Here is a 114,044-nt window from a genome sequence, read left to right as displayed (position 1 = left end):
GACCTCGTGCTGGTGGTCCAGTCGCTGATCGTCCTCTTCCTCGCCGCCCCGCCCCTGGTGCGCGCGATCTTCCGGCTCCCCGCCCAGGAGGCCAAGTGAGCACCACGACGGACCACCCGACCCCCGACACCGGAGGGCTCGCGCCCGATCCGGCCGTCGCCCCGACCAGGAAGGCCGGCACGCGCAAGGTGCCGACCATCCTCGCGGTGGTCACGCTCCTCCTCGGCCTGCGTCTCCTCACGACGTCGCGCTCCGGTGACACCACGTTCCGCCTGGCCGTCGACAGCGACTTCGCCAAGCTGCCCGACGCCGTCCTGCCCTCCTCGGCCACGGCGTGGATCATGCTGGTGGTGTGCCTCGCCCTGACCGCCGAGGCCGTACGCCGCATGCTGGCCCGCTCCCACCAGCCGCTCTGGCTGCCGATCGTCTTCGCGCTCGCGTGGATGCTCGGCTTCCTCAGCTGGGAGGCGGCCGGCAGCCGGATCTCCATCGTCAGCCTGCTCGCCGGCGCGATCGCGCTGGCCATCCCGCTGGTCTTCGGCGCGCTGGGCGGCGTGCTCGGCGAGCGTGCGGGCGTGGTCAACATCGCCATCGACGGGCAGCTGCTCTTCGGGGCCTTCGCCGCGTCGATCACGGCCTCGCTGACCGGTTCGCCGTGGGCCGGCCTGGTGGCCGCCACCGTCGCCGGTGCCCTCATCGCCCTGGTCCTGGGCCTGTTCGCGATCACCTACTTCGTCGACCAGGTCATCGTCGGCGTCGTGCTCAACGTGCTGGTGGTGGGCCTGACCAACTTCCTGTTCCGCCAGGTGCTCACGCCCAACGCCGAGTCGCTGAACTCCCCCGAGCGGATGCGCGCACTGCCGATCCCGCTCCTGGGCGACATCCCGCTGATCGGTCCGATCTTCTTCCGTCAGCCGGCACTGGTCTACGTGCTCTACGTGATCGTCGCCCTGGTGGCGTGGTCGCTCTACCGCACCCGCTGGGGCCTGCGGGTCCGCGCGGTCGGTGAGCACCCCAAGGCCGCCGACACCGTGGGCATCAAGGTCAACCGCACCCGCTACCGCACGATCCTGCTCGCGGGCGCGATCGCCGGTCTCGGTGGCGCCTACTACAGCCTCGTCTCGGTGTCGGGCTTCAACCGCGAGATGACCGGCGGCGCCGGCTACATCGCGCTGGCGGCCGTGATCTTCGGCAAGTGGGACCCGATCCGCGCCACCCTGGCAGCGCTGCTCTTCGGGTTCGCCCAGAACCTCGCAGGTGTGCTGTCGTCCATCGGCGCGCAGATCCCACCGCAGCTCCTGCTGAGCCTGCCCTACGTCATCACGATCTTCGCGGTGGCGGGCCTCGTCGGCCGCTCGCGGCCCCCCGCGGCCGACGGCGTCCCCTACCGACAACAGTGACGACCCCGTCCTGACGACGGACCCGCAGAGGGGCTCGGTGCGTCTGCACCGGGCCCCTCTGCCGCATGGTCTACTGGACCGCGCCCGGGGCGACCGGGGCCGCACCGCGCACGAGGGGGAGGTCCGATGGACGACACGGGCACGAGGGTGGACACGAGCGAGCGCTACGCGTCGTTCTTCACCCACCACCCCCACGCGACCTACTCGGTGGACGCCCAGGGCTACTACACCGACGCCAACCCCCTGGCGCTCGAGATGACCGGGCTCACCCTCGAGGAGATGCGGCAGGTGCACTTCGCCGCGGTCATCCACCCCGACGACCTGCACGTCATCCAGGGCGCCTTCGACGACGCCATGGCCGGCGACCCGCGGGTGGTCGAGGCTCGGGTGGTGCGGGTCGACGGGGAGGTCCTCCACATCCGGTGCACCGCCATCCCCCTGATCGTGGGCGGCGAGATCATCGGCGTGCACGGGGTCACCGAGGACATCACCGAGGCGAAGCGGCTCGTGCGCGAGCTCGAGGAGGCCAACCTCGCCAAGACCCTCTTCCTGGCCACGGTCAGCCACGAGGTGCGCACCCCGCTCGCCGCCCTCATCGGCGCCACCGACCTGCTCATGGCCTCCGACCTCGAGGCGGAGCCGGCCCACTTCGTCGACATGGTCCACCGCTCCAGCCAGCGCCTGGTCCACTTGGTCGACGACCTGCTCGAGTTCTCCGGCCTCGAGGCGCACCAGACGGTGCTGCACCCCACGCCGTTCGTCGTGCGCGAGCTCGTCGACGACGTGGCGCAGTGGGCCGGGCCGATGGCCCACGCGCGTGGCCTGACGATGACGGTCTCCGTCGACGACTCGGTGCCCGCCACGGCGGTCGCGGACCCCCGCCGGATCGCCCAGGTCGTCAGCCACCTGGTGCAGAACGCCATCACCTTCACCGAGCACGGCGGGGTGGAGCTGCGGGTCCGCGCGCGGCCCCCGGCCCCCGACCCCGGCGACGCCCACGCCACGGAGGCGTGGGTGGAGTTCATCGTCACCGACACCGGCGCCGGCATCTCGGCGGCGCACGTCGACGAGCTCTTCGAGCCCTTCATGCAGGCCGACCGCTACACCGTCAGCTCGCGGCGCGGCATCGGTCTCGGCCTGGCCATCTGCCGCGCGCTCGTCCAGCTGATGGACGGCCGCATGCAGGTCTCGTCGGCGCTCGGCGAGGGCAGCACGTTCACCTTCGGGCTGCCCCTCGGGGGCTGCTCAGAGCGCTGAGAGGGCGGTGACGGCCACCTCGGCCAGCACGCGCGCGGCGATGCCGGTCGCCGCCTCGTCGATGCGCAGGTTGCCCTGGTGCAGGTCGTACGTCGCTCCGCCGGGCGTGCGCGTGCCCAGCCGTGCCATCGCGCCGGGCACCGAGTCGAGGAACCACCCGAAGTCCTCGCCGCCCAGGCTCTGCGTGGTCGAGACGTGTCCCTGCGGGCCCAGGACGCGGTCGAGCGCGGTGCCGAGCAGACCGGTCGACACCTCGTGGTTGACCACCGGCGGGACGCCGCGCTGGTAGGTGACCTCGGCGGTCACGCTGTAGGGCGCGACGATCGCGGTGATCAGCTGGCGGATGAGGTGCTCGGCGTCGGCCCAGGCGACGGCGTCGAGCATCCGGACCGTGCCGGCCACGACACCGGTGTGCGGGATGACGTTGTGGGCAGAGCCCGCGCGCACCATGCCCCACACCACGCTGACCCCGGCGCGGGGGTCGAGGCGGCGGCTGAGGATGGCGGGGAGCTCGGTGATGACCTTGCCGAGGGCGAAGGTGAGGTCCTCGGTGAGGTGGGGCCGCGAGGTGTGGCCGCCCTTGCCGATCAGGCGCACGGTGAGCGCGTCGGCGGCGCCGGTCAGCGGGCCCTCGCGCAGGCCGATCCGCCCGACGTCGAGACTCGGGTCGCAGTGCAGGCCGAAGACGTGCGAGACCCCCTCGAGCGCGCCGCTGGAGATCAGGTGCAGCGCGCCTCCGGGCATGACCTCCTCGGCCGGCTGGAAGAGCAGCCGGACCCGGCCGGGCAGCATGCCCCGGGTGGCCACCTCGGCGAGCGCGAGGCCTGCCCCGACGAGGCCTGCGGTGTGGACGTCGTGGCCGCAGGCGTGCGCGACGCCCGGGTTGGTGCTCCTCCACGGGTCGGAGATCAGGTCGTCGACCGGCAGTGCGTCGAGGTCGGCACGGAGCGCCACCAGCGCGCCGCCGTGCCCGATCTCGGCCAGGACTCCCCCGCCCTCGGGCCGGGTGATGTCCCAGCCGGCGTCCTCGAGGGCGGACACGACCTTGTCGGAGGTGCGGTGCTCGGCCCAGCTCAGCTCGGGGTGGGCGTGCAGGTCGCGGCGCAGGCCGACGAGCTCGTCGGCGTACTTGTCGACGGTCTCGGCGATGACAGAGGTGGCAGACGAGGCGGGGAGGGATTCAGGCATAACCCTCCCAGTCTAGGTCGCGTCGGCGTCGTAGGCCGCGAGCAGCCGGTCCGCGGCCAGCGGGGCAGGCAGCTCGCCGGACAGCACCGCCCGTCGTACGTCGTCGCGCACCGCCGCCACGCCCGGCGAGGTGCGCAGCCGCTGGGCGAGCTCGTCGCGCACCAGCGCCCAGGTGAACTCCAGCTGCTGCTCGGCGCGCTTGCGCGCCAGCCCGTCGGTCCCGAGGTGCTCGCGGTGCTCCGCGACGCGCTGCCAGACGTCGTCGACGCCGGCGCCGGTCAGGGCCGAGCAGGTGACCACCGGCGGGGCCCACTCGGCGTGCCCGCGCACCAGGCGCAGGGCACCCGCGAGCTCGCGGGCCGCCACGCGGGCGTCGGCCTCGTGCTCGCCATCGGCCTTGTTGACCGCGACCACGTCGGCGATCTCGAGGATGCCCTTCTTGATGCCCTGGAGCTGGTCGCCGGTGCGCGCGATCGTGAGGAAGAGGAACGTGTCGACCATGCCCGCGACCGTCACCTCCGACTGGCCCACGCCGACGGTCTCGACGAGCACCACGTCGTGGCCGGCCGCCTCGAGCACGAGCATCGCCTGGGTCGTGGCGCGCGCGACGCCGCCGAGCGTGCCGGCGGTCGGCGAGGGCCGGATGAAGGCGCGCGGGTCGACCGCGAGCGTGGACATGCGGGTCTTGTCGCCCAGCACCGATCCCCCGGTGCGCACCGACGACGGGTCGACGGCGAGCACGCCGACGCGGTGCCCGGCGGCCGTGAGCCGGCCGCCGAGGCTCTCGATGAAGGTGGACTTGCCGACCCCGGGCACCCCGGAGATGCCGACGCGGGTGGCGAGCGGGAGGGCCTCCGCGGCGAGCTCCGTGAGCAGCTTGCGGGCGGCCACCCGGTGCTCGGGGCGCGACGACTCCACCAGCGTGATGGCGCGCGAGACCGCGGCACGCTGGCCCTCCCGCACGCCCGCGACGAGGGCGTCGACGTCGACCGGACGGGGCATCAGTCGCCCGACTGCTCCCGCAGCCTGGCCAGCAGGTCGAGCGCCGACTCGGCGATCACGGTGCCGGGCAGGAACACCGCGGCGGCGCCCATCTCCTTCAGCGTCTCCACGTCGTCGGGCGGGATCACGCCCCCGATGACGATCATGATGTCCGGGCGACCCTGGTCGGCCAGCGCCTGCTTGAGCGCGGGCAGGAGCGTGAGGTGGCCGGCGGCCAGCGACGAGACACCGACGATGTGCACGTCGGCGTCGACCGCCTGCTGCGCGACCTCCTCGGGCGTGGAGAACAGCGGGCCCACGTCGACGTCGAAGCCGAGGTCGGCGAAGGCGGTGACCACGACCTTCTGGCCGCGGTCGTGGCCGTCCTGGCCCATCTTGGCGACCAGGATGCGCGGGCGGCGGCCCTCCTCGGCCTCGAACTCCTCGGTGGCCTTCAGCACCGCGGCGACCTTGGTCCCCTCGGCGGTGCCTGCCTCGTCGCGGTACACGCCGCTGATCGTACGGATCACCGCCTGGTGGCGGCCGTAGACCTTCTCCAGCGCGTCCGAGATCTCGCCCACCGTCGCCTTGGCCCGGGCCGCGTCGACGGCCAGCGCGAGGAGGTTGCCGTCGAGGGAGCCTCCGCCGACCGGTCCGCGCTCGGCGGAGGCGGTCAGCGCCTCCAGCGTGCGGCGTACGTCGTCGTCGTCGCGCTCGGCGCGCAGCCGCTCGAGCTTGGCGACCTGCTGGCGGTAGACGTCGTCGTTGTCGACGCGCAGCACGTCGAGCTTGTCCTCCGCGGCGAGGCGGTAGGTGTTGACGCCGATGACCTTCTGGGTGCCTGCGTCGATGCGCGCCTGCGTGCGCGCGGCCGCCTCCTCGATGCGCATCTTCGGGATGCCCTGCTCGATCGCCGCCGCCATGCCGCCGGCCCGCTCGGCCTCCTGGATGTGGGCCCAGGCGCGCTCGGCGAGGTCGTGGGTGAGCTTCTCGACGTAGTAGGAGCCGGCCCACGGGTCGATCACCTGCGTGGTGCCGCTCTCCTGCTGCAGCAGCAGCTGGGTGTTGCGGGCGATGCGTGCGGAGAAGTCGGTGGGCAGCGCGATCGCCTCGTCGAGGGCGTTGGTGTGCAGCGACTGCGTGTGGCCCTGGGTGGCGGCCATCGCCTCGATGCAGGTGCGCCCGACGTTGTTGAAGACGTCCTGCGCGGTCAGCGACCAGCCCGAGGTCTGGCTGTGGGTGCGCAGCGAGCGCGACTTGGGGTTCTTCGGGTCGAAGTCGTCGACCAGGCGCGCCCAGAGCGCCCGGGCCGCGCGCATCTTGGCGACCTCCATGAAGAAGTTCATCCCGATGGCCCAGAAGAAGCTGAGCCGCGGCGCGAACTGGTCGATCGTCATGCCGGTGCCGAGGCCGGCGCGGATGTACTCCACGCCGTCGGCCAGCGTGTAGGCCAGCTCGAGGTCGGCCGTGGCCCCGGCCTCCTGGATGTGGTAGCCGGAGATCGAGATGGAGTTGAAGCGCGGCATCTTCTGCGAGGTGTAGGCGAAGATGTCGCTGATGATCCGCATGCTCGGCGCCGGCGGGTAGATGTAGGTGTTGCGGACCATGAACTCCTTGAGGATGTCGTTCTGGATGGTCCCCGCGAGCTGCTCCGGCTTCACCCCCTGCTCCTCGGCCGCCGCGATGTAGAGCGCGAGCACGGGCAGCACGGCGCCGTTCATGGTCATCGACACCGACATCTCGTCGAGCGGGATGCCGTCGAAGAGGGTGCGTGTGTCGTAGATCGAGTCGATCGCCACGCCCGCCATGCCGACGTCGCCGCGCACGCGCGGGTGGTCGGAGTCGTAGCCGCGGTGGGTGGCGAGGTCGAAGGCGACGCTCAGGCCCTTCTGCCCGGCCGCGAGGTTGCGGCGGTAGAAGGCGTTGGACTCCTCTGCGGTGGAGAATCCGGCGTACTGCCGGATCGTCCACGGCTGGGTGGTGTACATCGTCGGGTAGGGCCCGCGCAGGAACGGCGCGATGCCGGGCCACGTGTCGAGGCCGTCCAGGCCCTCGAGGTGCTCGGGGCCGTAGACCGGCAGGATGTCGATGCCCTCCGGGCTCGTCCACGGCTCAGCCGCGCCATCGCTGGTCGAGGAGGGACGGAGTCCCGTCACGAGACCCGCGCTGAGGTCCACGTCGGCGAAGTTCTTCGGGATGCTCACTTCGAGAGCTCCTCTCGGATCCGGGCGAGGAAGCCCAGGGCGTCCACCCCCATGGCACACGAGTCGTCGACGTCGGTGATCGTCCGCTCCCCCGGCTTGCCCGCCAGCACGACGTACGTCGCTCCTGCCGCCCGCAGCGCGGCGACGAGGTCGCCGCCCCACTCGGCGTACGCCGCGTCGGTGCCGGCCAGGCACACCACGGGCTGGCCGGCGTAGGCCGCCGTCACGGCCGCGACGCCGTCGGTGGCACCGGCCGCCTCGACGGCGACGCCGCCGGCGGCGAGCAGGTTGGTGGCGAAGGTGGCGCGCGCGGTGTGCGCGGCGATCGGGCCCATCGTGGCCAGGAAGACCGGGCGGGGCGCGGGCGCGGCCCGCATGTCCTCGTAGGCCCAGCCGTAGCGACGGACGTGGCGGTGCGACAGGTGCTCGCGCTCGGGCAGCGCCTCGGCGAGGTCGGGGAACTCCGAGACACCGGTCAGCGGGCGGGACCGGTCGGCGACCTGGGCGTCGCGCGCCGCGGCCACCTCCTTCACGCGCTCCTTCACCGCCGCGCGCGCCTCGTCGGTCAGCGCGCCCCCGGCGGACTCGGCGCGGCCGAGCTCGGCCCACCCGGCGGCGGCGAGGTCGTCGGTGAGCTTCTCGACGGCGTAGGAGCCGCCGGCCGGGTCGGCGACCGCGGCGACGTGCGACTCCTCGATGAGCAGCGACGAGGTGTTGCGCGCGACGCGGCGCCCGAGCGCGTCGGGCAGCCCGAGGGGCTCGTCGAAGGGCACGACCGTGACCGCGTCGGCTCCGCCGACACCGGCGGCGAACGCCGCGACGGTGCCGCGCAGCATGTTGACCCAGGGGTCGCGCGCACTGGTCATCGGACGGCTGGTGACCGCGTGGAGCACCATCGACGCGTCGCCCTCGACCCCGCTGGCCTCGAGGACCCGTGCCCAGAGCCGGCGAGCCGCGCGGAGCTTGGCGATCGTCGTGAGCTGCTCGTCGGTCGCGGCGAGGCGGAACTCCACCAGGCGGGCGGCGTGCTCGACGGAGAAGCCGGCGTCGGCCAGCAGCCGGAGGTAGGCGACGCCGGTGGCCACCGCCCAGCCCAGCTCCTGGGCGTCGCTGGCGCCCTCGTCGTGCAGGGCGGTGCCGTCCACGACGAGCGCCCGCACCCCGAGCTGGAAGGCCCGGCGGGCGAGGGGCGCGAGGAGGTCGCGTGCTGCGGCCGCATCGTCGCTCGCGCCTGCGGGGAGCATCTCGAGCGTCTGCAGGTCGAGGGAGAGGTTGGTCCCCGGGTGCAGGGCTCCGTCGACTCCTTCGAGGAAGGAGGCGAACGCCTCGACCTGCCCGGTCGAGGGGCGGTCGAGCACCACGGGCGCGAGGTCGAGCAGCACCCCGTGGAGCACGGTGGCCCAGTCGTGGGCGGACTCCCCGTCGAGGTGCAGCAGCACCGAGGTGGCGCCGTTCTCCAGGTCCTGCAGCACGGCCTCGTTGGCCGCCTTGTCGTCGATGACCTCCACCTGGGTGCGTACGTCCCAGGCGCCGGCGCGCTGCGGGCGCCCGGCTGTGGCGAGGCCGTCGAGGTCGGACTGCTGGCCGATCGGCGCGACGGCGATCCCGTCGAGGGTGGTGCGCGTCAGCGCGGACCACACGTCGGAGTCGGGGGCGTCCTCGGAGAGGCGGCGCGCCTTGCGCAGCACCGCCGCGGTCGCGGCCTCCCACGCTCCGGCGTCGTAGGTGTCGTGCTCGCCCACCAGGCGCAGCGTGCCCTCGGCCGGCTGCAGCTCCTCGGGCTCGTCGAGTCCACCCTCAAGGTCGGTCATGAGCGCAGGATATGGCGAGCGTCACCGCGCCGACACCGCCGCGACCTATGGGATAGGTCTCACGGCTCGGTGCGGCCCTCGTTGTCCTTGTTGCGCAGACCGATCTTGTCGCCCAGCCAGACGAGCGGGTCGAACTTCTTGTCCACGACGCGCTCCTTCATCGGGATGATCGCGTTGTCGGTGATCTTGATGCCCTCCGGGCAGACCTCGGTGCAGCACTTGGTGATGTTGCACATCCCGAGGCCGGCCGCGCCCTGGGCGAGCTCGCGCCGGTCGTGGGTGTCGAGCGGGTGCATGTCGAGCTCGGCGTAGCGCAGGAAGAAGCGCGGGCCCGCGAAGGACTCCTTGTTGTCCTCGTGGTCGCGCACGACGTGGCACACGTCCTGGCACAGGAAGCACTCGATGCACTTGCGGAACTCCTGGCCACGCTCGACGTCGACCTGCGCCATCCGTCGCTTGCCGTCGGGATCGCGCGGCCCCAGCTGTGCCGACGGCAGCTGCTTGGCCTTCTCGTAGTTGAACGACACGTCGGTCACCAGGTCGCGGATCACCGGGAAGGTGCGCATCGGCGTGACGGTGATCGTCTCGTCCTCCGCGAAGTCCGAGAGCCGGCACATGCACATCAGCCGCGGGCGTCCGTTGACCTCGGCGCTGCACGAGCCGCACTTGCCGGCCTTGCAGTTCCACCGCACGGCCAGGTCGCCGGCCTGGGTGCCCTGCACCCGGTGGATCGCGTCGAGCACCACCTCGCCCTCGGAGACCTCGACGGGGTAGTCCTTGACCTCGCCGCCGTCCTTGTCGCCGCGCCAGATCCGCAGCTTGAGCACATAACTCATGCGAAGTACCCCTTCAGCTCCTCGGGCATCTCGGGCAACGGCTTCTCGTGGAGGTCGACGCCCGTGCCCGCCTCGTTGAGGTTCACCACGAGGTTCTTGGTGCCCCACTCCGGGTCCGGCCCCGGGAAGTCGTCGCGGGTGTGCCCGCCGCGCGACTCCTCGCGGGCAAGCGCGGCCCTGGCGATGCACTCGCTGACGATGAGCATGTTGCGCAGGTCGAGCGCGAGGTGCCAGCCGGGGTTGTACTGCCGGTGGCCCTCCACGACCATCGTCGCCGCGCGCTGCTTGAAGACCTCGATCGCGTCCAGCGACTCCTCGAGCTCGGCGCGGGTGCGGATGATGCCGACCAGGTCGTTCATCGACTGCTGCAGGTCGGACTGGATCGTGTACGGGTTCTCGCCGCCCTCCACCTCGAAGGGAGCGAGCGCGCTGGCCTGCGCGGCCCTCACGTCGGCCTCGTCGACCCGCGGCCGCGCGCCGGCCAGCGAGGCGGCGTACGTCGAGGCGTGCTCCCCGGCGCGCTTGCCGAAGACCAGCAGGTCACCGAGGGAGTTGCCGCCCAGCCGGTTGGAGCCGTGCATGCCGCCCGAGCACTCCCCCACCGCGTAGAGCCCGGTGACCGCGCTCTCCTGGGTGTCGGCGTCGACCTCGACCCCGCCCATCACGTAGTGGCACGTCGGGCCGATCTCCATCGGCTCGGCGGTGATGTCGACGTCGGCGAGCTCCTTGAACTGGTGGTACATCGACGGCAACCGCTTGCGGATGAACTCGGGCGTACGCCGTGAGGCGATGTCGAGGTAGATCCCGCCGTGCGGCGTGCCGCGGCCGGCCTTGATCTCGGAGTTGATCGCGCGCGCCACCTCGTCGCGCGGCAGCAGCTCGGGCGGCCGCCGGTTGTTCTTCTTGTCGTCGTACCAGGCATCGGCCTCCTCGACCGTGTCGGCCGTCTCGGCCCTGAAGAACTCGGGGATGTAGTCGAACATGAAGCGCTTGCCCTCGGAGTTCTTCAGGATGCCGCCGTCGCCGCGCACCGACTCCGTGACGAGCAGCCCCTTCACCGACGGCGGCCAGACCATGCCGGTCGGGTGGAACTGCACGAACTCCATGTTGATGAGGCTCGCGCCCGCGCGCATGGCGAGCGCGTGGCCGTCGCCGGTGTACTCCCACGAGTTCGAGGTGACCTTGAAGGACTTGCCGATGCCGCCGGTCGCGAGGATCACGGACGGGGCGTCGAAGACGATGAAGCGGCCCGACTCGCGCCAGTAGGCGAAGGCTCCCGCGACCTTGTCGCCGTCCCTGAACACGTCGGTGACCGTGCACTCCATGAAGACGTCGATGCCGAGCGCCACCGCCCGCTGCTGCAGCGTGCGGATCATCTCGAGCCCAGTGCGGTCGCCGACGTGCGCGAGCCGGGCGTACTTGTGGCCGCCGAAGTCGCGCTGCGAGATCAGCCCGTCGTCGGTGCGGTCGAAGAGCGCGCCCCAGTCCTCGAGCTCCTGCACCCGCTCGGGCGCCTCCTGGGCGTGGAGCTGGGCCATGCGCCAGTTGTTGAGCATCTTCCCGCCGCGCATGGTGTCGCGGAAGTGGACCTCCCAGTTGTCCTCGGGCCAGCGGTTGCCCATCGCCGCGGCGATGCCGCCCTCGGCCATGACCGTGTGGGCCTTGCCGAGCAGCGACTTGCACACGATGGCCGTGCGCGCTCCCGCCTCGTGGGCCGCGATCGCGGCGCGCAGCCCCGCGCCACCCGCACCGACCACCACGACGTCGTAGTCGTGGCGCTCCATGCCGCCGGCCGCCTCGCCGGACAGCTCGTTGCCGGTCATCGGGTGCCGGCCGTTGGCGGCGCTCATGTCCGTCATCTAGAAGAACCTCAGATCCTGGATCGTGCCGGTGGCGAGCAGGAAGATGTAGAAGTCGACGACCGCGACGGAGAACAGCGAGTACCACGCCCACCGGCCGTGGCTGGTGTTGAGCCGCGAGACCCACGTCCAGAGCCGGTAGCGGACCGGGTGCTTGGAGAAGTGGCGCAGCCGGCCGCCCACGACGTGGCGGCACGAGTGGCACGAGAGCGTGTAGAGCCAGATGAGCACGACGTTGGCGAGCATCAGCAGCGTGCCGAGGCCCATGTGGACCCCGCTCGTCTCGCCGTCACCGACGGCGTACCGGCCCGGCATCGGGCGGAAGGCGAGCAGCACGTCGTAGGTGAGCACCAGCCCGACCAGCACCGCGGCGTACCAGAAGTAGCGGTGGGCGTTCTGCAGCAGGAGCGGCAGCCGGCTCTCGCCGGAGTAGGACCCGTGGGGCTCGGCGACGGCGCACGCGGGCGGGCTCAGCCAGAACGCGCGGTAGTAGGCCTTGCGGTAGTAGTAGCAGGTCATCCGGAAGCCCAGCGGGAAGACCAGGATGAGCAGCGCCGCCGACAGCGGCCACCAGCCGAAGGGCTGGCCGAAGTCGGAGGCCCCCTCGACGCAGTCGCCCAGGCACGGCGAGTAGAACGGCGAGAGGTAGGGCTCGGCGTAGTAGTCGCGGCCCATGAAGGCGCGGATGGTCGCGAACACGACGAAGCCCGAGAACACCACGAACGTCGCCAGCGGCTGCAGCCACCACCTGTCGCGGCGCAGCGTGCGCTCCTCGATGCGTGCACGGCCCGGGCTGGTCACTCCGCGGTCGGTCGTCGGCATACGTCCTCCAGAGGGTCCGGAACGGCGTCCGGGCGACACAGGCGACTATGGCGTGTGTCACAGTCCAGCGGAAGACAACGCGCCAAGGAAAACGTCACACGGCCTCGGCGCGTCGAGCGTGGGAGCCCCGCGCTACCGTGCTCTCGTGGCAACCCAACTCAAAGACTCTCGAGGGAACGCTCCGACCCTGGTGAAGGGCGCCCGGGCCTCCCGCACGACCATCGCGCTGAAGCTCGGCATGGCGATCAGCGGCATCATCTTCCTGGGCTTCGTGCTGGCGCACATGTACGGCAACCTCAAGGCGTTCGCCGGGCACAACGCGTTCAACGAGTACGCCGAGCACCTGCGTGAGATCGGCGAGCCGATGCTCCCGCACGAGGGCCTGCTGTGGATCCTGCGCGTCGGCCTCATCGCCGCTCTCGTGGTGCACGTCTACTGCGCCGTGGTGCTCTGGCGCCGCGCGGCGCGGGCCCGCACCACGAAGTACGTCGTGAAGAAGCAGACCGGAGCCACCCGCGCCAGCCTGCTCATGCGCTGGGGCGGCCTGACGATCTTCCTGTTCCTCGTCTGGCACCTGCTCAACTTCACCATCGGCAAGGTCAACGTGCAGGGCGGGGCGACCAACGACCCCTACAACCTGCTCGTCGACACCTTCGACGTGTGGTGGCTGACCCTCATCTACATCGCCGCCATGCTGGCGCTCGGCGCCCACCTGCACCACGGCGTCTGGAGCGCCGCCCAGACACTCGGCTGGACCGGCACCGCGGCCAAGCGCCAGCGGGCCAAGACGGTCGGCTTCGTCATCGCGCTGATCGTCACGGTCGGCTTCTCCCTCGTCCCGCTCGGTGTCCTCGCCGGCGTCATCACCAAGTAAGGGGTCTGCAGACTCGTGAGCCACGACATGGACATGCCCGACACCGTCACCTCGGCCGAGGCCTCGCCGTCGGGATTCCTCGACGGTGACTACGACGACGCCGTCGGCTACTACACGCCCGGCGACCCGGTCGTCGACACCAAGGCGCCCGACGGCCCGATCGCCGAGCGCTGGCAGAACCGCAAGTTCGAGGCGCGCCTGGTCAACCCGGCCAACCGCCGCAAGCTGTCGATCATCATCGTCGGCACCGGCCTGGCGGGCGCGTCGGCCGCGGCCACGCTCGGCGAGGCCGGCTACCGGGTGAAGTCCTTCTGCTACCAGGACTCCCCGCGCCGCGCCCACTCGATCGCGGCCCAGGGCGGCATCAACGCCGCGAAGAACTACAAGGAGGACGGCGACTCGGTCCACCGCCTCTTCTACGACACCGTGAAGGGCGGCGACTACCGCTCGCGCGAGTCCAACGTCTACCGCCTGGCCGAGGTCAGCACGAACATCATCGACCAGTGCGTCGCGCAGGGCGTCCCGTTCGCCCGCGAGTACGGCGGCCTGCTCGACAACCGCTCCTTCGGCGGCGTGCAGGTCTCGCGCACCTTCTACGCCCGCGGCCAGACCGGCCAGCAGCTGCTGATCGGTGCCTACCAGGCGCTCGAGCGCCAGGTCGCCGCCGGCACCGTGGAGACCTACACCCGCCACGAGATGCTCGAGCTCGTCACGGTCGACGGCAAGGCGCGCGGCATCATCGCCCGCGACATGGTCACCGGCGAGATCGAGACCCACATCGCCGACGTCGTCGTGCTCGCCTCGGGCGGCTACGGCAACGTCTTCTACCTCTCCACCAACGCGATGGGCTGCAACGTCACCGCCGCGTGGCGTGCGCACCGCAAGGGCGCCTACATGGCCAACCCGTGCTTCACGCAGATCCACCCCACCTGCATCCCGGTCTCCGGCTCGCACCAGTCCAAGCTGACGCTGATGTCGGAGTCGCTGCGCAACGACGGTCGCATCTGGGTGCCGAAGAACCAGGCCGACTGCGAGAAGGACCCGCGCGACATCCCCGAGGAGGACCGCGACTACTTCCTGGAGCGGATCTACCCCTCCTTCGGCAACCTGGTCCCGCGCGACATCGCCTCGCGCGCGGCCAAGAACATGTGCGACGAGGGTCGCGGCGTCGGCCCCGAGGTCGACGGCGTACGCCGTGGTGTCTACCTCGACTTCGCCGCCGCGATCGAGCGGCTCGGCCGTGCGGGCGTGGAGGAGAAGTACGACAACCTCCTCGACATGTACGAGCGGATCACGGGTGAGAACCCCTACGAGGTGCCGATGCGCATCTACCCCGCGGTGCACTACGTCATGGGCGGGCTGTGGGTCGACTACGACCTGCAGTCCACGATCCCCGGCCTGTTCGTGACCGGTGAGGCCAACTTCTCCGACCACGGCGCCAACCGCCTCGGCGCCTCGGCGCTGATGCAGGGCCTGGCCGACGGCTACTTCGTGCTCCCCCACACCATCCGCGACTACCTCGCCGACGGCCCGTTCGAGGAGATCTCCGAGGACCACCCGGCGGTCGTCGAGGCCCGTGAGTCGGTCAAGGGCCGCATCGACCACTTCCTGTCGGTCAACGGCACCCGCAGCGTCGACTCCTACCACCGCGAGCTCGGCAACATCATGTGGGAGTACTGCGGCATGGAGCGCAGCGAGGACGGGCTGAAGAAGGCCATCGACCTCATCCGCTCGCTCAAGGACGACTTCTACCGCAACGTGAAGGTCCTCGGCAGCGCCGAGACGCTCAACCAGTCGCTCGAGAAGGCCGGTCGTGTGGCCGACTTCTTCGAGCTCGGCGAGCTCATGTGCATCGACGCGCTCAACCGCCGCGAGTCCTGCGGCGGCCACTTCCGCGCCGAGTCGCAGACCGAGGACGGCGAGGCGCTGCGCCACGACGACGAGTACGCCTACGTCTCGGCATGGGAGTGGGCCGGCGACGACGCCGCGCCGGTGCTGCACAAGGAAGACCTCGTCTACACCGCCATCGAGATGAAGCAGCGGAGCTACAAGTGAACCTGACCCTGAAGATCTGGCGCCAGCCCGACGCGACGAGCGCGGGTGCCATGCACACCTACGAGCTCTCCGAGGTGTCCCCCGACATGTCGTTCCTCGAGATGCTCGACGTGCTCAACGAGCAGCTCAACGACAAGGGCGAGGAGCCGATCGCGTTCGACTCCGACTGCCGCGAGGGCATCTGCGGCACCTGCGGTCTGATGATCAACGGCGAGGCGCACGGCCCGGAGGTCACCACGACCTGCCAGCTGCACATGCGCTCGTTCTCCGACGGCGAGACGATCACCATCGAGCCGTGGCGCTCCGACGCGTTCCCGGTCGTCAAGGACCTGATCGTCGACCGCAGCGCGTTCGACCGCATCATCCAGCAGGGCGGCTACATCTCGGTCAACACCGGCTCGGCCCCCGAGGCCCACTCGGTGCCCGTGCCGCGCGACGACGCCATGCGCGCGTTCAACGTCGCCACCTGCATCGGCTGCGGCGCCTGCGTCGCGGCGTGCCCCAACGGCTCGGCCTCGCTGTTCATGGGTGCCAAGATCACCCACCTCGGCGAGCTCCCGCAGGGCCAGCCCGAGCGCGACAGCCGCGTGGTCAACATGGTCGCCCAGCACGACCACGAGGGCTTCGGCGGCTGCACCAACATCGGTGCCTGCACCGCTGCCTGCCCCAAGGAGATCCCGCTCGACGTGATCTCCCAGCTCAACAAGGACCTGCGCACCGCCATCAAGCACGGTCACTGAGCGGCGTACGACGAAGGGCCGGGGGGTCTCCCCCGGCCCTTCGTCGTCCCTGCTTCCTTGGAGCGGTGCGTGAGGAGGATTTCGAGACCGCCGAATCCGCCTCACGCACCGCCACCCCGGGTGTCTTCGTACGACGCGCCCGCGAGCGGTGCGTGAGGGGCAATTCGCGCCGGCAGATCCCCCTCACGCACCGCTCACGCGGCGCGCAGAAGGCGTACGACGTCGGCGACGCGTCGGAACAGGCTGTCCCACTGCTCCCCGAAGTCCGGCGGCGGACCGTCGTACCCACGGGCGACCAGGGCCTGGTGCACCAGCCGGACGGTGGCCTTCGGCGAGCGCATCCGCTCCTTGGTGATCAGCTCGTAGGGAACTGCGTGCCTGCGATAGAGCGCGTAGCGGTCGATGTCGGCAACGTACTGTGCGCGGTCGTCCTGGTGCTGACCGCCTTCGTACTCGACGACCTGTTCGTACTGGACGAACCGGAAGTCAGGCGTCAGCTCGACCCCGGGCGCCAGCTCGATCGTGACGTTGACGTCGGGGGCCGGCAAGCCGGCGAAGACGAAGAGCGTCAACAGCTCCGCCTCGGCCATCGATCTGCACCCACCGTCGAGGAAGGGCAGGACGTACGACGTCTCGACCACGCCGCGTCGCCACTGCTCCTCGGTCAGGATCTGGTCGAGGAGGTGCAGGTCGAGCGCCTCCTTGTTGAGCATCAAGCTGCCCACCTTGATGGCGTCCATCAGGCGCGATTCGGCACAGAACGCGACGAAGGCTGCTTCGGGGCTCACCCCCGCGTCGTCGCACGGAGGCATCTTGACGGTGCGGTGGAGGACCACGTCATGCAGCGCGAGGTGCAGGTCACCCTCCACCACGAAGTGCAACGGCCACCCGCTCCCCACCTCGAACCCGAGCTGGCGCAGCCGCGTCGTGCCGGTCGTCCGCGCGGTGTCCGGCAGCGCCAACAGTGCTGCCTCGACATGGTCCGCCCACGACATGTGGTGATCGCGATGGACGTACACGGCTTCGTGCAGTCGTCGGAACTGGACCCCCTCGAGGACATCACGAGTCACCCCGCCGGCCAGCGCAGCTCGACGGTGGATCGGGCCGTTGCGGAAGCGGTCAGGCACGGTCTTCATCTCGACATTGCGCCTCGCTGTTGCGCGTGCCGCGACCGCCGTACAGCAGTCCTGTGGAGAACGCCCCGTGGCAGGGAGGTGTGGGCGGTTAGTGGCACATGAGCTGCGCGCCTTCGAGCGGTGCGTGGCGGGGATTCCGTGCCGAACGAATGCCCCTCACTCACCGCCGACGGGCGTGTCCACGCAGACTCGCCGGACCATCGGTGGCTGAGGAGGGAAGCGGGACCTCCGAATGCTCCTCACGCACCGCTCGGGGCGGCGCGAGGAGGCGAGCGTCAGGAACGGCGGCGGCGTACGAGCGCGACCAGGCCGAGCATCGACGCGGCCCCCGCCGCGAAGGCTGCCTGCGGGGAGGCAGGCGACGAGGCGGGCGAGCCCGACGCGCGTACGCCGTCCGCTGCCGCCGCGAGGTCGATCCGCGGGCCCTCGGGCATGGCGTCGGTGGTCGCGGCCTCGGCGCGGGCGGCACGGGCGTCGGGAGAGGTCTGCGCCCAGGCCGCGGCGAGCACGACGACGCGGGAGAAGTAGTTGATCCAGACGACGAGGATGAGCGCGATGCCGAAGGCCTGGAAGGCGTCGGAGCTGGCGGTCGCCTTGAGGAGGTAGGTCGAGAGCTGCTTGAGGACCTCGAAGCCGATCGCCCCGAACACCGCGCCCGACCAGAGCGAGCGGCTGGGGGTGTTCGGCTGCGCGAGGAGGCGGAAGAAGGCGAAGAAGAGCAGGGCGTTGGCCGCCAGGCCGAGGACGAGCGCCAGGGCCCAGAACAGGACGCCCGCGACGACCCCGAGCTGGAGCGCGTCGAGGATCGGCCTCAGCAGCTTGGTGGCCACGCCCGACACGGCGACGCTGGTGACGAGGATGGCCCCGAGGGCGAGCAGCGCGAGCACGTCGCGCACCTTGCCGACGACGAAGTTCGGCTGCTCGCGCTCGGGCTCCTCGAAGACCGCGATCAGCGCGGAGCGCATGCCTGAGAGCCAGCCGAGTCCGGAGTAGAGGGTCAGCAGGATCCCGACGCTGAAGATGCCGGGTGCCGCCGACTGGAGCGTCTCCAGCGAGACCCCGCTGTCGCCGCCCACCAGACCGGGGAGCACCGAGTTGGCCGCGTCGACGAGCGTCGTCTCCGCCTTGGAGTAGACCTTCGCCACCTGGCCGAAGATGGCGAACGCCAGGGCCAGGATCGGGAAGAACGACAGGAACGCGAAGTAGGTGACGGCCGCGGCGAGCGCGCTGCCGTTGACGGCGCCGTAGTGCTCGATGGTGCGGACGACGTGGTCGACGAACGGCCGTCGCGCGCGCACGCGCTCGACGCGATCCTTGAGGCCCGAGACGAAGGACATGCTCAGCCCAGCCCGAAGTCGCGGGTGGGCTGCCAGCCCGCGGTCTCGTCGTGGACGTAGAGGCTGAACTCCTCGGCGGTGAACCGGCACTCGAAGCCGGCGAGCTCGGCGAAGGCACGGTCGAGAGCGGCGTCGTCGAGGTGGTGCGCGATGGTCACGTGCGGGTGGTAGGGGTAGTGCAGGTCGACCTCGAGCGGGCCTCGGCGTACGGCGCCAGCGAGCTGCTCGCACCCCGAGATGCCCTTCGCGACCGTCACGAACACCACCGGCGACACCGGACGGAACGTCCCGGTGCCGCGCATGTGGATGTCGAACGGCTGGATCGACCCCGCGACGGAGGACAGGTGGTCCTCCACCGCCTCGAGCGCGGACTCGTCGAGATCGGCGGGCGGGATCAGCGTGATGTGGGTCGGGATCCGCGCCGCGGTGGGGTCGCCGAGCGAGGCGCGATAGTCCTGCAGCTCGCTCGCCCAGGGCTCGGGGATCGCGATGGCTACTCCGATGGTGGGCACCTGACGACCCTAGCGTCCGGCCCGGGGCAGGAAGCCGACCTGCTCGTAGACGTCGCGCAGCGTCGCCTTCGCGACCTCCGTGGCGCGGTCGGCCCCCGCCTCCAGGATCGTCTCGAGCTCGGCCCGGTCCTCGAGCAGCTCGTGGACCCGGTCGCGGAACGGCGTCACGAAGTCGACCACGACCTGGGCCACGTCGGCCTTCAGGTCGCCGTAGCCGCGCCCGGCGTAGGAGGCGACGAGCTCGTCGATGCCGGCGCCGCTGAGGGCGGCGTGGATGTTGAGCAGGTTGGACACCCCCCGCTTGTTCTCCGGGTCGAAGCGCACCTCGGTCTCGGAGTCGGTGACGGCCGAGCGGATCTTCTTGGCCGAGACCTTCGGGTCGTCCAGCAGCCAGATGCACCCGTTGCCGCCGATGCTCTTCGACATCTGCTTCTCCACCAGCTGGAGGTCGTAGATCTTGGCGGTGCTCTCCATGATGTAGGGCTCGGGGAGGCGGAAGGTCTTCTTGAAGCGCTTGTTGAAGCGCCCCGCGAGGTCGCGCGTCAGCTCGAGGTGCTGGCGCTGGTCCTCGCCGACCGGGACGTACTGCGGGCGGTAGAGCAGGATGTCGGCGGCCTGGAGGATCGGGTAGGTGAAGAGCCCGACGCTGGCCGCGCCCTCGCCGCCCTTGGCCGACTTGTCCTTGAACTGCGTCATCCGGCGCGCCTCGCCGAAGCCGGTGAGGCACTCCAGCACCCACGAGGCCTGCGTGTGGGCGGGCACCTGGCTCTGCACGAAGATCGTCGCCCGCTCGGGGTCGACGCCGGCGGCGAGGAGCTGCGCGACGGACACGAGCGTGCGCTCGCGCAGCAGCTTCGGGTCGTGCGGCATCGTGATCGAGTGCAGGTCGGCGACGAAGAAGAAGGGGTCGAACTCGTCCTGCAACGTCACCCACTGCCGCAGCGCGCCCAGGAAGTTGCCGAGGTGGAACGAGTCGGCGGTGGGCTGGATGCCGGAGAGCACGCGGGGGCGCGCGGTCCGGTCGGCGGACGTGGAGGGGGCGGACATGCGCGTGATTGTGCCAAAGCGGACGGCGAGTCCCCGGCGTGGGTCCGGGACCCACCCCTGCGGGTGAAACGCAACGTGACGGACGTCACACAGCGCTGTGATGTGACTCACCAGTAGGTTTCGCGACGTGGCCGGGCGGTCCGGCCCGGGAGGGAACCCATCATGGGAGCACCAGCACGTCGTCGGACACTCGCTCGGGGAAGGTCGGTCGACACGGTCGCCAGCCCCCACAGCCGGCCCAGCCGGCTCCGCACCACGCTCACCACGCTGCTCGCCACCATCGCGGCCGCGGCGACGCTCACTGCAGCAGGTACGACGTCGGCGACCGCCGTCGTCCCCGAGCCGCCACGGCCGGCGTTCTACGAGACGCCCGCCACGCTGCCCACCGCCAACGGCTCGCTCATCCGCAGCGAGCACATGACGTTCCTGCTCGACCCGCTCGACGCCACCAGCCTGGTCCGCGACGCGAGCCGGATCCTCTACAAGACCACCAACCGCGCCGGGAGGGCCATCGCCGCCTCCGGGACGGTGCTGGTGCCCAACTCACCCTGGATCGGCGTGGGCTCGCGACCCGTCATCGGCTACGCGCCCGGCACCCAGGGCATGGCCGACCGCTGCGCCCCGTCGCGACTGTTCTCCGAGGGCATCGAGTACGAGGGCATCGGGATCGAGGGCCTGCTGCTGCGCGGCTACGCCGTCGCGATGCCCGACTACGAGGGCCTCGGCACCGTCGGGGTGCACACCTACATGGACCGGGTCTCGCAGGGCCGGGCCACGCTCGACGCCGTACGCGCCGCGCAGCGCCTGTCCGGCACCGGGCTCAGCTCCACCAGCCCGGTCGGGCTGATGGGCTACTCCCAGGGCGGCGGCGCGGCGGCGGCGGCGGTCGAGCTGGCAGCGACGTACGCCCCCGACCTACGCATCAAGGGGGCCGTCGTGGGTGCCGTGCCGGCGGACCTCGAGAAGGTCGCCACCAACCTCGACGGCGGGCTCTACTCCTCGTTCGCGTTCTTCGCCCTGCGTGGGCTCGCGGCGAGCTACAACAAGGACCTCACGCCCTACCTCAACGCGGCCGGTCGCGCGACGAGCGACAGCGTGGAGACCGAGTGCGTGTTCAACCTGCTCGACAACGCGTTCGTGAAGTCGTCGACGCTCAGCTACAACGGGCAGCCGATGTCGTCGCTGATGAGCGTGGAGCCGTGGAAGTCGATCGTCGCGGCCCAGCGGATCGGGACGATCAAGCCGACGTTCCCGGTGCTGGTCACCCACTCCCACCTCGACGACGTGATCCCGTTCGCCGTGGGCAAGACGATGGCGAGGTCGTGGTGCGACAAGGGCGCCAACGTCTACTTCTCCGCCAACATCGCACCGCTCCACGTCGGCGGCATCGTGCCGCAGACAGCCGAGGCGCTGCCGTTCTTCGAGGCCCGGTTCCTCGGCCTGCCGCAGCTCAGCAACTGCTGGCTGCTCTGAGCCCCTGACAGCCAGAGCCTCGACGAACGCAGCGAGCCCCGCCGGACCCACTCCGGCGGGGCTCGCTGTGCGTGCGGGTCGAGCTGCTCAGACGACCCAGCCCACGTTGTCGGCGACCAGGTCCGCAGCCGGGTAGATCCCGCGCAGCTCCTGGCGCCGCTGCAGCAGGCTGACCACGTCGCCCACGTTGCGGTCGGCGAGGTAGCGGCGGCGCTCCATCTCCGCCTCGATCTTCATCTCGTCCATGACTCCCCCTCAGGAAGATTTCGGGTGGCTCGATCCACCCTCATGGATTTGATCGTTACAAACCCGGGCTACGCAAGAGTTCCGTTCGTGTTAACTCCACGCAACATGAACGGGAAGAGCAGTCACCCCGGACGGGGTCAGGCGGGCTGCGCGTCGCGCTGGCGCACGTGCAGGCGTGCCGACACCAGCAGGATCGCCACACCGGCGAGCGACAGCACCAGGCCCACGAGGGCCGGGGCACGCAGCCCCCAGCCGGCGGCGATGACCACACCGCCGAGCCAGGCGCCGAGCGCGTTGGCAATGTTGAGCGAGGCGTGGTTCATCGCCGCGCCCAGGGTCTGCGCATCGCCCGCCACGTCCATCAGGCGCAGCTGCAGGTTCACGACCAGCACCGAGCCGAGCGTGGTGATGAGGAAGACGACCGGCAGCGCTGCCCAGCCGTGGGGCGCGGCGAGCCAGAAGGCGAGCATCGTGCCGGCCATGCCGACGCCGCCGATGATCAGCGACCGGAAGATCGACCAGTCCGCCATGACGCCGGCCAGCCAGGTCCCGGCCACCATGCCGAGGCCGAAGGAGAGCAGGAAGACCGCCACCGAGCGCTCCCCCAGCCCGCCCACGTCGGTGACGACGGGCGCGATGTAGGAGTAGACGGCGAACATGCCCCCGAAGCCGACCGCCCCGGCCAGCAGCGTCAGCCAGACCTGCGGCACCGTGAAGGCCGCCAGCTCACGGCGCCCGCTCGCCGCGGCGTCGCCCTGCACCGAGGGCACGAACCACACCACGAGGGCGAGCGTCACGACGGCCAGGCCGGCCGCGGACCAGAAGGCCGCACGCCACCCGAGCTCCTGACCCAGCAGCGTGGCTGCGGGTACGCCGAGGACGTTGGCGAACGACAGCCCGAGCATCACCTGCGACACCGCGCGCCCCTTGCGCGAGGGCCGCGCCATGCTGGCCGCGACGAGCGAGGCGACCCCGAAGTAGGCACCGTGCGGCAGCCCGGCGGCGAACCGGGCGAGCATCAGCTGCTCGTAGGAGCCGGCCAGCGCGCTCACGCCGTTGCCGACCGCGAACGCCGCCATCAGCGCGACGAGCAGCGCCCGGCGCGGCAGTCGAGCACCGAGGAAGGCCAGCACGGGGGCACCCACGACCACCCCGACGGCGTACGCCGAGATGACGTGGCCGCCGGTGGGGATGGAGACGTCCACCCCGGCGGAGATCTGCGGCAGCAGGCCCATCGTGACGAACTCCGTCGTGCCGATGGCGAAGCCGCCCATCGCCAGGGCGAGCACGGCGAGGCCGAAGTGGCGCGCCGTCACCGAGGCGGCGTCGGGGTCGCCCGCGGTCGGGTCGGCGGTCGGGTCGGTGGCGGGCGCAGTCGTGGTCATCACCTCCGACAAGGACGGGCCTGCGGGCATTGTTCCCCGCAGGCCCGTCCTGTGACGCGGGTCGCCCTCGTCAGAGCGCGGCGAGCGCGGCGTTGAAGGTGGCCGAGGGCCGCATCACCGCGGCGGCCTTCTCCGGGTCGGGGCGGAAGTAGCCACCGATGTCGGCAGGCTTGCCCTGCACCGCGAGCAGCTCCTCGACGATCGTCGACTCGCTCGCGCGCAGCGCGCCGGCCAGGTCGGCGAACGCGGCCGCCAGCTCGGCGTCCTCGGTCTGCCCGGCGAGCTCCTCGGCCCAGTAGAGCGCGAGGTAGAAGTGCGAGCCGCGGTTGTCGATCGTGCCGAGCTTGCGCCCGGGCGAGCGGTCCTCGTTGAGGAAGGTCTCGGTGGCGCGGTCGAGCGCGTCGCCGAGGAGCTTGGCGCGCGCGTTGTCGGCGTAGCCGGCGAGGTGCTCGAGCGAGGCCGCCAGGGCGAAGAACTCGCCGAGGCTGTCCCAGCGCAGGTAGTCCTCCTTGACCAGCTGCTGCACGTGCTTGGGCGCCGAGCCGCCGGCGCCGGTCTCGAAGAGGCCGCCGCCGTTCATCAGCGGGACGACGGAGAGCATCTTCGCGCTGGTGCCGAGCTCGAGGATCGGGAACAGGTCGGTGTTGTAGTCGCGCAGCACGTTGCCGGTGACCGAGATGGTGTCCTCGCCGCGGCGGATGCGCTCGAGGGAGTACGCCGTCGCCTCTGCCGGGGCCATGACCGAGATGTCGAGGCCCTCGGTGTCGTGCTCCTTCAGGTACTCGGTGACGAGCGCGATCAGGTTGGCGTCGTGCGCGCGGGTCTCATCGAGCCAGAACACCGCCGGGGTCTCGCTGGCGCGGGCACGGGTGACGGCGAGCTTGACCCAGTCACGGATCGGCTCGTCCTTGGTCTGGCAGGCGCGCCAGATGTCACCGGGCTCGACCGTGTGCGACATCAGCACGTCGCCGGCGGCGTTGCGCACCTCGACCGTGCCGGCCGCGGGGATCTCGAAGGTCTTGTCGTGCGAGCCGTACTCCTCGGCTGCCTTGGCCATCAGGCCGACGTTGGGCACCGAGCCCATCGTGGCGGGGTCGAGCGCGCCGTGGGTGCGGCAGTCGTCGATGGTGGCCTGGTAGATGCCGGCGTAGGACGAGTCCGGGATGACCGCGAGGGTGTCCTGCTGCTCGCCCGCGGCGTTCCACATCTGGCCCGAGGTGCGGATCATGGCCGGCATGGAGGCGTCGATGATGACGTCGGAGGGCACGTGCAGGTTGGTGATGCCCTTGTCGGAGTCGACCATCGCGAGCGAGGGGCCCTCGGCCAGGCCCTTCTCGAAGGCCGCCTTGATCTCCGCGCCGTTGTCGAGGGCGTCGAGGCCGCCGAGGATGCCGCCCAGCCCGTCGTTGGCCGACAGCCCCGCGGCGGCGAGGTCCTCGCCGTACTGCGCGAAGACGTCGGCGAAGTAGGCGCGCACGACGTGGCCGAAGATGATCGGGTCGGAGACCTTCATCATGGTCGCCTTGAGGTGGGCGGAGAAGAGGACGCCGTCGGCCTTGGCCTTGGCGACCTGCTCGGCGAGGAAGGCGTCGAGGGCCGAGGCGCTCATGAAGGTGGCGTCGACGACCTCGCCCGCGAGGACCTCGAGGCCCTCCTTGAGCACGGTCTTCTCGCCGCCCACGCCGACGTGGACGATGGAGAGGGTGTCGTCGCCGTCGAGGACGACCGACTTCTCGTTGCTGCGGAAGTCGTCGTGGCCCATGGTCGCCACCGAGGTCTTCGAGTCGCTGCTCCACGCGCCCATCGAGTGCGGGTGCGACTTCGCGTAGTTCTTCACCGACGCGGGCGCGCGGCGGTCGGAGTTGCCCTCGCGCAGCACCGGGTTGACCGCGGAGCCCTTGACCTTGTCGTAGCGGGCGCGGACCTCGCGCTCCTCGTCGGTCTGCGGGTTCTCCGGGTAGGCCGGGAGGTCGTAGCCCTGCGACTGCAGCTCGGCGATGGTCGCCTTGAGCTGCGGGATCGAGGCGGAGATGTTGGGGAGCTTGATGATGTTGGCCTCGGGCCTGGTGGCCAGCTCGCCGAGCTCGGCGAGGGCGTCGTCGAGGCGCTGCTCCTCGGTGAGCCGGTCGGGGAACTGCGCGATCACGCGGCCGGCCAGCGAGATGTCACGGGTCTCGACGTCCACACCCGCGGTCTTCGCGTAGGCGGCGATGATCGGCAGGAAGGAGTACGTCGCGAGCAGCGGCGCCTCGTCGGTGTGGGTGTAGATGATCTTGGCCATGGGACTCAACAGCTCCTGGTGATCGTTCTGGATGAGCGAACGGGCGGCATAACTCTTGACGTCAAGATACCTGACGGGGGGTCGCGCCGCGACTCGCCCACCCTCGCACCCGACCCACCGCGACGCTAGAGTCCTCACGACCGCCGCGGGGCGCGGTCACCAGAACTCTCGAGGGGGCTCGCCGTGAGCGACATCGTCCAGGACACTCCGACCACGGGGCAGAAGTTCACCGCAGAGGCGCTCGGCACCTTCGTGCTCGTCTTCTTCGGCTGTGGCGCCGCGATCATGAGTGGCGACTACGTCACGACGGGGCTGACGTTCGGGCTCACGGTGGTCGTGATGTCGTACGCCGTGGGTCGCATCTCCGGCGGGCACTTCAACCCGGCCGTCACCCTCGGCGCCGTGCTCGGTGGCCGGCTGCCGTGGAACCAGGTCGGCATCTACATGGCCGCGCAGCTGCTCGGCGGCCTCCTCGCCGGCGCTGCGCTCTTCGGGCTCAACCAGGGCTTCGACGGCTTCAGCGCCGAGGGCAACATGGCGCAGAACTTCTACGGCGACCAGAGCCCCGGCGTGCCCTTCGCGCTCTGGGCGGCCCTGCTGCTCGAGATGCTGCTGACGGCGGTCTTCCTGTGGGTGATCCTCGCGGTCACCGACGAGCGCAACGAGGTCAACGTGGCCATGGGCCCGCTCGCGATCGGCCTGTCGCTGGCGATGATCCACTTCGCCTCGATGAGCGCCACCGGCACCTCGGTCAACCCCGCGCGTTCCATCGGCGTCGGCGTCTTCGCCGGCACCGACGCGATCGTCCAGCTCTGGGTCTTCGTGGTGGCCCCGCTCGTCGGCGCTGCCGTCGCCGGCCTGACCTACCCGCTGCTCTTCGGCCAGGGCGCCACGCCCGTCGCCGGCTCCGGCCTCAACTTCGGCGGCGGTCGCCGCGGCCAGTTCGTCCCGGCCGGCTACGAGGCACAGTGGAACCAGGGCCAGCAGGGCGGCTGGGGCCAGCCCGGGGCCGCGTGGGGTGCTCCCCCGCAGCAGCAGTGGGGCCAGCCCGAGCCCTACCAGCAGCCGCAGCAGCCGCAGCCCGACCCCTACGCCGTCCCCCACGGCGCACAGCCGGCACCCGGCCAGTGGGGCCAGCCCGAGCCCTACCAGCCCCCGCAGGAGCAGCCGCCGGCCCAGCCGGGGCAGTGGGGCGCGCCGCAGCAGCCGCAGCCCGGGGCCCCCGGCCACTGGGGCAACCCCGACGGTGACGACGACGGCCGCACGCAGGTGCGCCGCCCCGACTGACCTACCGGTCCAGCACCGCCGTCCAGCCTGCGTCGAGGTCCTCGACGCTGACGAGGCCGACACCCTTCTCGTACACGCGGCGAGTGGTGGTGCCGGCCTCGTCCTCGTCCTGGGTGCGTGTCTGCACCATCGCGCGCGACTGGTCCTCCACCCGCGTGCTCTCCTCGGGCAGTCCCGGCACCAACCGCGTCAGCCAGCCGTCACCGAGCCGCGGGTGGGCCGGGACGGCGAGGCCCGCCTGCGCGCCGCCCTCGCCGGCGCGCCAGGAGCCCTGGCCGCGCGCACCCTCGTCGGCGCCGACGACCCACACGTTGCCGGCCGCGTCCTGCGCGTAGTAGCGGGTCGTGATGTCCTTCGCGCCGTCGATGTCGCTGGCCGTGGTGACGCCGGTCGCGGCCAGCCCCGCGATGTCCGTCGGGCGGTCGATCACCGCCATCTCGATCCACCCCAGGTCGGCGCCGTCGTCCTCGGTGACGTCGAAGCGCGCCGCGCTCCCGGGCTCGAGGGGGAACCACGGGTTGTCGACGCCGGCGACGAAGTCGGACGGGGCGGGGCTGGGGGTCGGGATGACGAGGCCGTTGATCCCCGGGGAGTCGTAGGGAGCCGGCTGGCCGATCCCGGCACAGCCCGACAGCGCACCCGTCGCGGCCAGGGCCAGGCCGAGCGCCGCCACGACCGCACGCGGACGTCGTACGACTCGGGGCATGGGCGCCAGCATGCCAGCCGCAGACCAGCGGACGGCGCCCGATCCGGCGCTGCTAGCGTCAGCGGGACAACCGAGACCATCACCACGAGGAGTACGACCGTGACCTCCGAACCTCTCAAGGTGGCCGTGACCGGCGCCGCCGGCCAGATCGGCTACAGCCTGCTCTTCCGCCTCGCCAGCGGCGCGCTCGCCGCGGACCGCCCGATCGAGCTGCGGCTGCTCGAGATCGAGCCCGCCCTCAAGGCGCTCGAGGGCGTCGTGATGGAGCTCGACGACTGCGCCTTCCCGCAGCTCGCCGGCGTCGAGATCGGCTCGGACGCCGAGAAGATCTTCGACGGCGTCAACCTCGCCCTCCTCGTCGGCGCGCGCCCGCGCGGCCCGGGCATGGAGCGCGGCGACCTCCTGTCGGCCAACGGCGCGATCTTCACCGCCCAGGGCAAGGCCCTCAACGCGGTCGCGGCCGACGACGTGCGCATCGGTGTCACCGGCAACCCGGCCAACACCAACGCCCTCATCGCGATGAGCAACGCCCCCGACATCCCGCGCGAGCGCTTCTCCGCGCTGACCCGCCTCGACCACAACCGCGCGATCTCGCAGCTCGCGGCGAAGACGGGCGCCTCGGTCACCGACATCAAGAAGATGACGATCTGGGGCAACCACTCGGCGACCCAGTACCCCGACCTCTTCCACGCCGAGGTCGGCGGCCGCAACGCCGCCGAGCTCGTCGGCGACCAGGCCTGGCTGGAGAACGACTTCATCCCGACCGTCGCCAAGCGCGGCGCCGCGATCATCGACGCCCGTGGCTCGTCGTCGGCGGCCTCCGCCGCGTCGGCCACGATCGACGCCGCGCGCGACTGGCTGTTCGGCTCGGCTGAGGGTGACTGGGTCTCGATGGCTGTCGCGTCGCAGGGCGAGTACGGAGTGCCGGAGGGGCTCATCTCCTCCTTCCCCGTCACCACCTCGGGCGGCGACTGGTCGATCGTCGAGGGCCTCGAGATCGACGACTTCTCGCGCGCGCGGATCGACGCCTCCACCGCCGAGCTGGCCGACGAGCGCCAGGCCGTCACCGAGCTCGGCCTCATCTGACCTGAGCGAGCACGACGGCCGGGACCCCGAGCGGGGGCCCGGCCGTCGTCGTCTCAGAAGCCGGGCTGGTCGGGGATCGAGCCCGCGAGGAAGATCAGCGCGCCGCCGAGCGCGACGAGGATGAGGGCGTCGAGCACCTTGTGGCGTACGGCGAGCATGCCGGCGTCGCGGGCCCGCAGCGCCAGCCGCACCAGGGCGGCGAAGACCAGCGCCCCACCCATCAGCCGGATGCCGGTGCGCCACTCGTCGAGGGCCACCAGCACCATCGCGGCGCCGACGGTCGCCAGGACCAGCAGGTAGAAGGCTCCCCCGATCGTGGAGGGGTAGCGGCGGGCGTCGTCGGGGCCGACCGGCTCGGCCGAGACGGGCTCGACCGACTCGGGCGGCTCGATGCGGTCGGAGTCGCCCACCTCAGCGACCGGCTGTCTTCTCGGCGATCTCGACAATGTTGCTCAGCAGCATCGCCCGGGTCATCGGACCCACGCCCTTGGGGTTGGGCGAGACCCAGCCGGCCACGTCCCACACGCCCGGGTCGACGTCGCCGGTGACCAAGCCGCCGACACGCGAGACGCCGACGTCGAGGACAGCGGCGCCCGGCTTGACCATGTCGGCGGTGATGATGCCGGGCACGCCGGCGGCGGCGACGACGATGTCGGCGCGACGCACGTGCGACGCGAGGTCGACGGTGCCGGTGTGGCACAGGGTGACGGTGGCGTTCTCCGAGCGACGGGTCAGCAGGAGCCCCAGCGGTCGACCCACCGTGATGCCGCGGCCCACGACGACCACCTCGGCGCCGGCGATCTGCACGCCGTGGCGGCGCAGCAGCTCGATGGAGCCGACCGGCGTGCACGGCAGGGGCCCGGCCTCGCCGAGCACGAGCTTGCCGAGGTTGACCGGGTGCAGGCCGTCGACGTCCTTGTCGGGGTCGACGCGCGAGAGCAGGGCGAACTCGTCGAGCCCGGTGGGCTGCTGGACGATGAAGCCCGTGCAGGCCGGGTCGGCGTTGAGCTCGTCGATGACCGCCTCCACCTCGGCCTGCGAGGCGGTGGCGGGCAGGTCGCGGCGGATCGAGGTGATGCCGATCTCCGCGCAGTCCTTGTGCTTCGCGCCGACGTACCAGTGCGAGCCGGGGTCGTCGCCCACCAGCACCGTGCCCAGGCCCGGCGTGATGCCGCGCTCGGCCAGCGCGGCGACACGCTGCGCGAGCTCTGCCTTGATGGTCCGCAGCGTGGCTGCGCCGTCCAGGGTCTGTGCCGTCACGCGGAGCAGTCTAGGGCCGCCGCCGGGGCGTTCAGACGCCGACGGGGGCGCCGATCCTGACCAGGTGCCGCTCGGCGGCCCGGGCCGCGGGGTGGGCGAGCGCCGCTGCCGCGACACCGATGAGGGCGATGACGATCCAGCCGGGCGTGCCGACCTGCAGGGCGAGGTAGGTGTAGAGCGCGGGGAAGATGATCGGCTCGATCTGGTAGCCCAGGCCCCACACGCCCTGGTAGTCGCCGAGGCGGCGGTGGTCGGAGAGCTCGCTGGTGAAGGACCAGTCGGCCGCCGACTGCCACAGCTCGGCGCCGGTGATGGTCACGTGGCCGATCCAGATCAGCACGATCGAGATCCAGCCGACCGTCTCGTGGGTCCAGGCGATCAGCCCGCACGAGACGATGAAGGCCCAGCCCGACCAGCGTACGGCGCGCAGCGACCCGTCGACCGAGTCCGCGACCCGGCTGGCGCGCACCTGCAGCAGCACCGCGAGCACCGTGTTGGTGCCGAACAGCCACGCGAGCAGGGCCTGCGGAGCGTCGGTGCGCTCGACCAGCCAGAGCGGCACCACGACGTTGAGCAGCACCTGGTTGGACGACAGCACGCCGTTGCAGATGCCCAGCACCACGAAGCCCGGGTTGCGCCACGCCGGCGGCGCGACCGTGGCCGGGTCGTCGCTCGCGGCGACCGGCGCCTGGCGCGCGATGACCGGCAGCACGGCCGCGATGAGGACGGCGTTGAGCACGAGCAGCCCGCCGGTGACCAGCGGGATGAGGCGTACGGCGCCGAGGCCCACGCCCAGCGCCACGCCGCTCGCGCCGGCGCCGAGCGTGTAGCCGACGTTGCGGGCGGCGCGCATGTAGGCCAGTGCGCGGACGCGTACGTCACGCGGGAAGACCGCGATCCGGTAGACGTTGCGCGCGTTGCGCCCGGCGGTCTCGACCACCGCCAGCACCGTCAGCATCGCCACGAACGACGCCATGCCGCCGATCAGCGGCCAGGCGAAGTAGAGAGCCGCCTCGACCGCGCTCGCCAGCGCCCACAGCGGCTTGGCCCCCACGCGGTCCGACAGCCGCCCCATCGGCAGCTGCAGCAGCAGCGTGACGCCGGCCGCGATCGACATGCCGAGGCCCACCTGGGCACCGGTCAACCCGACGACCTGGGTGAAGTAGACGGCCGTCCCGGTGAGGAACGTGCCGGTCGCGAAGGCCGACAGCACGCACTGCCAGACCAGGTCGCGTTCGAGCTTGGTCGGCGGCAGGATCCGGCTCCACCAGCGCACGTCGTACCCCCTCCGAGATGTCTCGACGTCAAGATATCACCGGCTGGGCGGTGGTCCACCCACATTTTCCGCCGGCCCCGAATGTGGCTGGGCCACCGCCCCAGGAGATCAGTGGAAGAAGTGGCGCGTCCCGGTGAGGTACATCGTCACGCCGGCCGCCTCGCAGGCGGCGACCACCTCGGCGTCGCGGACCGAGCCTCCGGGCTGCACGATGACCCGCACGCCGGCGTCGATGAGGATCTGCGGGCCGTCGGCGAAGGGGAAGAAGGCGTCGGAGGCCGCGACCGCGGAGGCGGCCCGCTCCCCCGCCCGCTCGACGGCGAGGCGGCAGGAGTCGACCCGGTTGACCTGGCCCATCCCGACGCCGACCGAGGCGCCGTCGGCGGCGAGCAGGATCGCGTTGGACTTCACCGCGCGGCAGGCGCGCCACGCGAAGGCGAGGTCGGCGAGGACCTCCGGCGACGCGGCCTCGCCCGTGGCGAGGGTCCAGGTCGACGGGTCGTCGCCACCCTGCTCCGACCTGGCGGAGATCACGTCGCGCTCCTGGAGCAGCAGGCCGCCGGAGATCGAGCGCACCTCGCTGCCACCGCGGGCGAGCGGGCCGCACTCGAGCACGCGGATGTTCTTCTTCGCCCGGAGGGCCTCGATCGCGCCGTCCTCGTAGCCCGGCGCCACGATGACCTCGGTGAAGATCTCCGCGACCTGGCGCGCCATCTCCACCGAGACCGGCACGTTGGTCGCGATCACCCCGCCGAACGCGCTGACCGGGTCGCACTCGTGCGCCTTGCGGTGCGCGTCGGCCACGTCGGAGGCGACCGCGATGCCGCACGGGTTGGCGTGCTTGATGATCGCGACGGCCGGCTCGTCGAAGTCGTACGCCGCCCGGCGGGCCGCGTCGGCGTCGACGTAGTTGTTGTAGGACATCTCCTTGCCGTGGTGTTGCGTGGCCTGGGCGAGCCCGGGGCCCTCGGGCAGGAAGCCGTTGGTGTAGAGCGCGGCGCCCTGGTGGGGGTTCTCGCCGTAGCGCAGCACCGTCTCCTTGTCCCACGTCGCGCCCATCCACGCGGGGAAGCCCGAGCCCTCGCTGGTGTCGGTGAGCACGTTGCCCATCCACGAGGCCACGTGGACGTCGTAGGTCGCGGTGTGCACGAACGCCTCGGCGGCGAGGCGCTGGCGCTCGGCCAGCGTGAAGCCGCCGGCGGCCACGGCGGCCAGCACGTCGTCGTACGCCGCGGGCGAGGTGACGATCGCGACGCTGGGGTGGTTCTTGGCAGCGGCGCGCACCATCGAGGGTCCGCCGATGTCGATCTGCTCGACGCACTCGTCCGGCGACGCGCCCGAGGCGACGGTCTGGGTGAAGGGGTAGAGGTTGCTGACGACGAGGTCGAAGGGCTCGACACCGAGCTCGGCGAGCTGCTCCACGTGGGAGTCGAGCCGGCGGTCGGCGAGGATCCCCGCGTGCACGCGGGGGTGGAGCGTCTTGACGCGTCCGTCGAGGCACTCCGGGAAGCCGGTCAGCTCCTCGACCCGGGTGACCGGGAGCCCGAGGGACTCGATGCGGGCGGCCGAGCCGCCGGTGGAGACGAGCTCGACGCCGGCGGCGTGCAGGCCGCCGACCAGGTCGTCGAGGCCGGTCTTGTCGTAGACGGAGACGAGCGCTCGGCGGATCGCGATGCGCATCGGGTCGGGCTGGACGGACTCAGAAGACACGGGACTCCTCGGTTGATCTCGAGTCGAGGGCACCCAGGCGTTCGATCCCCTCGCGCGTCACTCCCTGGTGGTGGCCCACCTGCGCCAGTCGTGTGGCAGCACACTACCGAGACGCGGGCCCGATGCGAACCCGGCGACCCTCCACCGTGATGCCGTCGCGGGCGATGCGCCCGACCTGCTCGACGAGCATGGCGCGCTCGGCGATCTTGATCCGCTCGTGGAGGGAGTCGACGTCGTCGTCCTCCTCGACCGGCACCGGCACCTGCGCGACGATCGGGCCGGTGTCGACCCCGGCGTCGACGACGAAGAGGGTCGCGCCGGTGACCTTGACCCCGTGCTCGAGGGCGTCGCGCGGCCCGTGCATGCCGGGGAAGGCCGGGCACAGCGCCGGGTGGGTGTTGAGGGTGAGGAAGCGCTCGAGGAAGTCGCCCGACAGCAGCTTCATGAAGCCCGCCGACACGACGAGGTCCGGCTCGAAGCGCTCCACCACCGTCGTGATCGCGGCGTCCCAGCCCTCGCGGGTCTCGAAGTCCGACACCTGCCGCACGAAGGTCGGGATCCCCGCCCGCTCGGCACGCGCGAGCCCCTCGATGCCGTCGCGGTCGGCGCCCACGGCCACGATGCGGGCGCCGTACGCCGGGTCGGCGCAGGCGTCGACGAGGGCCTGGAGGTTGGTGCCGGCTCCCGAGACGAGGACGACGAGGCGGGCGGGCTGGTTCACGACACGTGAGTCTAGTGAGTCCGGGCCCGGTGCGACGGCCCGGCAGCATCCGGCGGCTCACGCACCAGCCGGGCCGCGACCAGCGCCGCGATCGCCGTCGTCACCGGCACCGCGGCGAGGATGCCGAGGCCGCCCACGAGGCCGCGCACGACCTCCTGGGCGACCACCTCCTGGCTGACCGCGATGCCGAACGGCAGCGACAGCGCCGAGAACACCAGCATCAGCGGCAGCGTGGCCCCGACGTAGGCCAGCACGAGGGTGTTGACGGTCGAGGCGGCGTGCGAGCGACCGATGCGCATCGCCCGCGTGAAGAGCGACCGGGCACTGGCGTCGGGATCGACGTCGGCCAGCTCCCACACCGCCCACGTCTGCGTGACGGTGACGTCGTCCAGGACGCCGAGGGCGCCGATGACCAGGCCGGCGAGCAGCAGGCCGCTGAGGTCGACCTGGGCGGCGACCCCGGAGATGTACTGGCTGCCCTCGTCGACCACCCCGGTGAAGTGCCCGACGCGGGTGAACACCCAGCCGAGCACCCCGATCACGAGCAGCGACAGCAGCGTGCCGAGCATCGCGACCGTCGAGCGCACGTCGAAGCCGTGGGAGAGGTAGAGCGAGACCAGCATGATCGCCGCGGCGGTCACGACCGCGACGGCCAGCGGCGAGGAGCCCTCCATGATCGCGGGCAACGTGAAGACCGCGATCAGCACGAGCGAGTACGCCAGGCTGGCGAGCGCGCCGATGCCACGCCAGCGCGACAGCGCCAGCACGCCGACGGCGAAGAGGATCGCCAGCACCAGCAGGGGCGGGCCGCGGTCGAAGTCCTGGAAGGCGTACTGCTGGCCCGGCGGCGCCTGCTCGGCGTGGGACACGATGATCCGGTCGCCGACCACCACCTCCGGCGCCATCTCGCCGTAGGGCAGCAGCGCCCTGGCCTCCCCCGGCGCGCCCGGGCCGCTGAGCAGCTCGATGACGGCCGCGCGGCACCCCTCGACCTGCACCTCCTGCGGGCACGGCGCGAGCGCGGTGACCTCCGCGGTCCCGCGCTGCACGTCGGTGCCCGGCCCGCTGACCTCGAGCTCACCGTCGGGCCAGAGCACCGCGACCCCGATGACGGTGGCGAGGGCCAGGGGCCCGACGAGGAGAGCCATCAGCACCTTCAGCTGCCGTGGCACCGGTCCCAGCCCGGGACGGTCACCGTGGCTGTGACCAGCCCCCACGCGTCAGTCCTCGTCGACCACGAGGCGCGAGGAGCGCCAGAGCTGCAGCGCGACGAGCGAGGCGCCGAGCAGCGCACCGACCCCGCACGCGGGCACGGCGTGCACGAGCACGTCGGGCACGAACGGGCCGACGAAGCGCATCCGGCCCGGGCCCGCTGCACCGCCGGACAGCGACGCCAGCACCGCGAACGCCACCCCGGCCACCAGGCCACCGCCGCACCCGGCCAGCGCGACACGGTCCCAGGTCAGCGGGCGCGCGCGCAGGGAGCGATGGGCGGCGACGGCCGCGACCACCGACGGCAGGACCACGAGCGAGCCGACCCAGCCCGGCGGCGTACCGACCGCGGGGAGCGCCGCGAGCAGCGGCACGACGGGCAGCGGCCCGAGCACCACCACGCTCGGCGACACGACCGTGGCGCCCCCGACGGCGAAGCCGGGGCCGAGCAGCCACGAGCCGCCGAAGAGCACGGCGTTGGGCGCGAAGGCGGCGTTGACGAGGGCGTAGAGGCCGGCCTCGGACGGGCTCGGGTGCAGCCGGGCGGTCATCGTGGCCGCGTCGCCGAAGGAGAGCGCGAAGGCGACCACGAACAGGACGGCGGACACCGCCAGGAGGGCGACGAGGACGGCTCGCGCCACGGCGGCGCCCGCGCGCACGCTCGCCGGGGCGAACGCCGCCCAGATGGCGGCGCGGCCCGAGCCGACGGCGATCGCGGGGGCGGCCACCAGCGCCGTCATGGCCAGGGTCCAGGCCAGCACCCGCGGCACGGACGGGTCGGCGCCGCCGCCGGCGCCGGCGGCGAGCGTGGCCACCACGACCGCGACCACGGCGTAGCCGGCGAAGAAGGTGGCGACGGCGGTCGGCACCGTGAGGTCACGCTCGCCGTCGGAGATGCGGTCGGCGTCGGGGCCGTGGCCGGAGACCGCGTCGCCGACCCGGTGGCCCAGGCGCCACATCGACCAGGCCGAGACCGCGGTGAGGCCCAGCGGCACGAGGGTGACCCGCGCGCCCATGACGGTGAAGCCCGAGCCGTGCCCGGCGAGCCAGGCCAGGGCGCCCATCCGCATCCCGTCGCGCGGGGCGCCGTGGACGCCTGCGTCGGTGACGAACCAGCCGATCACGCCCACCGCCAGCAGCACCACGAGCGGGCCCAGCGCCGCCAGCACGCCCCCGAGGGTGGCGATCAGGACCAGGGGGCGCGGTCGGGCCGCGTCGACGCGGGCGCTGTCGGGGCGGGTGAGGAGCGAGGTCATGACCGGCCCATCATCACCCGCACGCAAGCACGGATCGTGCTCCCACGCCGCCCTGCGGAGCCGGGCGAGGGATGTGCGTCACGCCTGCCACTCCCGTACCGTGGAGCGGTCATGAGGAGCCCCGAGACCTTCGACGCCTACTACGTCGAGACACGCACCCGACTCCTGCACGAGGCCTATGCCCTCACCGGCGACGCGCCCGCGGCCCGTGCGGCCGTCCGCGACGCGTTCGTCGTCGCCTGGCACCACTGGCGCAAGGTCGCGCTCCTCGACGACCGCGACGCCTATGTCCGGCCGGTCGCCCTCGGCCGCGCCCGCCGCCGCCACACCGCGCGCATCTGGCACCGCGACAAGGCGCTCGACCCCGAGGCCCGCAGCACGCTCGACGCGCTGTCACGGCTGACCGCGCGCCAGCGCCAGCTGCTCGTGCTCAACGGGCTCTCCGCCCTGTCGCTGTCCGACATCGCCCGCGAGGTCGGGCTGCCGCGCGGCGACGCCGAGCGCGAGCTGCAGACCGCCACCTCCCAGTTCGCGCTGCACCGCGACGTGCCCACCACCGAGGTCCGCCGGCTCCTCCACGACCTCGCCGCACCGCTGGAGGACGTCCGCTGGCCCCGCGCGACCGTCATCCGTCGCGCGGGCGCAGCGCGACGGCGTACGCACACGGTGATCGGTGCCGGCCTCGCCACTGCGGCCCTCGTCGTCTCCGGCTCGCTGGTCGCGACCGGCTCCGGCGCCGAGCCCACCAGCCTGAGCGAGGAGAAGGCCACGGCCGGGGTCACCGTGCACGCCCCCGTCGACGACTCCGCCGGCCGCGAGATCATCGGCGAGGGCGCCCTGCTCTCCTCCACCCAGATGGCGCGCTTCGGCGCCGGGCTGGACTGGGAGGAGACCGCCACCACCGACAACCTGTCCGGCGACGGCCTGCTCGCCCCCTGCCAGCGCGAGCGCTTCGCCATCCCCGACGCCGACCGCGTCACCGCGCTGGCGCGGACGTGGGACGGCTCCGCGACGGTGAAGAACAAGAGTGCGCCGCGCGTCGAGTCGACCGCGGTGCAGCTCGTCGAGATGTCGCGCGGGCCGCGGCAGGCCACTCGTGCCTTCGACACCGCGTCGACGTGGTTCGCCGGGTGCTCCGACCCGCGCACCCAGCTGATGGCCACCCGCACCGTCGCGCGCGTCGGCGACGAGGCGCGGGCCTTCCGGCTCCGCTCGTGGGGCAAGCAGCCGGCGACCCTCACCGTCGGCGTGGCCCGCACCGGCAGCCTCGTGGTCACCCACGTCGTGCGCAGCCAGGGCCGCGCGGTCAGCGACAAGGCCGCCCTCACCGGCTTGGCCGCCGCGGTCAACGCGCTCTGCGGGTCAGAGGGCGCGGGCGCCTGCGCCGGACGCGCCCGGGCCCGCTCCACCGCGCCCCTCGACATCGGCACGCCCCCCGGGCTGCTGTCGGTGGTCGACCTGCCGCCGGTCGCTGCCGTGCGCGGTCCGTGGGTCGGCATCGACCCCGAGAAGGCGCGCACCAACTACGCCGCCACGCGGTGCGACCGCACGACGTTCACCGGCAAGGGGATCTCGCGGGCGCTGACGCGCACCTTCCTCTTCCCCGAGACGCCCAACGCCTCGCAGCTCGGGCTGACGCAGACGGTGGGCTCGATGGAGCAGTCCAGCGCGCGCACCTTCGTCGAGCAGGTCCGCGACCGCATCGCCAAGTGCGGACGCGAGAACCTCGGCACCACGGTGACCCCGCTCGTCTCGTCGTCGTCGAAGGCCACCGACCTGAGCGTGTGGTCGCTGACCATCGAGCTCAACGACCGGCAGTCCTTCCCGTTCCTGATGGCGATCGTGCGCGACGGCACCGCGGTGTCGCAGCTCGGCTTCGCCCCCGACCGCAACATGACGATGTCGCGCACCGACTTCGTCGCCCTGTCCCGCCGGGTCCTGGAGCGGCTCGAGGCACTCGACTCGCGCGGCTGACTCCTCCTCGGCGTGCCGAGGCAACCTTTTCGGCCTCCACGGTGTCTCAGGAGTCATGAGGCTCCGTCCCGCCCTGGCGTACGCCGCCCTGGCCTGCGCGCTCGCGCTCGCCGGGTGCGGCGACCGGGTGCTCGACGAGGCGTCGACGGTCGGCGCCGACGCCAGTGCCGCCGAGACGGGCCGCAGCACCGCGATCCCCGACGACTTCCCGCTCTCGGCCGGGATGGGTGGCCCGCAGGACACCATCGCCACCTCGCGCACCGGCACCGGCCTGCGCGACCTCGCGCTCTGCGGCACCTCGCCGCTGCGCGGCCTCGGCCTGCGCGACCGGATGGTCGCCGACAACAGCGGCGGCGAGTCGGCCAACACGCGCGAGCTCGTGCTGCTCGGCGACGCCGAGTCGGCCAGGCTCGTGGCACGGGCCTTCGCCGACCTCCCGTCGGCCTGTGACAACCCCGCCGTCAGCGGCGGCACCGCCACGCTGACCGAGGTGCGGGAGTCGCCCTTCGCGCCGTCGCCCGCGACGACGCTGCTGCAGACCTACACCCTCGACGGCCGTCCCGGCGACGGCGCGACGGTCATCCACGTCGTGCCGGTCGGGGCGGCGGTGCTGGTGACCTCGACCTACGGCCAGTGGGCACGCGACGACCTCGCCGACGCGGTCGCCTCGACCGTCGAGCCGCTCCGCGCGACCGTCGCCGCGATGGATGCCTTCGCGGTGGACGACGCGGCCTCCTCCGACCCGTCTTCCACCACTCCCACGTCGACCGCCCCGGAGCCCACCGGGTCTCCGGCCGCGGTCACCGCCGTCCCCGACGGCTTCCCCCTGGCGGTCGGGCTCGCCGACGACGACAGCGACACGACGCTGTCAGCCCCGTCGGAGGACGCCGAGGGGATGGGCGAGGTCGAGATGTGCGGGCAGGTGGTCTGGCCGGTCGACGGCACCGCGGGCGGCACCCGCAGGCTGGTCACCTCGGCCACCGGACCGGAGTACTTCGACGGGCGCGAGCTCGTCGTGCACGCAGACGAGGAGGTCGCCGCCAACGCGATGGCGGCCCTCCGGCAGGCTGCGCAGGACTGTCGTACGTCCGGCAACCAGGTGTGGACGGTGCTCGACGACGACACCGACCGCGACACCGTCACGGTGGGCCTCACCTACGCCGACGGCCTCGGGAGCTCAATCTTCCAGGTCACGCGGGTCGGCTCGGCACGCCTGATGGTCAGCACGTACGGTGAGGGCTCGCTCGCATGGCTGGACGAGCAGGCCGCCGGGGTCACCGCGACCACGGAGAAGATCGTTCCGGCGATGTGTGTGTTCACGAAAACGGGGTGTCAATAAGCATGTCCATTCCATCGACGCTGGCCAGCGCGGCCTGCCCGACCCTTCCCTCCCCCCGCCGCATCTCGGCGGCGGCGCCGGTGCGCCTGCTCGGCGCCCACGTGGTGTGGCGCGTGCTGTGGGAGGCACGACGGCCGGTGCGGCACGAGTCGCACCCGAAATCCAGGACGGCCCCGCAGGAAGACCTGCGGAGCCGTCTGGAGCTGAGCTAGTCGCCCAGAGGTTCGATCAGAGGTTCTTCAGGACCTCGCGCATGAGCTCGGCGGTCTCCGACGGCGTCTTGCCGACCTTGACCCCGGCGGCCTCGAGTGCCTCCTTCTTCGCCTGCGCGGTGCCCGAGGAGCCGGAGACGATGGCGCCCGCGTGGCCCATGGTCTTGCCCTCGGGCGCGGTGAAGCCGGCGACGTAGCCGACGACCGGCTTGGTCACGTGCTCCTTGATGTAGGCCGCGGCCCGCTCCTCGGCGTCGCCGCCGATCTCGCCGATCATCACGATCGCCTTGGTCTCCGGGTCGTTCTCGAAGGCCTCGAGGGCGTCGATGTGCGTCGTCCCGATGATCGGGTCGCCGCCGATGCCGATGGCGGTGGTGAAGCCGTAGTCCTTCAGCTCGTACATCATCTGGTAGGTCAGCGTGCCCGACTTCGACACCAGGCCGACCGGGCCCTTGCCCGCGATGGTGTGCGGGGTGATGCCGGCCAGCGACTCCTCCGGCGTGATGATGCCGGGGCAGTTGGGGCCGATCATGCGGGTGGACTTGCCCTCGAGGTAGGCCACGACCTCGGCGGTGTCGAGCACCGGCACGCCCTCGGTGATGACGACCAGGAGCGGGATCTCGGCGTCGATGGCCTCGATGCAGGCGTCCTTGGTGAAGGCCGGGGGCACGAAGGCGACCGAGACGTCGGCGCCGGTCTCCTTCATGGCCTCCTCGACGGTGCCGAAGACGGGGAGCTCCTTGCCGCCGAGCTCGACGGTCGTGCCGGCCTTGCGGGCGTTGACGCCACCGACGATGTTGGCGCCCGACTCGACCATGAGGGTGGTGTGCTTGGCACCCATCCCGCCGGTCATGCCCTGGACGATGATCTTGCTGTCCTTGTTGAGGTAGATGCTCATCTGTTCAGTTCTCTCTCTCAGGCCTGGTGGGCGAGCTCGGCGGCCTTGTCGGCCGCGCCGTCCATCGTGTCGACCTGGGTGACCAGCGGGTGGTTGAGCTCGTCGAGGATGCGACGACCCTCCTCGACGTTGTTGCCGTCGAGGCGTACGACGAGGGGCTTGCTCTCCTTGTCGCCGAGGATCTCGAGCGCGCCCTTGATGCCGTTGGCGACCTCGTCGCACGCGGTGATGCCACCGAAGACGTTGACGAAGACGCTCTTGACCTGCGGGTCGTTGAGGATCACGTCGAGGCCGTCGGCCATGACCTGGGCGTTGGCCCCGCCGCCGATGTCGAGGAAGTTGGCGGGCTTCACGCCGCCGTGCGCCTCACCGGCGTACGCGACGACGTCGAGGGTGCTCATCACGAGGCCCGCGCCGTTGCCGATGATGCCGACCTGGCCGTCGAGCTTGACGTAGTTGAGGCCCTTGTCCTTGGCCTTCGCCTCGAGCGGGTCGGCCTCCTCGCGGATCTCGAACTGCTCGTGGTCGGGGTGGCGGACCTCGGAGGCGTTGTCGTCGAGCGACACCTTGCCGTCGAGCGCCTCGAGCTTGTCGCCCTCGAGGCGGGCGAGCGGGTTGACCTCGACGAGGGTGGCGTCCTCCTCGACGTAGACCTTCCAGAGCGCCTGGACCATCTCGATGGCCTGGTCGCGCAGCTCGGCGGGGAACTTGGCCTCGTCGACGATCGCGGCGGCCTTCTCCGGCGTGACGCCCTCGAGGGCGTCGATGCGGATCTGCTTCACCGCGTCGGGGTTGGTCTTGGCGACCTCCTCGATCTCCACACCGCCCTCGACCGAGGCGATGCACAGGTGCGAGCGGTTGGAGCGGTCGAGCAGGAAGGAGAAGTAGTACTCCTCCACCGGCGGCGTCGCCGGCGTGACCAGGACGCGGTTGACCCGCAGGCCCTTGATCTCCATGCCGATGATGTCGCGCGCGTAGGACTCGGCCTCGTCAGCGGTCTTGGCGATCTTCACGCCGCCGGCCTTGCCGCGGCCTCCCGCCTTGACCTGGGCCTTGATGACGGTGACACCGCCCATCTCCTCGGCGGCGGCACGAGCGGCCTCCGGGGTCTCGGCGACCACGCCCAGCGTGGTTGCGACTCCGTGCTTGGCGAAGAGCTCCTTCGCCTGAAATTCCATCAGGTCCACGAGGTGACCAGTCCTTTTCGTTGCGAGCAGGGGTGGGATTACCTCTCGGCACCCTAGACCTCCGGAGCGGGGTGGCACGAGGTCGGGCGGGCGTGGTGGTGGTCACCCCGGGGCTACGTTGAGAGCCATGCCCTCCCCGACGTCTTCCTCGACCGGATCCGTCATGTGGTTCCGCCGCGACCTGCGGGTGCGCGACAACCCGGCGCTGCTCGCCGCGCTCGAGGAGGGACCGGCCACCGCGCTCTTCGTCCTCGACCCGGCGCTCTGGAAGGGCGCGGGGCCCGCCCGCCGCGCCTGGCTGGCGGCCAACGTGCTCGCCCTGGCCGACCGGATCCCGCTCACGATCCACCTCGGGGACCCGCGTGAGGTGGTGCCGCGGGTCGCGCACGGACGACGCGTGCACGTGTCGGCCGAGACCACGCCCTACGGCCGCCGCCGCGACGACGCGATCAGCGAGCAGGTGGAGCTGGTGCCCACCGGGTCGCCGTACGCCGTCGGGCCGGGGCTGGTGCTCAACGGCAGCGGCAAGCCCTACCAGGTGTTCAGCGCCTACGCCCGCGCCTGGCGCGAGCACGGGTGGGCGGAGCCGGCCACGACGCCCCGCTCCCCCGACCTCGCCCCCGCCGACTCGCACCAGAAGGCCCTCGACATGCTCGAGAAGGCCGTCGCCGACTGTCCGGTGGACCTGCCGGCCGCCGGCGAGGAGGGTGCGTGGCGGCGCTGGCGCGAGTTCCGCGACCACGGCCTGGCGGCGTACTCCTCCGAGCGCGACCGTCCCGACCACGACGGCACCTCGCGCCTCTCGCCCTACTTCCACCTCGGCGTGCTCCACCCGCGCTCGCTGCTCGCCGACCTCGACCCGGGCTCGACCTACGCCACGGAGCTCGCGTGGCGCGAGTTCTACGCCGACGTGCTCTGGCACGACCCGTCGTCGGCGTGGTCCGACCTCAAGCCGGCGCTGAAGGGCATGCGCTACGACGAGCCCGAGGACGCCATCGAGGCCTGGCGCACCGGCACGACCGGCTACCCCATCGTCGATGCGGGCATGCGGCAGCTGCTGCACTCCGGCTGGATGCACAACCGGGTCCGGATGATCACCGCCTCCTTCCTCACCAAGGACCTGCACGTGTGGTGGCCGGTGGGCGCCCGGCACTTCCTCGACCTGCTCATCGACGGCGACGTCGCCTCGAACAACCACGGCTGGCAGTGGGTGGCCGGCACCGGCACGGACGCCTCGCCCTACTTCCGGGTCTTCAACCCGGTGACCCAGGGCCTGAAGTTCGACCCGCAGGGCGACTACGTGCGCCGCTGGGTGCCGGAGCTGGCGCACCTGCCGGGCAAGGCGGCGCACGAGCCGTGGAAGTCCGACGTGGGCTACGAGCACGACTACCCCCGCCGCATCGTCGACCACGCCGAGGAGCGGACGGAGGCGCTCGAGCGTTACCAGGCAGTACGCGGATAGCGCCCGGCGGCCGCTCCACACGCGGGGTATGCGCGATTTCCCCAACTTTTTACCGAGCATTCCCCCAACCCGTGATCTATCCGTTACAGTCGTGCGCGGTCTTGCCGACCCGACCCCCCTGACCCGGCAGATTGGTAAATACCCCTATGGGCAACCACCGAGCGGAGCGCGCTCCCCAGCGACGCACCTCGGCAGCGGCAGTTCCCGTGCACGGCAAGCGCCGTGCCACGACGGCGCCGCGTCGCTCCCCGGTCCGACTGCCCTCCCTGCCCCTCGTGGCAGGAGTGGCGGTGCTCGCCATCTCCGGAGGCGCCGCCGTCTCGGCCACCGGCGCCGACACCTCCACCCTCGCCAGCTCCGGCACGTCGTCGCTCGACGCCACCGCTGCGATCGGCACGGCCGCCGGCCAGGCGCTCTCGCGTCGCGGCGCGGTCGTCAGCCGCGACTACACCCGCGGCTCCGACGTCGAGACGACCGATCCCGAGCTCGTCGCGCTCGCCGAGAAGCAGATGGCTGAGCGCGCTGCCAAGCTCGACGAGATGCGCAAGGAGGCGGAGAAGCAGGCGGCGAAGATCGAGGAGAACAAGTGGGTCCTCCCCCTCGCCAGCTATCAGATCACCGCGACCTTCGGCCAGGTCGGCCTCTGGGCCAGCTATCACACCGGCCTCGACTTCAACGGCAACACCGGTGACCCGATCATGGCGATCGCCAACGGCACCGTCACCTCGACCGGCTACGACGGCTCCTACGGCAACAAGACCGTCGTGACCCTCGACGACGGCACCGAGATCTGGTTCTGCCACCAGACCTCGATCTACGTCTCGGTGGGCGACCGGGTCAACGGCGGTGAGGTCATCGGCACCGTCGGCGCGACCGGTCACGTGACCGGGTCGCACCTCCACCTCGAGGTCCGCCCCGGCGGCGGTGGCCCGGTCGACCCGTTCCAGGCGTTCGTCGAGCACGGCATCGTTCCCTGATCGACTCGCGGAGCGAGTCGGCAGTCAGGGCACATCGAGCAAGCCCCGCGGCTGAGCAACGAAGTCGCGCAGAGTCTGGCGACCAAGGCGGGTCTCGACACGCCGAAGGAGAAGCTCTTCGGCGCTTCGCTTCTCAGAGCTTCTCCACCGGCGCGTAGCGCAGCAGCAGCCGCTTGACGCCGTCGGAGCCGAAGTCGATGGACGCCACCGACTTCTCCGCCACGCCGTCGACGGCGACGACGGTGCCCATGCCGAAGGAGTCGTGGAGCACCCGGTCACCGGGGGCCAGGCTGGGGATCTCCCGGGCAGGCTTGGCCTTGGCCGCGGCGTCCGCGCGCAACGCGGCCGAGGAGAAGTTGCGGCGACCGGCCTCGGTGGGCGCGCCGAGCCGAGCGGAGCCACCGGTGTGGTCGGGGCGACCCCAGCGGGTCTGCTCGGCGGCCGTACGCCGCCAGTCGACGAGGTCGACCGGGAGCTCGTCGAGGAAGCGGCTGGCCGGGTTGTGGCTGGGCGCACCCCAGGCCGAGCGGACCAGGGCCCGGGAGACGTAGAGGCGCTTCTGCGCACGGGTGAGGCCGACGTAGGCCAGACGGCGCTCCTCCTCCAGCTCGGGCTGGTCGCCCAGCGAGCGCTGGTGGGGGAAGACACCGTCCTCGAGCCCGGTGAGGAACACCACCGGGAACTCCAGGCCCTTGGCGGTGTGGAGCGTCATCAGGGTGACCACGCCGGAGTCGTCGCCGTCAGGGGCGTCGGGGATCTGGTCGGCGTCGGCGACGAGGGCCACGCGCTCGAGGAAGTCGCCGAGCCCGACCGCGACGGTCCCGGCCTCGACCTCGGCGGGGTCGGCGCTGGGGCCGGGCTGGGGGTCCTCCGCGAACTCGCGGGCCACGGCGACGAGCTCGGCGAGGTTCTCCACGCGGGTGCCGTCCTGCGGGTCGTCGCTCGCCTCGAGCTCGGTGAGGTAGCCCGAGCGCTCGAGGACCGACTCCAGGATCACGTCGGGCCGCTCACCGGCCTCGACCATCGACTGGAGCTCCTGGATCATCGCCACGAACGCCTCGATGTTGCGCAGGCTCCGGGTGGCCAGGCCCGGGGCGTCGGCCGCGCGGGTCAGTGCGTCCCAGAAGGTCGTGCGGTCGCGCTCGGCGAGGGCCGCGACGCAGGCCTCGGCCCGGTCGCCGATGCCGCGCTTGGGGGTGTTGAGCACCCGGCGCAGCGAGATCTCGTCGTCGGCGTTGACGAGCAGGCGCAGGTAGGCCAGCGCGTCGCGGACCTCCTTGCGCTCGTAGAAGCGGACTCCGCCCACCACCTTGTAGGGCTGGCCGGTGCGGATGAACACCTCCTCGAAGACCCGCGACTGGGCGTTGGTGCGGTAGAACACGGCCACGTCGGCGGGGCGTACGCCGGCGTCGTCGACGAGCGTGTCGATCTCCTGGCTGACGAAGCGGGCCTCGTCGTGCTCGTCGTCGGAGACGTAGCCGACGATGCGCGCGCCCTCCCCTGCGTCGGTCCAGAGCCGCTTGGGCTTGCGACCGCGGTTGTTGCCGATGACCGAGTTGGCCGCGGACAGGATCGTCTGCGTCGAGCGGTAGTTCTGCTCGAGCAGGATCGTCGTGGCGTCGGGGAAGTCCTGCTCGAAGTCGAGGATGTTGCGGATGTCGGCGCCGCGGAAGGCGTAGATCGACTGGTCGGCGTCACCGACCACCATCAGCTCGCTGGGCTCGACGCGCTCCCCCGCGACGTCGGCGTCGGCGCCGTCCTCGAAGGACTGTCCGCACAGCTGTTGGATCAGGCTGTACTGGGCGTGGTTGGTGTCCTGGTATTCATCGACCAGCACGTGGCGGAAGCGACGGCGGTAGTTCTCGCGCACGTCGGGGAACGCCTGGAGCAGGTGCACCGTGGTCATGATCAGGTCGTCGAAGTCGAGGGCGTTGGCCTCGCGCAGGCGGCGCTGGTAGTGCGTGTACGCCTTGGCGTAGGCCTCCTCGAAGCTGTTGCGGGCCTCCTTGGTGACGTCCTCGGGGTCGCGCAGCTCGTTCTTCTGGTCCGAGACCCAGTGCAGCACCGCGTTGGGCTGGTACTTCTTCGGGTCGAGCTCGAGGTCGCGCAGCACCAGGGTCATCAGCCGCTTGGAGTCGGCCGCGTCGTAGATCGAGAAGCTCGACTTGAAGCCCAGCCGGTCGATCTCCTTGCGCAGGATCCGCACGCAGGAGGAGTGGAACGTCGAGACCCACATGATGCGCGCCCGGTTGCCGACGAGCTCCTGCACGCGCTCCTTCATCTCGGCCGCGGCCTTGTTGGTGAAGGTGATCGCGAGGATCGAGCCGGGGTGGGCCTTGCGCTCGGTGATCAGCCAGGCGATGCGCCGCGTCAGCACCCGCGTCTTGCCCGAGCCCGCACCGGCCACGACCAGCAGCGGGGCCCCGGCGTGCATGACGGCGGCTCGCTGGGGGTCGTTGAGACCCTCGAGGAGGGGGTGGTCGGTGTGCTCGAAGAGGGCCTGGTCTGCGGGACTGTTCGAGGGGGTGTCAGTGCGGCTCATGTCCCACCCAGCCTATGCGCCGCGTCGGACAGCCGGACGTCCCCGTCCGGGGCTGTGGATCAGGCGTGCACGGGCGACCAGAACACCGCGACGGCGATGTTGACCAGCGTCAGCGCGAGCAGGCCGAGGTAGAGCCCCTTCGGGATGCTGGGCTTGCGCATGTTGGCCATCACCAGCACCAGGATCACCAGGCCGATGGCGAACTTCACGCCGATCTTCGCGTGGTCGGGCGAGCCGAGGCTCTCGAGCACGCCGACCAGCAGCAGCCCGGCCACGAAGGCCGTGCCGATGCCGTCGCGCATCAACGAGTTGACCACCTTCGGCTCCGTGCGCAGCTGCACGAGGAGCCCGCCGAGCAGGGCGGCGAAGCCGAGGATGTGGACGAAGAGCAGCACCAGCCGCAGGGTCTCCATGGCGGACACCCTAGCGAGGCGGTGCCCCGCGCTCAGACCCCCTCGAGGTCCGGCGTACGGTCCCCGGTCCCGCGGCTGCCGAAGAAGTGCTCGGCGAGGAAGAGCACCCCGCCGACGGCGAGCAGGCCCGCGCACCAGATCAGCGAGTGCGGGTCGTCGTAGACGGTGAACCCGAGGATCGCGAGGTTGCCCACGAGCCCGAGCAGCAGCAGCGGGGTGTTGGCCCGGAAGATGTCCTCGTGCTCGTCCTGGCCGCGCAGCCTGAGGCACGACACGATGACCAGCGCGTAGATGGCGAGCAGCAGCACGACGGTGACCGTCGCGAGGCGTCCGACCAGGTCGATGCCGCCACCGGAGGCGGTGACCGCGGTGCCGATCACGAGCAGCAGGCTCACCACCAGCCCGCTGAACAGCAGGCCCACCCACGGGCTGCGCCGCACCGGGTGGATCTTGGCGAAGATGCCGGGCACGACGTCCTCGCGGGCCATGCCGTAGAGGATGCGCGGCTGGGTGACGATGGTGACGAGCGTGGTGTTGGTGATCGCCACGAGGGCGATGATGGAGAACGCCTTGGCCATCAGGTCGGTGGAGAACGGCAGGATGCCTGCCTTGACCACCTCGAGGAGGGCCGCGTCGGAGCTGGCGAGCGTGTCGGTGGGCACGGTCAGCGCCGCGGCCATCGAGACCAGCACGTAGACCAGGCCGGCGACGAGCATGCCGCCGACGAGGGAGCGCGGGAAGGCCTTGTAGGGCTCGATGGTCTCCTCGGCGACGTTGACCGTGTTCTCGAAGCCGGTCATGGCGAAGAACGAGAACGAGATGCCGGCGAGCACCGCGAGCGCCGGGCTGCTGTAGTCCCCGCCGGTGTCGATCTGCGTCAGCACCCCGAAGTCGGCGTTGCCCTGCGCGATGTAGACGATGCCGATGATCATCACGATCACCAGGCCGGCCGCCTCGACGAAGGTCATCAGCATGTTGATGACCACCGACTCGGTGATGCCGATGTAGTTGACGACCACGAGCAGCGCCACGAACACCAGCGACACGAGCAGGGCGGGCGGGCCCGACCACAGCTCGGCGAAGTAGGAGGCGAAACCGGTGGCCAGCGACCCCGAGGCCGCCATGCTGGCGGCGAGGAACGAGACCGTGATGAGGAAGGTCAGCGGGCGGTTGCCGAAGGCCTTGTTGACGTAGAGCGAGGCACCGGCGGCCTGGGGGTACTTCGTCACCAGCTCGGCGTACGCCGCACCGGTGATGGCCGCGACCGTCACACCGAGGGCGAAGGCGATCCAGAACGCGCCGCCGACCGCTGCTGCGACGAGCCCGATGAGGACGTAGATGCCCGAGCCGAGCACGTCGCCCAGGGTGTAGAAGAACAGCAGGCGCCCGGTGATGGACCGCTTGAGCTCGCTGTCCTCCTGGTCCGGGCGGGAGATGGTGGCGGAGTCGGCCACGGTCGGCCTCGCTTCCCGAGAATGGGGGGTGTGGTCACCAGACCCCACCCCGTCAGGAAGGCATTGTCAAACGTCCACCACCCGTCCGGGGGCGGGCCGACATCCGGTCCGGGCCTAGAGCAACCGCCGGTCCGAGGCCCACCGGGTGAGCTCGTGGCGGCTCGAGAGCTGCAGCTTGCGCAGCACCGACGACATGTGGGTCTCCACGGTCTTCACCGAGATGAACAGCTCCTTGGCGACCTCCTTGTAGGCGTAGCCGCGGGCGATCAGGCGCATCACCTCGCGCTCGCGCTCGGTGAGCCGGTCGAGGTCCTCGTCGACCGCTGCGACGTCGATCGAGCCGGCGAACGCGTCGAGCACGAAGCCCGCGAGGCGCGGTGAGAACACCGCGTCGCCGCCCGCCACCCGCACGATCGCGTCGACCAGCTCGGGCCCGGTGATCGTCTTGGTGACGTAGCCCCGGGCGCCGCCGCGGATGGTGCCGATGACGTCCTCGGCGGCATCGGAGACCGAGAGCGCGAGGTAGAGGGTGTCGTGCGAGGGCTGGCGGCGCATCACCTCCACGCCTCCCCCGCCCGGCAGGTGGACGTCGAGCAGCACGACCTGCGGACGCTGCTCGCGCACCACCGCGACGGCGGCGTCGGCGTCGGGCGCCTCGCCGACGACCTCCACCAGTCCCGCTCCGCTCGACGCGAGCTCGGCACGGACACCGGCGCGGAACATGGCGTGGTCGTCGACGAGGACGACCCGCACGGGCCCGGCAGTAGGGGTGGTGGCGGACGGCTGGCTCATCGGTGCTCCTCGGTCGGGGCCTGGGAAGAAGGGGTGCGCGGCATGTGCAGGCGCACCTCGGTGCCCTCGCCGGGGGCCGAGCGTACGTCCGCGCGACCGCCGTGGCGCGCCATCCGGTCGACGATGCTGCTGCGCACGCCCTGCCGGTCGCTGCGCACCGCGTGGACGTCGAAGCCGGCGCCGCGGTCGCGGACGAAGACGTCGACCGCACCGGGGGACGTCTCGGCGTAGACGTCGGCGCGCTGGGTGCCGGCGTGCTTGGCGACGTTGACCACCGCCTCCCGCGCAGCGTGCACCAGCGGGCGCAGCGCCTCGTCGAGGGCGCAGTCGCCGACCGTCACCACGTCGACGACCACCGGGTGCTGCGACTCCACGTCGGCCGCCATCTCCTTCAGCGCGCCCGCGAGCGTGGTCGCGTCGGCGCTCTCGGCCTCGAAGAGCCACTGGCGCAGGTCGCGCTCCTGCGATCGGGCCAGCCGCGCGACGCTGGTGGCGTCGTGGGAGTTCTTCTGGATCAGCGCCAGGGTCTGCAGGACCGAGTCGTGCAGGTGGGCGGCCATGTCGGCGCGCTCCTGGGTGCGCACCCGCTCGGCACGCTCGGCGCCGAGGTCGTCGACCAGGCGCAGCGCCCACGGGCCCACGACGATCGCCAGCCCGACCAGGCCGAGCAGCCCGGCGACCAGCACCGGCACGGCGAAGGTGGCCTTGCCTGCGGCGACCGCGAAGACGATGAGGGCGGCCACGACCAGGCCGAGGCCGGCCGCGATGCGGGCGTACGCCGCCCAGCCGCCGTTGCCGAAGACGGCGCGGAAGGGGTCGATGCGACCGGAGGTGTCCATCCACCTCTCGCGCTGGGCCTCGTCGGCCTGCCGCCACAGCAGCGCGATGCCCGAGACGCCGAGGACCACGGGCCAGAAGAGCGCGCCCTGCCCGAAGATCCCCTCGACGCCGAGCACCACACCGAGGAGCAGCGCGCCGAGGGCGATGGCCGGGCCGGCGTCGCGCAGCCGTGAGCGGCGCCCCGGGCGGCGGCCGGTGCGGCTGGCGCTCTCGAGCCCCGGTGCGGCGACGTCGAAGCGCTGGTCGGCCGGCAGGAACATCCACAGCCCGGCATAGAGCAGGAGGCCGAAGCCACCGAGGAACGCCGTCGCCACGAAGAAGCCGCGCACCCACAGGACCGGGAGCGCGAGGTGCTCGGCGAGACCCGCCGCGACGCCGCCAACGATCGGCGCGGACAGGTCGCGGAACGCACGGCGCGGCTGGCCGGCACGGGGTGGAGGGATGGTCGTCATCGTGCGTCCATCGTCGCAGGCACGCGCTCGCGCGACCATGAGGACAGACCCCGAGCCGACCCTGAGCCCGCCCCCTGTCGAGCCGGTGCGGATCAGGGCTGTCCCCGATGGTGCCGGGGGTGGAGGACGACGAGAGTGGAGCCATGGACGAACCCCGCACCACCCCCACCGCCGACGCACCGGCCGCTCCCCCATCGGGGCCGCGGGTCACCCGTGAGGAGATGAAGGACCTCGGCCGGCTGCGCCGCAGCGTGACCGACCGCCGCGTCGCCGGCGTGGCCGGCGGCCTCGCGCGGCACCTCGACGTCGACCCGATCATCGTGCGGGTCGCGCTCGTGGTGTCCTCCTTCTTCGGTGGCGCCGGCCTGGTGGCCTACGTCGGCGCGTGGGTCCTGGTGCCCGAGGAGGGCACCGACGACGAGCCGCTCGGCCTCGACCGGCGCAGCAGGTCGCTGGCGCTCGCCGGAGTGGGCGTGCTGGCCCTGCTCTGCGCGATCGGCGACTGGGCCGGAGCCTTCTGGTTCCCCTGGCCACTGGCGATCGTCGCCGCGGTCGCCGTCTGGTTCGTCAACCGCAAGGACCGGTCGTCGCGGGGCGTCGGCCAGGACACCGGCTACGGCTACGGCTATGGCTACGGGTACGACACCGGTTACGGCGCCGAGCCGAGCTCCGCCGCGGCGTCGACGTACGCGCCGACGGCGTACGCCCCTCAGGTGCGGCGCCAGCCCCGCAACCCGCGCCGCCGCGGGCCGATCCTCTTCTTCTTCACCGTCGCCCTGATCGCTCTCTCCGAGGGGGCCCTGGGGGTCGTGGACCTCGCCGGTGCGGCGGTCGCCGACAGCGCCTACCCCGCTCTCGCACTGGGCATCACCGCGCTGATGCTGCTGCTCGGCGCCTTCTGGGGCCGCGCGGGCGGCCTGATCGCACTGGGACTCGTCGCTGCGCTCGCGACCGCTGCGACCACCGTCGGGACGACCGTCGGCGAGGGACGTCACGACTACGCACCGACCAGTGCCGCCGCGGTGGACGACAGCTATGAGTTCGGCGGCGGCCGCTTCACCCTCGACCTCTCCGGCGTCACGGACGTGGAGGCGCTCGACGGGCGCGACATCACGATCGACGGCGTGGGCGGGCGGGTCGAGGTGATCGTCCCCGACGGCGTCGACGTGAGCGCCACCAGCCAGGTCGTCGGCGGCGACAGCCGGATCTTCGACCGGCACGCCGACGGCTTCGACACCACGCTCCGCGGCTTCCTCGACGGCGGCGACGAGGTGCCCGACATGACCATCAACATCGACCTGGTCGCGGGCGAGGTCATCGTCCGCGAGGCGGCGTGAGGAGCAGTGCCATGACTGACGACACCTACGACACCGACGTGTACGGCTACGACGAGCCGATGGTCGGCCCCCTCGACGCCCCGGAGAGGCCCTCGGGGCGCCACCCGGTCAACATCGCCCACCTCGTGATGGGCGTGGCCTTCGCCGGCATGGTGCTGGTGTGGGCGCTGGTCCAGGGCGACGTCGTCGGCACCGACGAGCTGCACTGGCTGGTGCCGGTCCCGTGGCTGGCGGCCGGCGGAGCAGGTCTCTTCGCGACCGTCTGGTCGTCGCGCCGCCCCTGACTCCTATCCGTCGGCCTTCGTCAGGATCGGGGTCCCCGCGGCGTTGTCCTGGAGGAGGGGAGCGGGGGAAGGAGAACGTCGTGGGGTGGTCTCGAGTGAGCTGGCGGGCAGCGCGAACCACCGCAGGGCGTCGAAGTCGGCGTCGAGGTGCGCGGTGTCGGACCAGTCCGGCGGCGAGGCGGCGGCCATGATCGCGCGGGCCTCCTCGAGGTGCTCGCGGAGCACCGAGACCGGTGCGGTCGTCGCGTGCGCGGGCCACGTCATGGCGCCGTCGTCGGCGTAGGTCACGTCGGCCAGGCGCAGCGGCGGCTCGACGGCACCGGTGCGGTGGTGCCACAGGCCGGTCAGCGGGTCGAACGTGTAGTCGCCGAGCAGCCGCCAGCCCTCGCGGGCCACGAGGCGCACGGCCTCCACGACGTAGGTGAAGACCGCTTCCTCGACGAAGTAGTTGAAGTTGACCCGCACCCAGCCGGGCTTGATGCCCTCGCAGCCGCCGGCGATCTGGGCCTCGAACTGGTGGCTGCGGTCGAGGTCGATGTCGAGGAGGCGGTGGCCGTAGGGGCCGGCGCACGAGCAGCCGCCGCGGGTCTGGATGCCGAAGAGGTCGTTGAGGAGCGCGACGACGAAGTTGTGGTGGAGGTAGGCCCCGTCGGGAGCCTTGATCACGAAGGAGACGATCGAGAGCCGCTGCGCCTCGAGGTTGCCGAGGATCTGGATCGTCGGCTCGGCCACCCACGCCCGGACGGCGCGCTGGAGCAGCTCCTCCTCGTGGGCCTGGATCGTCTCGACGCCGACGGCCTGCTTGAGCTGGAAGACCAGCCCGGCGCGGATCGACTCCACGATGGCCGGGGTGCCGCCCTCCTCGCGGTGGGCCGGGTCGTCGAGGTAGCGGTGCTCGGTGGGGTTGACGTACATGACCGTGCCGCCGCCGGGCACGACCGGCACCCGGTTGGCCATCAGCTCGCGGCGCACGACGAGCACGCCGGGGGTGCCGGGGCCGCCGATGAACTTGTGCGGGCTGATGAAGATCGCGTCCTTGTAGGACGTGCCGGGGCCGAACATCTCGATGTCGACGTAGGGCGCGCAGGCGGCGAAGTCCCAGAAGCTCAGGGCTCCGTGCTCGTGCAGGAGGTCGGCGACGCCCTCGGTGTCGGTGACGATGCCGGTGACGTTGGAGGCGGCGGAGAAGGAGCCGATCTTGAGCGGCCGGTCGGCGTGGCGCTCGAGCTCCTCGCGGAGGTGGTCGAGCGAGACCCGGCCGTCGGCGTCCTCGTGGATGGTCACGACGTCGGCGATCGTCTCGCGCCAGCTCACCTCGTTGGAGTGGTGCTCGAAGGGTCCGATGAACACCACGGGACGCTCGTCAGCGGGGATCTGCTCGCTGAGGTGGTAGCGGTCGTCGAGCGTGCAGGGGATGCGCAGGCCCAGGATGCCGATGAGCTTGTCGATCGCCGCGGTGCTGCCGGAGCCGCAGAAGACCACGACCGTCTCGTCGTCGCCGCCGACGGCGTCACGGATGATGCGTCGCGCGTCCTCGCGCAGACGGGTGGTTTGCAGCCCGGTGCCGCTCGCCTCGGTGTGGGTGTTGGCGTAGGCCGGGAGCACCTCGTGCCGGATGAAGTCTTCGATGAAGCTCAGGCTGCGCCCCGACGCGGTGTAGTCGGCGTAGGTCACCCGGCGCGGCCCGTAGGGCCCGTGCATCACCTGGTCGTCCCCGATGACGGAGGCGCGGATGCGCTCCAGGAGTGCGGACGAGGTGGGCGAGTCGTGCGTCACGCGTCCGAGAGTACGCCGGTGCGAGGGGCTGGCTCGCAATCGTGGGAGGCCGCCCCTCGCACCGCGTGTGGCCAGCCGGCCAGCGTGCGTCGAGGACCGCGGCGACGAGGTCCGGGTTGTCGCTGAAGATGCCGTCGACACCGGCGTCGAGGAAGGCGCGGGCCTCGGCCGCGAGGTCGCCGGGCGCGTCGGGGTCGGTGCCGATGCGGAAGTTCGTCGCCATGAACTGGTTCTCCCGGCGCAGGGTCCACACGTGCACGACCAGGTCCTCGGCGTGGGCGTCGGGGACGACCGCGCTCGGCACGGTGGTCGCGCCCGCGGTGCGCGGCAGCACGCGGTCCTTGTTGACCCCGATCCCGTCGGCGTAGGAGGCGATCCACGCCACGCCCGCCGGCGTGAGCAGGTCGGTGTAGGTGCGGGGGTCGCCGGCGGCGGTGAAGTCGTAGGGCGCGCCGCTGCCGTCGACGAGCTGGGCGAGTGGCACCTCGACCATCGTGTCGAGCTCGCGCAGGTTGGCGGTCTCGAAGGACTGGATGATCACCGGGTCGTCTGCGTCGTCCCAGTGCCGCTTGGCCAGCGCCGCGACGAGCGGCTTCTCCAGGGAGAGGCCGATGGAGTCGAAGTAGGTCGGGTGCTTGGTCTCCGGGTAGACGCCGACGCCCTCGCGGCGCGCCAGCCTGAGCACCTGGTCGAAGGTCGGGATCCGCTCCTGGCCGTCGTACGCCGTGTTGTCGGGGCGCACTGCGGGCAGGCGCTCCTTGGCGCGCAGCGTGCGCAGCTCGCGGTAGGTGAAGTCCTCGGTGAACCAGCCCGTGACCTCGCGGCCGTCGATCACCTTCGTCGTGCGCCGGTCGGCGAACTCGGGGTGGTCGGCGACGTCGGTGGTGCCGCCGATCTCGTTCTCGTGGCGGGCGACGAGCACGCCGTCCTTGGTGGAGACGAGGTCGGGCTCGATGTAGTCGGCGCCCTGGGCGATGGCGAGCTCGTAGGAGGCCATCGTGTGCTCGGGGCGGTAGCCCGACGCGCCGCGGTGGCCGATCAGAACCGGCTCGACGAGCGACGGCTCGGCGGCGTCGGCGGGTGCGGCCGTGGCGGGCGCCGAGGCCGGCGCGAGGAGGGCCGCAGTGGTCAGGGCGAGCGCGGCGGCGGACAGGTGGACGGTCTTCCGAGAGGTCATGGGAGGAGCCAACCGGTGCGACGAGACGGTGGACCCGCCTGACGGTGAATGGTCCGTGACGTCTCAGTGACCGGCTGCCGCCAGGTCGCGCCGCCGGGCCGCGCACGCCTCCTCGGGGTGGTCGGTGATCACCCCGTCGACCCCTGCTGCCAGGAGGGCGGCGACCTCGCCCGCCATGTCACCGAGCGCGGCGGGGTCGGAGCCTCGTCGCAGGTCGGTGGGCAGGAAGCGGTTCTCGGCGCGCACGGTCCACACGTGCACGGTGAGGCCGCGGCGGTGCGCGTCACGGACGAGCGTCGACGGCGCGCCCATCGCGCCACCGGGATCGCGGGGCAGCACGAGCGAGCGGTGCGCCCCGACGCCGTCGGCGTAGTCGTCGATCCGGTCCAGCGCCTCCGGCGTGGGTCGGTCGTGGGCGTGCAACAGCTGCACGACCGACAGCCGGGTGCGCGCGGCCAGCCGTCGCAGGATCGCGGGCTCGAAGGACATCAGCGTGACCCGCGCCCACGGGTGGTCGAGGTGGTGGCGGGCCAGGTCGCGCAGCAGCGGCTCGTCGAGCGGCAGCCCGATCGTGTCGTGGTGCGCGGGGTGCTTGAGCTCGAGCATCACCCCGACCTGACGACCGCGGCGCGCCGACTCCACGCCGACCATCGCCAGCACCTCGTCGAGGGTCGCGACGCCCTCGGTGCCGTCGTACGACGTGTTGGCGGGCCGGGTGGCGGGCATCCGCTCCCGGGCGGTGAGGGTCCGCAGCTGCGCCAGCGTGAGGTCCTGGACGAACCAGCCCTCCTGCTCCACCCCGTCCACCACGAGGGTGCGGCGCAGGTGGGCGAGCCCGGCACGCGACGCGACGTCGGTCGTCGTGCTGAGCTCGAGGTCGTGGCGCGCGACCAGCACGCCGTCACGCGTCGACACCAGGTCCAGCTCGATGTCGTCGGCGCCCATCCGGATGGCGGTGCGGTAGGCGCCGAGCGTGTGCTCGGGACGGTGCCCGCTGGCGCCGCGGTGCGCGACCACGGCGGGGGTGAGGACCAACGACGAGGTCGCGCCCCCTGCGTGCTGGCTCGCCTCGCGGGTCACCGTCATGCCTCCACCGTGCCGGGCGCGTGCGACCGGCGGGGGACCTCAGGGTGAATGGCGCATGATGACCGCGTGACGCTCCCGAGCTTCCCGACCCTGACGTCCCTGCCCGCTACCGATCACCCCGACCTGGTCGGTGCCACCGTCGCCGCGGCACTCGCCGTCTGGCCCGGCGCGGGGAGCCTGGCCGTGGTCGACATCGACCCCGACCTCGCCGACACCGCGGCCATGAGCGAGGCCTACGGGATCCCGATGACCGCCAGCGGGAACTGCGTCGTGGTCGCGGGCGCGCGCGCCGGCGACGAGCGGATCGCGGCCTGCGTGGTCCGCGCCGACACCCGCGCCGACGTCAACACGCTCGTGCGCAAGATGCTGGACGTCCGCAAGGCGTCCTTCCTGCCGATGGAGCGGGCGGTCGCCGAGACCGGGATGGAGCACGGCGGGATCACCCCGCTCGGGCTGCCGGGCGGCTGGCGGATCCTGGTCCACGACGCCCTCCTCGAGGAGCCGGTCGTGGTGATCGGCAGCGGCGTACGTCGCTCCAAGCTGCTGGCGCCGGGCGCGCTGCTGGCCGACCTGCCGGGCGCCGAGGTGGTCGAGGGGCTGGGTCGCTGAGGGCATGACGCGACCTGCTCCGGGTACGGGCCGCACACCATGCCGCACGCACGCCTGATCCCGGTCCGTACGCCCGACTCCCCCGAGGGCGTCGTGATCGTGCTGCACGGCGGGGGCAGTCGGGGGGAGCAGGCGATGGTCAGTCCCACCCAGCTGTCGGTGCTGCGCATGGTGCCGGTCGCGCACCGCATCGCCCGGGCGGGCCGTTCGCGGCTGGCCGTCCACCGGCTGCTCAACTCGCACCGCGGCTGGGACACCCGCGCGACCCCGGTCGTGGACGTCGCGTGGGCGCTGGACCAGGTCGCCGACCAGCACGGCGACGTGCCGGTCGCGCTCGTGGGCCACTCGCTCGGTGGGCGTGCCGCGCTGCTGGGCGGTGCCGCTCCGCAGGTCCGCTCCGTGGTGGCCCTCAACCCGTGGGTGCTCCCCGGCGACCGGGTCGACCTCGCGGGGCGCCGGGTCCTCGTCGTGCACGGCAGCGAGGACCGCATCGCCCTGCCCTCGCGGTCCGCGGAGATGGCGCGCCGGCTCGCGAGGAGCACGTCCGTCGGCTACGTCACCGTGCCCGGGGCACGCCACGCGATGCTGCGCCACGGCCGCACCTTCGAGGCGTACGCCGCCGACTTCGTCACCGCCACCCTTCTCGGGGAGCCGCCCCGCACACCCACCGTGGCGGCGGTCCTCGACGGCGATGCCTTCGTGGACGGCTGACAGCACTTAACCATTCGTGGGCAGGGCCCTCCACGACCTACTGTCAGGCCAGTGAGAACGCTGCCCGTCGCCGACCCCGGGACCCCGGACCATCGCTCCCCCGGTCGGTTCCTGTGGTGGCTGGCCCGCCAGCAGTGGCACACCCTCCTCGGCGGGATGGCGTTCGGCATCGTGTGGATGTCGTGCCAGGCCGTGCTGCCCGCCGTGCTGGGTCGCGCGATCGACCGCGGCGTGGCCGCCAAGGACCAGCAGCAGCTGCTGCTCTGGGCCGGCGTGATGCTCGTCATCGGCCTGCTCCAGGCGGTCACCGGGATCATGCGCCACCGCTTCGCGGTCACCAACTGGCTCACCGCGTCCTACCGGATCGTGCAGCTCACGAGCCGCCAGTCGGTGCGCCTCGGCGGCTCGCTGCCGCGCAAGGTCAGCACCGGTGAGGTGATCGCCATCGGCACCACCGACCTCGACCACATCGGCAACGTGATGGACGTGACGGCCCGCTTCGCCGGTGCGATCGTCTCGTTCTTCCTGGTCTCCGCGATCCTGCTCAGCACGTCGGTGCAGCTCGGACTGGTCGTGCTGGTCGGCGTGCCGCTGCTGCTGCTCGTGATGGGGCCGATCCTCAAGCCGCTCCAGGCGCGCAGCGCCACCGAGCGCCAGATGCGCTCCGACCTCTCCAACACCGGCACCGACATCGTCGGCGGCCTGCGCGTCCTCCGCGGGATCGGCGGCGAGGCGGTCTTCCTCGACCGCTACCGCCGCGAGTCCCAGGCCACCCGCACGGCCGCGGTCGACGTCGCCAAGCTGCAGTCGGTCCTCGATGCCCTCCAGGTCTTCCTGCCCGGGGTCTTCGTGGTGCTGGTCGTCTGGCTGGGGGCCCGATCGGCCGTCACCGGCGACATCTCCGCAGGCGAGCTGGTCGCGTTCTACGGCTATTCCGCGTTCCTGATGCTGCCCCTGCGCACGGCGACGGAGTTCGCCAACAAGCTGATCCGCGGACGGGTCGCCGCGTCGCGCGTGTGCCGGGTGATGGCGCTCGAGCCCGACGTCGTCGAGCCCGCCTGCCCGGCCGCTCCCCCGGCGCCGGGCTCGGAGCTCCACGACGCGCGCACCGGCCTGCGGGTGCGCCCCGGGCTGCTCACCGCGATCGTCTCCGACCAGCCCGACGACTCCGCCCTGCTCGCCGACCGCCTGGGCCTGTGCGCGGCGGAGCAGGACGACGAGGTCTCCCTCGGAGGCGTGCCACTCACCTCGCTGCGCCACGCCGACGTCCGCGAGCGGATCGTCGTGTCCGACACCGGGGCCGCCCTCTTCGCGGGGCGGCTGGCCGACCGGATCGACGAGCGCGGCAACGGCGACGTCGAGAAGGCCCTCTTCACCGCCTCCGCCGAGGACATCCTCGAGGCGCTCCCCGACGGCCTCGACTCCGTCGTGACCGAGAAGGGGCGCTCGTTCTCCGGAGGCCAGCGCCAGCGCCTCGTGCTGGCCCGCGCGCTCGCGGCCGACCCGGAGGTCCTGGTGCTCGTCGAACCCACCAGCGCCGTGGACGCCCACACCGAGGCGCGGATCGCGGCCCGGCTGCGGGCGCACCGCGCGGGTCGCACCACGGTCGTCACGACGGTGAGCCCGCTGCTGCTGGACGCCGTCGACGAGGTGGCCTTCCTGGTCGACGGCCGCGTCGTCGCCGTCGGCACCCACACCGACCTGCTGTCCGAGGTCGCGGCCTACCGCCGCGTCGTCGTACGTGACGTGGAGGCGGTCGTATGAGCGTCACCACCCGTCTGCCGATCGCGGACGGCCGGGCCGTACGCCGCTACGTCGGCCATGTCGCGCACCGCCACCCGCGCCTGCTGTGGACCGCACTCGGCCTGCACGTGCTGGCCGCGCTCACCGCCCTGGCCGCACCCCGCCTCCTGGGCGACCTCGTCCAGTCCGTCGAGGAGGGCACGACCGCCTCGCACGTCGACCGGATCGTCGTCCTCCTCGCGATCTTCCTCGTGCTGCAGTCGGTGCTGACCCGTTACGCGCGCTACCGCTCGCAGGTGATGGGCGAGCTGGTGCTGGCCGAGCTGCGTGAGGACTTCGTCGCCAACACCCTCGCCCTGCCGGTGGGCACGGTCGAGGCGGCCGGCTCCGGCGACCTGCTGACCCGCACGGGCTCCGACATCGACCGGCTGGGCTGGTCGGTGCGGTGGGCGCTGCCCGAGTGGACCATCGCCGTCGTCTCCGCGATCCTTACCTTCGCCGCCGCCCTGAGCGTCGGCTGGTGGGTCGCGCTGCCGTGCCTGCTCGCGCTGCCGCCGCTGGTGGTCGGGCTGCGGTGGTACCTCGCCCGCGCCAAGGACGGCTACCTCGCCGAGACCGCGTCGTACTCCCAGATCACCACCACCCTGTCGGAGACCGTCGAGGGCTCGCGCACCGTCGAGGCGCTCGGCCTCGGCGAGAAGCGCGTCGAGCTGTGCGACGACGACTGCGCGAAGTCCTTCACCGCGGAGAAGTACACGCTGCACCTGCGCACCGTCTTCTTCCCGAGCATGGAGCTGAGCTACCTCCTCCCGGTGGTCGGCACGCTGCTCTTCGGCGGCTGGCTCTACACCCGGGGCCAGGTCTCGCTGGCCGAGGTCACGACGGCGACGCTCTACGTCCAGATGCTCATCGACCCGGTCGACCGGATCGTGTCCATCCTCGACGAGCTCCAGCTCGGCGCGGCCGCCCTCGCGCGGCTGCTCGGCGTCGCGCAGGTCCCCGACGACCGGACCGTCTCAGGCCGGGTGCCGGACTCGGAGAAGCTCGACGCCGAGGACGTGCGCTTCTCCTACGTGGAGGGGCGCGACGTGCTGCACGGCATCGACCTCGACGTGGGCGTGGGCGAGCGCATCGCGATGGTCGGTCCGTCCGGGGCAGGCAAGTCGACGCTAGGTCGACTCCTCGCGGGCATCCACCCGCCGCGCACGGGATCGGTGACCGTCGGCGACGTCGGTCTGGTCGAGCTCCCGCTCGGCGACCTGCGCGGGCACGTCGCGCTCGTCACCCAGGAGCACCACGTCTTCGTCGGCACCCTGCGCGAGAACGTCGTGCTCGCCCGGCCGGGGTCGTCCGACGACGCCGTACGTGCCGCGCTCGGCGCCGTCGACGCGCTCGAGTGGGTCGACCTGCTGCCGGCCGGTCTCGACACGCTCGTCGGCTCCGGGGGTCGGGCGGTGACCGCCGCCCAGGCACAGCAGATCGCCCTGGCCCGGCTGGTGCTCGCGGACCCTCACACCCTCGTGCTCGACGAAGCCACCTCGCTCATCGACCCGCGCGCGGCGAGGCACCTCGAGCGCTCGCTCGCCGCGGTGCTGGAGGGACGTACGGTCATCGCGATCGCGCACCGGCTCTTCTCCGCCCACGACGCCGACCGCGTCGCGGTCGTCGAGGACGGCGTCATCTCCGAGTTCGGCTCGCACGACGACCTCGTCGCCGCCGGAGGGTCGTACGCCGCGCTCTGGGAGTCGTGGCACGGGACGAGCTGAACCCGCTGACCGTTGTCGGTGGGCGCTCCTAGCCTCGGGGCCATGACCACACGCACCTGGGTCCTGGTGGCCTCCCGCGACCACGCCCGGCGCGGCCTGGCCGACGGCTTCGTCATGGCCAACCACGGCAAGCGGGCGCCCGTCGCCCGCATGGGGGTGGGCGACCGGATCCTGCTCTACTCCCCGACCACGACGTACCCGAAGGGCGAGCCGCTCCGGGCGATCACCATCGTCGGCGAGGTCACCGGCGAGCAACCCGAGCCGAGCACGGTCATCGAGGGCGGGTTCCGGCGCGCCGCGCGGCTGCGGGAGATCGAGCCGATCCCGCTCGAGCGGGTCCGCGACCACCTGCCGGTGGCGAAGATCCGGTTCGGGTTCTTCGAGCTGGACGCCGACGACGCTGAGGTGATCTGGTCGATGGTTGCACCGTGACAGTTCCACTGTCACGATTGGCGCATGCGCCTGGCGACCCTCCTGATGTACGACGGCAACCCGCGCAAGGCGGCCGACGACGTCGTCGCGCTGGAGCGGGCCGGCCTCGACAGCGTCTGGGTCGCCGAGGCCTACGGCTTCGACTCCCCCACGCTGATGGGCTACCTCGCCGCGAAGACCGAGCGGGTCCAGATCGGCTCGGGGATCCTCAACATCTACTCCCGCACGCCGGGCGCGCTGCTGCAGACCGCGGCCGGCCTCGACAACGTCAGCCAGGGTCGCGCGATCCTCGGCCTGGGTGTCAGCGGGCCGCAGGTCGTCGAGGGCTTCCACGGCGTGCCGTACAGCAAGCCGATGGCGCGCACCGCCGAGGTCGTCGACATCATCCGCCGCGGGCTGAAGCGCGAGCCGCTGAGCGCCGACGGGGTCTTCCACCTCCCGCTGACCAAGGCCGACGGCGCCGTCACCGGGCTCGGCAAGCCGCTCAAGCTGCTCACCCGGCCCGAGCGCGACACCATCCCGATCTGGATCGCCTCGCTCGGGCCGAACAACGTCGAGCAGACCGCGGAGATCGCCGACGGCTGGATCCCGCACCTCTTCCACCCCGAGCGCGCCCACCTCGTGTGGGGCGACGCGCTCGCCGCGGGCAACGCTAAGCGGCTCGAGGGGCTCGCACCGCTGCAGGTGATGGCCGGCGGCATGCTCGCCATCGGCGAGGGGCCCGAGACCAAGGCGCTGCTCGACTTCGCCCGGCCGGTCTTCGCCCTCTACGTCGGCGGCATGGGCGCCAAGGGCAAGAACTTCTACAACGACGTCGCGCGCGCCTACGGCTACGAGCAGGAGGCCGAGGAGATCCAGGACCTCTACCTCGCCGGGAAGAAGAAGGAGGCCGAGGCGCTCGTGCCCACCGAGTGGCTCGAGGCGGCCAACCTCGTCGGCCCGGCGTCGTACGTCAAGGAGCGCATCGCCGCCTTCGCGGAGGCCGGCGTCACCGACCTCAACGTCACACCGGTGAGCGACGACCCGGCCGCGACGCTCGCGCAGGTGAAGGACTGGGTGTCCTGAGCCGCCTGCACGCGCCGCGCCGCTACGCCAACCTCCACCGGATCCGGTCGCTGGACCCGGAGGTGGACCACGACGAGATCCTGCGCCTCACCGCCCGCTTCGAGTTCCCCTGGGACTACAGCCAGGGCACCGGCATCGCCTTCCTGCGCGACTACGGCATCCCCTCGATCGCGGAGCTGCTCGACCGCACCCGCGAGTTCGCCGCCCACGGCGTCAAGCGCTACGACGACACCATCCTCATCGGCGACGAGGCGACGCTCGAGGGCATCGACTCCCCGCGCTCGCACGCCGCGCTGCGCCGGCTGAACCGCATCCACGGCCACTACGACATCTCCGACGACGACTTCGCCTACGTCCTCGCCACCACCATCGTCGGCCCGGTCCGCTGGATCCAGGCCTACGGCTGGCGTCAGCTCGACCCGCACGAGCTCACCGCGATCGCCAAGGTGACCACCCGCTTCGGCGAGCTGATGGGCCTCAAGCACCTGCCCACGACGTACGACGGCTACCTTGCCCTGCTCCTCGCCCACGAGCAGCGGCACTTCGCCCACACCCCGGCCGCCACCCGGCTCGCCGAGGCGTCCATCGCCATCGCGCGGGAGATCGCGCCCCCTCCCCTGCGGCCGCTGCTGCCACGGGTGACGGTCGCACTCATGGACGAGCCCCTGCGCGCCGCGCTCGGGATGCCCCGCCAGCCGCGGTGGTTCGTCGCGGCCGTGCACGGAGGGCTGCGGCTGCGCGCCCGGCTGCTGCGGCTCGCGCCTCCACGCCGCACGGCGTACGTCCACCGCCCGACCACCTACCCCGGCGGGCACCGGCTCGAGGACCTCGGTCCCCTGTCGATGCTCGACGAGCTCAACCGGGCGTCGTCATGACGCGCCGTTCACCAGGGTCGGTCGAGGAGCCCGGCCACGCCGCGTTGCTGCTCGCCGAGCTGGGCGTCGAGGACGAGCAGCGCGCCCGTCAGCGCCGGGGTCGCCCACTGCAGCCAGGCCAGCGTCCGGCGAGCGTGCTCGGCCACCTCGGGCTCGCGCGGGTGCCCGTCCTCGCCGCTCGCGTCACCGAGCCGCTTCCCGTGGTAGTACGCCGCCGCCGAGGCGGCCACCGCTGCGCCGGTCAGCCCGGTCTTGGCGACCACGGCTCCCGAGGTCGGCGGGTGGGACACGACACGGTGACGGTTGTCGGCCAGGATCGCGAGCCCGCTCAGGAGGTGCAGCCCGATGGCGGCACCCTGCACGGGACCCCAGCGCTCCCACCCCGTGCCGGAGACCTCGACGCGCTCGCGCTCGGTGTCAGGCTCCCGCGACGCGGGGTTGAGCCCCACCGCGCCGAACAGCGAGCCACCGAACCAGGCGGCGTTGGTGACCAGGTGGGTCGCGCGGACTGCCGTGCTGATGAATGCCATCCGACCAACGTAGGCACGCCGCACCGACGTCGCCTCACCCCGCCGGGGAGTCCCAGCTCCCTGACCCACCGCACCGCACATCGGAGGAACCATGCCTGAGCGCCCCACCATCCTCGAGCAGGAGCACGAGGACTTCCGCGCGGTCGCGCGCGCCTTCTTCGAGCGTGAGGTCGTGCCCCACCATCCCGCGTGGGAGGAGGCGGGCATCGTCGACCGCGAGATCTGGCGCAAGGCCGGCGAGCGCGGGCTGCTGTGCTTCGACGTGGACGAGGCGTTCGGCGGGCCAGGCATCAAGGACTTCCGCTACAACATGGTGCTCGCCGAGGAGTCCGCGCGGGCCGGCGCCTCCGGCCCCGGCTTCGCCGTGCACACCGACATCATCGTCCCTTACATCTCCTCGCTCGGCACCGACGAGCAGAAACAGCGCTGGCTGCCCGGGTGCGTGTCCGGCGACATCGTCACCGCGATCGCGATGACCGAGCCGGGTGCCGGCTCGGACCTGCAGGGCATCCGCACGACGGCCGTCGACGCCGGCGACCACTACGTCCTCAACGGCTCGAAGACCTTCATCTCCAACGGCATCCTCGCCGACCTCGTGATCGTCGTGTGCCGCACCGACCCCGACGCCGGGCACCAGGGGATCTCCCTGCTGGTGGTCGAGCGCGGGATGGAGGGCTTCGAGCGCGGCCGCAACCTCGACAAGATGGGCCTGCACGCGCAGGACACGGCGGAGCTCAGCTTCACCGACGTACGCGTGCCGAAGGACAACCTCCTCGGCGCGGAGGGATCCGGCTTCGTCGCGCTCATGGAGAACCTCCCGCAGGAGCGGATCTCGATCGGCTGCATCGCGGTCGCCGCCATCGAGCACGTCCTCGACCTGTGCCTGGCCTACGCCAAGGAGCGCGAGGCCTTCGGCAAGCCGATCGGCAAATTCCAGCACAACCGCTTCGTGCTCGCCGAGATGGCGACCGAGGCCCACATCGCGCGGGTCTTCATCAACGACTGCGTGCTGCGGCTCAACGCCGGCCAGGTCGACACCGCGCTCGCCTCGATGGCGAAGTGGTGGACCACCGAGCTGCAGAAGCGGGTCGTGGACGCGGGCGTGCAGCTGCACGGGGGCTACGGCTACATGAACGAGTACCCGATCTCCAAGGCCTACACCGACTCGCGCATCCAGACGATCTACGGCGGCACCACCGAGATCCAGAAGGAGATCATCGGGCGCATGCTGGGGCTGTGAGCTCAGGCGTGCTCGGCGCGGTAGCGGACGAGCAGCCGGTCCAGCAGGGCCTCCAGCTCGGCGGCGAGCTCGTCGTCGAGCGAGGTGAACGACCAGGTCGCACGGCCGGTGCGGCAGGCCCTCAGCTCCGGCGAGGCGAGCGCGACGTCCTCGGGCCAGCGGTCGGCCACGACGAGGTAGAGGCCGACGTGGCGGCTCGCGCGCTTGAGCGCGGCGAAGTAGTCGTGGCCCTTCGCGCCGGGCCACCCGAGCGACGCGGCGCCGTAGATCGTGCCGTCGACGAGCTCGGTCCGGTAGCGGTCGAGCACGCGCCGCAGCCGCGCCTCCACGTCGTCCAGGTCCGTCGCCACCACGACCTCCTCCGGTCCTGAGCGTAGCGCCGCGCACCGGCGCGGCGCCGGCCTCGGCCCGGTCGGCCGAACCGGTCGCCGGACGTCCGCAAACGCCCCTACTGTGGCGCCATGACGGACTTCACCGAGCAGGACCTCGACGGATCGACGTTCACCCGGGTCTCCCTGCGCGGCGCGCGCTTCGAGGGCGTCCACCTCACCGGCGCGAGCCTGCGCGAGGTCGACCTGAGCGGCACGCGCGTGCGGGCGGCGTACGTCGATGGCGTGCGGATGACCGGCGTCGAGGTCAAGGACCTCGAGATCTACGGGGAGATCGTCCGGCTCGTGGTCAACGGGATCGACGTCGTGCCTCTCGTGGAGGCCGAGCTCGCCCGCCGGATGCCCGAGCGCGCGCTCATGGCACCGAGCGACGTCGCCGGCTTCCGGACGGCCTTCGAGACCATGGACCGCCTCTGGGGCGAGACGATGACGACCGCCCGCGCGCTGCCCGTCGAGAGCCTCTACGAGTCGGTCGACGACGAGTGGTCCTTCATCGACACCCTGCGGCACCTCGGCTTCGCACACGCGTGCTGGGTCGGCGGTGTGGTGCTCGCCGACCCGAAGCCGTGGCACCCGCTCGACCTGCCCTGGGACGAGGCGCCGGAGCACGAGGGCGTGCCGTGGGCCCGGCGTGCCCGGCCCGAGCTGCACGAGGTGCTGGCCCTGCGCCGACAGCGCCGCGCGACGGTGGCCGAGGTGCTCGACGGCGTCACCGACGCCGGGCTCGCGCGCAAGGTCCGGTCGGCGACCCCGTTCCTCACCGACGCCGAGGACCTCACCGTCGCCGACTGCCTGCGGGTCGTGCTCAACGAGGAGTGGGAGCACCGGCTCTACGCCGAGCGGGACCTGGCGACGCTGGCAGGTGGCTGACCCCGGGTCAGCCCAGTCGCTGTGCCAGCGCGCGCCCCAGCCGGGCGCCGGAGAGCCAGGCGGTCTCCACCTTCGGCGAGGGACCCCACCCGTCGCCGCAGACCCCGACGAGCCGGCCGCGGCCGTCCACGAGGGCGTACGGCTCCTCCCGCTCGCCCACCGGCCGCGCGAACGTCCAGCGGTGGACGTGCACCTCGTCGGTCTCGGGCAGGTGCAGCACCCGGCGCAGGCTGTCGAGGACCGCCGGTGCGGCCCCGGCCGGATCAGCGAGGTGCTGCGCGGCCAGCTCGGGCGTGGAGTGCGCGACGAGCACGGGGCGGTCGTCACCGCGTCGGCGGCCGTCGTCGGCGACCCAGGACAGGTGCCGGTCGTCGTTGACGAAGGCACCGTCGAAGCGGCCGGTGGGGCTGACGTCGTCCCACGTGCGCTCGGACCACAGGGCGGCCACGGCGATGACCGGCTCCCAGTCGCGGTCGAGGACCTCGGCCGCCGGGTGGCCGTCGCAGAGGCGACGCGCCTGCGGGTCGGGCATGGCGAGCACGACCACGTCGGCGTCGACCTCGTCGAGGCCACCCACCTCCTGCCGCTCGACGTCGAGACCGGCGGCGAGGTCCTCGACCAGCGAGCGCAGGCCGCCCGGTGCTCCCCACCGGACCGGTCCGGTCTTCGACCCGGCCGGCCCGTCGCCGAGCACGGTGAAGGTGTCGGTCCACTCCCGCGCCAGGCCGCGGGCGGCCCAGTCGCGGACCACCGCCGCGAATCCGTCGTCGGAGACGGTGAAGTAGGACGCGCCGAGGTCGACCCGGCGCTCCCACAGCCTGCGCGAGGCCATCCGGCCACCGGGCACGTGCCCGCGATCCAGGAGGCGTACGCCGATCCCCGCTGCTCGCAGCTCGCGGGCGCACGCGACTCCCGCGAGGCCGGCGCCCACGACCACCACGTGGTCGGTCTCGTCGCTCATCGCGCCTCCTCCAGCACGGCCTCGGCGGCGCGCTGGCCGCTCACCAGCGCGCCCTGGATCGAACCGGTGTCGCGGTGGTCGCCGCAGACGACCAGGTCACCGACGCGCACTCCTCGCCGGTCGGAGAACGGCGCGGGCTGCACGGGCAGCGCCTGGGGCACCTCGTGTCGGGCGACGACCTCCCACCCGGTCGGGTCGGCACCCAGCAGCTCGCCGGCGTGGCGGCGCGCCGAGCATTCGTCGGTGTCGCGAACGGGCCCCAGCAGCGCCGACCCCTGCACCAGGTGGCGACCGGGAGGTGCGTAGGAGGGCGCCGCCCGCGAGACCACGGCGGCGTTGACGAGCGGCCCGGTGGGTGCGACGCGGGCGTCGACGTGGAGCAGGTCGCTCGCCGGTGCGTCCGGTGCCGACCACCACGTCGTGACGACCCCTTTGCTGGCGGGCGTGGCGAGACCGGTGAGCTCGGCTGCCTGCGCCGCGCCGGTCGCGACGACGACGTGGCGCGCCGACCAGGACCCTGCGTCGGTGCCGACCGACGTGCCCGACACCGTGCGCACCCGTTCGCCGAGGCGCACCCGGTCACCGAGCCGCGCGGCCAGCTGCTCGGGCAGCGCCTGCATCCCCCGGGCGGGGAGGGCGGGCACGCCGCGCACGAACATCCAGGTGAGCAGCAGGGCGAAGTGGTCGGCGGTGCTGCCGTCGTCCTCCAGCAGCACCCCGGCGAAGAAGCGGTCGACCACCCGGCGCAGCCGGCCGTCGAGGCCGGCGCCGTCGAGGGCGGTGCGCCGGTCGACGTCAGCGCGCGAGCCGAGCACCTCGGCCAGCTCGCGGCCCGGCCGCGGTCGCAGGAGCGGTGCGGCCCACCGGGCGAGAGCAGCCACCTCGCGGGGGCGACCGGCGACCCCGCGCAGGGTCTGCGGCACGAGCCGGGGCTCGCGCAGCGGGTGCGCCAGCACGCTGAGCCCGTGGTCGGTGCGCGCTGCGACACCGGCGCCGAAGGGCTGGAGCGCGAGGGCGTCGACGTCGACCCAGCGGCGTACGGCGGGGTAGGCGGGGTTGAGGAGCTGGAAGCCGCGGTCGACGAGGAACCCGTCGACCCGTTCGGTGCGGATCCGGCCGCCCACGGCGTCGGCCGCCTCGAGCACGACCACGTCGCGGCCGGCGTCGGCGAGCGCCTGCGCGCACCTCAGCCCGGCGAGCCCGGCTCCCACGACCACGACGTCGGCATCCACGCCGCCGACCCTAGGTCGCCCCACCCAATCGCCTACCCGATCCGGGGTATTTCCGTGGCAGGCGTGGGCGCGGGGCGCCAGCCGACGTACGACGTGTGACGACGGGGTCCCCGCGCGTGCGGTGACGGACCCGCGAACCCACGAGAGGGGCACGAGATGTTGCGTTCGGTCCGGAGGAAGGTGGGCGCGGTCGCAGGCCTGCTGGCGCTGTCGGGAGCGATGGTGGCGGTCGCGCTGCCGTCGGGGGCGGCGCCGTCGGCGCGCTCGAAGGTCGATCCGCGGGCCAACACCCTCGGCGTCCAGGTCGTGCGATTCGCACCGGGCACCAGCCCGGCGGCGATGCGCCGGACCGTCGCCGACGCGGGCGCCCAGGTGCTGACCGACCTGTCGCAGCTGGGCGTGCTGGCCGTGCTGCCCAAGAACCCCGCCACGTTCGCCGCTCGGGTCGGCGACGCGAGGGGTGTGCGGGCCGTGTGGTCCGACCGGGTCAACCAGACCTCGGCGTTCACGCCCGACCCGCTGCACGACCTCGACTCGTGGGCCGGACAGGACGCCCCGGGGGTGCTCCAGTGGGAGGACGACCGCGACGGCGTGCGAGCGGCGTGGAACACGACGCGGGGTGACGGCATCAAGGTGGCGGTCATCGACTCGGGCATCGACCCCATGCACCCCGAGCTGCGGCCCAACGTGCTGTTCGTCGACAACACCATCCCCTGCAACCAGCTCGTGCAGACCTTCGGCCCACTGGCCGGTGGCTACGGCTGGATCCACGACTGCTCCAAGTCCGACACCGACGGGCACGGCACGTGGGTGGCGAGCAGGATCGTCGGTGACGACAACGGCATCGGCAGCAACGGCATCGCCCCTGACGCCAAGGTGATGGGCTACAAGGCGCTCGCGACGGGCTTCGGCGGCCTCACCACCTGGATCGTGGACGCGATGGTGCAGGCGTGCGACAACGACGCCGACGTCATCAACATGTCGCTCGGCGGCTACGACGACCCCAACGACCCCGACTTCGCCAGGGACAACGCCGAGGACTACTTCCTGTGGGCCGACGCGGTGAGCTATTGCCGGTCCAGGGGCACCACCATCGTCGCCTCCGCGGGCAACGAGCACGTGCGCAACCTGCGCCAGACCGTCACCCTCACCGGCTTCTCCGGCACCCGGACCTTCACCGGCGCGGGCGTCGTCTCCAGCGCCCTCGACGAAGGCGTCAACGCGTTCCCCGGCGACACCACGCTCGAGAAGTACGGCAACGACTTCCGGGGCATGCTCGAGACGCCGGCCGGCGTGCCGGGCGTCATCATGGTCTCGGCGAGCAGCAACGCGATCGCGCCCTCCGAGGGCAACGTGCTGCCGGCCTTCACCCCGCCCGCGGCCGTCCAGGGCACCCTCGACAACCTCGCCTACTACTCCAGCTACGGCGAGCGGGTGGACGTCAGCGCACCCGGCGGCGCCCGGAAGTACGGCGTGCCCCGCTTCGACACGCGGCCGGGCACCGACGTGCTCGCCGGCGGGTGGGGCCAGCTCGGGGCGACGGTCAAGAACGGCGACATCTGCCGCACGATCGGCGGACCGGCCGACTTCGCCTGCTTCACCCTGGGCGGTCAGACGACCTTCGGCTGGTTCCAGGGCACGTCGATGTCGTCGCCGCAGGTGGCCGGTGTCGCCGCACTGGTGATGGCGGCCCACCCCGACCTGCAGGAGCACCCGGATGCCGTCCTCGCGCGCCTGCGGGCCACCGCGCGGACCGACGTGGTGAACCACACCGGCAAGAGCTCGCCGAGCACCGCAGCCGCGTGGGACGGGACGCCGTGCACCGTCGGCTACTGCCACGTGACCTTCACCCAGTCGCCGACCGAGCCCAACGCCATCCCGTTCGCGTGGGCCTACGGGGCCGGGATGGTCGACGCAGCCGCAGGGGTCTCCTGAGCCGGACCCGGCCGGCGGCCGTCGCCGCCGGCCGGGTCAGCCCTCGCGCCGCTCGTGCAGCCGCTGCTGCGCCTCGGCCAGGAAGGCCAGGCAGGGTGCGTCCTCACCCGGGTGCTTCTCGACGAGGTGGAAGGTCCAGCGGTCCATGGCGGCCATGAAGCCGTTGTCACCCCCGGCCCGGTGCGTGGACCAGGCCCGGTGCCCGCGCGCCGTGCACGTGGAGCAGCTGATGCGGTAGAGGAACTGCTGGTCGCCGTCGAGGTCGATCTTCACCTGCGCGAGCGGGCCCGCCTGCTGCGCGGCCTTGCGCTCGCGCGCCGACCTGCTCGCCACCATGGGCGCCCCGCCCTACAGCTCGACGTCCTGCGGGACCACCCGCAGGACGCTGACGGTGCCTGCCTCGCGACCCACGACGACCTTCACGCCGTCGAGCCGCTCGAGCGAGGCGCGTACGTCGTCGACCTCGAGGTGGGTGTCGACCGCGATGTCGGCGTCGCGGACAGGCACCGCCGTCGCCGGCCAGTCCTCGGAGTCGACCTCGAAGGGGTCGAAGTCGGTCTGGGCCGCCGACCACAGCTGCAGCGCGGACTCGGCGACGATCTCGTCGGTGGTGGACTCGGGGCTGGAGTCGGGGCTGGAGTCGGGGCTGGAGTCGGGGCTGGAGTCGTCGGGAGCCATGCGTCCGAACCTACGCACCCGCGTTGCGACGCGCACGGGTGGGTACGAGGCCGGACACGGACCGGACGCACCATCCGGACGCACCACCCACCAGAGGAGGCACCATGCGCATCGTCGTCACGGGCGCGAGCGGCAACGTCGGGTCGGCCCTGCTGCGCCGCCTCGCAGCGAGCGGCGACCACGATGTCGTGGGGGTCGCCCGCCGGCGCCCCGAGCCGGTCTGGCCCTTCGACACCGCCAGCTGGGTCGAGGCCGACCTGACCAGCGACGACGACACCGACCTCCTGCGTCACGCGTGCCTCGGCGCCGACGCGGTGGTGCACCTCGCGTGGGGCTTCCAGCCGAGCCACCGCGAGGACCGGCTCGCGGCCCTGGGCGTCGGAGGCACCGGCCGGGTCCTCGAGGCGGTGGTGGCCACCCGGGTGCCGCACCTCGTGCACATGTCGTCGGTCGGCGCCTACTCCCCCAAGCGCGACGACACCCCCGTCGACGAGGGCTGGCCGAAGGAAGGGGTGCCGACCTCGATGTACAGCCGGCACAAGGCCGCGGCCGAGCGGATGCTCGACGACCTGGAGGCACTGGCCCCCGACCTCGTGGTGTCCCGGATGCGCCCGGGCATCGTGGGCCAGCACACCGCCGGCAGCGCACTGCTGCGCTACGGCCTGCCCGCCGTGGTGCCCGCGGCCGTGCTCGACCACGTCCCGGTGCTCCCCCTCGACCGTGGTCTCACCGTGCCGATCGTGCACGCCGACGACGTGGCCGATGCCGTCGTGCGGGTGCTCGGGTCCCGGACGCCCGGAGCCTTCAACCTCGCCGCGCCGTCGCCGGTCACCGCGCACGACATCGCCGACGTGCTCGGCGCCCGGCTCCTGCACGTGCCGTCCGCCGCGGTCCGCGCGGCGGTGTCGTCGAGCTGGCACGCGCGCCTGCAGCCGGTCGACCCCGGGTGGGTGGACCTGGGCTTCGCCGTGCCGCTGCTCGACACCACGCGCGCCGCAACGGAGCTGGGCTGGTCGGCCACCCACGAGGGACTGACCGTGCTGGCCGAGACCATCGAGGGCATGCGCACGGCTGCCGCCGACGCCTCGCCGGTCCTGCGGCCGCGCTCGGTGGTCGCCTCGATGGGCCGCTTCCTGCAGCGCGGTCCGGTCAGCAGCCGTCCGCGGCCGTGACCACGCGCGCTTGACTGCTCGCATGGCGACCCGACTGCTCCTGCTGGCCGACACCCACCTGCCGCGCCGCGCGCGCGACCTCCCCGAGGAGGTCTGGCAGGCCGTCGACGAGGCCGACCTGGTGGTGCACGCGGGCGACTGGGTCGAGGTCGACCTCCTCGACCGGCTCGAGGCCCGCGCCCGTCGGCTCGTCGGGGTCGTCGGCAACAACGACCACGGCGTGCTGCGCCAGCGCCTGCCAGAGGTCGCTCGCGCCGAGGTGGACGGCGTACGCCTCGGCGTGGTGCACGAGACGGGTGCCGCAGCGGGCCGCGAGCGGCGGATGAGCGAGCTGCACACGGGGCTCGACGTGCTCGTCTTCGGCCACAGCCACATCCCGTGGGACACCACCACCGACTCCGGCCTGCGGCTGCTCAACCCCGGGTCGCCCACCGACCGTCGGCGCCAGCCGCACTGCACCTTCATGACCGCGACGGCGCGCGACGGCGCGATCCACGACGTCGTGCTCCACCGACTTCCTCCGCGCACGTAGACGCCCGCCCGCGCGGGCTATGGAAACCGGCGGGGCATCCGGACATGATGTGACCCCCGCCACATCCCCGCGTCCTGGAGGCTGCATGTCCCACGAGATCCCCGCCGACGTCGCCGCAGTCCGCGAGGACTACGAGGCGCGCATCCTCGGGCTGCACATGCCCGCCGTGGTGCGCCAGGCCGCGGAGCGGTTCGGCGACCAGCCGGCCTTCTCCGACCGGTTCGACGTGCCGGATGGCCAGACGTGGTCGACCATCAGCTGGGCGCAGACGTGGGAGCAGACCCAGCAGGTGGCCGCGGCGCTCATCGACCTCGGGGTCGAGAAGGGCGAGCCGGTCGCGATCATGGCGGTCAACCGCACCGCCCACACGCTCGTCGACTACGGCACGATGACCGCCGCGGCGGTCCCGATGTCGATCTACAACACCCTCGCGCAGGACCAGGTCGCCTTCATCGCCGCCGAGTCCCGCCCCGTCGTGGTGGTCCTCGAGGACCACGACCGCTACCAGCGCTGGGAGCGCGCGCTCGCCGACGTCGACTCGATCCGCCACGTCGTGATGCTCGCCGACGCCGACCGCGTCGACGACCCACGAGTGATGACGTGGGCCGACTTCCTCGCCCACGGCTCCGACACGAGCGGGGTCGAGGAGCGGATGGACCGGATCACCCCCGACCTCGCGGCGACCTACCTCTACACCTCCGGCACCACCGGCAACCCCAAGGGCGTCGTGCTGACGCACCACAACGTGATGTACGAGTCGGTGTCGACGCTCGACGCCGCCGGCCTGCACGACCAGCAGCGCACCATCAGCTACCTCCCGCTCGCCCACATCGCCGAGCGGGTGCTGGCGACGTACGGCCCTCCGTTCCTGGGCAACCACGTGCACGCGATCCCCGACCCCGCCGGGCTGCTCGGAGCGCTCGGCGAGGTGCACCCCACGGCGTTCTTCGGCGTCCCGCGGGTGTGGGAGAAGATCAAGACCGGGATCTCGGCCAAGCTCGCCGAGGACCCGGACCCCGACAACCAGAAGCTCGTCACCGACGCGATGGCCGCGGGGCTCGCATGGACGCAGGCCCACGAGTACGGCAACGAGATGACGCCGGAGGTGGAGGAGGCCTACGCGAAGGCGGACGGGGCGATCCTGGCGTTCCTGCGGCTGCTGCTGGGGCTGGACCAGGTGCGGTGGGCCGCGAGCGCCGCAGCGCCGATGCCGCTGGAGGTCGCGAAGTTCATGGGCGGCCTCGGGCTGCAGGTCTTCGACGTCTACGGCATGACCGAGACGACGGGCGCCTTCACCTCCAACGGCCCCGGCGCCTTCAAGCTCGGCACCGTGGGCCGGCCCAACCCCGGCATCGAGGTGCGCCTGGCCGAGGACGGCGAGATCCTGTGCCGCGGCCCGGTGAACACGCCCGGCTACTACAAGCAGGAGGGCGCCACCCGCGCGCTCATCGACGAGGACGGCTGGATCCACACCGGCGACATCGGCACCGTCGACGACGACGGCTTCTACTCGATCATCGATCGCAAGAAGGAGCTGATCATCACCTCGGCGGGCAAGAACATCGCCCCGTCCAACATCGAGAACTACCTCAAGGAGTCGCCCATCGTCGGGCACGCGATGGCTTTGGGCGACGACCGCTCCTACGTCGTCGCGATCCTCACCCTCGACGGCGAGATCGCCCCGATCGTGGCGGCGAGGATGGGCATCGAGTTCACCGACCTCGCCGACCTGTCGACCAAGCCGCAGATCCGCGCGATGGCGCAGGCCGCGGTCGACAAGGCCAACGAGCGCCTCTCGCGTCCCGAGCAGGTCAAGGCCTGGGAGCTGCTGCCCGACGAGTGGACCGCTGAGTCGGAGGAGCTCACCCCCACCCTCAAGCTCAAGCGACGGGTCGTGAAGACGAAGTACGCCGACGTGGTGGAGGGCCTGTACGGTCCCTCCGCTGGTTGAGGTGCGAGCGGAGCGAGCCTCGAGACCTCGTCCCTTCGACCTGCAGGCCCATCGCGGCGGGGCCGGGCTCTGGCCCGAGAACACCCTCGAGGCCTTCGGCCGCGCCCTCGCGCTGGGGGTCTCGACCCTCGAGCTCGACGTCCACCTGACGGCGGAGGACGACGTGGTCGTCGCCCACGACCCGGCGCTCACCGACGCACGGCGCATCCGCGAGCTGACGCGCGCCGACCTGCCGCCGTCCATGCCGCTGCTCCGGCAGGTGGCCGCGCTCCTCGACGACCGTGGGGCCGCTCCGGTGCGGGTCAACCTGGAGATCAAGTACGACGCGCTCGACGCCTCCGGGCTGACCTCGCGCGAGGCCTTCGTCGCCCGGGTCGTCGACGCGCTGCGCATCGACGGGCTGGTGCAGCGCACGAGCATCCAGTGCTTCGACTGGGGCGTGCTGCGACGGGTGGGCGACGCCGAGCCGGGGCTCGCCCGCAACCTGCTCGTCTCCCCGAAGTACCTGGGACCCGGCGACGACGGCCCGTCGCCCTGGTTCGACGGCCTCGCGGTCGGCGCCGACTTCGTCCGCACCGCCGCCGCCCAGGGGTTCTCGGCGATCTCCCCCGTCCACGGCTCGCCGTTCCGCGCCGGCGTCGACGACCCGGCGTACGAGCCCTTCGTGACGGCAGCGCTCGTCGAGGAGGCCCACGGGGTCGGGCTCACCGTCATCCCCTACGTCGTCGACGACCCGGCGACGATGCGCCACCTCGTGCGGACGGGGGTCGACGGGTTGATCACCAACCGCCCCGACCTGCTGCGCGAGGTGCTGGCGGGCGAGGGACGCGAGCTCCCGACGCCCTTTGCGGGATGAGGCAACCCCCGGGCGGTGCCGGACGTCTCCCCAGCATGAAGACCTTGCCCCGGGCCGCCCTCCTCGCCGCGACCACCCTTGCCCTGACGTCCTCCCTCCTGCCGTCCGTGCAGGCATCCTCCGAGCAGGTGCCGCGCACCGTGCTGGACGTGCGCGACCTCGACCAGGGTGAGCCACCGGCCCTCGCCTGGACCGAGCGCACGGCGGGCAGGACCGTGGTCCACGGGCCCGACGGCACGACCACGCCGGTGCCCAACAACGTCGTGGAGCTGGCGCCGATGGGCTCGGGCTACGTCGTCCAGACGGCGCTCAACCGTCCGACGACGGTGCGCTGGATCGGCGCCGACGGCACCCCGGGGCGCCGCGAGTGGCGCACCGGCGCTGGGCTCGCAGTGTCGCCGCTGGGCAGCGTGGTGGCGTTCGCCGGCCGGCGCGGGCGGGTGTGGACGATCGACCAGGAGGGTGACCGGGTCTTCCGCTTCAACCCGGTGCCGGTCACCGGCACCGCGCACGCCGCGGTGGTCGCCGGCGAGAACTGCAAGGAGGGCGAGGGCGACCCGGGCACGGGCTGCTCGATCGCCGTCAACGGACCGCGACGCGCCTTCTACACGACCTCGCACGGCATCGTGGACCGCGTGCCCCGGCTGCGCCAGGTGACCACGGGTCGGGCTCGGTGGATCGGTGGCATCACCTCGTTCAGCGAGATGGGCTCGTGCAGCACGATGATGCGTCGGCTGTCCGTGAAGTGGTCCACCTGCGACAACCAGCTCGGCGACATCGCTCTCGACAACGGCCACGTCATCGGCACCCCGGCCTACGCCGACGGCTTCGGCCCGACGACGCTCGACCTCCTCTCCATGACCGACGGCAGCACGGTCCGCAGCTTCACCCACTCGCGCACCGGCCACTCGGCGACGTACTTCGAGGAGGTCTGGGAGGACGCGGGGCACGTGCTGGTCGTGACCTACCAGGAGGGCGAGTGGGCCGTCGTCCGGCTCGGCGTCGACGGCTCGATGGAGTACGCCGTCGCCCCGCGACGCGGGTCGATGGACCGCGCCTTCCCGTTCCAGCTCCAGACGAGGTGAGGCGCACCAGGGCGCACCCTGTCTAGACCTCGGGGCATTCACCGATGCGCGATGTCGGCCCCGGCTGTTGTGCTGGACGCATGCATCGACAGATCGCAGGCTCGCTGACGGGCCGCACCACGAAGTGGCTCGTCCTGGTCGCCGTGCTGGTGCTGACCGTCTTCATGGGGTTCTTCTCCAGCAAGCTCACCTCGGTCCAGGACAACCAGGCCTCCTCGTGGCTGCCCGGTTCCGCGGAGTCGACGAAGGTCCTCGACGAGCTCTCGCAGACGGTGGACCCCAACGACATCCCGACGCTCGTCGTCTACCACCGCGACGGCGGGCTGACCGACGCCGACCGTGCGGCCATGGAGGCCGACGGCCCGGAGATCGCCGACCTGAAGGGCGTGACCGACGCCGGCGTGCTGACCCCCGCTGCCGCGGAGGCGGCACGGGCGCAGGGCGCCCAGGTGCCCACGCTGGTGTCGGAGGACGGCGAGGTGGCCTACCTCTACTTCGTGCTCAACTTCGGCTCCGACGGGTGGAACGCGATCCCCGACGCAGCCCAGGAGATCCGCGACATCGCGACCCTCGACGGCGGCGAGGTGCACCTGGCCGGCTACGGCGGCCAGGCGGCCGACTCCGCAGCGGCCTTCGAGGGCATCGACACCAACCTCATCCTGGCCACCCTCGCCGTGGTGATCGTGATCCTGCTCTTCACCTACCGCAGCCCCATCCTCTGGCTGCTGCCGATCCTGTGCGCGGTGTCGGCCAACTTCATCGCGACCGGGCTGGTCTACCTGCTCGCGAAGTACGCCGGTCTCACCGTCAACGGCCAGAGCCAGGCCATCCTGAGCATCCTCGTGATCGGCGCCGGCACCGACTACGCCCTGCTGCTGGTCGCGCGCTACCGCGAGGAGCTGCGCCGCCACGAGGACCGGCACGAGGCGATGGCGTTCGCGCTGCACCGGGCCGCGCCGGCGATCTTCGCCAGCGCCGCGACGGTCGCGGTCGGCATGCTGTGCCTGTCCTTCGCCGAGCTCAACTCCACCGCCGGCCTCGGGCCGGTGGCCGCGATCGGCGTCTCGGTCACCATGCTCGTGATGATCACGCTCCTGCCGGCGCTGCTGGTGATCTGCGGACGCTGGGTGTTCTGGCCCAAGCGACCGTCCTTCCGTAGCCCGGAGCCCACCTCCGACGGCCTCTGGGCGCGGGTCGGGCGGCGCATCAGCCGTCGCCCGCGCCGGGTGTGGGTGGCCACCACCGGCCTGCTGCTCCTGGCCTGCCTCGGCCTCTTCAGCCTCGACACCTCCGGGCTCTCGACCGAGGACACCTACACCAAGGAGTTCGACTCCATCAAGGGACAGCGCCTGCTCACCGACCACGGGCTGGCCGACAACTCCAACACCGTCCAGGTCGTCACCGCCACCGACAAGGCCGCCGACGTCGCGGCCGCGCTCGAGGGCATCGACGGCCTCGCCGCGCCCGGTGAGGCCCAGCCCCTCGCCGAGGGCCGGTCGTGGTTCCAGGCGACGATCAACGCCGACATCTCCTCCAGCACCGCGGCCGACATCGTCAAGGCGTCCCGCGACGCCGTGCACGCGGTGGACGGCGCGGACGCCCTCGTCGGTGGCGGCTCGGCGTTCTACCTCGACACCAAGATCGCGTCGGTGCGCGACAGCTGGGTGATCATGCCGCTGGTGCTCGCCGTGGTCCTGCTGATCCTCATCGGGCTGCTGCGCGCGGTGCTCGCACCGGTCATCCTGATCGCCACCGTGGTGCTGTCCTTCGGCGCCGCCCTGGGCATCTCCGCGCTGCTCTTCGAGCACGTCTTCGGCTTCGCCGGCTCCGACCCAGGCTTCCCGCTGTTCGCCTTCGTCTTCCTCGTCGCGCTCGGCATCGACTACAACATCTTCCTGATGACGCGCGTGCGGGAGGAGACCGTCACCCACGGCACCCGCAAGGGCGCACTCATCGGGCTCGCCTCGACCGGCGGTGTCATCACCTCGGCCGGTGTGGTGCTGGCCGCGACCTTCCTCGTGCTCGGGTCGCTGCCGCTGGTCTTCCTGGCCGAGCTGGGCGTCGCCGTGGCGCTGGGCGTCATGCTCGACACGCTCGTCGTCCGCTCCGTGCTCGTGACCGCCCTCAACCTCGACCTCGGCGGCAAGATCTGGTGGCCGAGCCGGCTCGACAGCGCCGACGTACCTCTCACCGAGGCGGAGGCGCGGGCGCCGCTGGAGACCGTGCACTGACCCCCGGTCAGCGACCGGCGGTGGGCAGCGTCAGGATCTCGGCGCCGTCCTCGGTGATCGCGACGGTGTGCTCGCTGTGCGCCGTACGACACCCGGTCGCGCTTCGCAGCGTCCAGCCGTCCTCGTCGGTGACCAGCTCGTCGGTGTCGACCATCACCCACGGCTCGAGCGCGAGCAGCAGGCCCGGTCGCAGCTTGTAGCCGCGGCCGGGGCGACCGTCGTTGGAGACGTGCGGGTCCTGGTGCATCGTGGTGCCGATGCCGTGACCGCCGAACTGCATGTTGATGGGGTAGCCCGCGTCGCGGAGCACCGAGCCGATGGCGTGCGAGAGGTCGCCGATGCGCGCCCCCGGTCCGGCGGCGGCGATGCCGGCGGCCAGCGCGGTGCGGGTGGTCTCGATCAGCGCGACGCTCTCGGCGGGCTGGGTGTCGCCCACCACGAAGCTGATCGCGGAGTCGGCGGCGACGCCGTCGAGGCGGACGGCGAGGTCGAGGGTGAGCAGGTCGCCGTCCTCGAGCCGCTGGTCGCGCGGGCGGCCGTGCAGCACGGCGTCGTTGACCGAGGTGCAGACGTAGTGGGCGAACGGACCGCTGCCGAAGGACGGCGCGTAGTCGACGTAGCACGACTCGGCGCCGGCCTCGCGGATCATCTCCGCGGTCCACCGGTCGAGGTCGAGCAGGTTGGTGCCGACCTCGCTGCGCTGCTGGAGCGTGTGGAGGATGTCGGCGACGAGGGCGCCGGTGCGGCGGGCGCGGTCGACCTGGGCGGCGGTGAGGATCTCGATCATCGGATGCCCAGCCTCGCACAGTCCTTCTGGGTGGAGCCGTCGCACAGCTCGTCGAGGGTGATCACGCCCTGCCCCACGAGCACCGAGGTGAGGGTGTCGATGGTGACGTCCTGGGCGGGGTAGAGCCAGGACTCGGTGCCGTCCACGTCCTCGCCGTCGGTGAGGGGGTCGCCGGCGAGGAACGCCACGGCCACGTCTGCGGCCTGCTCGCTCATCTCGCGGGTCGGCACGTAGGTCATGGTCGTCTCGTCGCCGAGCACCAGGTTGCGCGCGGCCTGGAGGTCCGAGCCCGGCTGGCGCACGACCTCGCCGCGCTCCAGGCCCACGAAGGCCTCCGCCGACGGCACCGCCTCGCCGAGCGCGACGACCGGCACCTCGCGGGCGGTCAGCGTCTCGAGGTCGGCGGCGTCGACGGGCACCACGACGACCACGTCGGCCGACGACGCCTCGGCCTGCCGAGCCTGGCTCTTCTGGGTGCTGGCGTCGCCCTCGGCGTCGTACACGCGCACGCGGCACTCGTCGCACGTCGCCTCGACGCGCTCGGTGAAGGCCTCGGCGTCCACCGTGCGCGAGGTGTCCGCGCCGTCGGCGACGAGGAGGGCGATCGTCGGCTCGTCACCCGTGCAGCCGGCGAGGAACGGGGCGACGACGGTCAGGGCGAGGGCGAGGAGGCGGGCGCGGAACATCGCGAGGACTGTATCGCTGGCCCCCGGCCGCCGGAGGCCGTGGCCCTCAGTGCGTCGGCGGGCGCTTGCGCTGCGGCGCGGGACGGGTGGGGTCGTCGTCGGGACGTTCGACGTCCGCCGGCACCACGATCGGCTTGAGCCGTGCCCAGCCGAGGAACAGCGCCGCCACCACGACCAGCGCGAGACCGGTCCAGAGGTTGGCGTTGACGTCGCCTGTCTTGTCGGGTGCCTGGTCGGCGAAGAGGCCGGCGAGCGTCAGGATCACGCCGTAGACGCCCAAGAGCGCGCCGATGATGTTGCGGATGTCGAAGGCGCCGGCCTTGTGGGGCGCACCGGTCTGCTTCTCGTCGGACATTGCGGGCCCCTCTCTCAGAAGGCGACGTTGAGGACGATGACCATCGCGAGCGCGATGCCGGCGAGCGGGACCGTGCGACGCCACCACGGCATGGCAGCCTCGTCGGGGTCGGTGCGGTCCTCGCGGGGCGTCTCGGAGTAGACCAGCCCCCTGAGCTCGGAGACCGGCTTGGGCTTCGTCACGAGCGAGACGACGACGCTGAGCACGATGTCCACGACGAAGGCCGTGGACGCGGCGAGGAACGCCGCCCCCTGGCCCGGCAGGTCGATCACGCCCGCGGCGGCGAGGCGGTCGACGGCGACCGCCGACAGCGTGCCTGCCACCAGGCCGACCCAGCCGGCCGTGGGCGTCATGCGCTTCCAGAACATGCCGAGGATGAAGGTGGCGAAGAGCGGTGCGTTGAAGAACCCGAAGAGCGTCTGGAGGTAGTCCATGACGTTCGTGTAGCCCATCGCGATGCGGGCGGTGAAGATCGCGATGACGGTGGCCGCGACGGTCGCGAGGCGACCGATGCGCAGGTAGTAGTCGTCGCTGTGGTCCTTGCGGATGTAGCGCTGCCACAGGTCGTAGGAGAAGACGGTGTTGAACGCCGAGATGTTGGCCGCCATGCCTGCCATGAACGCCGCCAGCAGGCCGGCGATCGCCAGGCCGAGCAGCCCGTTGGGCAGCACGTCGCGCATCAGCAGGAGCAGCGCGTCGTTGTAGGCCACGCCGTCCCCGGACGCCCCGCCCGACGGCGTACCGCCGTTCTTGAGGTCGACCATCTCCTGCACGAGGACAGCCGAGATCATGCCGGGGATGATCACGATGAAGGGGATGAACATCTTGGGGAAGGCGCCGATGATCGGCGTCTTGCGCGCCGAGGAGATCGAGTTCGACGCCATCGCGCGCTGGACCTCGACGAAGTTCGTCGTCCAGTAGCCGAAGGACAGTACGAAGCCGAGACCGAAGACGATGCCGATGACCGAGAGCAGCGAGGAGTCGAAGCCGGAGAGCGCCTGGCCGGGCCACGACTCGAGCTGCTGCGAGGCCGGCGCCACCGCGGCGTCGGCCGGCGCGTTGTGGGCGGCGGCGGTGATCTTGTCGGTGAGGCCGCCCCAGCCGCCCACGCGGTGGAGGCCGATCAGCGTCAGCGGGAGCAGCGAGGCGACGATGACGAAGAACTGCAGCACCTCGTTGTAGATCGCCGCGCTCAGGCCGCCGAGGGTGATGTAGGACAGCACGATGGCGCCCGCCACGACGAGGGCGATCCAGATCGGCCAGCCCAGCAGGGCGTGCACGATCCCGGCGAGCAGCGCGAGGTTGACGCCCGCGATCAGCAGCTGGGCGACCGCGAAGCTGATGGCGTTGACCAGGTGGGCCCCGGTGCCGAACCGCCTGAACATGAACTCCGGCACCGAACGGACCTTGGAGCCGTAGTAGAACGGCATCATCACGACGCCCAGGAACAGCATCGCGGGCACGGCGCCGACCCAGAAGTAGTGCACGGTCGGCAGGCCGATCTCCGCACCGTTGGCCGACATGCCCATGATCTCGACGGCGCCGAGGTTGGCCGAGATGAAGGCCAGGCCCGTCACCCACGCCGGGAGCGAGCGCCCGGAGAGGAAGAAGTCGATGGAGTCCGACACCGAGCGCCGCGCCATGACGCCGATCCCGAGGACGAAGCCGAAGTAGATCGCGACCAGCAGGTAGTCCAGCCAGTTGGCGTCGATCAGGGTGTCCGAGCTCACGCATGCCTCCCGAGGTTCAGTTGGGCCACGGTCAACCTAGACCTGCGCGTCTCCCGATGCGAACACCCCTACGGTCAGCCGCGGCTCAGGCTGTCTCCCACAGGCCGACGAGGTTGTCCTCGGTGTCGGTGAAGTAGGCGGTGAAGCCCATCTCGCCGACGGGGGTCCGGCCCCGTACGACCGCGCCACCGGCCTCCTCGACCTTGCCGAGCGCCTGGTCGATGCTCGCCACGTCGACCACGATGTTCGGCCCCGTGCCCGGGAAGTCGGCCGTCCGCTCGAACATGCCGCCGTTGATGAACCCCGGCTCCGTGGCCCCGCTCTCGGGGTCGGTGGGCCCGGTCATCACCATCGTGTAGCCCAGGTCCTGCATCGGCACCAGCTGCCAGCCGAACGCTGCGCCGTAGAAAGACCTGGCGCGGTCCCCGTCGTCGTACGGGATCTCGAAGTGCACCACCCTGCCTGACATGCGCCCTCCTCGGAATCGGATGACCTTCCAGTGAACGCCGCGCGCTGCGGGGGGTCAATGCCCATCGACGACCGTGGCAGGGTGGTGGCCATGCGCCGCACCTCCTCGGGCCGCACGGTCGCGCTGCCGGTCGTCCTCGGTCTCGTGCTCGCCGTCGCGCCCACGCTGGCTGCCGGCTTCACCGTCTGTGGTGTCTCGGGCTGCTCCGGGGGCGGTTTCGGCCGCTCGACCGACCCGGGCACGACCCCGGCTGCTCCTGGTCGTCGCGGGCGTCGTCGCCGCACTGCCGCTGGCCGTGCTCGCGGTCGTACGCCGCAGCGCTGCGCTCACGCTCTCGGCCGTCGGCCTCGCCGTGGCGAGCACCTTCGTCGCCGGGCTGGTCGTCGGCGCCGACCTCCACGGCTGTCCGCGCGGGGTGTCAGCGGAGGCGTGCCAGGAGCAGGCACGGCCTTGACCGAACCTCCGGCATCCCTGCCCCCTCGCCGGGCGGCGACCGTCGGTGCCTCCAACTAGAATCGATCACATGATCGACGCACTGGCAGGACCCCGACAGGCTGAGGTAGACACCCTCAGCCCCGCCGGCCTGCTCGCCTCGATCCGGACCTCGCGCGAGATCGAGAATGCCGAAGCCGCCCGACAGCTCGACCTCGCCGCCCGCTGGGCCGACCTCCACCCGCCCGAGTCGATCCACTCCGCCGCAGCCTTCACCGTCCCCGGTTCCGAGCACGAGGAGCCGATCGCCGGCGACGGCTGCCCGCTGGTCGCGGAGTTCTGCATCGCCGAGCTCGGCACCGTCCTCGGCATCTCCACCACCGCTGCGAAGAAGCTCATCGGGCACGCCCTCGAGCTGCGTCACCGCCTCCCGCGCCTGTGGGTGCAGGTCCAGTCAGGGCGGGTGCCCGCCTGGCGGGCTCGGTCAGTGGCCGAGGTGACCATCCACTCCGCCCCCGCTCTCACCGCTGGCGCAGCGGCGTTCGTGGACGCGCAGGTCGCGGCGGTCGCGGGGAAGATCGGCACCGCGCAGCTCGACCGACTCGTCGCGGAGACGATCAAGCGGTTCGACCTCGCCGAGGCCGACCCGGCTGCTGATCCGGAGGACGGCTACCTGTTCGTCGACCCGCGCCACGTCACGATCCACGACCAGGACGTGCACTTCGCCGGCACCGTCCGCGTCGAGGCCGAGGTCGGGCTCGCTGACGCCATCGACCTCGACCGCGCGCTCGCCCAGGGCGCCGCGACCCAGAAGGCGCTCGGCTCGACCGAGTCCTTGGACGCCCGACGCGCGACCGCGCTGGGCGACCTCGCCCGGACCCAGACCGCGCTCGACCTGTTCTCCCAGGACCACACCGGTCCTGAGGACTCTGACGGACTGCCGGCGGCGCGGGAGGTCGTGCTGCACGCGCACTTCGACGCGAGCGTCGCCCGGGACGGATCCACGGTCTTCGGTCCTACCGGACGCCTCGAGGAGCGCCAGCGGCTCCTGCACGCGCACTTCGACGCGAGCGTCGCCCGGGACGGATCCACGGTCTTCGGTCCTACCGGACGCCTCGAGGAGCGCCAGCGGCTCCTGCTGCTCGACCATCTGCAGTCCTGGTGCGGCGACTCCCGCACCAAGATCACCATCAAGCCGGTCATCGACCTCAGCGTTGAGCAGTCCACTCCGGCGTACGCCGTCCCCGACCGGATCCGCGAGCAAGTGGTCCTCCGAGACCGCACGTGCGTGTTCCCCTGGTGCGGCCGCAAGGCGCGTGCCTGCGACATCGACCACGTCATCGAGTTCGACCACGACGCCGACGCAGACGGTCGCCAACAGCCCGGCCCGACGACGACCTCCAACCTCGCCGCTCTCTGCCGAGTCCACCACCGCCTCAAGACCCACTCCGCCTGGCGCTACAACATGGTCGAGCCCGGGGTCTTCGAGTGGACCTCACCCCACGGCCACCGCTACCGACGCGACCGGCACGGGACCACCGCGCTCGACCCGCCCGAGCCTGCGCCACCGTCCGTCTCGGGCCAGCACCTCTCGAGCCGGCGCCGACCATGACCTCGCCCCGCATCCCCGGTGGCGGGGCCACAGGCACGTCCCGGCACTCAGGTGGGCACCCAGGGCGACACCAGATGCGGACTGCCGAGTTCCGGGCGTCGCTTGCCGGCTAGGGCTGGACCGCGAGGTAGCGCACGTCGACGGTGAAGCTCGAGACGTCGACGGAGTCGGTGCCATGGGTGGAGAAGCTCCACAGTGCTGCCGGGTCGCGCTGGGGGAAGCCGTCGGTCACGTCCTCGGCGAGTCCTTCACCCCAGCCGGGTTCCTCGACCCACGCCGACTGTCCCGACGTCCCCTTGACGATCGAGGTCGTGGGGTTGGGGGCCGGCGAGTGCGTCCCGTACACGACCAACGTCGCGGTGTCGGGCTCCCCGGCCGTGGTCGGTGCTCCGGTGAACGCCACCCGTACCGCTGCCAGGCCCCGCACTCCGGTGGCCTCGGGGACCTCGAGCATGTGCGAGGCGACCGCGACCGCCTGGGTCTGCAGATTGATCGGTGGGGTCGCGCACTCGGCCGACCGGTAGCTCAGCCCGCCGGGGAACAGGCCGCTGGCGACGACCCGACCGCAGTACGTGTAGTCACCGCAACCCATTCCACCGTCGTAGTCGCACGGCCCCACGACGGACGCGTCGGGTGCGACCGTGACCGTCTTCTCCTGCCACTCGAGCTTGTCAGCGGAGACCCAGATCCTGACCGCGTCGGTCCGGCCGGTGTTGCCGGCCTTGTCCTGCCCGACCACGACTGCGGTGTAGCGGCCGCTGGGCAACGGCTTGCCTCCACGCACGGCGGCCCACTCGACGGTGCGGCCGTGCCCGTACAAGAAGCCGTTCGTCGAGCGCCGCGGCTCGGCGACGTCCGCGCGAAGCACCACACGTCCCTTGCCGTTGCGGATGACGAGCTCGAGCGAGGTGAGCTTCTTCTCCTCCGAGTACGCGGCGAGGTCGAGCGTGTCAGTGACGACGGTCGTGCGCGGGAAGACGCGGGCGGGTGCCCCGAGCTCCGCGCCGTAGGTCGGCGCGCCCAGCTCGGCCCAGAAGGTCGTGTCGACCTGGACCTTCTTGTAGGCGCGGGCGGCCTGACCGGTCGGGGCGTGGTCGTAGACGCTGACGACGTAGCGCTGGTCCATGAGCCGCTTGCCGGACTGGTTGCGACCGTCCCAGGTCCACTCGTGCGTGCCGGCGGCCTGCTTGCCGAGGTCGACGGTGCGCAGGTGGTGCAACCTGTCGTCTGCACGGCTCACGGCGAGGTAGACGTGCGTCTTGTCCGGGACCCGGTAGCGGATGCTGAGCGTGTCCTTCACTCCGTCGCCGTTGGGTGAGAAGCGGCTCGTCGCGCTGATGCGCCAGCCGTTGCCGGCCGCGTCGGCCGGCGCGACGACGGCGAGGGCCGGCGTGGCGAGAAGGGCGAGACCGAGAATGGCCCGGGCGAGACGACGTACCACTGGTGCTCCTGCCGTTGAGGTGCAGCGCGGACCGCGCCGTCGAGTAGACGCGCACACACGCGAGAAAGTTCTCGGAGCCTTTGTCGACGCGCATCCTGCCCCGCCACAAATTGAGCAGATTCGCGCGCACACCGACCCGTGGACGACGACCTGGGCCACGCTCGGGCCATGGCAGAGGTGCAGGTCGAGTGGTCGCCCTGGAGCAGCACGCTGGGCAACGTCGCTGACGACTTCGCCGCGCGCGCCCTCGCACATGAGGTCTGCCGGGACCGGGCGCGCCCAGGCACGGCGGTGCACCACCACCACGCGCACTCCGCGACGTTGTGGCGCCAAGCCGAGAGCAGCCTCCGGGCCAAGATGGCGGAGCTCGACGCAACGGCGTAGGGCTCTGCTTCGCGGACCGTCGAGGGCGACGGCGTGTGATCTGATCGGCACGTGCCGACACCGGAGGAGATCACCCGCCACCACGCGCCGAGCGAGGTCGTCCACGTCGGCGCGCACCCGACGGGATACGTCGTACGGATCGAGGAGCCCGATCCTTCCTGGCCGCAGCGCTACTCCGAGCTCGAGGACCGGATCACCGCGGTCCTCGGCGAGCGCCTGCTCGCCATCCAGCACATCGGCTCCACCTCCGTGCCCGGCCTCCCTGCCAAGCCGATCATCGACATCGACGTCGCGGTCGACGACCCCACCGACGAGACGGCGTACGTCCCCGCGCTCGAGTCCCTGGGCCTGGTCCACTGGCTCACCGAGCCGCACTGGCACGAGCACCGGATGTTCAAGATGCTCAGCGAGCCTCGCGTCCACGTGCACGTCTTCGGACCCGACTGTCTGGGCTTCGGCATGCGCTACAACACCGTCAAGGAACCCGTCGTGCGCGAGATCTACGACCGGATGTTCCGCGCCGCCGGCCTGCTGTGACTCACTCCCACTCGATGGTGCCCGGGGGCTTGGAGGTGATGTCGAGCGTCACCCGGTTGACCTCGGCGACCTCGTTGGTGATGCGCGTGGAGATGCGCTCCATCACCTCGTAGGGAAGGCGGGCCCAGTCGGCCGTCATCGCGTCCTCGGAGGTGACCGGGCGGATCACGACGGGGTGGCCGTAGGTGCGCCCGTCACCCTGGACGCCGACCGAGCGGACGTCGGCGAGCAGCACCACCGGCATCTGCCAGATGTCGCGGTCGAGGCCGGCGCGGGTGAGCTCCTGGCGCGCGATCGCGTCGGCGCGGCGCAGGATGTCGAGACGGTCGGCGGTGACCTCGCCGATGATGCGGATGCCGAGCCCCGGGCCCGGGAACGGCTGGCGCCACACGATGTCGGCGGGCAGGCCGAGCTGCTCGCCGACGAGGCGCACCTCGTCCTTGAAGAGCGTACGCAGCGGCTCGACCAGCGCGAACTCGAGGTCCTCGGGCAGGCCGCCGACGTTGTGGTGGGACTTGATGTTGGAGGTGCCGGCCCCGCCGCCGGACTCGACGACGTCGGGGTAGAGCGTGCCCTGCACGAGGAAGCCGACCTTCTCGCCCTGCTCGGCGGCCTCGCCCAGCACCTCGACCTCGGCGGCCTCGAAGGCGCGGATGAACTCGCGACCGATGACCTTGCGCTTCTCCTCGGGGTCGGTGACCCCGGCGAGCGCGGCCAGGAAGGTCTCGCGGGCGTCGTAGACGTGCAGGTTGACCCCAGTGGCGGCGACGAAGTCGCGCTCGACCTGCTCGGCCTCGCCCTCGCGCAGCAGGCCGTGGTCGACGAAGACGCAGTGCAGCCGGTCGCCGATCGCGCGCTGCACGATGGCCGCGGCCACCGCGGAGTCGACGCCGCCGGAGAGGCCGCAGATGGCGATCCCGCTCTCCCCGATCTGGTCGCGGACCCGCTCGATCTGCTCCTCGGCGATGTTGAGCATCGTCCAGGTCTGGCGGCAGCCCGCGATCTGGTGGAGGAAGTGCTCGAGCACCTTCTGCCCGTGCTCGGAGTGCAGCACCTCGGGGTGCCACTGCACGCCGGCGAGGCCACGGTCGACGTCCTCGAAGGCCGCGACCGGCGTGACGTCGGTGGACGCGAGCACGGTGAAGCCCTCGGGCGCCTGCGCGACCGAGTCGCCGTGCGACATCCACACCTTGTGCTCGGCCGGGATCCCCTCGAGCAGCGTGCCGGGCTCGGTGACGGTGACCGGCGTACGGCCGTACTCGCGGGCGCCGGTGTGCGCGACCTCGCCGCCGAGGCCCTTGGCCATCAGCTGGAAGCCGTAGCACATGCCGAAGACCGGGACGCCCGCGGTGAAGACGCCGGTGTCGATGCCGGGGGCGTCGTCGGCGTAGACGCTCGACGGGCCGCCGGACAGGATGATCGCCTTCGGCCCGCGCGCGAGCATGTCGGCCACGGGCATCGTGTGCGGCACGATCTCGGAGTAGACCCGCGCCTCGCGCACGCGCCGCGCGATGAGCTGGGCGTACTGCGCGCCGAAGTCGACGACGAGGACCAGGTCGTGCTCTGCAGGCTGCGTCACGCGCGGAGTCTATCGAGGCGCGGTCCCCCGCCCGAAAGCGCACCGGTCGCCGAAATCGCCGCAGGGCCTGATCGGGGAGGGAGGGTGATCAGGCCCTGCGACTTGTGTCCCCGCCACTGACGAACAGTGCCGAGATCGAAGGACCCGGCCCTTGGGAGGGAGCATGACTGCCGGGGCCCTCACCCCGCCCAACGACGCCTGCGGGGGGTGGTTACGGGCCCCCGCGAGGTCTTTTCAGCTGACCCCGACGATCGGCAGCCGCAACGCCCCCGGAGCGGCCTCCGGGACCACCGGGTTCTTGGGCTCGACGGGCGCCAGACGGCGGTACGCCGACCCCAGTGCGGGCCGCGGGTCGGGCTCGCCCTTGTTGGGCCAGAACGCCATCGCCCGCTCGGCCTGCGCGGTGATCGTGAGCGACGGGTTCACCCCCAGGTTGGCCGAGACGGTCGAGCCGTCGACGACGTGCAGGCCCTCGTGGCCGTAGAGCCGCTGCCAGGGATCGACCACGCCGGTCTCGCGCGAGTCGCCGATCGTGCAGCCGCCGATGAAGTGCGCGGTCAGTGGTCGGTTGAACGCCTCCCCCACGTTGGCGCCCGCGGTGCCGCCGAGGACGTCGGCCATCCGCCGGGTCGCCTCGTAGGCGATCGGGATGTAGGTCGGGTTGGGCAGGCCGTGGCCCTGCTCGCTGGTCATCCGCCAGCCGAAGCGACCCTTGACGCCCTTGGTGGTGATCGAGTTGTCGAGGGTCTGCATCACCAGCGCGACGATCGTGCGCTCGGACCAGTGCTTGAAGTCGTAGAGGTCGAAGGCCGTGCGGCGCTGCGCCCACAGCTCCTTGAGCCAGGTGCGCACGCGCGAGCGGCCCGGGATGTCGTCGGCCAGCACGGTCTGCATCAGCGCCATCGCGTTGGAGCCGTGGCCGTAGCGGCAGGGCTCGATGTGGGTGACCTCGTCGGGGTGCCACGACGACGTGATCGCCACGCCGCGGGTGTAGTCGACGGAGGTGTCGGGCGCGAGCGCGCCCAGGATCGCCTCGGAGTTGGTGCGGGTCAGCACGCCGAGCCGGTCGCTGATGCCGGGCAGGTCGCCCTCGCCCTTGAGCTGGTGGAGCAGCTTCTGGGTGCCGAGCGCGGCGGCGGAGAAGACGACCTGGTCGGCGGTGAACGTCTTCACGGCCGTACGCCGCGACAGCTTGGCCTTGGTCCAGCGGGTGCTGACCTCGTAGCCGCCGCCGGCGCGGGGGCGTACGCGCGTCACCGTGGTCAGCGGGTGCACGACGGCACCGGCCTGCTCGGCGAGGTGGAGGTAGTTCTTCACCAGGGTGTTCTTGGCGTTGTGCCGGCACCCCGTCATGCACTCGCCGCAGTTGAGGCAGGCGTTGCGGGCCGGGCCGGCGCCGCCGAAGAACGGGTCGGCCACCTCCTCGCCGCCACGGGCGTCGGGACCGCCGAAGAAGACCCCGACCGGGGTCGGGTGGAACGTGTGGCCCACCCCCATGTCCTCCGCGACCTGCTTCATCACCTCGTCAGCCGGCGTGTGCAACGGGTTCTGGACCACGCCGAGCATCCGCTTGGCCTGGTCGTAGTAGGGCGCGAGCTCGGCCTTCCAGTCGGTGATGTGGGCCCACGACGGGTCGCGGTAGAAGGCGTCGAGCGGCTCGTAGAGCGTGTTGGCGTAGACCAGCGAGCCGCCGCCGACACCCGCACCGGCCAGGATCATGCAGTCCTTGACCATGTCGATGCGCTGGATGCCGTACATCCCCAGCGCCGGTGCGAAGAGGAACCGCTTGGCGTCGAACGACGTCGCCGGGAAGTCGTCGTCCTCGAACCGGGCGCCCGCCTCGAGCACGCCGACCGAGTAGCCCTTCTCGACCAGCCGCAGCGCCGTGACGGAGCCACCGAAGCCGGAGCCGATGACCAGGACGTCGTAGTGCACCGGCGTGCTCGTGCGGGAGGCGTTCATGCTCGCCCCAGCTTGTTGAGCAGCCGCAGGGACGCGGTGAGCACCTTGGCGTTGGTCTCCTCCGACATCCCGAGCATCGGCGCGATGGGCACCAGGCGCTGGGTGGCGACGGACTGCGCCTCGGTGTAGCGGTGGATGCCCTCCGCGCCCTGCCGGCGCCCGACCCCCGACTCGCGCATGCCGCCCATCGGGGCGCCGAGCGAGCCGAACGTCGCGCCGTAGGCCTCGTTGACGTTGACCGTGCCGCACCTGATCCGGCGCGCGAGCGCGCGACCACGGGCGCCGTCACGGGTCCAGATCGAGGCGTTGAGGCCGTAGCTCCCGTCGTTGGCGCGCGCGACCGCCTCGTCCTCGCCGTGGAAGCGGTAGAGCGAGACGACCGGGCCGAAGGTCTCGCGGGCGAAGCACTCCATGTCGGCCGAGACGCCCTCGAGGATCGTGGGCTCGAAGACGAAGGGGCCGAGGTCGGGGCGGGCCTTGCCGCCCGCCAGCACCCGCGCGCCCTTGGCCACCGCGTCGTCGACGTGCGCGGTGACCGCGTCGAGCTGGGCCTGGGAGATCAGCGACCCCATGTCGACGCTCCAGTCGAGGCTGGCCCCGAGCGTCAGGGCCTGGGTGCGGGAGACGAAGGCGTCGACGAAGCGGTCGTAGACCTGGTCGGCGACGAAGAGCCGCTCGGTCGAGACGCAGAGCTGCCCGGCGTTGGAGAAGACGCCGCGCACGGCGCCCTCCGCGGCGCGCTGCACGTCGGCGTCGCGCAGCACCAGCATCGGGTTCTTGCCGCCGAGCTCGAGCGAGCAGCCGATCAGCCGGTCGGCACACTGGCGCGCGATCAGCCGCCCGGTGGCGGTCGAGCCGGTGAAGCAGACGTAGTCGGCACCCGCCACCACGGCGCCGCCGACCTCCGGGCCGGGGCCGGCGACGACCTGCCAGAGCTCGGCGGGGAAGCCCGCCTGGTCGAGCAGGCGGGCGGCCAGCAGCGCGGTCAGCATGGTCTGGGCGTCGGGCTTGGCCACCACGGCGTTGCCGGCCAGCAGCGCAGGCAGGCCGTCGCACAGCGCCATGGTGAGGGGGTAGTTCCACGGCGAGATGATGCCGACGACGCCCTTGGGCACGCGGCTCACCTCGGCCCGCGTGAGCAGCGGGAACATCCCGCCGACGCGGCGGGTGTCGAGGTGCTCGTGGGCGGTGCGCGCGTAGTAGCGCGCGGTGAGGGCGAGGTGCGCGACCTCGAGGTAGGCGTCCTTGCGGGCCTTGCCCGACTCCCACACCACCAGGTCGATCAGCTCGTCCTGGCGGTCGAGCAGCAGGTCGTGCAGCCGGAGCAGTGCGGCCGCGCGCTCGTCGAGCGAGGTCGCGGCCCACGACACCTGCGCGCGGCGGGCGCGGACGAAGGCCTCGGCGACGTCCTGGGTGCTCGACTGGGGCACGTAGGCCAGCGGGGCGCCGCCGATCGGCGAGGAGACCGCGTGGGTCTCCCCCGTCGTGCTGACCACGCGACCGGTCAGCCCGGCGACGTAGGACCGGTCGAGGGCGTACGCCGCCGTGCTGTCGTGCTCGGGGTCGGCAGGCCCGTCGCCGGCCAGCGGGTCGGGGTGGCGGTCCGGGCTCGAGGCAGGGCTCTGCTCACTCATACCCGGAGGGTAGGTGGCCGCCGGGAGCGTTGCTACCGGATGGTCGCTTCATCCCAGCATTTGACACTTCGAGCAGTTTTGTCCAACCGCGGCTCAGTGCTGGACGACGACCTCGATGCGCTGGAACTCCTTGAGCTCGGTGTAGCCCGTGGTCGCCATCGCGCGCCGCAGCGCACCGACCAGGTTCATGGTGCCGTCCGCGGTGCGCGACGGGCCGAACATGATCTCCTCCAGCGTCCCGACCGGCGCGAACTCGACGCGCTGGCCGCGCGGGAGGTCGGCGTGGGTGGCCTCGCTCCCCCAGTGGAAGCCGCGACCCGGCGCCTCGGAGGCGCGGGCCAGGGGCGAGCCGATCATGACGGCGTCGGCACCGCACGCGATCGCCTTGGCGATGTCGCCCGAGCTGCCGATGGAGCCGTCGGCGATGACGTGGACGTAGCGACCGCCCGACTCGTCGAGGTAGTCGCGGCGGGCTGCCGCCACGTCCGCGACCGCGCTGGCCATGGGCACCGCGACGCCGAGCACCGTGCGGGTGGTGTGCGCGGCGCCTCCACCGAAGCCGACCAGCACGCCCGCCGCGCCGGTGCGCATCAGGTGGAGGGCGGCCTGGTAGGTCGCGCACCCGCCCACGATGACGGGGACGTCGAGCTCGTAGATGAACTCCTTGAGGTTCAGCGGCTCGGCCTGGCTGCTCACGTGCTCGGCGCTGACCGTGGTGCCGCGGATGACGAACATGTCGACGCCGGCATCGACGACTGCCTTGACGTGCTCCTTGGTGCGCTGCGGCGAGAGCGAGCCGGCGACGGTGACGCCGGCCGCGCGCACCTCCTTGAGCCGCGCGGTGATCAGCTCGGGCTTGATGGGCTCGGTGTAGATCTCCTGCATCCGGCGCGTCGCCTCGGACCCCTGGAGGCCGGCGACCTCCTCGAGCAGCCCGGTCGGGTCGTCGTAGCGCGTCCACAGTCCCTCGAGGTTGAGCACCCCGAGGCCGCCCATCTGGCCCAGCGCGATCGCCGTCGACGGCGACATGACGGAGTCCATCGGCGCGGCGAGCACCGGGATGTCGAAGCGGTAGGCGTCGATCTGCCAGGCGGTGCTGACCTCCTCGGGGTCGCGGGTGCGCCGCGAGGGCACGATCGCGATGTCGTCGAAGGAGTAGGCGCGGCGACCGCGCTTGGCACGGCCGATCTCGATCTCGGTCACGCACTCAGCCTATCGGCGCGTGCGGATCAGCCCGTGACCGCGGCGTCGATCGAGCGGCGCAGCCACGCGGCGTAGCGCTCGCGCGTCCAGCCCAGCTCGGCGGCGAAGACCAGGTAGGTCTCACCGCGGGTCAGCACGACGACCTCGTCCACGGCGTCGGGACGCACCGGGCCGGGCGCGAGGAGAGGGACGACGGCGCGGATGATGTCGACGTGCCCGCCCCGGGCGGCCCCGAGGATGGTCCGCATGCGCTCGTCGTCGGCGGCCCCCTGGTTCATCGCCGGCAGGAAGGGCGCCATCGGCTCCACCGAGTCGCAGACGAAGTCGACGAAGCGGTCCAGACGCACCTCCCGGTCCGGCTCGTCACCGAGCCGGAGCCCGGCGTACGCCGCCGGCAGCGACGCGCTCCTGCCGAACGACGCCGAGCGCACCGCCTCCATGAGCAGCGCCTGCTTGCCGCCGAAGGTCTTGGTGACGTACTCGGGCGAGACCTGCGCCTCCCGCGCGAGCGCGGCGATGGTCGTGCCGGACCAGCCGTGGGCGGCGAAGAGCCGCGAGGCGGTCTCGACGACGTGGGCGCGTCGGCGCTCAGCGGCGGCGCGGCGCCCGCTCGCGTCGTAGGTGCGGCGGCCCGGGGTGGCGACATCCCCCGTCGACGCCCGCCCTGGAGCGGGCGTCGACGTGGGCGTGCTGGCCGGTCGTGGCGTGTTCGTCGCGTTCGCGACGGACCCAGCCCCACGCCCGCTCACCACCGGCCACCCCCTGTTTGGTTACGACTGCACAGTAGCCAATTGGTCCAGACCACGTTGACGATTCCGCACACTGGTCTGGACCAGCCGCGTCAGGCGCCGGAGTAGTTGGGCGCCTCGACCGTCATCTGCACGCCGTGGGGGTGGCTCTCCTTGAGCGAGGCCGAGGTGATCCGGACGAACCGGCCCTTGTCCTGCAGCTCGGGGATGGTGCGCGCCCCGACGTAGAACATCGACTGGTTGAGCCCGCCGACGAGCTGGTGGGCGACCGCGGACAGCGGGCCGCGGTAGGCGACCTGGCCCTCGATGCCCTCGGGCACGATCTTGTCGTCGCTGGCCACCTCGGCCTGGAAGTAGCGGTCCTTGGAGTAGGACTTCTTGCCGCGGCTGCTCATCGCGCCGAGCGAGCCCATGCCGCGGTAGGACTTGAACTGCTTGCCGTTGACGAAGACCACGTCGCCGGGCGACTCCTCGCAACCGGCGAGCATCGAGCCGACCATCACCGCGTCGGCACCGGCGACGAGCGCCTTGGCGATCTCGCCGGAGTGCTTCATGCCGCCGTCGGCGATCAGCGGGACACCGGCGGGCTTGGTGGCCAGCGACGCCTCGTAGACCGCGGTCACCTGCGGCACGCCGACGCCGGTCACGACGCGGGTGGTGCAGATGGAGCCCGGGCCGACTCCGACCTTGACCGCGTCGGCGCCGGCGTCGACGAACGCCTGGGCGCCCTCACGGGTCGCGACGTTGCCGCCGATGACCTGCACGTGCTTGGTCGCCGGGTCGGACTTGAGCCGTCGCACCATGTCGAGCAGCAGGTGCACATGGCCGTGCGCGGTGTCGGCGACGAGCACGTCGACCCCGGCCTCGACCAGCGTGGTGGCCCGCTCCCACGCGTCGCCGAAGTAGCCGATGGCCGCGCCGACGAGCAGCCGGCCGTCGGCGTCGTACGACGCGTGCGGGAACTGCTCGCCCTTGACGAAGTCCTTCACCGTGATCAGGCCGCCGAGGCGCCCCTCGCCGTCGACGAGCGGGAGCCGCTCGCGCTTGTGGGCGCGCAGCAGGGCGGTGGCGTCCTCGCGGGAGATGCCGATGTCGCCGGTGATCAGGCCCTCGCTGGTCATCACCTCGGTGACCTTGGTCGTGGCCCACTCCGCGACCGGGGTGAAGCGCAGGTCGCGGTTGGTGATGATGCCGAGGAGGTGGTTGTCGAGGTCGACGACGGGCAGTCCGGAGACGCGGTACTCGCCGCAGAGGCGGTCGAGCTCCTCCAGCGTCGCGTCGGGGCCGATCGTCACGGGGTTGGAGATGATCCCGGTCTGGGTGCGCTTGACCAGGTCGACCTGGCGGGCCTGGTCCTCGATCGAGAGGTTGCGGTGGAGCACCCCGATGCCGCCCTCGCGGGCCATGGCGATCGCCATCCGCGCCTCGGTCACGGTGTCCATCGCGGCGCTGATGAGCGGCACGCGGATCGAGATCTCGCGCGTGAGGCGCGTGGTGGTGTCGATGTCGCTGGGCGCGAGGTCTGACTCCCCCGGCAGCAGCAGCACGTCGTCGTAGGTCAGGCCCAGGGCGGCGAACTTCTCGGGGATCTCCACACCGCCATTCTACGGGCGGGCCGGGGATGCTCTGGGACAGTGTCGCCATGGGCTTCTCCCGCGTGGTCTGGCTGGCAGCCGTGGCCGCGTTCGTGGCCCGCTTCCCCTCGCTGCTGTGGCCGCTGCGCCCCGACGAGGCGGGCTTCCTGCTGGTCGCGCGCTCGTGGCACCCCGAGCCGGACTCGCTCTACGGGCACTACTGGGTGGACCGCCCGCCGCCGGTCATCTGGCTCATCCGCGCGACCGACGCGGTCGGCGGGGCCTACACGCACCGGCTGGTCGGCGCGATCGGCTGCGCGCTGCTGGTGCTGGCCGCGGCCGCGGCGGCGCGGGAGGTCGCGCGCCGCGCGGGTGTGCCGGACCCCTCCGCCGTCCACCGGCTCACGGGCTGGGTGGCCGTGGCGACCGCAGCCCTCGTGGGCAACGCGCAGATCGACCCGGTGGCCGCCAAGGGCGAGCTGTTCGGCATCCCGCTGGTGCTCGCCTCCTGCTGGCTCTCGCTGCGCGCCGTGCGACGCGTCTCCCACGCCGACGCCTTCTGGGCCGGCCTGCTCGCGATGCTCGCGGTCGGGATGAAGCAGAGCATCGTCGGCGGGCTGGTCTTCGGGGGCGTGCTGCTGCTCGGCTCGGTGCTGGCGCGCCAGCTCACCGGGCGCGTCGTCCTGCGGTGCGCCGCCGCTGCCGTTGCGGGCGCCGCCGTGCCGGTGGTGGTGGTCGTGGGCTGGGCGGTCGCGAGCGGCGTACGGCTCGGGGAGCTGTGGTACGTCACGGTCACGTTCCGCTCCGACGCCAGCCGCGTCATCGCCGACCAGGGCTCGCACGGCGCGACCAGCCGGATCTCGGTGCTGCTGCTGGTCTTCCTCGGCACCGGGATGGTGCTCGTGCTGGCGAGCCTCCTCCTGCGCCTGCCCGCACTCGTGCGCCACGACGCGGTGCTGGCCGCCTCCGTCACGGCCGCGGTGGGCGTGGACCTGCTGGCCGTCGCGGTGAGCGGCAGCTTCTGGACGCCCTACCTCTTCGTGCCGATCCCGTCGCTGGTCCTCGCGCTCGCCGCCGTGCTCGCCCGCGAGCACCTCGACCCCGCGCCGCACCGCACCACGCTCGTCGCCGTGGTAGCGGTCGTCGTCTCCAGCGCGGTGGCCCTCGTCGGGTGGACCGGCGCCTGGGTCGCGGGCCGGGTGCCGGTCGAGGTGCGCACCGGGGAGGCCATCAACGCCGCCGAGCGCCCCGGCGACCGCGTGCTCGTCTACGGCGGCCGCGCCGACATCCAGTGGGCGAGCCGGGCGAGCTCGCCCTACCCCTACCTGTGGTCGCTGCCGATGCGCACCCTCGACCCGGGCCTGGACGACCTCGAGTCGGTGCTGACCGGCAGCGACCCGCCGACCTGGTTCGTCGAGGCCACCTTCATCAACACCTGGAGCGAGCTGGGCACCCGGCCGATCGAGCGCAACCTGATCCGGAAGTACGAGCTCGTGGGCACCGCGTGCGACCGCTACCGCGTCTACCACCTCAACACCGTCGACCCGGCGCACCTCGACGTCGACTGCAGCACGCCCTACCGCACGATCTGGGGCGAGTGAGGGTGCCGCGTGCAACCTCCGGGCGCCCCCACCACGTTGGTGGGGGCATGGAGCAGAGCAGTGCGTGACGAGGCGGCCTTCGTCGAGTTCGCGCAGTCGGCCCGCGACCGCCTGCGGCGCACGGCCTACCTGATGTGCGGCGACTGGGACCAGGCCTCGGACTTCGTCCAGGAGGGCCTGGTCCGGGTCTACGTCCGGTGGCCGCGGCTGGTGCGCAACGGCGGCGAGCTGGCCTATGCCCGCAAGGCGGTGACCAGCGCCTTCCTCGACCACGCGCGACGCCGGTCCAGCACCGAGCGCCCGCAGGAGGCCGACCCCCCGGCGGCCTCCGGCGAGGACGTGGCGGCTGCGGTCACGACGCGGGCGGCGCTGATGTCGGCGCTGGCGGACCTGCCGCCGAGGCAGCGCGCCTGCGTGGTGCTGCGCTACTTCGAGGACCTCTCCGTGGCCGACACGGCCGCGCTGCTCGGGTGCACCGAGGGCACCGTCAAGAGCCAGACCTCACGCGCACTGTTCTCGCTCCGCGCCGTCTTAGACGACTCGCCTTCCGGCGACCTGAGCGAAGGAGCCGTGTCATGGTGAACGAGCTGCGCGACCTGATGCGCGACGCTGTCGCCAGCCCACCGCACGACCACGGCGACCCGGCCGGGCTGGTGGCAGCAGGGCGCCGGCGCGTCCGCGTGCGGCGCACCGTGGCCGTGGCCGCCACCTCCCTGGCGGCCGGGGCGATCGCGCTCAGCTCGGTGGCGTGGCTCGACCCGAGCGCGCCCGACCCGGCCGCGGCCGGCGTGCCGCACGCGGACGGGCCCACCATCTCGCTGTCCGGGGCCCGCCCCGCCGTCGTGGGCACCGACTACCGCGAGCTGGCGACGTACACCAACGAGGACCTCGAGTCGGACAACGGCGAGTACTTCGACGGCGTCACCGACGACGGGCTGGTGCTCCTCCGCGAGGGCGCGACGGTGACGCGCCATCGCGAGCGCTTCGCCCTGCTGGACCCCGCGACGGGCGAGAAGGAGTGGCTGCCGGACCGCCCCGGCGCCGGCCAGCAGTCGTGGGCGCTCGAGCTCGGCGAGGACCGCCTGGTGCTGATGCGCCTGGTGAACGACGACGGGATGGCGGTGCGTCCCGAGGTCGACGTGCTCGACCGCACGAGCAGCACCTGGCGCAGCGTCCGCTGGCCGACGCTGCCCGCCCAGGACGACTTCCCCACCGTGCGCATCGGCCCCGACGGCCGGGTCTGGGCCACCGTGCTGACCAGGCCCGGGCGCGTCCCCGACGGCGGGTGGCCCGTCGGGCCGGACGGGGAGGCGGACGACGCCGACGCCGAGGGGTCCGTGGGCTCGCTCTGGTCGATGTCGATCACCGACCCGGGCGACGTGCGCGACGAGGGCCTGCAGGTCGGCGACTTCGGCTTCGACGGCGACCGCCTGGTGTGGACCGACTCCTCCAACGGCGCCGCCGGCGACGTGCACGTGCGTGACCTGTCGACCGGGGAGGAGACGTCCTTCGACCCGCGCCTCGGTGCGCGGTGCAACCTGCTCGGCCTCGACGTGGCGGGCGGTCGCATCGCGATGACGCAGTACTGCGGCACCTACGACGGCGGCGTGCGCGACGACCGGGTGCAGGTCGTGACCACCGAGGGCGAGCAGGTCGTGACGGTCCAGGCCAGCGGCGTCGACGGCGGCGACCTGGTGGCCGGCGGCGACTACCTCACCCTCACCGCGTACGACCGGGCGACGGGCGGCACCTACCTCTACGACTTCGAGGACGGACGGCTGCTGCGCCTCGGCGAGGGCATCTCGAGCTGGAGCGTCGCCACGGGCCCGACGCCGGGCGACCAGCTCCTCTGGACGACCCCCGCGGGCCGGAAGGTGGCGACGTTCGGGCGCAGCGGAGCGACCGCGCACCTGGGCGAGATCATCCGCTGACGCCCGCGCACCGGGGAGCCACAGACGGCGACGGCCCGCCCCGCCGTGAGGCGGAGCGGGCCGGACGAGCCGTGGCTGGTGTCAGTGACTGGGGTCAGTGACCGTGGCCGTGACCGTGGCCGCCCGCGGCGGCGGGCTCCTCGTCCTCGGGCTTGTCCACGATCAGCGTCTCGGTCGTGAGCAGCATCGCGGCGATGGAGGTCGCGTTGACGAGCGCCGAGCGGGTGACCTTGACCGGGTCGATGACGCCCTGGGCGACCAGGTCGCCGTACTCCTCGGTGGCGGCGTTGTAGCCGTTGCCGACGCCGAGCTCGCGCACCTTGGACGTCACGACGTAGCCGTTGACGCCGCCGTTCTCGGCGATCCAGCGCAGCGGCTCGTCGGCCGCCTTGCGGACCACGCGCACGCCGGCCGCCTCGTCACCGGTCAGGCCGAGGTTGTCCTCGAGCACCGACACGGCGTGGATGAGCGCGGAGCCACCGCCGGGGACGATGCCCTCCTCGATCGCGGCGCGCGTCGCGGAGACGGCGTCCTCGATGCGGTGCTTCTTCTCCTTCAGCTCCACCTCGGTGGCGGCGCCGACCTTGATCACGCACACGCCGCCGGCGAGCTTGGCGAGGCGCTCCTGGAGCTTCTCGCGGTCCCAGTCGGAGTCGGTGTTCTCGATCTCGGCCTTGATCTGGTTGACGCGGCCCTCGACGGCGACGCTGTCGCCGGCGCCGTCGACGATCGTGGTGTTGTCCTTGGTGATGACGACACGACGCGCCTGGCCGAGGACCTCGAGACCCACCTGGTCGAGCTTGAGCCCGACCTCGGGGGCGACGACCTGGCCGCCGGTGAGGGTCGCGATGTCCTGCATCATCGCCTTGCGGCGGTCACCGAAGGCAGGGCTCTTGACCGCGGCGACGTTGAACGTGCCGCGGATCTTGTTGACCACCAGTGTCGAGAGCGCCTCGCCCTCGACGTCCTCGGCGAGGATGAAGAGCGGCTTGCCGGTCGCGATGACCTTCTCCAGCACCGGCAGGAGCTCCTGGATCGAGGAGATCTTGCCCTGGTGCAGCAGGATGTAGGGATCGTCCAGCACGGCTTCCATCGACTCCGGGTCGGAGACGAAGTAGGCCGAGATGTAGCCCTTGTCGAACTGCATGCCCTCGGTGAACTCGAGCTCGGTGCCCATGGTGTTGGACTCCTCGACCGTGATCACGCCGTCCTTGCCGACCTTGTCGAAGGCCTCGGCGAGCAGGTCGCCGATGTGGCTGTCACGGCTGGAGATCGTGGCGACGGACGCCATGTCCTCGCGGGACTCGACCTCGCGGGCGGCCTCGCGCAGCGCGTCGCCGACGGCCTCCGCGGCGGCGTCCATGCCCCGCTTGAGACCCATCGGGTTGGCGCCGGCCGCGACGGCGCGCAGGCCCTCGTGGACCATCGCCTGGGCGAGCACGGTGGCGGTGGTGGTGCCGTCACCAGCGATGTCGTTGGTCTTGGTGGCCACCTCCTTGGTGAGCTGGGCACCGAGGTTCTCGAAGGGGTCGTCGAGCTCGATCTCGCGCGCGACGGTCACACCGTCGTTCGTGATGGTCGGCGCGCCCCACTTCTTGTCGAGGACGACGTAGCGGCCCTTGGGGCCGAGCGTCACCTTGACGGCGTTGGCGAGGGCGTCGACGCCGCGCTCGAGGGCGCGGCGGGCGTTCTCGTCGAACTCCAGGATCTTGGGCATTGCTGAGCCTCTCTAGAAATCAATGAACCTGACGTGCCTGGTGCCCGGCCGGCACGGGGCCGGCCGGGCTGCCAGGTGCGTCAGGAGACGACGGCGAGGATGTCGCGGGCCGAGAGGATGAGGTACTCCTGGCCGGCGTACTTGACCTCGGTGCCGCCGTACTTGCTGTAGATGACCTTGTCGCCCACCGCGACGTCGAGCGGGACGCGGTTGCCGTTGTCGTCGATGCGGCCGGGGCCGATCGCCACGACCTCGCCCTCCTGGGGCTTCTCCTTGGCCGTGTCCGGGATGACCAGGCCGGAGGCCGTGGTCTGCTCGGCTTCGAGCGTCTGGACGACGATGCGGTCCTCGAGGGGCTTGATGTTGACCGACACTTCGGATCAACCTCCACTTTCTCTGCACGAGATTCTTCAGGATCCCGGACTCTGGTGGTCCGGGGCTCCCAGGACGTGGGCTCGCGGTCCGGCGGCACGCCGTCGCGGGGGTCGTGCCAGGCTCGCGAGCGTTGGCGCTCTCGGGTCGAGAGTGCCAGAACAGACGCTAGCACTCTCCCCAATCGAGTGCTAGCCGGTCCGGCGACCGGGCCGCAGCGCCCGCCCTGACAGGATGCCGGGGTGGAGATCGAGACGCTGGACTGGCTGCAGACCCCCGACGGCGAACGCCTCCTGGCCCACGCCTCGCAGGCCTGGGCCGACCACGCGGGTGACCCAGTGCGGGTCGCGAGCGTCGTACGTCGCCTCGAGACCGACCCGGAGAAGGCGGCCGCCGCGACGACGCAGGTCCAGCTGCGGCTGCGGGCCGCCGCCAAGTTCGGCGAGGCGGCCGCGCAGATGTTCTTCACCCCCGACGCGCTCGAGCAGGCCACCCGGACGCGGGTCGCCGACCACCGCGCCGCGCGCCTGGCAGCCGCCATCCCCGGCGGGAGCGTGGTCGACCTCGGGTGCGGCATCGGTGGCGACCTCGTCGCGTTCGCCCGCGCGGGGCTCGTGGCGGCGGGCATCGACCAGGACCCGGTCCGCGTCGCCATGGCGCGCGCCAACCTCGCCGCCCTCGGGCTGCCCGGCGCGGTCCAGGTCGCCGACGCCACCACCGTGGACGTGAGCGGCTTCGGCGCCGCCTTCGCCGACCCGGCCCGGCGCGGCGGACGCGGTCGGGTCTTCGACGTCGACGGCTGGACGCCGCCGTGGCCGTGGGTGCTGCAGCTGCTGCGCCGTCGCGCGCTGGTGAAGGTCGCGCCGGGCATCGGGCACGACGTGGTGCCGGCCGGCGTCGAGGCCGAGTGGGTCAGCGACGGGGGCGAGGTGAAGGAGGCCGTGCTCTGGTCGCCCGACCTGTCGACCACCGACCGGCGCGCGACCGTCATCGGCGCGGCAGGCCTGGCGACCCTGACGCAGGAGGACGACCCGGGCGCCGACGTCCGCGCGGTCGGCGCCTACCTCTACGAGCCCGACGGGGCGGTGATCCGCGCAGGCCTGGTGACCGCGGTGGCCGCCGGGGTCGGCGGCGGCCTGCTCGACCCGCACATCGCCTACGTCACCAGCGACGACTCGTTCCGTACGCCGTTCGCGCGGGGCTACCGCGTTCTCGAGCACCTCCCCTACCGCGAGAAGCAGCTGCGGGCCGCCCTGCACGAGCGCGGCATCGGGCGACTGACGATCAAGAAGCGCGGCGTGCAGGTGGTGCCCGAGGAGCTGCGCAAGCGGCTGGCGCTGCGGGGCGAGGCGGAGGCCACGGTCGTGCTGACCAGGGTGGCCGGGCAGGGCACCGCGTTGCTGGTCGAGCCGTTCTGAGGCCCGCCGGTCCTGAGCGCCCCGTCAGCAGCCCTCACGGGCCACGCCTGCGACCTTGACCGGCAGACGACCGGGTGCGGGTGCCGCGCCGACGAGCACGTCGACCAGCGCGTGCATGGCGCCCGGGCTGTCGCCGTAGGTCGCGATGCGGGTCGGTGCGCCGACCCGCCCCAGGACCCATGGGCTGTCGGTGGCGACGGCGACGGTCGCGTCGACAGGTGCGTCGTGGAAGCCGGTGAACCCCACCTGGGTGCCGGCGGCGAGCCGCGCGTCCTCCCGGGCGCTCCAGGCGTCGAGGCGCCGTGTGCGACGGGCTTCTGCGCGCTCCCACCTGGTGACGCGCTTGTTGAAGGCCCGCTTGGTCTCCCGCTTCTTGCGCTCGGGGCGCGGTGACGCATCGGTGAGGTCTGCGGGCGGGGAGCGCCGGAGCAGCACGGTGATGCCGGCCGCCTGGGCCGCCGGGACGAACGCTCCGACCGCGCCCACGTCGCCGTAGGCGTGGACCACGTCTCCGACGAGCCGGCCCGCGCAGGGCCCGTCCGTGACCGTGATCGCTGCCGCCGACAGCTCGCGCGAGGCCGACCGCGCCGAACCCACCGGCCGGCCCTTCGCACCGGCGAGGTGCGTGAGCAGCGCGATCTGGCGGGCCGCCGCCTGCTCCAGGCGCCGACGCGGGAGCGCGCCGGTGCGCACCGCCCGGACCAGCGCTGCCCGTGCCACCGCCGGCGAGGGCGGCATCAGCAGCACGTCGGCCCCGGCCCGGACGGCCTGCACCGCGGTGCGTCGCGGATCACGACCGCGCGTCACGCCGGCCATGTCGAGGGCGTCGGTGACGACGAGGCCGGCGAAGCCCAGCTCGTCGCGCAGGAGGCCGGTCACGACGGGGCGCGACAGCGACGAGGGGACGCCGGGGTCGACGGCGCGGACGTCGATGTGCCCGACCATCACCGCCGGGAGCCCCGCCTGCACCGCGCCGCGGAAGGGCACCAGGTCGCTCGCCTCCAGCGCCTCGAGCGACTTGGTCTGCACCGGGAGGGTGAGGTGGCTGTCGGCCGGCACCGAGCCGTGGCCAGGGAAGTGCTTGATCACCGGCAGCACCCCCGCATCGGAGAAACCTCCGGCCGCGGCGACGACCTGCTCGGCGACCGTGGCCGGTCGCGACGACGCCGAGCGCGAGCCGATGGTCGGGTCCCCCGGTCCGGAGGTCACGTCCGCGTCGGGCGCGAAGTCGACGGTGAAGCCCAGCCCGCGCAGCTCGGACCCGCTTCCGGCGTACGCACGCCGGGTCAGGCTCGCGTCGCCGGCCGCGCCGGCACTCATGAAGGCCGGGAACCGGGTCGCGGCGCCCCGCAACCGCTCGACGACACCGCCCTCCTGGTCGACGCCCAGGAAGAGCGGCCACCTGCGCCGCACCTGCCGGGTCAGCCTCGCGTTGACGCTCGCGACCTGGGCAGCGGAGGTCACGTTGGCGTCGAAGGCGATCACGCCGCCGAGGTGCAGGTCGCGCACCATCTGCACCGGCGCCGCGGTCCCCTGCCACTTCGCGACGATCACCTGCCCCGCCAGCTCCTGCAGCCGCATGCGCCCGACGACGGTCGCAGCGCGGTCCATCTCGCTGCGCTCAGGACCCCAGCCCTCGCTGAGACCGAGCTTCTCGGAGGGTGACGGAGGAACGGTGGGCGTGCTCGTCGCGGTGGCGTCCCCAGCCGCGCCCGCGCCACCCCGGACGGACGGGTCGTCCGCCCCGGTGCAACCCACGAGCGAGACCAGGAGACCCCCGGTCGCCAGCAACGCCGTCCCGCGGCCCGGCGCACCACGTGACCTACCGCGCGGGACCCTGGACAGCATCCGCTCATGGTGGCACGCGCGCTGATCAGCGTCCGTGGCGGTCCGGGCGCTCCCACGACTGCACCTCCACGTCGTGCTCCGGCGACCCGGACGGATAGAGGTAGGCGCACCCGATCACCGCGCCGCTAGAGGGCTCGAGGGCTCGAGAACCGTGAACGTGAATCCGCGCCGCGCCTCGAAGTCAGCCGCGTGCCGCCCGAGGTCAGCGAGGTTCTCGCTCGACGTCATGCCCGCGACCGGCGGCCAGCTGCCGTCGGGATAGCCCGGGGTGGACCTGATGTGCTCCACGCTGGAGGACCAGGCCGCGAGGTCCGAGTCGTTGTGCTGCGGCCCCAGCGGCTCGAGCCGGAACTCCGCGGTCACGAGCCGGGTCGGTGGCACGAAGCCGGTCGGTGCGAAGTCACTGCTCATCCTGCGACCGTAGGCGCGCTCCGGTCTCCACGCTGCTCGACATGAACCGGCGACCCACGCTCGCGGCTGAGTCGGTCAGCGACTCAGACCGCAGGCGCCCCGACTGTTGCGCCTGAGTCGGCGAGCGACTCAGTCGAGAGCGGCGGAACGGTAGGACGCGGGCGAGGGCCCCTGCCCTGGGGTTGTGGATGACAGCGGGGCGTTTGTCGGTGCCGGCAGCTGTGATGGATGGACGGCACGGGCCAGACGACACGACGGCGGACAGACGGGTGCACCAGGACATGACGATGCTGGACGGGACGACGCAGGACGGGACGACGCAGGAGGCATCGGCGTACGACAGCGCGACACCGGGAGGGGGTGCGCCGGCCATGCGGACGATGGACGAGTGGACCCCGGGCTGCGGGTGGAGCGCGGACGAGGTCGAGTGGTACCTCATGGGTCCGTTCGAGGGCGGCGTGCCCGGGCTCGTGCGCCGCGTCCGACGCATCCTCGACGTGTCCCAGCGCGGGCTGGCGGCCCTCATCGGGGTGTCTCAGTCGGCGGTGGCGCGGTGGGAGACGGGCCGCACCAGCCCGCGGGTCTGCGTGCTCGAACAGCTGCTGGGGCTCGCCGGGCTCCGCGGCACGGTGAGCGACGTCGCGAGCGGCGAGGTGGTCGAGCCGATGCGCGACGACGGCGCCCGCGACCGGGGCGGGCGGCGCTACCCCGCACACGTCGACCTTCGGGTGACCGGCTGGTACGTCCCGCGCGGGCTCGACTGCACGGCCGAGGCGGGCCTGTGGCGACGACGCTCGCGTGCACGGAAGGACCCGGCGGTCCGTCACCACACCTCGGCCTACCTGCGCTGGCGCGCGCGCCACGCCCTGGGCACGCCGGTCGACCACCCGGCGGACTTCCAGCTCGTGGCGGAGGCGGAGCACCTCGACGAGGCCAGGTCCGCCGCGCTGGCTGCCCATGCCGGTTGGTCGCGCCCCCGGGCGGCGTAGGACCGGCCGCCCGGGTCGCGACCCGACGTCACGCGCCGAGGGACTCCTTCTCGGCGCCGATCGTGGTGTCAGGGCCGTGGCCGGTGTGGACGACCGTCTCGTCGGGCAGGTCGAAGAGGCGGCGCCTGATCGACTCCTCGATGAGCTCGGAGTCGCTGTACGAGCGCCCGGTCGCGCCCGGTCCGCCCTGGAAGAGGGTGTCGCCGGTGAAGACGCACCCGAGGTCGTGGACGTAGAGGCAGACCGCGCCGGGCGCGTGGCCCGGCGTGTGGATCACGGTCACGGCGGCACCGCCCACGGTGAGGTTCTGGCCGTCGGCGAGGTCGACGTCCCAGAGCTCGGCGCCCTCCTCGTCCCCGCCGTGCGTGAGCTCCCAGAGCGGACGGTCGTCGGGGTGCAGCAGGATCGGGGCACCGGTGGCGACGCGCAGCTCGGGCGCGACGCGTACGTGGTCGTCGTGCGCGTGGGTGCACACGATGGCCTTCACCGTCCTACCGCCGACGACCTCGAGGATCGCCTCGACGTCGTGGGGAGCGTCGATGACCAGGCACTGGTCGTCGTCGCCGATCACCCAGACGTTGTTGTCGACCTGGTGGGTCTCCCCATCGAGGCTGAAGGTGCCGGAGACGACGGCGTGGTCGACGCGCAGCGAGGTCACAGGACCACCACCGAGCGCAGCACCGAGCCTTCGTGCATCTTGTCGAACGCGGCCTCGACGTCGTCGATCCCGATCTCCTCGGTGACGAACGCGTCCAGGTCGAGCCGGCCCTGCTGGTAGAGGTCGACCAGCATCGGAAAGTCGCGCGAGGGCAGGCAGTCGCCGTACCACGACGACTTCAGCGAGCCGCCGCGGCCGAAGACGTCGATGAGCGGGATCTCCGGCACCTTCATGTCCGGCGTCGGTACGCCGACCAGGACCACGGTGCCGGCGAGGTCGCGCGCGTAGAAGGCCTGCTTCCACGTCTCGGGACGGCCCACGGCGTCGATGACGACGTCGGCGCCACCCTCGTGGCCGGTGCCGTCCGGCGGCGGCGTCAGTGCACGGATCGCCTCGACCGGGTCGGTCTCCTTCGAGTTGACCGTGTGGGTGGCACCCATCTTCTTCGCGGTCTCGAGCTTCCGCTCGTCGATGTCGACGGCGATGATCTTCGAGGCACCGGCCAGGGCCGCGCCCGCGATCGCGGCAGCACCCACGCCACCGCAGCCGATGACGGCGACGGTGGACCCGCGGCCCACGTTGCCGGTGTTGATCGCCGCTCCCAGTCCGGCCATCACGCCGCAGCCGAGGAGGCCGACAGCGGCCGCGCGGGCCGAGGGGTCGACCTTCGTGCACTGGCCCGCCGCGACGAGCGTCTTCTCGGCGAAGGCTCCGATGCCCAGGGCGGGCGACAGCTCGGTGCCGGCCAGCTCACCCTCGGCCAGCGTCATCTTCTGGGTGGCGTTGTGGGTGGCGAAGCAGTACCACGGCTCCCCGCGGTCGCACGCACGGCAGCTGCCGCACACGGCCCGCCAGTTGAGCACCACGAAGTCGCCCGGGGCCACCGAGGTGACGTCGGGGCCGACGGCCTCGACCACGCCCGCGGCCTCGTGGCCCAGCAGGAACGGGAAGTCGTCGTTGATGCCACCCTCGCGGTAGTGCAGGTCGGTGTGGCACACGCCGCAGGCCTGCACCTTCACGACGGCCTCGCCGGGTCCCGGGTCGGGGACGTTGATGGTGGTGAGCTGGACCGGCTCGCCCTTGGCGAGCGCGACCACGGCCTTGACCTGCTGCATCGGTGACTCCTCTGGGTGGGGGGTGCGACGAGCCTTGCAACGCGACCCAAACAGATGCAACCCCGCACGAGGCAGTCGCGTCCTCATCCCGACACGCCACACAGGAAACCGAACGGGGGTGCAGGTTGACCACGACACTCGTCGACATGGGAACGCAGGACCGACGCCGCGACAAGGACGCCGACTTCTCGGCGTACATGTCCGCGCGCCAGCCGGCGCTCTACCGCACCGCCTACCTGCTCGCCGGCGACCACGCCGGCGCCGAGGACCTGCTCCAGAACGCCTTCGCCAAGCTCTACCTGTCGTGGGACAAGATCCGCGACCGGGAAGCCCTCGACGGCTACGTGCGCCGGATCATGGTCAACGAGAACAACTCGCTGTGGCGTCGCGCCTGGAAGCGCCGCGAGCACACCACCGACACGATGCCGGAGACCGGCACCCACGACGCGTACGACGACGGCATGGGGGGCCAGGTCTGGTCGTTCGTGCAGACGCTGCCGCCCAAGCAGCGCGCGGTGGTCGTGCTGCGCTACTACGAACAGCTCAGCGAGGCCGAGATCGCCGATGTCCTCGGGATCTCGCCGGGCACGGTCAAGTCGCAGGCCAGCCGCGCGCTTGCTGCCCTGCGCGCCCGCGCCCCCCAGTCGCTCAACCCCCACGAGTCCGGAGACGAGGCACGATGAACACTCCCCTCGAGGACCGCGTCCACGACGCCCTGCACCGCACGGCAGACCCGCTGCAGCGCGCCCCCTTCACCGTCGGCGACGTCCGCACCCGCGCCCGCCGCATCCAGCGTCGCCGGGCCGTCGCGGCAGGGGCCGCCGTTGCGGCGGTGCTCGCCGTCGCCGTGCCGTTCGGGCTGACGATGACCGGGCCCGCGCAGCGCACCGAGGTCCCGCCCGCCACGCAGACGCCGAGCTACGTCGGTCAGGTGACGATCGACCCCCGCAGCGCCGAGGTCAGCGCGACGCCCGCCGGGGTGCCGCTGCTCGACCTGTCCGTCCCGTCGGTCTCCGCCGGCAGCGCCCAGCTCGACCTGCCCAAGCCCTACGAGCAGCTCACGCCCTACCGGGACGGCTGGATCGGCACGCTCAACGTCGACGGCGACTACGTCGTCGACGTCCTCGACGACTCGTTCACGGTCCTCGACGAGACTCCCGGTGCCAGCCCACTGGTCGTCTCCCCGGATGGCCAGCGGGTCGCCTCGACCTTCGACGCCGGGGACCACTGGTCGGTCATCAACAGCGACGTCGCGGGCGAGGAGCTCGAGCGCCCGTGGGCGTCGGTCCCCGATGGACCGGTCGGCACCGTGGTGACGCCGGTCGGCTTCGTGTCCGCGGACGAGGTGCTCGTCTCACGACTGGACGGCGGCGACGGGACCTTCTCCTACTACCTCGCCGACGGCGACCAGCTCGAGCCGCTCCCTTGGCTCGACCAGCCGACCAGCGCGTCGCCCGTCACCGGGACGATCGCCGCCCAGGACGACTCGTGTGCGGCCGTCCTCGACGCGCACAGCTCCTCGGGCGCAGCGCTGTGGCGCACCTGCGACCACGTGCTCGGCCCGTTCAGCCCGGACGGCTCCCTCGTGGTCGGCTTCACCCCGACGCCCGGCGGCGACTACCCCGGTCTGTCGCTCCTCGACGCCGCCACCGGCGCGAGCCGCGTCGACTTCCGGGTCACCATGCCGAAGCGCCACGTGGTGGGCATCGCCTCGCAGGTGGTGTGGGAGGACGACGAGCACCTCCTCGCCGTCTACACCGACAACGCCGACCAGTACGTCGTACGCCTCGGCGTGGACGGCAGCGTCGAGCGCGTCGCCGGACCGGTCACCGTCGAGTCGGGCGAGTACGCCCTGCGGCTGACCCCCGGCGACGTCGGCTAGTCGAGGTCGGTCTTGAAGCTGGCGAGCAGGCTGTCGATCACCTGCTGCTGCTCCTCCTCGCTGAGGGTCTCGGGGTAGGCGTCGACGTAGATGGTGATGTCGACCAGCCACGCCGAGTCGAGGAACATGATCCCGAAGTCGTGCTTGATCTCAGAGGGGTCCGTGGTGGTGTCGATGACGTGCCAGGCGCTGTACTTCCCGCCCGCGACGACGTCGTCCTGACGGACCTTGACCTTCGGGCCGCCGTGCTCCTTGATCCACTCCTTCGCGAACGCGTCGAGGGACCTGGCACGGGTCAGGCTGGGGGCGAACGACAGCGAGCTCTGACCGTCGTTCCAGCCCTGCACGATGCCGTAGTCGTTGAGGTGCTTGTAGGTCGAGAGCGCGCGCATGCTGGCTCCGGGGACCTTGACCAGGCCACCGTCGGCGGGCTCGACGACCTCGGTGGTCGGGACCTCGACCGGCGAGGGCGACTCCGAGGCGCTGGTGGAGGACGTGTCCGGCGGGCTGTCACCGGCCTCGGGGTCGTCGCTCGACGAGCCGCACCCGGCGAGCAGCGTGAGCAGGACGGTGGCGGCCGCGAGCGAGCACCGACGAGTTCCCCGAGACGTCATGACCCGGAGCGTAACGGCCGGCCTCGACAGTGCTCGCGGCAGCGGATCGTCATAGGGTGGTTTTGGTTCTGTGATCAGGGGGAAAGGACAGACCATGCTGCCGTTGGAAGACCGTGAGCTGCTCAACCAGACGATGGTCGGGCTCAACATCGATCCCGAGACCGTGTCCTCGCTGCTGGCGTCGTTCGACAAGGCCGCCGAAGGCGTCGCGTCCAACCCGGTGATGCCCGTGCAGAGCGCCTCCTTCGGCGACTCCTACACCGGTGGCTACCGCCTCGGCACCAACGCCGAGATGGCCCACCAGGCGGTCGCGCAGGCGCTGCTCGACATGGCCGCCGGCCTGCGCCAGATGGCCTCGGTGTTCGGCGAGTTCACCCTCGACGTCGCGAAGACCACCGAGCAGACCACTGCGACGATGCAGCGCATCCAGGCCGCCACCGACTGCGTGGCCGCGCCGACCTTCAGCGCCGACCAGTGCTCGCTGCCGACCGAGGAGGGCTGAGACCATGACCAAGGGACCCCGACGGATCGTCCTCGACCAGTACCTCGACTCGGCTGCGGAAGGCGTCATCAAGAACGCCGGACGCGACTGGAAGGAGAAGGCCGACGACCTCCAGGAGCTCGGTGACGCGTTGAAGCAGGCGGCCCAGCAGGCCGAGCTCCGCATCGGCGAGCAGACGCTCACCGGGCCGGCCATGCGGGCCAGCATGGAGGAGATGTCGACCGCGATGGTCACCAAGTCCGCCCAGCTGCGGGCCGCCGGAGAGGCGCTGCGCGTCGTCGGCGTGCAGATCGCCGACACCCGCGAGGCACGCGACTCGATGAAGGACCTCGGTGAGAAGCCGGCTCCCTACCAGGCGCCCGCGGGCACACCTGGCGTCGAGCTCAACCAGGACGAGATCCAGGCGCAGGCCGACGCCTCGGCCGCCCGGCAGGCTGAGCGCTCCTCGTGGCAGACCGCCTACGACAAGCAGGAAGCGCGCTCGCTGGCGCTCACCAAGGACATGGACGCGGCGTTCCTCGCCGCGATCCCGCCGATGCAGGAGATCCACGGTCAGCAGGACCCGACCGAGCCTCCGCCGGACGTGCCGTCCGGCCCCGGTGGGACCTACCTCCCCGGCACCGAGGCGCCCGCGCCCACGGGCGGCGGCGGTGGTGGTGGCGACGGGAGCCAGGGCCACCTCGTCCTCCAGCACCACGGGGAGCTGGTGATGGAGCCCACGGAGACCACCACCCCGACCACGCACCCGCCGAAGAACCCGATCACTGTCATCGAGACGTGCGAGTGGCCGCCGCCGGTGACCGAGCCGCCGACCCACGTCCACACCACCCACCCCGAGACCGGGTCGACGACGCCCTCGACGACCGTGTCGGGCACCTCGCAGAGCGGCGTGACCTACCAGGGCCCGAGTGCCGGGACGTCGATGACGTCGTCCTCGGGCGGCGCTCCCGGCACCTCGGCGGCCGCGCTCGGCGCCGCAGGTGCGGCCGGCGGCGCCAGCGGGATGGCCGGCTCGATCCGCCCGGGCTCCATGCCGGCCGCCGGCACGGGCTCGGCCCGCGCGATCGGCTCGACGTCTCGCGCGGGCGCACCGGGAGCGCTGTCGCGCACCGCCGGCTCCTCGAGCAGCGCGGCACGCAGTGCGGGCAGCGCGTCGAGCCGCGGCGCAACCGGGTCGTCCCGCGGCGCGGCCGGTGCCCGCGGAGCGGGCGGGGGGTCGGGCTCGCGTGGCTCGAGCGGGGCCCGCGGCGCCGGTGGTGCCGGTGGACGCGGCGGGCGCAAGGGCGAGCGCGAGCAGGTCTCCGACCGCGACCGGCTCGTCTACGACCAGGACTGGCTCGGCGACGACGACGTCGCGCCGGGAGTGCTCGACTGAGGCCCACCTGCCACAGCCGCGCGTGATGCAGGTCCCCGCTCCCGGGCGGGGACCTTCGTCATTCCCGGAGGAAGGCTCAGGCCACGACGGTGGTGATGGGCTGGGAGGAGTCGGCCGGCAGGTCGAGCAGGGAGGGCGTACGCCCCCGCGCGACGAGCTCGGCGCCGAGCGCGGCGACCATGGCGCCGTTGTCGGTGCACAGGCCCGGTCGCGGCACCCGCACCCGGATGCCGGCAGCGGTGGCGCGCTCCTCGGCCATGGCCCGCAGCCTGCTGTTGGCCGCGACCCCGCCGCCGATGAGGATGTCGTCGATGCCGCGGCTGGTCGCTGCGTCGATGGCCTTGCGCGTCAGCACGTCGCAGACCGCCTCCTGGAACGACGCGGCCACGTCGGCGACGTCGATGGTGGCGCCGGCACGCTGCTGCGCCTCCACCCACCGCGCGACAGCCGTCTTGAGCCCGGAGAAGGAGAAGTCGAAGCGGTGCCGCTCCATGTCGCGACGGCTGGTGAGCCCGCGCGGGAAGTCGATGGCGACGCTGTTGCCGCTGCGCGCCTGCTTGTCGATGTGGGGGCCGCCGGGGAACGGCAGCCCGAGCAGCCGGGCCACCTTGTCGAAGGCCTCCCCCGCCGCGTCGTCGATCGTCGAGCCCATCGGCTCGACGCCGACCGTGACGTCGGTGACCTCCAGCAGGCTCGAGTGTCCGCCCGAGACGAGCATGGCCAGGCACGGCTCGGGCAGCGGGCCGTGCTCGAGCTGGTCGACCGCGACGTGGGCGGCGAGGTGGTTGACGCCGTAGATCGGCTTGCCCAGGCCGAGGGCGAGGGCCTTGGCGCTGGCCACCCCCACGAGCAGGGCGCCGGCCAGGCCGGGGCCGCTCGTGACGGCGATGGCGTCGACGTCGGAGAGCGCGATCCCGGCCGTCTCGGCGGCGCGCTCGATCGTCGGGACCATCGCCTCGAGGTGGGCGCGGCTGGCGACCTCGGGCACGACGCCGCCGAAGCGGGCGTGCTCCTCGACGCTGCTGGCGACGGTGTCGGCGAGCAGGGTGTGGCCGCGCACGATGCCGACCCCGGTCTCGTCGCAGGAGGTCTCGATGCCCAGGACCAGCGGCTCGTCAGTCATGCGGGGTCGCCGTCTGCGCACGGGCCGCGCCGGGCAGCCAGCGGCACATGACCAGCGCCTCGGACCCGTCGCGGTAGTAGTGGGGTCGTACGTCGATGACGCTGAACTGCCGCGCGACGTAGAAGCCGAGCGCTGCGGCGTTGGAGACGCTCACCTCGAGCAGCATCCGCGAGGCGTCCTCGGTGTCGACGAGCAGCTCGTCGAGCAGGCGGGTGGCCAGGCCGCTGCGCCGCGCCTCGGGGCGTACGCCGATGCGCAGCAGGTCGACGATGTCGCCGGCGGTCATCGTGACGGCGTAGCCCGAGAGGTCGTCGGCCACGACGAAGCGACG

Annotated in this window: 102 protein-coding genes and 1 pseudogene (2 of these 103 only partly in view); 44 read left to right on the top strand and 59 right to left on the bottom strand. The window is 72.1% G+C overall.

All coding sequences use genetic code 11. The features are described from left to right. The 3 genes from ASG76_RS16275 to ASG76_RS16265 form a co-directional block, all read left to right on the top strand. Nucleotides 1-99 carry the end of an ABC transporter permease gene (locus ASG76_RS16275; RefSeq protein WP_082587611.1) on the top strand. Its footprint begins 1,200 nt before the window's first position, so 99 of the gene's 1,299 nt are visible here — the last part of the coding sequence; its start codon lies beyond the left edge, outside the window; the stop codon is at nt 97-99. Further along, nucleotides 96-1,400 carry an ABC transporter permease gene (locus tag ASG76_RS16270; RefSeq protein WP_056605754.1) on the top strand — a complete coding sequence of 435 codons (1,305 nt, stop codon included), beginning with the start codon at nt 96-98 and terminating at the stop codon, nt 1,398-1,400. The genes ASG76_RS16275 and ASG76_RS16270 overlap by 4 nt, the downstream gene beginning before the upstream one ends. A gap of 126 nt (nt 1,401-1,526) precedes the next feature. Beyond that, nucleotides 1,527-2,657 (top strand): sensor histidine kinase, encoded by a 1,131-nt coding sequence (locus tag ASG76_RS16265; RefSeq protein WP_056605751.1) that lies wholly within the window; start codon nt 1,527-1,529, stop codon nt 2,655-2,657. Here the strand turns inward: ASG76_RS16265 and ASG76_RS16260 are convergent. From ASG76_RS16260 to ASG76_RS16230, 7 genes are read right to left on the bottom strand one after another with little or no spacing between them, the layout of a single operon-like run. Beyond that, the gene (locus tag ASG76_RS16260; RefSeq protein ID WP_056605749.1) at nt 2,646-3,845 is read right to left on the bottom strand and encodes an amidohydrolase; all 1,200 of its coding nucleotides are present in this window, start codon (nt 3,843-3,845) and stop codon (nt 2,646-2,648) included. The genes ASG76_RS16265 and ASG76_RS16260 overlap by 12 nt on opposite strands. A gap of 12 nt (nt 3,846-3,857) precedes the next feature. Then, on the bottom strand, nt 3,858-4,847 hold the full coding sequence (gene meaB / locus ASG76_RS16255; protein ID WP_056605745.1) for a methylmalonyl Co-A mutase-associated GTPase MeaB: 990 nt from the start codon (nt 4,845-4,847) through the stop codon (nt 3,858-3,860). Continuing rightward, complete coding sequence (gene scpA, locus ASG76_RS16250) at nt 4,847-7,030, bottom strand: methylmalonyl-CoA mutase (RefSeq protein WP_056605742.1); 2,184 nt, start codon at nt 7,028-7,030, stop codon at nt 4,847-4,849. Before scpA ends, meaB begins: the two co-directional genes overlap by 1 nt. Next, nucleotides 7,027-8,841 (bottom strand): methylmalonyl-CoA mutase family protein, encoded by a 1,815-nt coding sequence (locus ASG76_RS16245; RefSeq protein WP_056605739.1) that lies wholly within the window; start codon nt 8,839-8,841, stop codon nt 7,027-7,029. Before ASG76_RS16245 ends, scpA begins: the two co-directional genes overlap by 4 nt. A 59-nt stretch (nt 8,842-8,900) precedes the next feature. Beyond that, on the bottom strand, nt 8,901-9,677 hold the full coding sequence (locus ASG76_RS16240) for a succinate dehydrogenase/fumarate reductase iron-sulfur subunit (protein WP_056605734.1): 777 nt from the start codon (nt 9,675-9,677) through the stop codon (nt 8,901-8,903). Then, nucleotides 9,674-11,536: a fumarate reductase/succinate dehydrogenase flavoprotein subunit gene (locus ASG76_RS16235; RefSeq protein ID WP_235529677.1), complete on the bottom strand. Its 1,863-nt coding sequence runs from the start codon at nt 11,534-11,536 to the stop codon at nt 9,674-9,676. Before ASG76_RS16235 ends, ASG76_RS16240 begins: the two co-directional genes overlap by 4 nt. Beyond that, the gene (locus tag ASG76_RS16230) at nt 11,537-12,358 is read right to left on the bottom strand and encodes a hypothetical protein (RefSeq protein WP_056605729.1); all 822 of its coding nucleotides are present in this window, start codon (nt 12,356-12,358) and stop codon (nt 11,537-11,539) included. It abuts the gene before it with no gap. A gap of 190 nt (nt 12,359-12,548) precedes the next feature. Here ASG76_RS16230 and ASG76_RS16225 point away from each other — a divergent pair, with 190 nt between their 5' ends. The 3 genes from ASG76_RS16225 to ASG76_RS16215 are packed head-to-tail and all read left to right on the top strand — an operon-like array spanning nt 12,549 to nt 16,027. Continuing rightward, nucleotides 12,549-13,232 carry a succinate dehydrogenase cytochrome b subunit gene (locus ASG76_RS16225; protein ID WP_235529675.1) on the top strand — a complete coding sequence of 228 codons (684 nt, stop codon included), beginning with the start codon at nt 12,549-12,551 and terminating at the stop codon, nt 13,230-13,232. A gap of 33 nt (nt 13,233-13,265) precedes the next feature. Beyond that, a complete protein-coding gene (locus ASG76_RS16220) occupies nt 13,266-15,287 on the top strand; it encodes a fumarate reductase/succinate dehydrogenase flavoprotein subunit (protein ID WP_056606143.1) in 2,022 nt (673 codons plus the stop codon). Next, a complete protein-coding gene (locus ASG76_RS16215) occupies nt 15,284-16,027 on the top strand; it encodes a succinate dehydrogenase/fumarate reductase iron-sulfur subunit (protein WP_056605723.1) in 744 nt (247 codons plus the stop codon). Before ASG76_RS16220 ends, ASG76_RS16215 begins: the two co-directional genes overlap by 4 nt. 194 nt (nt 16,028-16,221) lie before the next feature. Here ASG76_RS16215 and ASG76_RS16210 read toward each other — a convergent pair whose 3' ends face one another. The 4 genes from ASG76_RS16210 to trpS form a co-directional block, all read right to left on the bottom strand. Then, nucleotides 16,222-16,989, bottom strand: coding sequence for a hypothetical protein (locus ASG76_RS16210; protein ID WP_162254131.1), 768 nt, complete (start codon nt 16,987-16,989; stop codon nt 16,222-16,224). Between the two features lie 449 nt (nt 16,990-17,438). Further along, nucleotides 17,439-18,500, bottom strand: coding sequence for a YihY/virulence factor BrkB family protein (locus ASG76_RS16205; protein ID WP_056605718.1), 1,062 nt, complete (start codon nt 18,498-18,500; stop codon nt 17,439-17,441). A gap of 2 nt (nt 18,501-18,502) precedes the next feature. Further along, entirely contained in the window at nt 18,503-19,012 is a 510-nt protein-coding gene (locus ASG76_RS16200) for a 2'-5' RNA ligase family protein (protein ID WP_056605714.1), read from the bottom strand. A gap of 9 nt (nt 19,013-19,021) precedes the next feature. After that, nucleotides 19,022-20,059, bottom strand: coding sequence for a tryptophan--tRNA ligase (gene trpS, locus ASG76_RS16195; protein ID WP_056605712.1), 1,038 nt, complete (start codon nt 20,057-20,059; stop codon nt 19,022-19,024). A gap of 162 nt (nt 20,060-20,221) precedes the next feature. On the opposite strand from trpS, the gene ASG76_RS16190 reads away from it, so the two are divergent. Next, nucleotides 20,222-21,532 (top strand): lipase family protein, encoded by a 1,311-nt coding sequence (locus ASG76_RS16190; RefSeq protein WP_082587610.1) that lies wholly within the window; start codon nt 20,222-20,224, stop codon nt 21,530-21,532. Between the two features lie 87 nt (nt 21,533-21,619). Here the strand turns inward: ASG76_RS16190 and ASG76_RS19180 are convergent, their stop codons facing one another. From ASG76_RS19180 to ASG76_RS16180, 3 genes are all read right to left on the bottom strand, one after another. Next, entirely contained in the window at nt 21,620-21,778 is a 159-nt protein-coding gene (locus ASG76_RS19180) for a hypothetical protein (RefSeq protein WP_157559160.1), read from the bottom strand. 137 nt (nt 21,779-21,915) lie between these two features. Then, nucleotides 21,916-23,163, bottom strand: coding sequence for an MFS transporter (locus ASG76_RS16185; protein WP_056605710.1), 1,248 nt, complete (start codon nt 23,161-23,163; stop codon nt 21,916-21,918). Nucleotides 23,164-23,233: 70 nt separating this feature from the next. Continuing rightward, entirely contained in the window at nt 23,234-25,444 is a 2,211-nt protein-coding gene (locus tag ASG76_RS16180) for an NADP-dependent isocitrate dehydrogenase (protein ID WP_056605707.1), read from the bottom strand. A 183-nt stretch (nt 25,445-25,627) separates the two neighbouring features. Here ASG76_RS16180 and ASG76_RS18870 point away from each other — a divergent pair, with 183 nt between their 5' ends. After that, nucleotides 25,628-26,731, top strand: coding sequence for an aquaporin (locus tag ASG76_RS18870; protein ID WP_082587609.1), 1,104 nt, complete (start codon nt 25,628-25,630; stop codon nt 26,729-26,731). Between the two features lies 1 nt (nt 26,732). Here ASG76_RS18870 and ASG76_RS16170 read toward each other — a convergent pair whose 3' ends face one another. Further along, nucleotides 26,733-27,437, bottom strand: coding sequence for a hypothetical protein (locus ASG76_RS16170; RefSeq protein ID WP_157559159.1), 705 nt, complete (start codon nt 27,435-27,437; stop codon nt 26,733-26,735). A 99-nt stretch (nt 27,438-27,536) separates the two neighbouring features. On the opposite strand from ASG76_RS16170, the gene ASG76_RS16165 reads away from it, so the two are divergent. Then, on the top strand, nt 27,537-28,523 hold the full coding sequence (locus tag ASG76_RS16165) for a malate dehydrogenase (protein WP_056605702.1): 987 nt from the start codon (nt 27,537-27,539) through the stop codon (nt 28,521-28,523). A 53-nt stretch (nt 28,524-28,576) separates the two neighbouring features. On the opposite strand, the gene ASG76_RS16160 is transcribed toward ASG76_RS16165, so the two are convergent. The 7 genes from ASG76_RS16160 to ASG76_RS16130 form a co-directional block, all read right to left on the bottom strand. Next, a complete protein-coding gene (locus ASG76_RS16160) occupies nt 28,577-28,933 on the bottom strand; it encodes a DUF3017 domain-containing protein (RefSeq protein WP_056605698.1) in 357 nt (118 codons plus the stop codon). Nucleotide 28,934: 1 nt separating this feature from the next. Then, nucleotides 28,935-29,783: a bifunctional methylenetetrahydrofolate dehydrogenase/methenyltetrahydrofolate cyclohydrolase gene (locus ASG76_RS16155; protein ID WP_056605695.1), complete on the bottom strand. Its 849-nt coding sequence runs from the start codon at nt 29,781-29,783 to the stop codon at nt 28,935-28,937. Nucleotides 29,784-29,814: 31 nt separating this feature from the next. Beyond that, nucleotides 29,815-31,059 (bottom strand): MFS transporter, encoded by a 1,245-nt coding sequence (locus ASG76_RS16150; protein WP_056605692.1) that lies wholly within the window; start codon nt 31,057-31,059, stop codon nt 29,815-29,817. A 108-nt stretch (nt 31,060-31,167) separates the two neighbouring features. Further along, nucleotides 31,168-32,739 carry a bifunctional phosphoribosylaminoimidazolecarboxamide formyltransferase/IMP cyclohydrolase gene (purH, locus tag ASG76_RS16145; protein ID WP_056605689.1) on the bottom strand — a complete coding sequence of 524 codons (1,572 nt, stop codon included), beginning with the start codon at nt 32,737-32,739 and terminating at the stop codon, nt 31,168-31,170. A 133-nt stretch (nt 32,740-32,872) separates the two neighbouring features. Further along, nucleotides 32,873-33,490: a phosphoribosylglycinamide formyltransferase gene (gene purN / locus ASG76_RS16140; protein ID WP_056605687.1), complete on the bottom strand. Its 618-nt coding sequence runs from the start codon at nt 33,488-33,490 to the stop codon at nt 32,873-32,875. An 11-nt stretch (nt 33,491-33,501) separates the two neighbouring features. Further along, a complete protein-coding gene (locus tag ASG76_RS16135) occupies nt 33,502-34,662 on the bottom strand; it encodes a YibE/F family protein (RefSeq protein WP_056605684.1) in 1,161 nt (386 codons plus the stop codon). 48 nt (nt 34,663-34,710) lie between these two features. Further along, on the bottom strand, nt 34,711-35,958 hold the full coding sequence (locus ASG76_RS16130) for a DUF6350 family protein (protein WP_056605682.1): 1,248 nt from the start codon (nt 35,956-35,958) through the stop codon (nt 34,711-34,713). 111 nt (nt 35,959-36,069) lie between these two features. On the opposite strand from ASG76_RS16130, the gene ASG76_RS16125 reads away from it, so the two are divergent. Together ASG76_RS16125 and ASG76_RS16120 are read left to right on the top strand one after the other, a co-directional pair. Further along, a complete protein-coding gene (locus ASG76_RS16125) occupies nt 36,070-37,932 on the top strand; it encodes a hypothetical protein (protein WP_056605679.1) in 1,863 nt (620 codons plus the stop codon). 55 nt (nt 37,933-37,987) lie between these two features. Continuing rightward, nucleotides 37,988-39,271 (top strand): hypothetical protein, encoded by a 1,284-nt coding sequence (locus tag ASG76_RS16120; RefSeq protein WP_056605676.1) that lies wholly within the window; start codon nt 37,988-37,990, stop codon nt 39,269-39,271. Nucleotides 39,272-39,499: 228 nt separating this feature from the next. Here the strand turns inward: ASG76_RS16120 and sucD are convergent, their stop codons facing one another. Beyond that, nucleotides 39,500-40,381 carry a succinate--CoA ligase subunit alpha gene (gene sucD / locus ASG76_RS16110; RefSeq protein WP_056605671.1) on the bottom strand — a complete coding sequence of 294 codons (882 nt, stop codon included), beginning with the start codon at nt 40,379-40,381 and terminating at the stop codon, nt 39,500-39,502. 17 nt (nt 40,382-40,398) lie between these two features. Continuing rightward, nucleotides 40,399-41,568 (bottom strand): ADP-forming succinate--CoA ligase subunit beta, encoded by a 1,170-nt coding sequence (gene sucC / locus ASG76_RS16105; RefSeq protein WP_056605668.1) that lies wholly within the window; start codon nt 41,566-41,568, stop codon nt 40,399-40,401. A 127-nt stretch (nt 41,569-41,695) separates the two neighbouring features. Between sucC and ASG76_RS16100 the strand changes: the two genes are divergently transcribed. Both ASG76_RS16100 and ASG76_RS16095 read left to right on the top strand, forming a co-directional pair. Next, nucleotides 41,696-43,030 carry a cryptochrome/photolyase family protein gene (locus ASG76_RS16100; protein WP_056605665.1) on the top strand — a complete coding sequence of 445 codons (1,335 nt, stop codon included), beginning with the start codon at nt 41,696-41,698 and terminating at the stop codon, nt 43,028-43,030. A gap of 275 nt (nt 43,031-43,305) precedes the next feature. Then, on the top strand, nt 43,306-44,007 hold the full coding sequence (locus ASG76_RS16095; protein WP_200948218.1) for a M23 family metallopeptidase: 702 nt from the start codon (nt 43,306-43,308) through the stop codon (nt 44,005-44,007). A gap of 133 nt (nt 44,008-44,140) precedes the next feature. On the opposite strand, the gene pcrA is transcribed toward ASG76_RS16095, so the two are convergent. From pcrA to ASG76_RS16070, 5 genes are all read right to left on the bottom strand, one after another. Further along, on the bottom strand, nt 44,141-46,549 hold the full coding sequence (gene pcrA, locus ASG76_RS16090) for a DNA helicase PcrA (RefSeq protein ID WP_082587607.1): 2,409 nt from the start codon (nt 46,547-46,549) through the stop codon (nt 44,141-44,143). Between the two features lie 59 nt (nt 46,550-46,608). Then, a complete protein-coding gene (locus ASG76_RS16085) occupies nt 46,609-46,962 on the bottom strand; it encodes a hypothetical protein (protein ID WP_056605658.1) in 354 nt (117 codons plus the stop codon). 32 nt (nt 46,963-46,994) lie between these two features. After that, nucleotides 46,995-48,416 (bottom strand): APC family permease, encoded by a 1,422-nt coding sequence (locus ASG76_RS16080; protein WP_056605655.1) that lies wholly within the window; start codon nt 48,414-48,416, stop codon nt 46,995-46,997. Between the two features lie 114 nt (nt 48,417-48,530). After that, nucleotides 48,531-49,208 (bottom strand): LuxR C-terminal-related transcriptional regulator, encoded by a 678-nt coding sequence (locus ASG76_RS16075; RefSeq protein ID WP_056605652.1) that lies wholly within the window; start codon nt 49,206-49,208, stop codon nt 48,531-48,533. Further along, nucleotides 49,205-50,500 carry an ATP-binding protein gene (locus ASG76_RS16070; protein ID WP_056605649.1) on the bottom strand — a complete coding sequence of 432 codons (1,296 nt, stop codon included), beginning with the start codon at nt 50,498-50,500 and terminating at the stop codon, nt 49,205-49,207. Before ASG76_RS16070 ends, ASG76_RS16075 begins: the two co-directional genes overlap by 4 nt. Nucleotides 50,501-50,643: 143 nt before the next feature. Here ASG76_RS16070 and ASG76_RS16065 point away from each other — a divergent pair, with 143 nt between their 5' ends. Both ASG76_RS16065 and ASG76_RS16060 read left to right on the top strand, forming a co-directional pair. Further along, complete coding sequence (locus ASG76_RS16065) at nt 50,644-51,837, top strand: PspC domain-containing protein (RefSeq protein ID WP_162254130.1); 1,194 nt, start codon at nt 50,644-50,646, stop codon at nt 51,835-51,837. A gap of 11 nt (nt 51,838-51,848) precedes the next feature. Beyond that, the gene (locus tag ASG76_RS16060; RefSeq protein ID WP_056605643.1) at nt 51,849-52,121 is read left to right on the top strand and encodes a hypothetical protein; all 273 of its coding nucleotides are present in this window, start codon (nt 51,849-51,851) and stop codon (nt 52,119-52,121) included. A 3-nt stretch (nt 52,122-52,124) separates the two neighbouring features. On the opposite strand, the gene ASG76_RS16055 is transcribed toward ASG76_RS16060, so the two are convergent. From ASG76_RS16055 to ASG76_RS16045, 3 genes and pseudogenes are all read right to left on the bottom strand, one after another. Beyond that, nucleotides 52,125-53,897 (bottom strand): aminotransferase class V-fold PLP-dependent enzyme, encoded by a 1,773-nt coding sequence (locus ASG76_RS16055; RefSeq protein WP_235529673.1) that lies wholly within the window; start codon nt 53,895-53,897, stop codon nt 52,125-52,127. Nucleotides 53,898-54,063: 166 nt separating this feature from the next. Continuing rightward, nucleotides 54,064-54,894: pseudogene (locus tag ASG76_RS16050) on the bottom strand (glycerophosphodiester phosphodiesterase family protein); the annotation flags it as partial. Nucleotides 54,895-55,137: 243 nt separating this feature from the next. Further along, entirely contained in the window at nt 55,138-56,160 is a 1,023-nt protein-coding gene (locus ASG76_RS16045; RefSeq protein WP_082587604.1) for a glycerophosphodiester phosphodiesterase family protein, read from the bottom strand. A gap of 66 nt (nt 56,161-56,226) precedes the next feature. Here ASG76_RS16045 and ASG76_RS16040 point away from each other — a divergent pair, with 66 nt between their 5' ends. The 7 genes from ASG76_RS16040 (at nt 56,227) to ASG76_RS16010 (ending at nt 63,361) form a co-directional block, all read left to right on the top strand. Continuing rightward, on the top strand, nt 56,227-56,769 hold the full coding sequence (locus ASG76_RS16040) for a YbaK/EbsC family protein (protein WP_235529671.1): 543 nt from the start codon (nt 56,227-56,229) through the stop codon (nt 56,767-56,769). Nucleotides 56,770-56,808: 39 nt separating this feature from the next. Next, nucleotides 56,809-57,480 carry an alpha/beta hydrolase gene (locus ASG76_RS16035; protein ID WP_056605637.1) on the top strand — a complete coding sequence of 224 codons (672 nt, stop codon included), beginning with the start codon at nt 56,809-56,811 and terminating at the stop codon, nt 57,478-57,480. A 51-nt stretch (nt 57,481-57,531) separates the two neighbouring features. After that, nucleotides 57,532-59,244, top strand: coding sequence for an ABC transporter ATP-binding protein (locus tag ASG76_RS16030; protein WP_056605634.1), 1,713 nt, complete (start codon nt 57,532-57,534; stop codon nt 59,242-59,244). Continuing rightward, on the top strand, nt 59,241-60,989 hold the full coding sequence (locus ASG76_RS16025) for an ABC transporter ATP-binding protein (RefSeq protein WP_056605631.1): 1,749 nt from the start codon (nt 59,241-59,243) through the stop codon (nt 60,987-60,989). Before ASG76_RS16030 ends, ASG76_RS16025 begins: the two co-directional genes overlap by 4 nt. A gap of 42 nt (nt 60,990-61,031) precedes the next feature. After that, nucleotides 61,032-61,421, top strand: a complete 390-nt coding sequence (locus tag ASG76_RS16020; protein ID WP_056605629.1) for an EVE domain-containing protein — start codon at nt 61,032-61,034, stop codon at nt 61,419-61,421. Between the two features lie 24 nt (nt 61,422-61,445). After that, on the top strand, nt 61,446-62,486 hold the full coding sequence (locus ASG76_RS16015) for an LLM class F420-dependent oxidoreductase (RefSeq protein ID WP_056605626.1): 1,041 nt from the start codon (nt 61,446-61,448) through the stop codon (nt 62,484-62,486). A gap of 62 nt (nt 62,487-62,548) precedes the next feature. Next, a complete protein-coding gene (locus tag ASG76_RS16010; protein ID WP_200948217.1) occupies nt 62,549-63,361 on the top strand; it encodes an oxygenase MpaB family protein in 813 nt (270 codons plus the stop codon). A gap of 8 nt (nt 63,362-63,369) precedes the next feature. Here ASG76_RS16010 and ASG76_RS16005 read toward each other — a convergent pair whose 3' ends face one another. After that, nucleotides 63,370-63,891, bottom strand: a complete 522-nt coding sequence (locus ASG76_RS16005) for a hypothetical protein (RefSeq protein WP_056605623.1) — start codon at nt 63,889-63,891, stop codon at nt 63,370-63,372. Between the two features lie 91 nt (nt 63,892-63,982). On the opposite strand from ASG76_RS16005, the gene ASG76_RS16000 reads away from it, so the two are divergent. Beyond that, nucleotides 63,983-65,131: an acyl-CoA dehydrogenase family protein gene (locus tag ASG76_RS16000; RefSeq protein WP_056605621.1), complete on the top strand. Its 1,149-nt coding sequence runs from the start codon at nt 63,983-63,985 to the stop codon at nt 65,129-65,131. A gap of 2 nt (nt 65,132-65,133) precedes the next feature. On the opposite strand, the gene ASG76_RS15995 is transcribed toward ASG76_RS16000, so the two are convergent. Continuing rightward, nucleotides 65,134-65,481 (bottom strand): hypothetical protein, encoded by a 348-nt coding sequence (locus ASG76_RS15995; RefSeq protein ID WP_056605618.1) that lies wholly within the window; start codon nt 65,479-65,481, stop codon nt 65,134-65,136. 111 nt (nt 65,482-65,592) lie between these two features. On the opposite strand from ASG76_RS15995, the gene ASG76_RS15990 reads away from it, so the two are divergent. After that, the gene (locus ASG76_RS15990; RefSeq protein ID WP_056605615.1) at nt 65,593-66,390 is read left to right on the top strand and encodes a DinB family protein; all 798 of its coding nucleotides are present in this window, start codon (nt 65,593-65,595) and stop codon (nt 66,388-66,390) included. Nucleotides 66,391-66,397: 7 nt separating this feature from the next. Here ASG76_RS15990 and ASG76_RS15985 read toward each other — a convergent pair whose 3' ends face one another. Then, nucleotides 66,398-67,351: an NAD(P)/FAD-dependent oxidoreductase gene (locus ASG76_RS15985; RefSeq protein WP_056605612.1), complete on the bottom strand. Its 954-nt coding sequence runs from the start codon at nt 67,349-67,351 to the stop codon at nt 66,398-66,400. Next, the gene (locus ASG76_RS15980) at nt 67,348-68,583 is read right to left on the bottom strand and encodes an NAD(P)/FAD-dependent oxidoreductase (RefSeq protein ID WP_056605609.1); all 1,236 of its coding nucleotides are present in this window, start codon (nt 68,581-68,583) and stop codon (nt 67,348-67,350) included. Before ASG76_RS15980 ends, ASG76_RS15985 begins: the two co-directional genes overlap by 4 nt. A 156-nt stretch (nt 68,584-68,739) precedes the next feature. Between ASG76_RS15980 and ASG76_RS15975 the strand changes: the two genes are divergently transcribed. Next, complete coding sequence (locus ASG76_RS15975) at nt 68,740-70,518, top strand: S8 family serine peptidase (RefSeq protein WP_082587603.1); 1,779 nt, start codon at nt 68,740-68,742, stop codon at nt 70,516-70,518. A gap of 36 nt (nt 70,519-70,554) precedes the next feature. On the opposite strand, the gene ASG76_RS15970 is transcribed toward ASG76_RS15975, so the two are convergent. Continuing rightward, on the bottom strand, nt 70,555-70,854 hold the full coding sequence (locus tag ASG76_RS15970) for a hypothetical protein (RefSeq protein WP_056605603.1): 300 nt from the start codon (nt 70,852-70,854) through the stop codon (nt 70,555-70,557). Between the two features lie 12 nt (nt 70,855-70,866). Then, complete coding sequence (locus ASG76_RS15965; RefSeq protein WP_056605600.1) at nt 70,867-71,196, bottom strand: hypothetical protein; 330 nt, start codon at nt 71,194-71,196, stop codon at nt 70,867-70,869. Between the two features lie 104 nt (nt 71,197-71,300). Between ASG76_RS15965 and ASG76_RS15960 the strand changes: the two genes are divergently transcribed. The 6 genes from ASG76_RS15960 to ASG76_RS15935 all read left to right on the top strand — a co-directional run bounded on the left by ASG76_RS15960 (nt 71,301) and on the right by ASG76_RS15935 (nt 79,023). Beyond that, entirely contained in the window at nt 71,301-72,368 is a 1,068-nt protein-coding gene (locus tag ASG76_RS15960) for an NAD-dependent epimerase/dehydratase family protein (protein ID WP_056605598.1), read from the top strand. 22 nt (nt 72,369-72,390) lie between these two features. Next, entirely contained in the window at nt 72,391-72,900 is a 510-nt protein-coding gene (locus ASG76_RS15955) for a metallophosphoesterase family protein (protein WP_056605595.1), read from the top strand. An 85-nt stretch (nt 72,901-72,985) separates the two neighbouring features. After that, nucleotides 72,986-74,851, top strand: coding sequence for an AMP-dependent synthetase/ligase (locus ASG76_RS15950; protein WP_056605593.1), 1,866 nt, complete (start codon nt 72,986-72,988; stop codon nt 74,849-74,851). A gap of 1 nt (nt 74,852) precedes the next feature. Next, entirely contained in the window at nt 74,853-75,707 is an 855-nt protein-coding gene (locus ASG76_RS15945) for a glycerophosphodiester phosphodiesterase family protein (protein ID WP_056605590.1), read from the top strand. A 35-nt stretch (nt 75,708-75,742) separates the two neighbouring features. Next, nucleotides 75,743-76,792 carry a hypothetical protein gene (locus ASG76_RS15940; RefSeq protein WP_056605587.1) on the top strand — a complete coding sequence of 350 codons (1,050 nt, stop codon included), beginning with the start codon at nt 75,743-75,745 and terminating at the stop codon, nt 76,790-76,792. 80 nt (nt 76,793-76,872) lie between these two features. Continuing rightward, nucleotides 76,873-79,023 (top strand): MMPL family transporter, encoded by a 2,151-nt coding sequence (locus ASG76_RS15935; RefSeq protein ID WP_056605583.1) that lies wholly within the window; start codon nt 76,873-76,875, stop codon nt 79,021-79,023. A gap of 7 nt (nt 79,024-79,030) precedes the next feature. Here ASG76_RS15935 and map read toward each other — a convergent pair whose 3' ends face one another. From map to ASG76_RS15910, 5 genes are all read right to left on the bottom strand, one after another. Then, on the bottom strand, nt 79,031-79,810 hold the full coding sequence (gene map, locus ASG76_RS15930; protein ID WP_056605580.1) for a type I methionyl aminopeptidase: 780 nt from the start codon (nt 79,808-79,810) through the stop codon (nt 79,031-79,033). Further along, nucleotides 79,807-80,496 carry a hypothetical protein gene (locus ASG76_RS15925; RefSeq protein ID WP_056605577.1) on the bottom strand — a complete coding sequence of 230 codons (690 nt, stop codon included), beginning with the start codon at nt 80,494-80,496 and terminating at the stop codon, nt 79,807-79,809. The genes map and ASG76_RS15925 overlap by 4 nt, the downstream gene beginning before the upstream one ends. A 46-nt stretch (nt 80,497-80,542) precedes the next feature. Then, nucleotides 80,543-80,851, bottom strand: coding sequence for a hypothetical protein (locus ASG76_RS15920; RefSeq protein ID WP_056605574.1), 309 nt, complete (start codon nt 80,849-80,851; stop codon nt 80,543-80,545). 14 nt (nt 80,852-80,865) lie between these two features. Then, nucleotides 80,866-82,581 (bottom strand): sodium:solute symporter family protein, encoded by a 1,716-nt coding sequence (locus ASG76_RS15915; RefSeq protein WP_056605571.1) that lies wholly within the window; start codon nt 82,579-82,581, stop codon nt 80,866-80,868. Nucleotides 82,582-82,666: 85 nt separating this feature from the next. After that, entirely contained in the window at nt 82,667-83,050 is a 384-nt protein-coding gene (locus ASG76_RS15910; RefSeq protein WP_056605567.1) for a VOC family protein, read from the bottom strand. Between the two features lie 190 nt (nt 83,051-83,240). Here ASG76_RS15910 and ASG76_RS19175 point away from each other — a divergent pair, with 190 nt between their 5' ends. Beyond that, a complete protein-coding gene (locus ASG76_RS19175; RefSeq protein ID WP_157559158.1) occupies nt 83,241-83,504 on the top strand; it encodes a hypothetical protein in 264 nt (87 codons plus the stop codon). A gap of 69 nt (nt 83,505-83,573) precedes the next feature. Further along, nucleotides 83,574-85,094 carry an HNH endonuclease signature motif containing protein gene (locus ASG76_RS15905; RefSeq protein ID WP_056605564.1) on the top strand — a complete coding sequence of 507 codons (1,521 nt, stop codon included), beginning with the start codon at nt 83,574-83,576 and terminating at the stop codon, nt 85,092-85,094. Nucleotides 85,095-85,203: 109 nt separating this feature from the next. Here ASG76_RS15905 and ASG76_RS15900 read toward each other — a convergent pair whose 3' ends face one another. Continuing rightward, the gene (locus ASG76_RS15900; RefSeq protein WP_056605561.1) at nt 85,204-86,535 is read right to left on the bottom strand and encodes a FlgD immunoglobulin-like domain containing protein; all 1,332 of its coding nucleotides are present in this window, start codon (nt 86,533-86,535) and stop codon (nt 85,204-85,206) included. Between the two features lie 168 nt (nt 86,536-86,703). Here ASG76_RS15900 and ASG76_RS19310 point away from each other — a divergent pair, with 168 nt between their 5' ends. Together ASG76_RS19310 and ASG76_RS15890 are read left to right on the top strand one after the other, a co-directional pair. Next, entirely contained in the window at nt 86,704-86,919 is a 216-nt protein-coding gene (locus tag ASG76_RS19310) for a hypothetical protein (protein WP_162254129.1), read from the top strand. 51 nt (nt 86,920-86,970) lie between these two features. Then, complete coding sequence (locus tag ASG76_RS15890) at nt 86,971-87,456, top strand: GrpB family protein (RefSeq protein ID WP_056605555.1); 486 nt, start codon at nt 86,971-86,973, stop codon at nt 87,454-87,456. Nucleotide 87,457: 1 nt separating this feature from the next. Here ASG76_RS15890 and guaA read toward each other — a convergent pair whose 3' ends face one another. The 6 genes from guaA to guaB form a co-directional block, all read right to left on the bottom strand. Then, the gene (gene guaA, locus ASG76_RS15885; protein ID WP_056605552.1) at nt 87,458-89,035 is read right to left on the bottom strand and encodes a glutamine-hydrolyzing GMP synthase; all 1,578 of its coding nucleotides are present in this window, start codon (nt 89,033-89,035) and stop codon (nt 87,458-87,460) included. A gap of 234 nt (nt 89,036-89,269) precedes the next feature. Beyond that, entirely contained in the window at nt 89,270-90,997 is a 1,728-nt protein-coding gene (locus ASG76_RS15880; RefSeq protein ID WP_056605549.1) for a GMC family oxidoreductase N-terminal domain-containing protein, read from the bottom strand. Beyond that, entirely contained in the window at nt 90,994-92,631 is a 1,638-nt protein-coding gene (locus tag ASG76_RS15875) for a succinic semialdehyde dehydrogenase (RefSeq protein WP_082587600.1), read from the bottom strand. The genes ASG76_RS15880 and ASG76_RS15875 overlap by 4 nt, the downstream gene beginning before the upstream one ends. Before the next feature lie 93 nt (nt 92,632-92,724). After that, entirely contained in the window at nt 92,725-93,834 is a 1,110-nt protein-coding gene (locus tag ASG76_RS15870; RefSeq protein ID WP_056605546.1) for a GuaB3 family IMP dehydrogenase-related protein, read from the bottom strand. 26 nt (nt 93,835-93,860) lie between these two features. Then, on the bottom strand, nt 93,861-94,583 hold the full coding sequence (locus tag ASG76_RS15865) for a TetR/AcrR family transcriptional regulator (RefSeq protein WP_162254128.1): 723 nt from the start codon (nt 94,581-94,583) through the stop codon (nt 93,861-93,863). Nucleotides 94,584-94,675: 92 nt separating this feature from the next. Further along, nucleotides 94,676-96,178, bottom strand: a complete 1,503-nt coding sequence (guaB, locus tag ASG76_RS15860; protein WP_056605539.1) for an IMP dehydrogenase — start codon at nt 96,176-96,178, stop codon at nt 94,676-94,678. A 47-nt stretch (nt 96,179-96,225) separates the two neighbouring features. Here guaB and ASG76_RS15855 point away from each other — a divergent pair, with 47 nt between their 5' ends. The 3 genes from ASG76_RS15855 to ASG76_RS15845 are packed head-to-tail and all read left to right on the top strand — an operon-like array spanning nt 96,226 to nt 99,689. Continuing rightward, on the top strand, nt 96,226-97,758 hold the full coding sequence (locus tag ASG76_RS15855) for a hypothetical protein (RefSeq protein ID WP_157559157.1): 1,533 nt from the start codon (nt 96,226-96,228) through the stop codon (nt 97,756-97,758). A 60-nt stretch (nt 97,759-97,818) separates the two neighbouring features. Next, nucleotides 97,819-98,340, top strand: a complete 522-nt coding sequence (locus ASG76_RS15850) for a SigE family RNA polymerase sigma factor (protein ID WP_056605534.1) — start codon at nt 97,819-97,821, stop codon at nt 98,338-98,340. Next, nucleotides 98,334-99,689, top strand: coding sequence for a hypothetical protein (locus tag ASG76_RS15845; RefSeq protein ID WP_056605531.1), 1,356 nt, complete (start codon nt 98,334-98,336; stop codon nt 99,687-99,689). The genes ASG76_RS15850 and ASG76_RS15845 overlap by 7 nt, the downstream gene beginning before the upstream one ends. A gap of 94 nt (nt 99,690-99,783) precedes the next feature. Here ASG76_RS15845 and groL read toward each other — a convergent pair whose 3' ends face one another. Both groL and groES read right to left on the bottom strand, forming a co-directional pair. Further along, nucleotides 99,784-101,406, bottom strand: coding sequence for a chaperonin GroEL (gene groL, locus ASG76_RS15840; protein WP_056605528.1), 1,623 nt, complete (start codon nt 101,404-101,406; stop codon nt 99,784-99,786). A gap of 80 nt (nt 101,407-101,486) precedes the next feature. Then, nucleotides 101,487-101,780 (bottom strand): co-chaperone GroES, encoded by a 294-nt coding sequence (gene groES / locus ASG76_RS15835; protein WP_056605525.1) that lies wholly within the window; start codon nt 101,778-101,780, stop codon nt 101,487-101,489. Between the two features lie 240 nt (nt 101,781-102,020). On the opposite strand from groES, the gene ASG76_RS15830 reads away from it, so the two are divergent. Then, nucleotides 102,021-103,196: a class I SAM-dependent methyltransferase gene (locus tag ASG76_RS15830; protein WP_056605522.1), complete on the top strand. Its 1,176-nt coding sequence runs from the start codon at nt 102,021-102,023 to the stop codon at nt 103,194-103,196. Nucleotides 103,197-103,220: 24 nt separating this feature from the next. On the opposite strand, the gene ASG76_RS15825 is transcribed toward ASG76_RS15830, so the two are convergent. Both ASG76_RS15825 and ASG76_RS15820 read right to left on the bottom strand, forming a co-directional pair. Beyond that, nucleotides 103,221-104,807 (bottom strand): glycoside hydrolase family 3 protein, encoded by a 1,587-nt coding sequence (locus tag ASG76_RS15825; RefSeq protein ID WP_056605519.1) that lies wholly within the window; start codon nt 104,805-104,807, stop codon nt 103,221-103,223. A 351-nt stretch (nt 104,808-105,158) separates the two neighbouring features. Further along, nucleotides 105,159-105,455 carry a hypothetical protein gene (locus tag ASG76_RS15820; RefSeq protein WP_056605517.1) on the bottom strand — a complete coding sequence of 99 codons (297 nt, stop codon included), beginning with the start codon at nt 105,453-105,455 and terminating at the stop codon, nt 105,159-105,161. Between the two features lie 287 nt (nt 105,456-105,742). On the opposite strand from ASG76_RS15820, the gene ASG76_RS15815 reads away from it, so the two are divergent. Next, nucleotides 105,743-106,444 carry a helix-turn-helix domain-containing protein gene (locus tag ASG76_RS15815; protein ID WP_162254127.1) on the top strand — a complete coding sequence of 234 codons (702 nt, stop codon included), beginning with the start codon at nt 105,743-105,745 and terminating at the stop codon, nt 106,442-106,444. 28 nt (nt 106,445-106,472) lie between these two features. Here ASG76_RS15815 and ASG76_RS15810 read toward each other — a convergent pair whose 3' ends face one another. Next, the gene (locus ASG76_RS15810) at nt 106,473-107,093 is read right to left on the bottom strand and encodes an MBL fold metallo-hydrolase (RefSeq protein ID WP_082587631.1); all 621 of its coding nucleotides are present in this window, start codon (nt 107,091-107,093) and stop codon (nt 106,473-106,475) included. A 5-nt stretch (nt 107,094-107,098) separates the two neighbouring features. Then, a complete protein-coding gene (locus ASG76_RS15805; RefSeq protein WP_056605508.1) occupies nt 107,099-108,217 on the bottom strand; it encodes an S-(hydroxymethyl)mycothiol dehydrogenase in 1,119 nt (372 codons plus the stop codon). Nucleotides 108,218-108,363: 146 nt separating this feature from the next. On the opposite strand from ASG76_RS15805, the gene ASG76_RS15800 reads away from it, so the two are divergent. Both ASG76_RS15800 and ASG76_RS15795 read left to right on the top strand, forming a co-directional pair. Continuing rightward, on the top strand, nt 108,364-108,900 hold the full coding sequence (locus ASG76_RS15800) for a SigE family RNA polymerase sigma factor (RefSeq protein ID WP_056605505.1): 537 nt from the start codon (nt 108,364-108,366) through the stop codon (nt 108,898-108,900). After that, nucleotides 108,897-110,099: a hypothetical protein gene (locus ASG76_RS15795; protein WP_056605502.1), complete on the top strand. Its 1,203-nt coding sequence runs from the start codon at nt 108,897-108,899 to the stop codon at nt 110,097-110,099. The genes ASG76_RS15800 and ASG76_RS15795 overlap by 4 nt, the downstream gene beginning before the upstream one ends. On the opposite strand, the gene ASG76_RS15790 is transcribed toward ASG76_RS15795, so the two are convergent. Continuing rightward, nucleotides 110,096-110,713 carry a hypothetical protein gene (locus tag ASG76_RS15790; protein WP_056605499.1) on the bottom strand — a complete coding sequence of 206 codons (618 nt, stop codon included), beginning with the start codon at nt 110,711-110,713 and terminating at the stop codon, nt 110,096-110,098. The two genes, ASG76_RS15795 and ASG76_RS15790, sit on opposite strands and share 4 nt — an antisense overlap. A gap of 94 nt (nt 110,714-110,807) precedes the next feature. Here ASG76_RS15790 and ASG76_RS15785 point away from each other — a divergent pair, with 94 nt between their 5' ends. Continuing rightward, nucleotides 110,808-111,215 carry a hypothetical protein gene (locus ASG76_RS15785; RefSeq protein WP_056605496.1) on the top strand — a complete coding sequence of 136 codons (408 nt, stop codon included), beginning with the start codon at nt 110,808-110,810 and terminating at the stop codon, nt 111,213-111,215. Between the two features lie 4 nt (nt 111,216-111,219). Beyond that, on the top strand, nt 111,220-112,590 hold the full coding sequence (locus tag ASG76_RS15780) for a hypothetical protein (protein WP_056605493.1): 1,371 nt from the start codon (nt 111,220-111,222) through the stop codon (nt 112,588-112,590). Between the two features lie 76 nt (nt 112,591-112,666). Here the strand turns inward: ASG76_RS15780 and tsaD are convergent, their stop codons facing one another. After that, a complete protein-coding gene (gene tsaD / locus ASG76_RS15775) occupies nt 112,667-113,713 on the bottom strand; it encodes a tRNA (adenosine(37)-N6)-threonylcarbamoyltransferase complex transferase subunit TsaD (protein ID WP_056605490.1) in 1,047 nt (348 codons plus the stop codon). Then, on the bottom strand, nt 113,706-114,044 hold the 3' portion of the coding sequence (locus tag ASG76_RS19305) for a GNAT family N-acetyltransferase (protein WP_056605487.1). 117 nt of this gene lie beyond the right edge of the window; only the last 339 of its 456 coding nucleotides appear in the window; the start codon falls outside the window, past its right edge — the gene reads right to left on this strand; its stop codon occupies nt 113,706-113,708. Before ASG76_RS19305 ends, tsaD begins: the two co-directional genes overlap by 8 nt.

The sequence above is a fragment of the Nocardioides sp. Soil774 genome (assembly GCF_001428125.1).
In the GTDB taxonomy this organism is placed as follows: Bacteria; Actinomycetota; Actinomycetes; order Propionibacteriales; family Nocardioidaceae; genus Nocardioides.
This window is presented reverse-complemented; position numbering and strand designations above follow the sequence as displayed.

Excerpts from the sequence above, each read along its gene's own strand:
- ASG76_RS15815 (WP_162254127.1), top strand. The coding sequence starts at position 105,743 with ATGCTGGACGGGACGACGCAGGACGGGACGACGCAGGAGGCATCGGCG.
- ASG76_RS16170 (WP_157559159.1), bottom strand. The coding sequence starts at position 27,437 with ATGCCCCGAGTCGTACGACGTCCGCGTGCGGTCGTGGCGGCGCTCGGC.
- ASG76_RS16230 (WP_056605729.1), bottom strand. The coding sequence starts at position 12,358 with ATGCCGACGACCGACCGCGGAGTGACCAGCCCGGGCCGTGCACGCATC.
- pcrA (WP_082587607.1), bottom strand. The coding sequence starts at position 46,549 with ATGAGCCGCACTGACACCCCCTCGAACAGTCCCGCAGACCAGGCCCTC.
- map (WP_056605580.1), bottom strand. The coding sequence starts at position 79,810 with ATGATCGAGATCCTCACCGCCGCCCAGGTCGACCGCGCCCGCCGCACC.
- meaB (WP_056605745.1), bottom strand. The coding sequence starts at position 4,847 with ATGCCCCGTCCGGTCGACGTCGACGCCCTCGTCGCGGGCGTGCGGGAG.
- ASG76_RS15970 (WP_056605603.1), bottom strand. The coding sequence starts at position 70,854 with ATGGTGGCGAGCAGGTCGGCGCGCGAGCGCAAGGCCGCGCAGCAGGCG.
- ASG76_RS16180 (WP_056605707.1), bottom strand. The coding sequence starts at position 25,444 with ATGGCCAAGATCATCTACACCCACACCGACGAGGCGCCGCTGCTCGCG.
- ASG76_RS15795 (WP_056605502.1), top strand. The coding sequence starts at position 108,897 with ATGAACACTCCCCTCGAGGACCGCGTCCACGACGCCCTGCACCGCACG.
- ASG76_RS16085 (WP_056605658.1), bottom strand. The coding sequence starts at position 46,962 with ATGGAGACCCTGCGGCTGGTGCTGCTCTTCGTCCACATCCTCGGCTTC.
- ASG76_RS16125 (WP_056605679.1), top strand. The coding sequence starts at position 36,070 with ATGAGGAGCCCCGAGACCTTCGACGCCTACTACGTCGAGACACGCACC.
- ASG76_RS16120 (WP_056605676.1), top strand. The coding sequence starts at position 37,988 with ATGAGGCTCCGTCCCGCCCTGGCGTACGCCGCCCTGGCCTGCGCGCTC.
- ASG76_RS16205 (WP_056605718.1), bottom strand. The coding sequence starts at position 18,500 with ATGTCCTTCGTCTCGGGCCTCAAGGATCGCGTCGAGCGCGTGCGCGCG.
- ASG76_RS15985 (WP_056605612.1), bottom strand. The coding sequence starts at position 67,351 with ATGAGCGACGAGACCGACCACGTGGTGGTCGTGGGCGCCGGCCTCGCG.
- ASG76_RS15940 (WP_056605587.1), top strand. The coding sequence starts at position 75,743 with ATGAAGACCTTGCCCCGGGCCGCCCTCCTCGCCGCGACCACCCTTGCC.
- ASG76_RS15910 (WP_056605567.1), bottom strand. The coding sequence starts at position 83,050 with ATGTCAGGCAGGGTGGTGCACTTCGAGATCCCGTACGACGACGGGGAC.
- ASG76_RS16245 (WP_056605739.1), bottom strand. The coding sequence starts at position 8,841 with ATGACCGACCTTGAGGGTGGACTCGACGAGCCCGAGGAGCTGCAGCCG.
- trpS (WP_056605712.1), bottom strand. The coding sequence starts at position 20,059 with ATGTCCGCCCCCTCCACGTCCGCCGACCGGACCGCGCGCCCCCGCGTG.
- ASG76_RS16190 (WP_082587610.1), top strand. The coding sequence starts at position 20,222 with ATGGGAGCACCAGCACGTCGTCGGACACTCGCTCGGGGAAGGTCGGTC.
- ASG76_RS16240 (WP_056605734.1), bottom strand. The coding sequence starts at position 9,677 with ATGAGTTATGTGCTCAAGCTGCGGATCTGGCGCGGCGACAAGGACGGC.
- ASG76_RS16035 (WP_056605637.1), top strand. The coding sequence starts at position 56,809 with ATGCCGCACGCACGCCTGATCCCGGTCCGTACGCCCGACTCCCCCGAG.
- ASG76_RS16060 (WP_056605643.1), top strand. The coding sequence starts at position 51,849 with ATGACTGACGACACCTACGACACCGACGTGTACGGCTACGACGAGCCG.
- ASG76_RS15845 (WP_056605531.1), top strand. The coding sequence starts at position 98,334 with ATGGTGAACGAGCTGCGCGACCTGATGCGCGACGCTGTCGCCAGCCCA.
- ASG76_RS15875 (WP_082587600.1), bottom strand. The coding sequence starts at position 92,631 with ATGAGTGAGCAGAGCCCTGCCTCGAGCCCGGACCGCCACCCCGACCCG.
- ASG76_RS16100 (WP_056605665.1), top strand. The coding sequence starts at position 41,696 with ATGCCCTCCCCGACGTCTTCCTCGACCGGATCCGTCATGTGGTTCCGC.
- ASG76_RS16185 (WP_056605710.1), bottom strand. The coding sequence starts at position 23,163 with ATGACCACGACTGCGCCCGCCACCGACCCGACCGCCGACCCGACCGCG.
- ASG76_RS16005 (WP_056605623.1), bottom strand. The coding sequence starts at position 63,891 with ATGGCATTCATCAGCACGGCAGTCCGCGCGACCCACCTGGTCACCAAC.
- ASG76_RS16260 (WP_056605749.1), bottom strand. The coding sequence starts at position 3,845 with ATGCCTGAATCCCTCCCCGCCTCGTCTGCCACCTCTGTCATCGCCGAG.
- ASG76_RS16220 (WP_056606143.1), top strand. The coding sequence starts at position 13,266 with ATGCCCGACACCGTCACCTCGGCCGAGGCCTCGCCGTCGGGATTCCTC.
- ASG76_RS16000 (WP_056605621.1), top strand. The coding sequence starts at position 63,983 with ATGCCTGAGCGCCCCACCATCCTCGAGCAGGAGCACGAGGACTTCCGC.
- ASG76_RS15960 (WP_056605598.1), top strand. The coding sequence starts at position 71,301 with ATGCGCATCGTCGTCACGGGCGCGAGCGGCAACGTCGGGTCGGCCCTG.
- ASG76_RS16045 (WP_082587604.1), bottom strand. The coding sequence starts at position 56,160 with ATGACGGTGACCCGCGAGGCGAGCCAGCACGCAGGGGGCGCGACCTCG.
- ASG76_RS15955 (WP_056605595.1), top strand. The coding sequence starts at position 72,391 with ATGGCGACCCGACTGCTCCTGCTGGCCGACACCCACCTGCCGCGCCGC.
- ASG76_RS15935 (WP_056605583.1), top strand. The coding sequence starts at position 76,873 with ATGCATCGACAGATCGCAGGCTCGCTGACGGGCCGCACCACGAAGTGG.
- tsaD (WP_056605490.1), bottom strand. The coding sequence starts at position 113,713 with ATGACTGACGAGCCGCTGGTCCTGGGCATCGAGACCTCCTGCGACGAG.
- ASG76_RS16015 (WP_056605626.1), top strand. The coding sequence starts at position 61,446 with ATGCGCCTGGCGACCCTCCTGATGTACGACGGCAACCCGCGCAAGGCG.
- ASG76_RS15780 (WP_056605493.1), top strand. The coding sequence starts at position 111,220 with ATGACCAAGGGACCCCGACGGATCGTCCTCGACCAGTACCTCGACTCG.
- ASG76_RS16075 (WP_056605652.1), bottom strand. The coding sequence starts at position 49,208 with ATGAGCCAGCCGTCCGCCACCACCCCTACTGCCGGGCCCGTGCGGGTC.
- ASG76_RS15925 (WP_056605577.1), bottom strand. The coding sequence starts at position 80,496 with ATGTTCCGCGCCCGCCTCCTCGCCCTCGCCCTGACCGTCGTCGCCCCG.
- ASG76_RS15880 (WP_056605549.1), bottom strand. The coding sequence starts at position 90,997 with ATGAACGCCTCCCGCACGAGCACGCCGGTGCACTACGACGTCCTGGTC.
- ASG76_RS15920 (WP_056605574.1), bottom strand. The coding sequence starts at position 80,851 with ATGTCCGACGAGAAGCAGACCGGTGCGCCCCACAAGGCCGGCGCCTTC.
- ASG76_RS15820 (WP_056605517.1), bottom strand. The coding sequence starts at position 105,455 with ATGAGCAGTGACTTCGCACCGACCGGCTTCGTGCCACCGACCCGGCTC.
- ASG76_RS15990 (WP_056605615.1), top strand. The coding sequence starts at position 65,593 with ATGACGGACTTCACCGAGCAGGACCTCGACGGATCGACGTTCACCCGG.
- ASG76_RS15825 (WP_056605519.1), bottom strand. The coding sequence starts at position 104,807 with ATGGACCGCGCTGCGACCGTCGTCGGGCGCATGCGGCTGCAGGAGCTG.
- ASG76_RS16130 (WP_056605682.1), bottom strand. The coding sequence starts at position 35,958 with ATGACCTCGCTCCTCACCCGCCCCGACAGCGCCCGCGTCGACGCGGCC.
- ASG76_RS16025 (WP_056605631.1), top strand. The coding sequence starts at position 59,241 with ATGAGCGTCACCACCCGTCTGCCGATCGCGGACGGCCGGGCCGTACGC.
- ASG76_RS15790 (WP_056605499.1), bottom strand. The coding sequence starts at position 110,713 with ATGACGTCTCGGGGAACTCGTCGGTGCTCGCTCGCGGCCGCCACCGTC.
- ASG76_RS15805 (WP_056605508.1), bottom strand. The coding sequence starts at position 108,217 with ATGCAGCAGGTCAAGGCCGTGGTCGCGCTCGCCAAGGGCGAGCCGGTC.
- ASG76_RS16065 (WP_162254130.1), top strand. The coding sequence starts at position 50,644 with ATGGACGAACCCCGCACCACCCCCACCGCCGACGCACCGGCCGCTCCC.
- purH (WP_056605689.1), bottom strand. The coding sequence starts at position 32,739 with ATGCGCATCGCGATCCGCCGAGCGCTCGTCTCCGTCTACGACAAGACC.
- ASG76_RS15965 (WP_056605600.1), bottom strand. The coding sequence starts at position 71,196 with ATGGCTCCCGACGACTCCAGCCCCGACTCCAGCCCCGACTCCAGCCCC.
- ASG76_RS15905 (WP_056605564.1), top strand. The coding sequence starts at position 83,574 with ATGATCGACGCACTGGCAGGACCCCGACAGGCTGAGGTAGACACCCTC.
- ASG76_RS19310 (WP_162254129.1), top strand. The coding sequence starts at position 86,704 with ATGGCAGAGGTGCAGGTCGAGTGGTCGCCCTGGAGCAGCACGCTGGGC.
- ASG76_RS15855 (WP_157559157.1), top strand. The coding sequence starts at position 96,226 with ATGGGCTTCTCCCGCGTGGTCTGGCTGGCAGCCGTGGCCGCGTTCGTG.
- ASG76_RS15785 (WP_056605496.1), top strand. The coding sequence starts at position 110,808 with ATGCTGCCGTTGGAAGACCGTGAGCTGCTCAACCAGACGATGGTCGGG.
- ASG76_RS16265 (WP_056605751.1), top strand. The coding sequence starts at position 1,527 with ATGGACGACACGGGCACGAGGGTGGACACGAGCGAGCGCTACGCGTCG.
- ASG76_RS15975 (WP_082587603.1), top strand. The coding sequence starts at position 68,740 with ATGTTGCGTTCGGTCCGGAGGAAGGTGGGCGCGGTCGCAGGCCTGCTG.
- sucD (WP_056605671.1), bottom strand. The coding sequence starts at position 40,381 with ATGAGCATCTACCTCAACAAGGACAGCAAGATCATCGTCCAGGGCATG.
- groL (WP_056605528.1), bottom strand. The coding sequence starts at position 101,406 with ATGCCCAAGATCCTGGAGTTCGACGAGAACGCCCGCCGCGCCCTCGAG.
- ASG76_RS16235 (WP_235529677.1), bottom strand. The coding sequence starts at position 11,536 with ATGACGGACATGAGCGCCGCCAACGGCCGGCACCCGATGACCGGCAAC.
- ASG76_RS16070 (WP_056605649.1), bottom strand. The coding sequence starts at position 50,500 with ATGACGACCATCCCTCCACCCCGTGCCGGCCAGCCGCGCCGTGCGTTC.
- ASG76_RS15950 (WP_056605593.1), top strand. The coding sequence starts at position 72,986 with ATGTCCCACGAGATCCCCGCCGACGTCGCCGCAGTCCGCGAGGACTAC.
- ASG76_RS16020 (WP_056605629.1), top strand. The coding sequence starts at position 61,032 with ATGACCACACGCACCTGGGTCCTGGTGGCCTCCCGCGACCACGCCCGG.
- ASG76_RS19180 (WP_157559160.1), bottom strand. The coding sequence starts at position 21,778 with ATGGACGAGATGAAGATCGAGGCGGAGATGGAGCGCCGCCGCTACCTC.
- ASG76_RS15800 (WP_056605505.1), top strand. The coding sequence starts at position 108,364 with ATGGGAACGCAGGACCGACGCCGCGACAAGGACGCCGACTTCTCGGCG.